At 69.5% G+C, this 113,541-nt stretch carries 104 protein-coding genes (1 of these 104 only partly in view); 55 read left to right on the top strand and 49 right to left on the bottom strand.

The annotated features are described in order from the left end of the window. Positions 1–156, top strand: partial view of a 5-formyltetrahydrofolate cyclo-ligase gene (locus AB0I91_RS13790; RefSeq protein ID WP_499637002.1) — the final stretch only. Its footprint begins 567 nt before the window's first position; only the last 156 of its 723 coding nucleotides appear in the window; the start codon falls outside the window, past its left edge; its stop codon occupies positions 154–156. Between the two features lie 15 nt (positions 157–171). Here the strand turns inward: AB0I91_RS13790 and AB0I91_RS13785 are convergent, their stop codons facing one another. Next, positions 172–843 (bottom strand): NBR1-Ig-like domain-containing protein, encoded by a 672-nt coding sequence (locus tag AB0I91_RS13785; protein WP_499637000.1) that lies wholly within the window; start codon positions 841–843, stop codon positions 172–174. 391 nt (positions 844–1,234) lie between these two features. On the opposite strand from AB0I91_RS13785, the gene AB0I91_RS13780 reads away from it, so the two are divergent. The 9 genes from AB0I91_RS13780 to AB0I91_RS13740 all read left to right on the top strand — a co-directional run bounded on the left by AB0I91_RS13780 (position 1,235) and on the right by AB0I91_RS13740 (position 8,706). Further along, positions 1,235–2,221, top strand: a complete 987-nt coding sequence (locus AB0I91_RS13780) for an MvdC/MvdD family ATP grasp protein (protein ID WP_499636998.1) — start codon at positions 1,235–1,237, stop codon at positions 2,219–2,221. An 89-nt stretch (positions 2,222–2,310) separates the two neighbouring features. Further along, positions 2,311–2,751, top strand: a complete 441-nt coding sequence (locus AB0I91_RS13775) for a hypothetical protein (protein ID WP_499636996.1) — start codon at positions 2,311–2,313, stop codon at positions 2,749–2,751. 238 nt (positions 2,752–2,989) lie between these two features. Beyond that, positions 2,990–3,616 (top strand): NucA/NucB deoxyribonuclease domain-containing protein, encoded by a 627-nt coding sequence (locus AB0I91_RS13770; protein WP_499636994.1) that lies wholly within the window; start codon positions 2,990–2,992, stop codon positions 3,614–3,616. Continuing rightward, positions 3,604–4,197 (top strand): DUF6461 domain-containing protein, encoded by a 594-nt coding sequence (locus AB0I91_RS13765; protein ID WP_499636992.1) that lies wholly within the window; start codon positions 3,604–3,606, stop codon positions 4,195–4,197. Before AB0I91_RS13770 ends, AB0I91_RS13765 begins: the two co-directional genes overlap by 13 nt. A 102-nt stretch (positions 4,198–4,299) precedes the next feature. Continuing rightward, entirely contained in the window at positions 4,300–4,503 is a 204-nt protein-coding gene (locus AB0I91_RS13760; protein WP_499636990.1) for a hypothetical protein, read from the top strand. A gap of 116 nt (positions 4,504–4,619) precedes the next feature. Continuing rightward, positions 4,620–4,979 (top strand): histone-like nucleoid-structuring protein Lsr2, encoded by a 360-nt coding sequence (locus tag AB0I91_RS13755; protein ID WP_499636988.1) that lies wholly within the window; start codon positions 4,620–4,622, stop codon positions 4,977–4,979. Further along, complete coding sequence (locus tag AB0I91_RS13750) at positions 4,979–6,295, top strand: ApeA N-terminal domain 1-containing protein (RefSeq protein ID WP_499636986.1); 1,317 nt, start codon at positions 4,979–4,981, stop codon at positions 6,293–6,295. The genes AB0I91_RS13755 and AB0I91_RS13750 overlap by 1 nt, the downstream gene beginning before the upstream one ends. 141 nt (positions 6,296–6,436) lie before the next feature. Beyond that, a complete protein-coding gene (locus AB0I91_RS13745; protein WP_499636984.1) occupies positions 6,437–7,945 on the top strand; it encodes a toll/interleukin-1 receptor domain-containing protein in 1,509 nt (502 codons plus the stop codon). After that, entirely contained in the window at positions 7,942–8,706 is a 765-nt protein-coding gene (locus AB0I91_RS13740) for a hypothetical protein (RefSeq protein ID WP_499636982.1), read from the top strand. Before AB0I91_RS13745 ends, AB0I91_RS13740 begins: the two co-directional genes overlap by 4 nt. Before the next feature lie 34 nt (positions 8,707–8,740). Here the strand turns inward: AB0I91_RS13740 and AB0I91_RS13735 are convergent, their stop codons facing one another. Next, positions 8,741–9,004 carry a helix-turn-helix domain-containing protein gene (locus AB0I91_RS13735; protein ID WP_499636980.1) on the bottom strand — a complete coding sequence of 88 codons (264 nt, stop codon included), beginning with the start codon at positions 9,002–9,004 and terminating at the stop codon, positions 8,741–8,743. A gap of 249 nt (positions 9,005–9,253) precedes the next feature. On the opposite strand from AB0I91_RS13735, the gene AB0I91_RS13730 reads away from it, so the two are divergent. The 4 genes from AB0I91_RS13730 (at position 9,254) to AB0I91_RS13715 (ending at position 14,061) form a co-directional block, all read left to right on the top strand. Continuing rightward, on the top strand, positions 9,254–10,363 hold the full coding sequence (locus AB0I91_RS13730) for a hypothetical protein (RefSeq protein ID WP_499636978.1): 1,110 nt from the start codon (positions 9,254–9,256) through the stop codon (positions 10,361–10,363). A gap of 160 nt (positions 10,364–10,523) precedes the next feature. Beyond that, on the top strand, positions 10,524–11,120 hold the full coding sequence (locus AB0I91_RS13725) for a hypothetical protein (RefSeq protein WP_499636976.1): 597 nt from the start codon (positions 10,524–10,526) through the stop codon (positions 11,118–11,120). Further along, positions 11,117–12,544 (top strand): hypothetical protein, encoded by a 1,428-nt coding sequence (locus AB0I91_RS13720; protein WP_499636974.1) that lies wholly within the window; start codon positions 11,117–11,119, stop codon positions 12,542–12,544. Before AB0I91_RS13725 ends, AB0I91_RS13720 begins: the two co-directional genes overlap by 4 nt. Before the next feature lie 146 nt (positions 12,545–12,690). Further along, positions 12,691–14,061, top strand: a complete 1,371-nt coding sequence (locus AB0I91_RS13715) for a hypothetical protein (RefSeq protein ID WP_499636972.1) — start codon at positions 12,691–12,693, stop codon at positions 14,059–14,061. Here the strand turns inward: AB0I91_RS13715 and AB0I91_RS13710 are convergent. The 5 genes from AB0I91_RS13710 to AB0I91_RS13690 form a co-directional block, all read right to left on the bottom strand. After that, entirely contained in the window at positions 14,055–14,915 is an 861-nt protein-coding gene (locus AB0I91_RS13710) for a hypothetical protein (RefSeq protein ID WP_499636970.1), read from the bottom strand. The two genes, AB0I91_RS13715 and AB0I91_RS13710, sit on opposite strands and share 7 nt — an antisense overlap. Positions 14,916–14,983: 68 nt before the next feature. Then, positions 14,984–16,039, bottom strand: a complete 1,056-nt coding sequence (locus tag AB0I91_RS13705) for a hypothetical protein (RefSeq protein WP_499636968.1) — start codon at positions 16,037–16,039, stop codon at positions 14,984–14,986. 566 nt (positions 16,040–16,605) lie between these two features. Continuing rightward, positions 16,606–16,956: a helix-turn-helix domain-containing protein gene (locus AB0I91_RS13700; RefSeq protein WP_499636966.1), complete on the bottom strand. Its 351-nt coding sequence runs from the start codon at positions 16,954–16,956 to the stop codon at positions 16,606–16,608. A 267-nt stretch (positions 16,957–17,223) separates the two neighbouring features. Then, positions 17,224–17,577, bottom strand: coding sequence for a hypothetical protein (locus AB0I91_RS13695; protein WP_499636964.1), 354 nt, complete (start codon positions 17,575–17,577; stop codon positions 17,224–17,226). Positions 17,578–17,611: 34 nt separating this feature from the next. Continuing rightward, a complete protein-coding gene (locus tag AB0I91_RS13690) occupies positions 17,612–19,435 on the bottom strand; it encodes a DUF262 domain-containing protein (RefSeq protein WP_499636962.1) in 1,824 nt (607 codons plus the stop codon). Between the two features lie 121 nt (positions 19,436–19,556). Here AB0I91_RS13690 and AB0I91_RS13685 point away from each other — a divergent pair, with 121 nt between their 5' ends. Next, a complete protein-coding gene (locus tag AB0I91_RS13685; protein ID WP_499636960.1) occupies positions 19,557–20,171 on the top strand; it encodes a uracil-DNA glycosylase family protein in 615 nt (204 codons plus the stop codon). A 48-nt stretch (positions 20,172–20,219) separates the two neighbouring features. Here AB0I91_RS13685 and AB0I91_RS13680 read toward each other — a convergent pair whose 3' ends face one another. Then, the gene (locus AB0I91_RS13680) at positions 20,220–20,753 is read right to left on the bottom strand and encodes a hypothetical protein (RefSeq protein WP_499636958.1); all 534 of its coding nucleotides are present in this window, start codon (positions 20,751–20,753) and stop codon (positions 20,220–20,222) included. A gap of 236 nt (positions 20,754–20,989) precedes the next feature. Here AB0I91_RS13680 and AB0I91_RS13675 point away from each other — a divergent pair, with 236 nt between their 5' ends. Continuing rightward, a complete protein-coding gene (locus AB0I91_RS13675) occupies positions 20,990–25,735 on the top strand; it encodes a DEAD/DEAH box helicase (protein WP_499636956.1) in 4,746 nt (1,581 codons plus the stop codon). A gap of 932 nt (positions 25,736–26,667) precedes the next feature. On the opposite strand, the gene AB0I91_RS13670 is transcribed toward AB0I91_RS13675, so the two are convergent. Further along, positions 26,668–27,000, bottom strand: a complete 333-nt coding sequence (locus tag AB0I91_RS13670) for a winged helix-turn-helix transcriptional regulator (protein WP_499636954.1) — start codon at positions 26,998–27,000, stop codon at positions 26,668–26,670. Positions 27,001–27,169: 169 nt separating this feature from the next. On the opposite strand from AB0I91_RS13670, the gene AB0I91_RS13665 reads away from it, so the two are divergent. After that, on the top strand, positions 27,170–27,784 hold the full coding sequence (locus AB0I91_RS13665) for a hypothetical protein (RefSeq protein WP_499612653.1): 615 nt from the start codon (positions 27,170–27,172) through the stop codon (positions 27,782–27,784). A 61-nt stretch (positions 27,785–27,845) separates the two neighbouring features. Here AB0I91_RS13665 and AB0I91_RS13660 read toward each other — a convergent pair whose 3' ends face one another. The 5 genes from AB0I91_RS13660 to AB0I91_RS13640 form a co-directional block, all read right to left on the bottom strand. After that, positions 27,846–27,980 (bottom strand): hypothetical protein, encoded by a 135-nt coding sequence (locus AB0I91_RS13660; RefSeq protein ID WP_499612651.1) that lies wholly within the window; start codon positions 27,978–27,980, stop codon positions 27,846–27,848. 531 nt (positions 27,981–28,511) lie between these two features. Next, positions 28,512–29,456, bottom strand: a complete 945-nt coding sequence (locus AB0I91_RS13655) for an acyltransferase domain-containing protein (protein WP_499636952.1) — start codon at positions 29,454–29,456, stop codon at positions 28,512–28,514. A gap of 87 nt (positions 29,457–29,543) precedes the next feature. Further along, positions 29,544–31,961 carry an OmpL47-type beta-barrel domain-containing protein gene (locus AB0I91_RS13650; RefSeq protein WP_499636950.1) on the bottom strand — a complete coding sequence of 806 codons (2,418 nt, stop codon included), beginning with the start codon at positions 31,959–31,961 and terminating at the stop codon, positions 29,544–29,546. Between the two features lie 5 nt (positions 31,962–31,966). Beyond that, positions 31,967–36,313 carry an alpha-L-arabinofuranosidase family protein gene (locus AB0I91_RS13645; RefSeq protein ID WP_499636948.1) on the bottom strand — a complete coding sequence of 1,449 codons (4,347 nt, stop codon included), beginning with the start codon at positions 36,311–36,313 and terminating at the stop codon, positions 31,967–31,969. Positions 36,314–36,664: 351 nt separating this feature from the next. Further along, positions 36,665–37,531, bottom strand: a complete 867-nt coding sequence (locus tag AB0I91_RS13640) for a helix-turn-helix transcriptional regulator (protein WP_498775201.1) — start codon at positions 37,529–37,531, stop codon at positions 36,665–36,667. A gap of 99 nt (positions 37,532–37,630) precedes the next feature. Here AB0I91_RS13640 and AB0I91_RS13635 point away from each other — a divergent pair, with 99 nt between their 5' ends. Then, positions 37,631–38,401: an NAD(P)H-dependent oxidoreductase gene (locus tag AB0I91_RS13635; protein ID WP_499636946.1), complete on the top strand. Its 771-nt coding sequence runs from the start codon at positions 37,631–37,633 to the stop codon at positions 38,399–38,401. Between the two features lie 72 nt (positions 38,402–38,473). Next, on the top strand, positions 38,474–39,649 hold the full coding sequence (locus AB0I91_RS13630) for a polysaccharide lyase family 7 protein (RefSeq protein WP_499636944.1): 1,176 nt from the start codon (positions 38,474–38,476) through the stop codon (positions 39,647–39,649). Positions 39,650–39,733: 84 nt separating this feature from the next. Here AB0I91_RS13630 and AB0I91_RS13625 read toward each other — a convergent pair whose 3' ends face one another. The 5 genes from AB0I91_RS13625 to AB0I91_RS13605 form a co-directional block, all read right to left on the bottom strand. Continuing rightward, positions 39,734–40,084 carry a VOC family protein gene (locus AB0I91_RS13625; RefSeq protein WP_498784738.1) on the bottom strand — a complete coding sequence of 117 codons (351 nt, stop codon included), beginning with the start codon at positions 40,082–40,084 and terminating at the stop codon, positions 39,734–39,736. Between the two features lie 32 nt (positions 40,085–40,116). After that, positions 40,117–41,511, bottom strand: coding sequence for an MFS transporter (locus AB0I91_RS13620; protein ID WP_499636943.1), 1,395 nt, complete (start codon positions 41,509–41,511; stop codon positions 40,117–40,119). A gap of 91 nt (positions 41,512–41,602) precedes the next feature. Continuing rightward, complete coding sequence (locus AB0I91_RS13615) at positions 41,603–41,938, bottom strand: ArsR/SmtB family transcription factor (RefSeq protein ID WP_499612639.1); 336 nt, start codon at positions 41,936–41,938, stop codon at positions 41,603–41,605. Beyond that, positions 41,935–42,381, bottom strand: a complete 447-nt coding sequence (locus AB0I91_RS13610) for an SRPBCC domain-containing protein (RefSeq protein WP_498784732.1) — start codon at positions 42,379–42,381, stop codon at positions 41,935–41,937. The genes AB0I91_RS13615 and AB0I91_RS13610 overlap by 4 nt, the downstream gene beginning before the upstream one ends. A gap of 87 nt (positions 42,382–42,468) precedes the next feature. Further along, positions 42,469–43,170: a hypothetical protein gene (locus AB0I91_RS13605; protein WP_499636942.1), complete on the bottom strand. Its 702-nt coding sequence runs from the start codon at positions 43,168–43,170 to the stop codon at positions 42,469–42,471. Between the two features lie 26 nt (positions 43,171–43,196). Between AB0I91_RS13605 and AB0I91_RS13600 the strand changes: the two genes are divergently transcribed. After that, complete coding sequence (locus AB0I91_RS13600; RefSeq protein WP_499636940.1) at positions 43,197–43,829, top strand: TetR/AcrR family transcriptional regulator; 633 nt, start codon at positions 43,197–43,199, stop codon at positions 43,827–43,829. Between the two features lie 6 nt (positions 43,830–43,835). On the opposite strand, the gene AB0I91_RS13595 is transcribed toward AB0I91_RS13600, so the two are convergent. Continuing rightward, positions 43,836–44,327: a hypothetical protein gene (locus AB0I91_RS13595; protein ID WP_498784726.1), complete on the bottom strand. Its 492-nt coding sequence runs from the start codon at positions 44,325–44,327 to the stop codon at positions 43,836–43,838. A 165-nt stretch (positions 44,328–44,492) separates the two neighbouring features. Between AB0I91_RS13595 and AB0I91_RS13590 the strand changes: the two genes are divergently transcribed. Continuing rightward, on the top strand, positions 44,493–45,398 hold the full coding sequence (locus AB0I91_RS13590) for a MerR family transcriptional regulator (RefSeq protein ID WP_498784724.1): 906 nt from the start codon (positions 44,493–44,495) through the stop codon (positions 45,396–45,398). 101 nt (positions 45,399–45,499) lie between these two features. Next, the gene (locus tag AB0I91_RS13585; RefSeq protein WP_498784722.1) at positions 45,500–45,862 is read left to right on the top strand and encodes a MerR family transcriptional regulator; all 363 of its coding nucleotides are present in this window, start codon (positions 45,500–45,502) and stop codon (positions 45,860–45,862) included. 15 nt (positions 45,863–45,877) lie between these two features. Here the strand turns inward: AB0I91_RS13585 and AB0I91_RS13580 are convergent, their stop codons facing one another. After that, complete coding sequence (locus tag AB0I91_RS13580) at positions 45,878–47,104, bottom strand: MFS transporter (RefSeq protein WP_499636938.1); 1,227 nt, start codon at positions 47,102–47,104, stop codon at positions 45,878–45,880. A gap of 73 nt (positions 47,105–47,177) precedes the next feature. Here AB0I91_RS13580 and AB0I91_RS13575 point away from each other — a divergent pair, with 73 nt between their 5' ends. Further along, the gene (locus tag AB0I91_RS13575; RefSeq protein ID WP_498784718.1) at positions 47,178–47,693 is read left to right on the top strand and encodes an ArsR/SmtB family transcription factor; all 516 of its coding nucleotides are present in this window, start codon (positions 47,178–47,180) and stop codon (positions 47,691–47,693) included. A 4-nt stretch (positions 47,694–47,697) separates the two neighbouring features. Here the strand turns inward: AB0I91_RS13575 and fxsT are convergent, their stop codons facing one another. The 3 genes from fxsT to AB0I91_RS13560 all read right to left on the bottom strand — a co-directional run bounded on the left by fxsT (position 47,698) and on the right by AB0I91_RS13560 (position 51,899). Beyond that, a complete protein-coding gene (gene fxsT, locus AB0I91_RS13570; protein ID WP_499636936.1) occupies positions 47,698–50,070 on the bottom strand; it encodes an FxSxx-COOH system tetratricopeptide repeat protein in 2,373 nt (790 codons plus the stop codon). A 150-nt stretch (positions 50,071–50,220) separates the two neighbouring features. Continuing rightward, the gene (locus AB0I91_RS13565) at positions 50,221–50,979 is read right to left on the bottom strand and encodes an ABC transporter permease (RefSeq protein ID WP_499612625.1); all 759 of its coding nucleotides are present in this window, start codon (positions 50,977–50,979) and stop codon (positions 50,221–50,223) included. Then, a complete protein-coding gene (locus tag AB0I91_RS13560) occupies positions 50,976–51,899 on the bottom strand; it encodes an ATP-binding cassette domain-containing protein (RefSeq protein WP_498784712.1) in 924 nt (307 codons plus the stop codon). Before AB0I91_RS13560 ends, AB0I91_RS13565 begins: the two co-directional genes overlap by 4 nt. A gap of 102 nt (positions 51,900–52,001) precedes the next feature. Here AB0I91_RS13560 and AB0I91_RS13555 point away from each other — a divergent pair, with 102 nt between their 5' ends. Then, positions 52,002–52,748, top strand: a complete 747-nt coding sequence (locus tag AB0I91_RS13555; RefSeq protein WP_499612623.1) for a TetR/AcrR family transcriptional regulator — start codon at positions 52,002–52,004, stop codon at positions 52,746–52,748. A gap of 39 nt (positions 52,749–52,787) precedes the next feature. Here AB0I91_RS13555 and AB0I91_RS13550 read toward each other — a convergent pair whose 3' ends face one another. The 3 genes from AB0I91_RS13550 to AB0I91_RS13540 all read right to left on the bottom strand — a co-directional run bounded on the left by AB0I91_RS13550 (position 52,788) and on the right by AB0I91_RS13540 (position 56,493). Then, complete coding sequence (locus tag AB0I91_RS13550; protein WP_499636934.1) at positions 52,788–53,255, bottom strand: DUF417 family protein; 468 nt, start codon at positions 53,253–53,255, stop codon at positions 52,788–52,790. A gap of 163 nt (positions 53,256–53,418) precedes the next feature. Further along, complete coding sequence (locus AB0I91_RS13545) at positions 53,419–55,449, bottom strand: putative bifunctional diguanylate cyclase/phosphodiesterase (RefSeq protein WP_499612621.1); 2,031 nt, start codon at positions 55,447–55,449, stop codon at positions 53,419–53,421. A gap of 228 nt (positions 55,450–55,677) precedes the next feature. Then, the gene (locus tag AB0I91_RS13540) at positions 55,678–56,493 is read right to left on the bottom strand and encodes an SAM-dependent methyltransferase (RefSeq protein WP_499612619.1); all 816 of its coding nucleotides are present in this window, start codon (positions 56,491–56,493) and stop codon (positions 55,678–55,680) included. A 225-nt stretch (positions 56,494–56,718) separates the two neighbouring features. On the opposite strand from AB0I91_RS13540, the gene AB0I91_RS13535 reads away from it, so the two are divergent. Beyond that, the gene (locus AB0I91_RS13535) at positions 56,719–58,035 is read left to right on the top strand and encodes a cytochrome P450 (RefSeq protein ID WP_499636932.1); all 1,317 of its coding nucleotides are present in this window, start codon (positions 56,719–56,721) and stop codon (positions 58,033–58,035) included. A gap of 241 nt (positions 58,036–58,276) precedes the next feature. Further along, positions 58,277–59,191, top strand: coding sequence for an alpha/beta hydrolase (locus tag AB0I91_RS13530; RefSeq protein WP_499636930.1), 915 nt, complete (start codon positions 58,277–58,279; stop codon positions 59,189–59,191). A gap of 50 nt (positions 59,192–59,241) precedes the next feature. Here the strand turns inward: AB0I91_RS13530 and AB0I91_RS13525 are convergent, their stop codons facing one another. From AB0I91_RS13525 to AB0I91_RS13515, 3 genes are all read right to left on the bottom strand, one after another. Beyond that, entirely contained in the window at positions 59,242–59,595 is a 354-nt protein-coding gene (locus tag AB0I91_RS13525; RefSeq protein ID WP_498784698.1) for a hypothetical protein, read from the bottom strand. A 129-nt stretch (positions 59,596–59,724) separates the two neighbouring features. After that, positions 59,725–61,815, bottom strand: a complete 2,091-nt coding sequence (locus tag AB0I91_RS13520) for a glycosyl hydrolase (RefSeq protein WP_499636928.1) — start codon at positions 61,813–61,815, stop codon at positions 59,725–59,727. A gap of 140 nt (positions 61,816–61,955) precedes the next feature. Beyond that, positions 61,956–62,447 (bottom strand): MarR family winged helix-turn-helix transcriptional regulator, encoded by a 492-nt coding sequence (locus AB0I91_RS13515; protein ID WP_498784694.1) that lies wholly within the window; start codon positions 62,445–62,447, stop codon positions 61,956–61,958. 80 nt (positions 62,448–62,527) lie between these two features. Here AB0I91_RS13515 and AB0I91_RS13510 point away from each other — a divergent pair, with 80 nt between their 5' ends. Next, the gene (locus tag AB0I91_RS13510) at positions 62,528–63,385 is read left to right on the top strand and encodes an EamA family transporter (RefSeq protein WP_498784692.1); all 858 of its coding nucleotides are present in this window, start codon (positions 62,528–62,530) and stop codon (positions 63,383–63,385) included. Next, the gene (locus tag AB0I91_RS13505; protein ID WP_499636927.1) at positions 63,360–63,947 is read left to right on the top strand and encodes an NAD(P)-dependent oxidoreductase; all 588 of its coding nucleotides are present in this window, start codon (positions 63,360–63,362) and stop codon (positions 63,945–63,947) included. Before AB0I91_RS13510 ends, AB0I91_RS13505 begins: the two co-directional genes overlap by 26 nt. 323 nt (positions 63,948–64,270) lie before the next feature. Here the strand turns inward: AB0I91_RS13505 and AB0I91_RS13500 are convergent, their stop codons facing one another. Then, positions 64,271–66,871 carry a glycoside hydrolase family 3 protein gene (locus tag AB0I91_RS13500; RefSeq protein WP_499636925.1) on the bottom strand — a complete coding sequence of 867 codons (2,601 nt, stop codon included), beginning with the start codon at positions 66,869–66,871 and terminating at the stop codon, positions 64,271–64,273. A gap of 273 nt (positions 66,872–67,144) precedes the next feature. Here AB0I91_RS13500 and bdeA point away from each other — a divergent pair, with 273 nt between their 5' ends. From bdeA to AB0I91_RS13485, 3 genes are all read left to right on the top strand, one after another. Beyond that, complete coding sequence (gene bdeA, locus AB0I91_RS13495; RefSeq protein WP_498784686.1) at positions 67,145–68,014, top strand: bis(hydroxyethyl) terephthalate hydrolase; 870 nt, start codon at positions 67,145–67,147, stop codon at positions 68,012–68,014. A gap of 318 nt (positions 68,015–68,332) precedes the next feature. Further along, complete coding sequence (locus tag AB0I91_RS13490) at positions 68,333–68,923, top strand: RNA polymerase sigma factor (RefSeq protein ID WP_498784684.1); 591 nt, start codon at positions 68,333–68,335, stop codon at positions 68,921–68,923. Next, complete coding sequence (locus AB0I91_RS13485) at positions 68,920–69,792, top strand: hypothetical protein (RefSeq protein WP_499612604.1); 873 nt, start codon at positions 68,920–68,922, stop codon at positions 69,790–69,792. Before AB0I91_RS13490 ends, AB0I91_RS13485 begins: the two co-directional genes overlap by 4 nt. A gap of 24 nt (positions 69,793–69,816) precedes the next feature. Here the strand turns inward: AB0I91_RS13485 and AB0I91_RS13480 are convergent, their stop codons facing one another. Beyond that, positions 69,817–70,263 (bottom strand): Lrp/AsnC family transcriptional regulator, encoded by a 447-nt coding sequence (locus tag AB0I91_RS13480; RefSeq protein ID WP_498784680.1) that lies wholly within the window; start codon positions 70,261–70,263, stop codon positions 69,817–69,819. Positions 70,264–70,356: 93 nt separating this feature from the next. On the opposite strand from AB0I91_RS13480, the gene AB0I91_RS13475 reads away from it, so the two are divergent. The 3 genes from AB0I91_RS13475 to AB0I91_RS13465 all read left to right on the top strand — a co-directional run bounded on the left by AB0I91_RS13475 (position 70,357) and on the right by AB0I91_RS13465 (position 72,497). After that, positions 70,357–71,190 (top strand): LLM class flavin-dependent oxidoreductase, encoded by an 834-nt coding sequence (locus AB0I91_RS13475; protein ID WP_498784678.1) that lies wholly within the window; start codon positions 70,357–70,359, stop codon positions 71,188–71,190. After that, complete coding sequence (locus tag AB0I91_RS13470; RefSeq protein WP_498784676.1) at positions 71,187–71,594, top strand: nucleoside deaminase; 408 nt, start codon at positions 71,187–71,189, stop codon at positions 71,592–71,594. Before AB0I91_RS13475 ends, AB0I91_RS13470 begins: the two co-directional genes overlap by 4 nt. Before the next feature lie 231 nt (positions 71,595–71,825). Further along, entirely contained in the window at positions 71,826–72,497 is a 672-nt protein-coding gene (locus AB0I91_RS13465; RefSeq protein WP_498784674.1) for a lytic polysaccharide monooxygenase auxiliary activity family 9 protein, read from the top strand. Between the two features lie 85 nt (positions 72,498–72,582). Here AB0I91_RS13465 and manA read toward each other — a convergent pair whose 3' ends face one another. The 5 genes from manA to AB0I91_RS13440 form a co-directional block, all read right to left on the bottom strand. Next, the gene (manA, locus tag AB0I91_RS13460) at positions 72,583–73,683 is read right to left on the bottom strand and encodes a mannose-6-phosphate isomerase, class I (protein WP_498784672.1); all 1,101 of its coding nucleotides are present in this window, start codon (positions 73,681–73,683) and stop codon (positions 72,583–72,585) included. A 9-nt stretch (positions 73,684–73,692) separates the two neighbouring features. Beyond that, positions 73,693–74,649 (bottom strand): ROK family protein, encoded by a 957-nt coding sequence (locus tag AB0I91_RS13455; RefSeq protein ID WP_498784670.1) that lies wholly within the window; start codon positions 74,647–74,649, stop codon positions 73,693–73,695. A gap of 86 nt (positions 74,650–74,735) precedes the next feature. Further along, the gene (gene mgrA, locus AB0I91_RS13450; protein ID WP_499636923.1) at positions 74,736–75,716 is read right to left on the bottom strand and encodes an L-glyceraldehyde 3-phosphate reductase; all 981 of its coding nucleotides are present in this window, start codon (positions 75,714–75,716) and stop codon (positions 74,736–74,738) included. 10 nt (positions 75,717–75,726) lie between these two features. Beyond that, a complete protein-coding gene (locus tag AB0I91_RS13445) occupies positions 75,727–76,560 on the bottom strand; it encodes a LacI family DNA-binding transcriptional regulator (RefSeq protein WP_498784666.1) in 834 nt (277 codons plus the stop codon). Next, a complete protein-coding gene (locus AB0I91_RS13440; protein ID WP_499636921.1) occupies positions 76,557–79,001 on the bottom strand; it encodes a glycoside hydrolase family 2 protein in 2,445 nt (814 codons plus the stop codon). The genes AB0I91_RS13445 and AB0I91_RS13440 overlap by 4 nt, the downstream gene beginning before the upstream one ends. A gap of 120 nt (positions 79,002–79,121) precedes the next feature. Between AB0I91_RS13440 and AB0I91_RS13435 the strand changes: the two genes are divergently transcribed. Together AB0I91_RS13435 and AB0I91_RS13430 are read left to right on the top strand one after the other, a co-directional pair. After that, positions 79,122–81,239 (top strand): alpha-galactosidase, encoded by a 2,118-nt coding sequence (locus AB0I91_RS13435; RefSeq protein ID WP_499636919.1) that lies wholly within the window; start codon positions 79,122–79,124, stop codon positions 81,237–81,239. Positions 81,240–81,443: 204 nt separating this feature from the next. Further along, positions 81,444–81,977, top strand: coding sequence for a DUF3558 domain-containing protein (locus AB0I91_RS13430; RefSeq protein ID WP_498785974.1), 534 nt, complete (start codon positions 81,444–81,446; stop codon positions 81,975–81,977). A gap of 5 nt (positions 81,978–81,982) precedes the next feature. Here the strand turns inward: AB0I91_RS13430 and AB0I91_RS13425 are convergent, their stop codons facing one another. From AB0I91_RS13425 to AB0I91_RS13405, 5 genes are read right to left on the bottom strand one after another with little or no spacing between them, the layout of a single operon-like run. Further along, complete coding sequence (locus AB0I91_RS13425) at positions 81,983–84,046, bottom strand: glycoside hydrolase family 36 protein (protein ID WP_499636917.1); 2,064 nt, start codon at positions 84,044–84,046, stop codon at positions 81,983–81,985. Beyond that, a complete protein-coding gene (locus AB0I91_RS13420) occupies positions 84,043–84,906 on the bottom strand; it encodes an ABC transporter ATP-binding protein (RefSeq protein ID WP_498785970.1) in 864 nt (287 codons plus the stop codon). Before AB0I91_RS13420 ends, AB0I91_RS13425 begins: the two co-directional genes overlap by 4 nt. Then, positions 84,903–86,729, bottom strand: coding sequence for a dipeptide/oligopeptide/nickel ABC transporter permease/ATP-binding protein (locus tag AB0I91_RS13415; RefSeq protein WP_499636915.1), 1,827 nt, complete (start codon positions 86,727–86,729; stop codon positions 84,903–84,905). Before AB0I91_RS13415 ends, AB0I91_RS13420 begins: the two co-directional genes overlap by 4 nt. 17 nt (positions 86,730–86,746) lie before the next feature. After that, the gene (locus AB0I91_RS13410) at positions 86,747–87,736 is read right to left on the bottom strand and encodes an ABC transporter permease (protein WP_498785966.1); all 990 of its coding nucleotides are present in this window, start codon (positions 87,734–87,736) and stop codon (positions 86,747–86,749) included. A gap of 28 nt (positions 87,737–87,764) precedes the next feature. Beyond that, positions 87,765–89,453, bottom strand: coding sequence for an ABC transporter substrate-binding protein (locus AB0I91_RS13405; protein WP_499636913.1), 1,689 nt, complete (start codon positions 89,451–89,453; stop codon positions 87,765–87,767). A gap of 156 nt (positions 89,454–89,609) precedes the next feature. Between AB0I91_RS13405 and AB0I91_RS13400 the strand changes: the two genes are divergently transcribed. After that, complete coding sequence (locus tag AB0I91_RS13400) at positions 89,610–90,881, top strand: ROK family transcriptional regulator (protein WP_498785963.1); 1,272 nt, start codon at positions 89,610–89,612, stop codon at positions 90,879–90,881. Between the two features lie 89 nt (positions 90,882–90,970). Here AB0I91_RS13400 and AB0I91_RS13395 read toward each other — a convergent pair whose 3' ends face one another. Beyond that, positions 90,971–91,603 (bottom strand): ThuA domain-containing protein, encoded by a 633-nt coding sequence (locus AB0I91_RS13395; RefSeq protein WP_498785962.1) that lies wholly within the window; start codon positions 91,601–91,603, stop codon positions 90,971–90,973. Positions 91,604–91,614: 11 nt separating this feature from the next. Further along, complete coding sequence (locus AB0I91_RS13390; RefSeq protein ID WP_499636911.1) at positions 91,615–92,274, bottom strand: TetR/AcrR family transcriptional regulator; 660 nt, start codon at positions 92,272–92,274, stop codon at positions 91,615–91,617. A gap of 85 nt (positions 92,275–92,359) precedes the next feature. On the opposite strand from AB0I91_RS13390, the gene AB0I91_RS13385 reads away from it, so the two are divergent. From AB0I91_RS13385 to AB0I91_RS13365, 5 genes are all read left to right on the top strand, one after another. Continuing rightward, positions 92,360–93,112, top strand: coding sequence for an MSMEG_6728 family protein (locus AB0I91_RS13385; RefSeq protein ID WP_498785959.1), 753 nt, complete (start codon positions 92,360–92,362; stop codon positions 93,110–93,112). 23 nt (positions 93,113–93,135) lie between these two features. Then, complete coding sequence (locus AB0I91_RS13380; protein WP_498785957.1) at positions 93,136–93,573, top strand: DoxX family protein; 438 nt, start codon at positions 93,136–93,138, stop codon at positions 93,571–93,573. 90 nt (positions 93,574–93,663) lie between these two features. Beyond that, a complete protein-coding gene (locus tag AB0I91_RS13375; protein ID WP_498785956.1) occupies positions 93,664–94,503 on the top strand; it encodes an SDR family oxidoreductase in 840 nt (279 codons plus the stop codon). 132 nt (positions 94,504–94,635) lie between these two features. Then, on the top strand, positions 94,636–95,067 hold the full coding sequence (locus AB0I91_RS13370) for a YciI family protein (RefSeq protein WP_498785954.1): 432 nt from the start codon (positions 94,636–94,638) through the stop codon (positions 95,065–95,067). A gap of 56 nt (positions 95,068–95,123) precedes the next feature. Beyond that, complete coding sequence (locus AB0I91_RS13365) at positions 95,124–96,365, top strand: RNA polymerase sigma factor (RefSeq protein WP_499636909.1); 1,242 nt, start codon at positions 95,124–95,126, stop codon at positions 96,363–96,365. Here AB0I91_RS13365 and AB0I91_RS13360 read toward each other — a convergent pair. Both AB0I91_RS13360 and AB0I91_RS13355 read right to left on the bottom strand, forming a co-directional pair. Continuing rightward, positions 96,339–96,803, bottom strand: coding sequence for an SRPBCC family protein (locus AB0I91_RS13360; protein ID WP_498785950.1), 465 nt, complete (start codon positions 96,801–96,803; stop codon positions 96,339–96,341). The genes AB0I91_RS13365 and AB0I91_RS13360 overlap by 27 nt on opposite strands. Beyond that, complete coding sequence (locus AB0I91_RS13355; protein ID WP_308257457.1) at positions 96,800–97,108, bottom strand: ArsR/SmtB family transcription factor; 309 nt, start codon at positions 97,106–97,108, stop codon at positions 96,800–96,802. Before AB0I91_RS13355 ends, AB0I91_RS13360 begins: the two co-directional genes overlap by 4 nt. 157 nt (positions 97,109–97,265) lie before the next feature. On the opposite strand from AB0I91_RS13355, the gene AB0I91_RS13350 reads away from it, so the two are divergent. The 7 genes from AB0I91_RS13350 (at position 97,266) to AB0I91_RS13320 (ending at position 102,380) form a co-directional block, all read left to right on the top strand. Beyond that, positions 97,266–97,640 carry a hypothetical protein gene (locus AB0I91_RS13350; RefSeq protein WP_498785947.1) on the top strand — a complete coding sequence of 125 codons (375 nt, stop codon included), beginning with the start codon at positions 97,266–97,268 and terminating at the stop codon, positions 97,638–97,640. 275 nt (positions 97,641–97,915) lie between these two features. Further along, complete coding sequence (locus AB0I91_RS13345; protein ID WP_498785944.1) at positions 97,916–98,272, top strand: YbaB/EbfC family nucleoid-associated protein; 357 nt, start codon at positions 97,916–97,918, stop codon at positions 98,270–98,272. Further along, positions 98,269–98,568, top strand: coding sequence for a hypothetical protein (locus AB0I91_RS13340; RefSeq protein ID WP_498785942.1), 300 nt, complete (start codon positions 98,269–98,271; stop codon positions 98,566–98,568). Before AB0I91_RS13345 ends, AB0I91_RS13340 begins: the two co-directional genes overlap by 4 nt. Before the next feature lie 14 nt (positions 98,569–98,582). Next, on the top strand, positions 98,583–99,629 hold the full coding sequence (locus tag AB0I91_RS13335) for a WXG100-like domain-containing protein (RefSeq protein WP_499612576.1): 1,047 nt from the start codon (positions 98,583–98,585) through the stop codon (positions 99,627–99,629). A gap of 172 nt (positions 99,630–99,801) precedes the next feature. Beyond that, entirely contained in the window at positions 99,802–100,578 is a 777-nt protein-coding gene (locus AB0I91_RS13330) for a phosphotransferase family protein (protein ID WP_498785935.1), read from the top strand. A gap of 45 nt (positions 100,579–100,623) precedes the next feature. Next, the gene (locus tag AB0I91_RS13325; RefSeq protein ID WP_499636906.1) at positions 100,624–101,847 is read left to right on the top strand and encodes an MFS transporter; all 1,224 of its coding nucleotides are present in this window, start codon (positions 100,624–100,626) and stop codon (positions 101,845–101,847) included. Between the two features lie 26 nt (positions 101,848–101,873). Further along, complete coding sequence (locus AB0I91_RS13320; RefSeq protein WP_499636904.1) at positions 101,874–102,380, top strand: GNAT family N-acetyltransferase; 507 nt, start codon at positions 101,874–101,876, stop codon at positions 102,378–102,380. Here AB0I91_RS13320 and AB0I91_RS13315 read toward each other — a convergent pair. Beyond that, positions 102,377–103,006 (bottom strand): helix-turn-helix domain-containing protein, encoded by a 630-nt coding sequence (locus tag AB0I91_RS13315; protein WP_499636902.1) that lies wholly within the window; start codon positions 103,004–103,006, stop codon positions 102,377–102,379. The two genes, AB0I91_RS13320 and AB0I91_RS13315, sit on opposite strands and share 4 nt — an antisense overlap. 100 nt (positions 103,007–103,106) lie before the next feature. Between AB0I91_RS13315 and AB0I91_RS13310 the strand changes: the two genes are divergently transcribed. Beyond that, positions 103,107–103,883, top strand: coding sequence for an NAD(P)H-binding protein (locus tag AB0I91_RS13310; RefSeq protein ID WP_498785926.1), 777 nt, complete (start codon positions 103,107–103,109; stop codon positions 103,881–103,883). Between the two features lie 69 nt (positions 103,884–103,952). Here AB0I91_RS13310 and AB0I91_RS13305 read toward each other — a convergent pair whose 3' ends face one another. Further along, positions 103,953–106,634 carry an ATP-binding protein gene (locus AB0I91_RS13305; RefSeq protein WP_499612567.1) on the bottom strand — a complete coding sequence of 894 codons (2,682 nt, stop codon included), beginning with the start codon at positions 106,632–106,634 and terminating at the stop codon, positions 103,953–103,955. Between the two features lie 427 nt (positions 106,635–107,061). Between AB0I91_RS13305 and AB0I91_RS13300 the strand changes: the two genes are divergently transcribed. The 4 genes from AB0I91_RS13300 to AB0I91_RS13285 all read left to right on the top strand — a co-directional run bounded on the left by AB0I91_RS13300 (position 107,062) and on the right by AB0I91_RS13285 (position 111,374). After that, positions 107,062–107,583, top strand: coding sequence for a hypothetical protein (locus tag AB0I91_RS13300; RefSeq protein WP_498785920.1), 522 nt, complete (start codon positions 107,062–107,064; stop codon positions 107,581–107,583). Positions 107,584–107,656: 73 nt separating this feature from the next. Beyond that, positions 107,657–108,952 carry a PepSY-associated TM helix domain-containing protein gene (locus tag AB0I91_RS13295; protein ID WP_499612563.1) on the top strand — a complete coding sequence of 432 codons (1,296 nt, stop codon included), beginning with the start codon at positions 107,657–107,659 and terminating at the stop codon, positions 108,950–108,952. Between the two features lie 111 nt (positions 108,953–109,063). Further along, complete coding sequence (locus AB0I91_RS13290) at positions 109,064–110,167, top strand: MFS transporter (RefSeq protein WP_498785916.1); 1,104 nt, start codon at positions 109,064–109,066, stop codon at positions 110,165–110,167. Between the two features lie 43 nt (positions 110,168–110,210). Beyond that, on the top strand, positions 110,211–111,374 hold the full coding sequence (locus AB0I91_RS13285) for an alginate lyase family protein (protein ID WP_498785913.1): 1,164 nt from the start codon (positions 110,211–110,213) through the stop codon (positions 111,372–111,374). Between the two features lie 34 nt (positions 111,375–111,408). Here AB0I91_RS13285 and AB0I91_RS13280 read toward each other — a convergent pair whose 3' ends face one another. Beyond that, positions 111,409–112,695, bottom strand: a complete 1,287-nt coding sequence (locus AB0I91_RS13280; protein ID WP_499612561.1) for an isocitrate lyase/PEP mutase family protein — start codon at positions 112,693–112,695, stop codon at positions 111,409–111,411. Between the two features lie 64 nt (positions 112,696–112,759). On the opposite strand from AB0I91_RS13280, the gene AB0I91_RS13275 reads away from it, so the two are divergent. Beyond that, positions 112,760–113,437, top strand: a complete 678-nt coding sequence (locus AB0I91_RS13275; RefSeq protein WP_499612559.1) for an ArsR/SmtB family transcription factor — start codon at positions 112,760–112,762, stop codon at positions 113,435–113,437. The last annotated feature ends 104 nt before the right edge of the window (positions 113,438–113,541 follow it).

Raw genomic sequence — 113,541 nt, 5'->3', positions numbered from 1 at the left:
GCACATGACTTCAGCGTGGACATCATCGTGACGCCGGAGGAGGTCATCCGGTGCGGCAACCCGCGGCGGCCCACGGGCTTGCTGTGGGAGGACTTGCCAGCGGAGAAGGTGGCGGCGATTCCGGTGCTGGGGGCGCGGCGGCGGCTTGGAGCGTGATGTGGTTGTGGCTGCTCAGGCGAGTCTCCGCAGACGGGGCGGCGGTGCTCCTTCTCGGACGACGATGGTCATGAATAGTCCGAACGGGTACTGGCTCGGGAAGAACTTCCAGCCATGTCCGTCCACCATCTTCCATCGTGCCTGCGAGGTGCCCTCGAGCGGCTGCGAGCGCACCGGCACGCTGATGTCCACTTCCTCGCCTGGCATGGTGTCCGGGATCGTGACGTAGGCTGGTGAGTGCGGTACGCCGTAGCCGCCAGCCGCACCGTCCCTTGCGAGGCGTCGGCCGACCCATGGCACCGATCCTGTGTTCTTGATCCGCCAGACCTTCTCGAAGATGAACTTCGGGGGCATCACTGTGCCATCTGGGATCGTGACGTCGGCGATGAACGTGGACTCGTCGCCTGGAATCGGATAGCTCGGAGCCGCGCCTGCCCCCCGTTGTGGTGGTCGCGGGCTGGTTTGGGCCTCGACATACGCCGTCCAGAGCTGGCCGTCGGCGCGGAAGCGCTCCTCGTAGAGGGCGACGATGTCCCAACTCGCGCTGTCCCGACCGGCCTCGACGTTGCTGAGGTGGCCAACGCTCTTGCCGAGCTGCTTGGCCATGTCGGCCAGTCTGACTCCTGCCGCTTCACGGACCAAGCGGAGCTGGTGCCCAAGGACGACACGGGAGCTGGGGACGGTCATGCGTCCATCGTCGTTTGGAGATCGCCAAACTACCAGCGCCGTTTGTACCGTCGAGCTGGAAGTGAACCAGGCAGGGGTGAATTTGTGACGTATACGCGCTGCACTCGGTGAGTAGGTTGGCTAGATCAAACCGCATACGTCTGATTGTCGATCTTCTTCGCGGGTGCACGTAACGCCGATGCCAGTTCGTCCGATTTGATAGTGGCCATGCAAGCCCTACCAGCTCTAAGGAGGTGATCATGACCGCATCGATGTTGCCCGACGAGAACGCGGAGCCGCGGCCTTTGCTTGCTCGTTGGGCCGTTCAAAGCTCCGTACCCGTTGGCAGTACGGACATGCGCAACCCGGACACAAGCACCAACAACCCCAGCACGGAGGACAACGATACCTGATGCAGCGCGACGTCGACATTCTCGTGATCGGAACATCAATCGACCCTCATATCGATGCGGTGCTAGGTAAGTTGCCGCGCAGCCTGTCAGTCGTTCGGTTTGATGTCGATCGGTTTCCTCGCGAGAGTCGACTCTCGTTGTCGCCGCTGGCAGTAGATTGCCAAGTCCTGCTGACTGAAGGCCGCGAGGTGCTCGACATCTCGCGGCCGCAGGTCGTATGGTTTCGTCGCCTTGGAGCACCAGGTTTGCCCGAAGGGCTGCCAGATAGGTATCGCCAGTTTTGCCTCGGAGAGGCTGAACAGGCGCTCGAAGGAATGCTCAACCTGATTCGCCCTAATGCCTGGATAAATGAGTACTGGTCGACACGTCAGGCCGCTAACAAGCCGCGCCAGTATGCTATGGCGCAAGTTGCCGGACTGCATGTTCCGAAGACCTTCGTATCAAACGATCCAGTCGTCTCTGAAGCTTGGTTGAATGAGGAACCTTATGCCGTAGTCAAGAGCTTGCACAGCCCTATGATAACGAAGCAAGACTCTTCATCTAATAGATCGTTTGCTTTCACAAGGCTGCTGACCGAACAGGACCGCAAGGATCTGACGGACGTCGCGACCACACCTTGCCAATTTCAGCCCTACGTGAAGGGTCGTTTCGAGTTACGAGTGACATCGATTGGCAATCGACACTTCGCGGTGAGGATTGACAAACCGATCGGCTCCCGAGATGTTCCCGACTGGCGACCTGTTACGAGCGAGTGTACTTACCGGACCTGGCACCTGCCGTCTGATGTAGGTACCGCCCTGTCCCGTTTCATGGCCGACTTGGGTCTTGAGTACGCGGCCAGCGACTTTATTGTCGACGAAAGCGGGAAGTTCGTATTTCTGGAGTCCAATCCGCATGGCGCATGGCTCTGGCTGGAAGAAGCGATACCCGGCTTGGGTATTGCCGAAAATTTCGCAAGGCATCTTACGCTCCTTGTGCAGCGTTAAGGACTATTGCCACTTTCGTCACCTAGCATGTTAGACTGAAGGGTGGTATGCCAAAAAGAAAACCTTTACTGGTACGAGTATCTCACCGCATGTACCGTAACGATCAGCATCAACGCCTTGTAGTCGGTCAGAGCAGCAGCGCTGGCTTCCGAGGTGATGTCGAGCGGAGAGTCTTTGCACGGATGCTCGTGCGCCGAAGGCGTGTCCTACCTTCGCGTGCCGCCTTTGAATTGGCCATGGTAATGCATCATGGAACGTCTCTCCGAGACATGCATATGGCGAATCTTTTTGTTGAAGTAGCTATCAAGAAGGCGCATCCGAAAGCACGCTGGTTGAGCGCCGCAATATTCGATAGAGGTCGCATCTTGTCGAAGCGGCCACAGTACTACGGAACTCAATTTGCTCGCGATCAAAATTCGGGCATGTTGCATCTTCATCCCGTCGACGGTAAGTGTACCGATAGTGAGCGCATTGAGCTTGGCCTCAATACTCTTGCCGAGATTGAGGCGGCACTCGCATCAGCCTCGTGATGACCTATACAGGGCCACTCATCTTCTAATCGCCAATTCCCCTGTAAGTTTTGTGCGGTATGCGATTCAGCTATGAGAAGGCAGTCAGTTGCCCTAACGAGCTGAGAGCATTCGGTGCTGCGGCGGCAGCCGACAGATAACGGACATATGGGTGAACTGGGGTGGCTCCTTGCTGCGGGAGTCTCCGTGTGGCGGCAAGCTGGCAAGGCCCTGCGACATCCACACGGGAGCCCTCATCGTGGCCAAGACCCGCTTCACCGGCCTCTTACCTATCATCGTCGTCTGCGCCGTCGTCATCCTGTTTGGTCCTACGCTGCTCGACACCGTGCAGGACGCACTGCCGGAACTCGGCGGCGCGACGGAAACCAGCTACGTCGTTGCCCCCGCCGTCAAGCCGCGTACCGACAAGTGCACTGCGGATCAGCTCCTGAAGGACAGGCAGTGCGACGACCTCAAGGTCGTCCAGCTCAGCGCCGAGAAGATGCCCTACATCACGCGCAACATCCAGCTCGCGTGGGCGGAGGACAAGCCAGCCATCTTGCACAAGGACGCCCCCGGCACCGACCAAACGAAGCGCAACACCGTCTGCGGCTCGGGTGTGTTCACCAAGACCTTCTCCGACGGCAGTTGCGACGAGTACGCCTTCGCCTCCACCGTCGAGGGCGGCCAGTGGGCCAACGTCCGCACCGAGGAAGTCCCCCTCCGGGAGCAGAACTGCCAGGGTGGCACGCTGCGCCAGGAGTACCGTCGTGCCAACATCCAGCAGGGTGATGCCTTCATCGTCGTCATCACCAACCCAGAGAAGATCGCTACCAGCGCCTACGCCGGAAGCGACACCGCCGAGGACCAGTCATGCACCAGTTGATCGACTCCTACGACTGGATCGAGCATCAGGACGTGGTGATGACCTTCGCCGTCATCCAGCGCTCCACGGTGCAGGAAGTCGTTCGCGTCTATGGCGGCGACCCAGCCAAGAGCCAGCTCATGACCACCATCGAGGCCGAGGACGCCGCCCTCGATGACCGCGGCTGCTTCTACGTGCAGGTTTTCGAGCACGAGACGAGCGTCATCGCCCTGGAGAACAACGGCTGGAGCGGCACCGTCCCAGAGATCGCTCGCCGCGCTTCGGCAGGCGGCGCCACCTTCTTCTCGGTGCACTGGAACGTCAACGGCCTGTTCCGCGTCACCGAGGCCGAGGACGGCACAGTGACCGCCTCCTTCGACCCCATGCGCGTCGATGCCGATGATCTGGGTGACCTAGTGCCAGCTTGGGCTGCTGAGGTGCCCTTCGCGATCGGGAAGTTGCGGGCGACCTCGCTGGCCGCGGCCGGGGAGCGGACTGGCGTGGCGTTCGACCAGGCGTGGCTCGCGACGAAGCTGCCGACGTACCGCATCCCCGATCCAGACGTGCTGCTGGAAGGTGTTGAGGGCGCACGTCTGCCGTGATGGGCGGAGGTCCCAGACGTCACGACGAATAAATGCGCGCAAATATTCGTTTTGCTCGATCGGGCGATTGCTGGACCATGGGTCTACCAAGACACTCGAACCGTGAACCCTCGTGAGCTTCGGGTGACCCTCCCGGCGGACCTGCCGAACGAGCAGTACGCCACGATCACGCATGCCGTCTTCTCGGTGCTCGATGTTGCTGGGATCGCGGACCTATCGTCGGTACATGTGGATGCAGCCGCCACAGACCATGACCTCAACGAGGCGTTCGACCGGCACAGTGAGCAGTACCCGTGGGGCTGGTAGGCGTCTTGTGAGCGCAGAAGCTCGCATCTCAAAATTGCCCGTGTACCGGCAATCCTTGCTTGATAGCGTTAGGCTGCTAGTCCGGACAACTGCGCTGATCACTAGTGAGGCTCTTCGTGGCACAGAAAGTTCTCGTCCAGCTCATTGACGACCTCGACGGCACGCCAGCTGAGGATGGCCAGACCGTCACCTTCGGCCTCGACGGTGTCACCTACGAGATCGACCTCAAGCCAGGTAACGCCGACAAGCTTCGCGACGCCCTGGCCGACTTCGTCACTGCGGCGCGCAAGACCGGTGGTCGAGCCAAGCGCGGCGCTGCAGGCGCTCCTAATGTCCGTCGACCTGCGTCTGATGCCCGCAACAAGGAGCAGACCAAGGCCATCCGTGAGTGGGCCCGCAGCAACGGGCACGAGCTGGCCGACCGCGGGCGCATCCCCGCGAGCGTCATCGAGGCGTTCGAGGCGGCGCACCGCTGATGACCTCCGCCGCCGAGCCCGACCTGGAGGTACACGGCGAATTCTGGTTGCCCGGCGCCGAGGACAAGAAGGTGCCGGGCATCCTGACCTTCAGCAGCGCGGAAGGCGGCTCGCTCAAGCTCATCGGCAGCTTCACGGAGGAGAACCTGTTCTTCGAGAAGGCACGCACCAGGGACTACAGCCGCATCCTCGGCGAGGACGACAAGAACAGATACACGCTCGACGGCTGCCTGCGTGTAGACGAGAGGCAGACGTGGGGCCGCGGCGGACGTCAGGGCTTCTCTGTCGGGCAAGTAGTCAAAGACGCCTGGTTCGATAAGGACCAGGCCATCGAGGCCGAGATGGTAGATGTCGAGATCGACTATCTCCTCACGTGGACGAAGATCTCCGGCATCACGAACCAGTGGACCACCGAGAACGAGCACGGCGGCAAGGTGATCGAGCGGCGCATCGTTGGGGTGCTCCATGAGCCACAAACCGTCGAGCTGTCCTTCGGGAAGCTGGAGTTGCGCCACGTCGTCCGGCCACCGGTCGGGGACATCACTGCCATGCACATGAGCCAGAACGTCTTCGCCCGCTTCAACTGTGGGAGGCGGCGCCTGCTGTCTGACGTTATCGACTACGCCAGCGACCTCCAGGACCTTGTCAGCATCGCCACCCAACGGTCTGCAGCGTTCGGTGGCATCCTCCTGCACCAGGAGGCGTGGAACCGGCCGACTGCCAATGGCGGCATGGTGGAGCGCCCTGCTCGGCTCTACAGCCAGTGGCGGGTGAAGCCGGAGGAGGAGCGGGTTCCTCGGCGCAGGGATGACTTCCTCTTCACCTTCGCGGAGCTTGGCGGCATCGAGGGTGTGGGGCGCTGGATGGTCGTTGCGGAGAAGTACCGCGAGCTCCTCAGCCGCATGATGATGACCCGGTACGCCAAGGACACCATCGTGCAGGACATCGTGATCAGCAGGATGGCCACGCTCGAAGGCTTCGACCGGCAGCGCTTCGGTGGTAGCCAGACCAAGTTGCTGACCCGACTCAAGCGACTTGCCGGCCACGCTGGCGCACCGTTCGAGCAGTTGGTCGGCGCTGACAACGTCACCGTCTGGTGCACGAAGGCAAAGGACTACCGCGACGACATCGCACACCACCTGGCGCGCTACCCCGGTGTCAAGGCGGCCGAGATGCACTACGTCGGGCAGGCTGCCTACTGGCTCTTCGTCCTGTGCCTGCTTCGGGAGGCCGAGGCACCTGTGGCTGTCTACAACCGTCTAGTGCAGTCGCAGCGGTTCTTGTTCGAGGCGGAGGAGATTCAGAGCTTCCTATAACTCGGCCAGCACTCCGCCGACTGGTTGTCGCGCTGGCGACCACGCTCGCCTGATGGAGTGAAGCGATCAAGCGTGTGACAACGTCTCACGTTTGTTTGAGCGGCGTCGAGCCTGTCGGACCCCCGCAGTACGCTGCCCGTCATGCCGAGCGACGAGGCCAAGCACGTCTTCGTGTCCTACGTGCGGGAAGACACTGAGAAGGTCGACCAGCTGTGCGAGGCGCTGGAGGCGGCCAACATTCCCTACTGGCGAGACAAGACGGCGCTTGCTCCGGGCGACCAGTGGAAGCAGAAGATCCGCGACGCCATCCGTTCCGGCTCTCTCGTCTTCCTAGCCTGCTTTTCTGAGCAGACCAAGGCGAAGCCCAAGTCGTACATGAACGAGGAACTCACCCTGGCGGCGGAAGAGTTCCGCCTGTACCCACCCGGAGCGACGTGGCTGATCCCTGTCCGCTTCGATGACGTGGAGGTCCCCGCGTGGGACCTCGGCGCAGGCCGAACCCTCAGTGACCTCCACTATGCCGATCTCTTCGGCAAGAAGTACATCCCCAACTTGGTCAGCCTGACGAACATGATCAGCAAGGCCATGGGGACCACCAGCCTTGACCCGGCGACAGTGCGGGCCTCGATCGAGGAAGCCGATGACGCCGACCGGCTGGCCAAGCTTCGCCAGCTGACTAAGGACATGATTCTTAATCCGGCCAAGCGCATCGAGTTGAACGACCTCATCACCGACGAAGCGCAACGAATCTCGACGGCAATGCGAGATGGAGAGCGGTTTCCGACCGACCGGCTGGGCGGAACGAACGGTGAGCATGTAGTACGCTGCGCTGAGGTTACCGCGGACTACTGGAAGCTTGCCGAACCTTTCTGTGCCTCTCTGCAAGTCGCTGCTCGCTGGGGCGAAGGGCAGTCACTTGCACCGTGGGTGACGGCACTGAGGACGATCGCAGGCGAGGCCACCAAGTCGATGGGTGGCAACGTCGCACTGCTGCAGCTGCGGCACGTTCCAGCCTTTACCGCAACGTTTACTGCAGCCTTGGCCGCTATGGGAGATGGGCAATGGGGCAATCTGAAGAGGCTCCTGCTGGAAATCACCTTGCCAAGTGAACATGGAGGGGGGCGTGACCCTCTCATGCAAGTCGAGCACGTTTGGACCGTCTTCGATGAGTGGCAAGACCTGCTTCCAAACGTTGTTGCGCGAGCTGCCCAGACCGGTGAAGACCCGCGCGCCGTCTACAACATGTTCACCAGTAACCAAGCGACTCGGACCTTGACACCAGTAGCGGAGTGGCTACATGTCATCCTCCGGCCGCACTTTATGGACCAGTACGCGGATGATTCAGTGTACGACGAGGCGTTCGACAGGACCGAAGTGTTGCTCGGCTTGCTCTCGCAAGACATCTGGAATGGTCGGATCGGATCTGATCCTGAGCGGTCGTGGGCGAAGCGTTCATACTGGTTCGGCCGATCGACATGGCGCGCACGGTATGGGGGCGGGGCCCTCGCGGATATTACCGCTGAGATCGAGACGCAAGGAGCGTCTTGGGCGCCGTTGACGGCAGGTCTATTTGGCGGACGGCCTGAAAGAGCCACTGCGGCGGCGGAGGACTACGCCGAAGGATTCCGGCGTATGGCGCGTTCTCGATGAAGCGCGAGGTTGAATCGGTTCCTCCGCACGTGCGGGTCGTACGCCGTGTTGCCTTCATGACCATCGGCGTATCGGAAACGATCCTCATCTTCGGTCCGCTGTTTGTGCGAACCTACAATGCGGTGCTTGGTTCCATGGACGCTAGCGATTGGATCGCATTCGGTGCCGTGGCAGTCGCTATTGTCGGCATCTGGTTCGCGCGCCGATCGGCGCGAGCAGCGGAAGTGTCGGCGCAGATCGCCCGCGATGCACTTGCGATAGCGCGCGATTCGGCTGGGTCGGCAGCGACGTCGGCACGAGCGGCAGAAAGATCGGCAGACGCTGACAGTCGCATGGCTGCCATTATTGAAGCACAGCATCACGAGGAGCGTGCGCCGAAGTGGGTGGCCAGTTTGGACCTCCCAAAGCGAGGCTACTGCCTTGTTCGCCTTCGCTACGACGCCGGACCCAATGAGTGCAATGCCAACCTGACTGCGAACGGGATCTACTGGCTGCAATCAGAGGGAAGACCGTTCAAGTCAGAGCCCTTGTATAAAACTGCCACGCGCGAGCAGATTCACCCGAGCCAGGAGTGGCATGTTCGGCTGAAGATGCCACTGCATGCCGATGCCGACCGAATGAAGTTGACAATATCTGTCATTTCGGTCGAGAGGAGGGGTGAAGAGGAGGATTCAGCAGAGCAGCCATGGACTTTTGTGAAGGCGCTCGAATGGCGAAGGTCGGAGCCGCCGCGGATTAGTGATACAAAGCCTGGCCGCTAGGTAGACGTCTATCGTGGTACAGGGACGCTCTCGGTCAAGTCGTCGATCCGCTGCCCAGCTGCTCCTCAAGCTGCTCCACCACCGCGGCCAGCGTCGTCCCCAGCGCCTCTGCCACCTGGCGCAACTCGATCACGTCCAGCCGCCGCTCGCCTGACTCGTACTTGCTCACGAACGACTGCGGCTCGTCCAGGCGCTCCGCCACCTCGACCTGCGTCAGCTCTGCCTCCAAGCGCAACTGCCGGAGGAGCGCCCGGAAGCGGCGGTACTCCTCGGCCGTGATGCCCTTGTCCACTGGCATAGGGCACTGCGCAGCTTGTCAATATCCCAAAATCGGATATCGTGGTCGTGTCTCGGCCGCGAGAGATCAACAGCGGTCAGCCAGCGATCTTCGAGGGGGTGAGTCATGCGCATCGCGCTCAGCGGTGGTGGCGGCGGCATCTGAGTCAGCTACCCATGACTACGAAGCGACGGCCCTGGGTGTCTGTAGCACCCAGGGCCGTCGTCTACGTATTCAACACTACGACAAAACTTGGTACAATGAAGCTGCATGGCTACGTCGTTCCGCCAGCTCTATAGGACCAAAGCCCAGCTTGTCGCTGTGCTCCTTGCTGCTGGTGGCCTCGTGACCCTCATCTTCGCCAAGTGGCCGCCGGTGGCTGATCTTCTTGCGGCGCTGCCGATCCCCATCCCGTTGACCGAACTCGGCTCCGGACTGTTCGGTATCGGCGTCGTTGGCTTCTTCTTCGAGCTGTTGGACCGCGAGCTCGGCGACCAGCACACGAAGGAAGGGCTCCGTGAAGCCGTGCGAGCCGAGGCGCCCGCCATTCGCGACGCAGTGCTCGACGCCTTGGCCTTCGACCCCAACACCTTGAAGGACGTCGCCTCCGACGATCACCTCGACAAGGTGGCCACCAACGCTATTGCCTTGCGGCTCAAGGACAAGGCGCTGGCGCACGACCTCTACGCCGACCTGCGTGATCAAGTCATCCACGCGCCTGAGCGGTGGCGCGACGTCGATGCCACGATCGCCCTCCACCCGTGGACCGGACGACCGGCGACCGCCAACGACTCGATGTTCGTTGCGACCATTCGCTGGGAGTACAAGGCGCGGCCAGCCACCAGCACGATGCGCTTCTCCTGCGTCTCCGACCCCGCCGAGTACCGCGAGCTGCTGCGCGACCAAGCCGTCACTTCCGTGTGGCACTTCGACCCGTCGAGCGGCCTGGATGCCGCCGACCCGGACGTCTTCGAGCTCACCAGCGTCACGGTCAACGGCAAGCCACGGAAGGTGCGTCGGACTGAGCGCACCGGCGCCCAGCTCTACACCGTCGACCTGGGCAGGGAGGCCCACAGCAGCGAGGAGATCACGGTGGCCTACACCTACCGTGCACTCGTCCTCCGCCACGGCCACCTGCTGTACCTCGACTTGCCGAGGCCAACCAAGGGCTTCCACGTCCAGCTCGACTACGGCCAGGCGGGCATCCGACGGATGAACACGCTCGATTTCTTCGCCAGCAGCCAGATCTCTCGTGTCGAACACTCCCGGCGCAGCGACGAGCCGAAGACGGTGAACATCAGCTTTGATGGGTGGATGCTGCCGCGGGCCGGGGTGGCGTTCGTGTGGGTGCTCGAGGAGGAGTTCGACCCGGTCCCGTAGGCCCAGCCGACAGATTCAGGCAGCGGAGGTGCGGCGTGAAGTGGCTCGCAATCGCGCGGTGGCGCGGCTGCACGAGGCGCATAGTTGAGCAGTGTTCGTGTTGGGGCCGGTGGTGTGGCGAGACGCTGCTGTAGGCGCAGCTGCCGGTATCGTCTTCGCTGTGTCAGGCGAGGAGACTCAAGCGAAGGGTGCCGACGGTGCGCGTCGGGCCAAGCTCTTCCTAGAGTCGACCACGCGCGCGACGGTTCCCTGGGTCAACCCAGACCCCATCGCCATCCCGAAGTTGACCTTCGAGTGGGCAGACGGTGGCACGTACTCCTTCGACTTGGGCGGGACCCTTCTCGGCGGCGAACTCCAAGGTTTGGAGTTCTTCGCAGAGTCGAAAGCCTATACCAATGCTAATGATCAGGGAACTCATTACCGGAAGTTTCTAGCGCAGTGCTACCGAGCCCTCCAGTTGCGCCCGGAGCGATGCGACAAGTTTTTCTGGATCACATGGTCCCCGTTCCTCGTGAACTCGTGGAGCGAGCTGCGCACGCCCGAATTCGTTCAAGATAGCGTGATGCTGCATCGAAGTAGGGTGTTCTCGACCGCCTCCGAGAGCGAGGCGCGCCAGGCGCTCTCCGACCAGGACTGCAAAGCCGTCGCCGAGCGACTCGGCTTCTTGTTTCTATCCGATGCGCTGGAAGAATTGACGCTCACAAAGGAGCACCTAGGCGTCATTCGCAAGTACGACACAATGAAGGAGGATCGGTGAGCGCAACAGAGTTTACTCGGCGAATCCAACAGGCGCTGAACATTGACCGTCCTTCAGATAGTGTCGATAGCGTAAAGTCGGCGGTTATCGATCAGTTGGTTGGCCTTGACGAGCGCATTCGGATTAAGAAGACGGAGTACTTCAACCACAGCTTCGCGCCTGATCTTGTTGTGACTTGGCCGCGTGATCCTGCTCGCCATGAACGTAACGTCTATCTTCGCGTCACCCCGAACATCGAGTACCTGATCGATGATCTCGCAATGGTCGGCGACACTCATCCGATTATCCTCGATCTCGACCAAACTTATCGCGGTGAAGATGAAGCGCTCATAAACCAGCTCGATGACCGGTCTGCGGCGGTCAATGCGCTAGTCGCTGACCCATCTGGTATCGACTGGCTTCGAACGCATCAATCATCTGATTTCCTTAAGCTGGTCAATGGTGCGCTAACCCAGGGCGGACGAGGGCTTATAGATCAACCGGTTGCTGCTCGCACTACCGCAACCTTGACAAATGGACTCGACGGTGCACTTCGCACGCTTGAAGGGCCAACACGCCTAGCAACGCAGGTACTCGAGCGGTACCTGGATGGTCAGCAGTCCAGTCGTATCCAAGGTCTATTGCAGGCCGTTTGGGTCGGCTCGGGAGGCCGCCTCGATCAGTTCCCCGGCCGAAAGCAACTCTCTGAGGAGTTGTCGCCTGACGCTCTCCAATTCATCTTGGAGTATGACGCGATCGATGATCGGGACTTCTGGCGGCGCTTGGGGCGCCATGTCTCGATGAAGAGCTTGGCGCAACTTGACCTCCCGTCGGGGACGAAGAACCTTGAGCATCTCATGGGCCTGAACATGGATGTGCTCTGGGCAAGGTCATGTCGAGTGAAGGCCGAACAGGATCGTCTCGCTTCGGGTGAGAAGAACGGGACATACTGGTTCATTGACGCTGGATTCGTCGCCTTGAAGGTCGATCGCTATGCTGCCTACCTTACCGATAAGGTTGACGAGCTAGATCGGATTGCTGAAGACAAGTCCGATGGCGCCAGCATAGTTGACGTCTCTCATCGTGCTTCATCGCTGGATATTCGGGTGGATGAGGCCACGCTGTCGAATGGACACCAGACCGTTAAGTACTACTCGGATACTGCTTCTGTACTCGACGACGAAAATCTAGCAGCGTTCGCCGAGAAGCTTGGCGGCACGCCACTCGTTCAACGTGTGGAAGTCGTTGTAGGCGACGGCAAGCATCTCTCCTGCGACTTCACAACGTTCACAAGTTCAGGGAGGACGCGCACTCAACTTCGCTTGCCTGAACTCATACTCGGGTCAGTTCCGTTGCTACGCCCTCTGGGTGCGAACGCCTTGCGCGAGCTGCTGGACAAGTTCTCGGACGATTACTCGGCTCAACCTGAACTTCCTCTGGAGTAGCCGTCGACTCATCGCTCAAGTCGCACACTTCGCTCAATCGCCATTAAGTCTTGCGCTTGCACTCGATCGTAAGCGGTGTTGCATCGATGACCGACTGAATCGGCGGCACTAGGATTGCCTTCCGGCTGCCATACTGGTGATGCCTCGTGAAGCGCTGGGCCCAGCTCACCGATCACCAGCTCGCCGTGCTCCAACGCGTCGGTGATCCGGCTGATCAGGTGACAGCTCGCGACTCCGCCTTGGCCACGACGGTGTACGCCCTCCGCAACCGCGGCTTGGTCGTCACGCCGCGCATCGACGGCCGGTGGCGAGCCGAGATCACCGAGGCCGGTCGGTTCTACCTTGAGCATGGCTACCACCCGGAGCGACCGGACGTACCAGGTGAAACGACAGCCACCTCGAAGCGCCGTGCGTCGTGGCCCGCATCAGAGAAGAAGCGGTCGGCGGCTCCGCAGATCACCGCCGAGACGCTACTCAAGCTGCTCGAAGAGAACGGCGGCCTCGCTCGCATAGACGACCCAGACGACCAGACACGGGCGGCCTGGCACCGGGCCATCACCGCCGTGAAGCGCCAGGACCTGGTGCCGACTGGCATGCACCTCCGCCATCACGGCAGGGACGAAGGCGACCTAGCGATCGAACTGGTGCAGGGAGCGCACCCCGACGCCAAGTACTGGGAACCGCGCCAACAGCTCACTGCACCCGAAGCTAACCCGCCGCACCCTGCGGTCGCCAAGCTGAGCCGTGATCCAGCCCGGCTGCGGGTGTCAAAGGACAGCCGCGACCGAGCGCTCCGGCTGCTGCACATCCTCGCCACCGAATGGGAACGCCGCGGCCACACCGTGGCGGTTGAGGCCGACCAGCCAGGGCTCACCTTCACATCAGGGACGTCCCGCTTCGTCCTGGAGGTGAGTGAGGAGTCGGACTTGGTGGAGGCTCCGCATCTTGACGAACTTGAGCAGAAGCCGACCTACTCCTGGCAACGTGTCCCCATCAGGCAGCGGCACGTGCCGAGTGGCCGCCTGGTGCTGGAGCTACCGCACAGCTGGGATTACAACGGTCGACGGCGCCGGTGGGCCGACCGCACACGCTGGTCGCTGGAGGACAAGCTCGGCGACGTCATCAAGGAGCTGGAAGGCCGCGTCCGGTTTGATGAAGAGCGGCGCATCGCCGAGCAGCGGGAGAAGGCGGCTCGCCGACTGCAGTGGGAAGAAGCGATGACCGAAGCCCGGTTCCGCTTCGTCGAGGACGCCCGCATCGCGGCATTGAACGAGCAGCTGCAGGCATGGGAGACCGCCACCAAGGTGCGGGCCTACTGCCAGGCTGCCGAAGCGGTGCTACCTGAGTCCCCCGACAGTGATGTTGTCGAGTGGCTGCGGTGGATGCGGAACTACGCCGACCGGATCGACCCGGTGATCCGCGGCGTGCAAGCACCCAAGCTCCGCGAACCAAGTGCTTACGAGCTGCGGCCGTACCTCGATCGGTGGAGCCCATACGGCCCGGACAGCAGCTACTGATCCTCTTCGCGCTTGCTTCGCCGCAGTGCCTCGATCGGAACGCCGAGTTCCTTCTCCAGCTTCTCGGCGGCTGGCTTGTCCCAGCGCCGCAGCGCCGTGACGGCCTGCTCCACCAGCTTGCCGAGCCGGAACACCTCTTCGCGCAGGGCCTCCAACTCGGCGTGGCGTTCGGTTCCACCCTGACCACACCACTCCCGCACCAGCGCCCGCGCTGGGACGTATCGCTGGTCCGCTTCGACGCACACCTCAGGGCTGAAGTACTGCCCCTCGCCTCGACGGCTTCCGTAGTAGCTGCCGTGGACCGCTTCGTAGCGTGCTCTGGCTTCGTCGCGGGAAACCTCGTCCAACACCTCGTCGGCGAGCACCTGGGCGGCGCGCTTCGCAACGACCAGCATGGTGGTGAAGGGAACGGTCCAGGTTCCGTCAGTGTGCGGGATGCTCAGCGGGTTACTCGTCAGTTCCGTAGCGTCCACGTCGAGCAGTTTGACCAGGGCAGGCAGGTCCTTGATGAGCAGAGTGCCAGCGTCCTTGCTAAGACCGGTCTCAACGCAGCTCAGCGCCGCTCGGTCGTCGATCACCATCTCGGCCGCCACCAGCTCGTGGTCATCGCGGGGCCGCCACGAGGCGTCATAGAGCGCCGCCCACCGCTGGTCGTGAGCCAGCCACTCCGTGACCTTGTCCCAGGTGGTCTTCAGCCGAGCGGGCGAGACCCACTCCTCGCGGCCCTCGTACTCGTCGTCGACGAAGCGGATCAGCACCCGCGGCGGGCGCTTGGTGCCGATGCGCTTGATCTGCACGCGGGCCAGCGGATCACGCTGCTTGGCGCGGTAGGCCCACTCCTGGCCGACTTCCACAAGCTGCTCCTAACCAGCTACGATCTTCGCCCCTGTCAGGTTTCCCTTCAAACTCATTCCTGCCTACATTAGGCGAGTCTGTCGATGACATGCTGGATCAGGATGTTCATGCCCGTCCTGTCGGGAACGTCGTACATCGTGATGACGTCTGCCTTCTTGCCGATATGGTGATGTAGGACATGATCCGCCGAGAACCGCTTATCGCCGAGAAGTTGGAGAAGTTTCCTCTCGCTCCGACTGATGTTCGGCATGCTGGTCACTGCGGCGTAACTGTCAACTCCAAACAGTCGTGGCACATGGTCGATGATCGCTCGACACAGCATTAGGCACGAATAAGCGTGTCCAGCAGCATAGTTTGAGTTCAGCTCGTGAAGCATGGCGATGAGTCGCCCCAGATGCCATGCCGGGTGTTGGAGAGTCTCAAGCTGGTGGATCAACCCTTCATCTACATAGCCTGCGTTCCCGGCGTATACGGCCCCAGAAACTATGGGCGAAGGCGTGTGTACGGCCAGATGCTCGGCCTGGCTGGCGAGCACAAGCTCCACAGTCTTCTCTACGTAGCCTTGCAACCCGGCGACGTCGCTGTACGGGGTGAGCCCTTCATCTCCGAGCGTGATCTCCCATTTCTCGCCTTCAGGTTTCGACCAGCCCGTTATGAGCGTCATGGGCTCGTGGTGCAGGAAGTCCGGGAGGTTGAGCATGGCGTAAGGATCCCGGCGCATTGCGCGGGCAAGCTGGGTAGAGGTAATGGTGATCTCGCCAGTGTCGGGATCAACGGTCTTCATGCCATCGGCAAGAAACCGGATGATCTCAACAACCTTTTCCGCCGTGATCTGGAACCTCGGATGATGAAGTCCTGCGGCAAGACACAGCCGATACTCGGCATCGTCGCTGAGGTCTTGCGGCGAGAAGTGGATGGCGCTGTAGCTGGGGCCAGGTGTTCGGCGATCACCGACCATCGGGAATGAGTCTCGTACGACCTTCGGATCCGCGGCAGAGCCATTCCTGAATGATCTTCTTACGTAGCGCCAAGCTGGCCACCGACCCTTGGCTGCGTAGTGCGTATAGATGATGTCAATCATCAACTTTTGATCTTGACTCAGCTCGTCCAGCAGGTTCGTCATGTAGGCCGTCTTTCTCTGCGGATGCGGATGACTCAGCCTAGTCGAGGCTTGACAAACTACGGAAGTTTGCTGTGCCCGCTACGTCATCCTGTCAGTCGGCATAGCGGGGCGTTGCCCAGTACTCCAACTGCAGCACGCCTCCTTCGCGGCCGCCAGCAGCCGAGCAACGGCTTGCTCTTCACCGTGCTGTCGGGTGGACCAAGGGCGAGAGCTAGCCCAGCGATCATGCCGGTAGTCTCGTGCCGAATGCGGTTGCGGACCGAGTCGAGTACTGTTGCACGCAGGCTCACTGTCATGTCGAGCAGCTCGCCTTCTTTCATTGACTTAGAAGCCTGCCCACGGGCGTTCCGGACTCTCGAGTTCAGGTTGCCGCCGACGATCTGCTGCTAGGCGCCCATATCGTCGCTTGTGCGTTACCCATTTCCGCTTACGTCAGGATAGACGGCTGATCTTACCGCCAGCGCAGTATCGTCGATAGGTTCGGACCCCTAATCATGACTACTGCGGTCGATCCGAACGTAGGTTAGCCGAGAGCGCCTTGCGTGTTGGCCGCTCATCTACTCCCACTATTCCCCGCGCCGATGGCTGGCTATAACACGCTCAACCTCTTCTGTCGCGGCGGCGAGGCGTGTTACTGGCAGGTCAGGATAGGCGGCAAACAGATGGCTCTTCAGGCCAGGCATATCGTCGACCGAGACCTGGCCTGTTGCGATCAGCAACTCAACTAGAGGAAGGCTAAGCCCGTCGGCGAGCTGACGTAAGTCCCCTAGGGGCGGCGGACTCTCGGACAACTCAAAGAGCGTTAGCCTCTCGGTAGTCATGCCAGCGCGCGTGGCGACGTCATGGACTGAAAGATCGCGCGCTTTTCGCATCTTCCTAATTTGTTCGCCAAAATTCGCACGGCTGCCTTTAACCATAAAACTCCTTGCCTCTATTCTACCTCGACGTCGAATTTTGTCTAGTCTTCACATGGTTTGGATACCGCGTAACCCAGATCGAACCGGCACCTTCTGTCTCCCGCGACCCAACCATCCCTCGGTTCCGGTTTCTGCACTACCTGGAAAACACATGGCGGTCGGTTAACGCTGATGCGCCTGATCTACACGCGGGCCAGCGGATCACGCTGCTTGGCGCGGTAGGCCCAATCCTGACCTACTTCCACAAGCTGCTCCTAGCCAGCGGTATCACGTCGAGGAGCGCAGATAGCTCTCGACGTCGAAGCCGTAGTCCATGAGTCGGCGCCGAGCCGTCTCCAACTCCGCATCACTGAACAGTGGCCTGTACTCCGGCTTCAACACCAGGGCCTCGACGCTGTGCCCCAACATGTTCGCCTCCCACAGCGTGGTGAAGCCAGCGGAGACATTCGGCGTCTGGAGAAGAAGATGAGCAGCTCCAACGCCGCCGTTCATGGCGACCATGTGCAGGAATGCCTTCGCCTGGTAGTTGATCGTGCGAACCAGGTGTCGGTAGCCCGCCATTGTCTCGTCATGAAACTGTCGTTCCAGCCTGATCATCTCAGGATCAGAAGGTGTCGTCACAGCGTCTCCTCGCACACGTCGGTGCTGCGCTAGCTTAATCGGATACAGGCAAGCCGCGCGGCCAGATACGGACCGTCTGCTGTGCCAGTGTCCTCGTCCGCTCCTGGATCGTGTGATCGTTCCAAGCGCTGCCGTACGTGTTGAGCAGGTGCTTATTAAGCAACAGCACGCTGTGCTCATCGATGATCTGCCGCTTACCCTTGACAGCGGTGCCGTCGTCGAGAATTGTCGGCAGCCAGGGGTAGTTCGAGACGACCGGGTTGAGCTTGCTGGTCACAAGCGTCAGGTTGCCGAGTTGCTGTACGTGGTGGTCGCGATCTGCCGGGTCGACGTCATCATCGACCGGCCAGTAGCGCTGCCAGGACTGCGGCATGATGTGCTCGATCGTCAGATCCCCACGACGGCAGTGCGCTTCCTCGGTCTTGGGCGAGCGGTAGCTGTCCTCGAGCGCTTCGAGCAGCATGCGCGCCCGGCGCCGTGGGACCAGAGTCTTGTAAAGCCGCATCGACTCGAGGCTGGTGATCACTTCGTCGTCGTCCGGCCAGCGCCGGGAGTCGCCGTGCTGGGCCAGCAGGTACTCCACCGCGGCTTTTCCGACCTGCTCCCGGTCGACGGTCTTGAGGTGGCGAAGCAGCTCGACCGCCAGGGTGTTGGTGTCGCTGAGCGTCATGCGACAGAGCAGCCGCCGGATGATCCAGCTCTCGACCGCCCGGAGCGCCTGGTGGCGCGCGGACGCGGGGATGACAGAGCCGGGTCGGACGAGCCAGAGCAGCAGCGGCATGGTGGCCGCGATGTCGGCGACCTCGATGACGCGGTAGTGAAAGGTGCCCTCGACCGAGAAGGCGGGCAGATCAGCGAGCTGCCGGTAACAGGCGCTGTCCTCCCGAAGTTCGGCCAGCATGGGGCGCACGTCGGTCAGTCCCTTGACGACCTGGTCGCGGAAGCTGATGAAGATCTTGTCCGACGGCACGGTGTGCGCCAGGCGCATCGTCAGCCAGTAGTTGAGGAACACGTCGATCCGCGGCCGGTTCAACCGCCCTTGCCGCAGCTCCTGCCGCCAGTACTCCTCGTCGAAGCCAGCCCAGTAGTCCCGGTTCAGCTTCTCGATATCGACGCCGTGCTTCTCCGCGAGCTGGAACACCGCGTTCTTGATCAGATCAGCTGCTAGCAGCGGGCTGCCACGGTCGTTGAGGGCTTCGAAGATCGCCTGGGCGTTGTCATCCGGATCCAGGTCGATGACCACCAGCTTCAAGTGCAGCGCCAGCGCCTCGGTCAACGCCTGCAGCCGATCCGCCGGTGTGATGTCGTCCGGTGCCTCCAGCGCCCACGACTCGATGCGCTCGCGCAGGAACCGGATGCCTTGGCTGACCCGGTGCTCACCCCCATCGTTGCCGTCGTCATGGTCCATCGCCGCCTGGAAGGCCATGCGGTCGGCAAGGATCGGCCAGACCTTGAGCACCTCGTCGTCAGTGTCGACGACGTGCGCGGGGTTGCGCACCAGAGTCTCCAGCAGCGTCGCGTCCCGCGGCCGCCCGTGCTTCCGCGTTACCTGCAAGGCCGCGTTGAGCAGGAGCTGCAGGGTGATCAGGCGCTGCTGGCCGTCGATGACGTGCCGGATCGCGATGTAACCGGAGGGGTTGAACTGCTGCTCCAGGACCACGGCGCCGAGGAAGTGCGGTGGCACCGGATCCTCCGGCTTCACGCGCTCGAGGACTTCCTCGGCGATGGCCCTCACGTCGTCCCACAGCGGCATCCACTGCTTGTCTACCGACCAGACGTACGGGCGCTGGAACACCGGGATGATGTACCGAACCTGCGGCTCGAACAGCTTCTTCGGCGTCAGCGTGTTCGCCTGCATTCGGCGTGCCCTCCAGATTGATCACGTGCATGCTCGTTGACCGCCGAGACCGACGCCCGTAGCGAGCCTGTAGGAGCATCCGCTTCTAGCGGGTAGACGTTACAACCGCAAGGAGACGCCCATGCCCGCCCGCGCCAACCGCTTGTCAGCTGTGGTCCGCGCCAAGCATGCCCGACTGAGTGAACCTCACATCGCCCCCTTCGTCGCCCTTGCCGACGAGATCGCCGAAGCGCGAGGGCTCACGCCAGGCGACGTGCCGTACCCGGATCCTGAGTTCGCCGGTGTGGCTGCAAGAGCTCTTGTCCTCCTACAGTCGCCTGGTCCACGGACGTCACGGACGAACGGGTCCGGGTTGCTCAGCCTGGAAAATGACGACCGTTCCGCCGAGCGGTGCTACCACCTGTACCGCCGAGCTGGCCTGGATTGGCGCGAGCTCCTGCACTGGAACGCCATTCCTTGGCCGACGGCCTCCTCGAGACCCTCCAGCAGAGATCTCCGGGAGGCCTTCGCTTGGCTTCCTCGACTCCTCAACCTGCTGCCTCACATCAAAGCGGTGTTGCTGCTAGGCGACTATGCTCAAGCGGCGTGGAAGCGAGCTGCCGCCGCTGACCTAGCCCGGGTGCCGCTCGACCAGATATTCCAGGGCCCTCACCCCAGCGACCGCGGGGTGATGCTGCCGGGAGCCGAAGACCGCCTTAGGAGTGCTGTCGAGCAGCTGAGTGATGCGCTGCAGTGACTAGTCATCTCTCTTGAAGCGTCCATCTCCACTAGGGAAGAAGTCCTGCTAGTTCGAGAGCGGGTTGACCAGAAGAATTCTCCACCAATCGTCATCCTGCAGCCGCTTCAACGCCGCTCGGGAGTGCCGATCCAGTGAGGAAGCATCAGAAATCAGATCGACGCTATCCGGAATTTCACCTCCGACCTTCTTGGCCCATTCGCTTCCTTTTCGAGTACGGGACGTCGAGTGTCGGACGAAAGCCTTCTCCTGGAGCAGGAATTGACCCACACGAACGGCCGCACTAGCTGTGTCTGGACCAGACATGTAGAAGGCTTCGTCCCGGTACACGTCCTTGACGGTCCGTACACACGGATCCCATCCGCGCTTCGGAAATTCATGGTATTCGCGTGGCGCAAAACGTTCATCGAGCACCGTAATGATCATCCCTACCTCGGGACCTTTGTACGTCTCCGCTGGATCGATCACAACCGCAGCGTAGGTACGCTCCCACGGCTTCGGCTCTAGGTAGGGGGTGTCGACCTCGCAGATGGCGACCCTACCTACGTTGGTGGTGATCTCACCCAGGCGCTCCTTCAGCATCCTATGATCATGGCACGTCAGACACCGACTGGCGCTCACTTTTACCCATGGGCGAGGCGGAGTCGATGGCACCACTATGCGCTCCGCTTAGCCCGGCTGAGCAGGCGCCTACGGCACCCACCTCCATCGCCCCTAGGCAGTACTCCAGCATCTCCACCCACCTCGTGACGTCACACCTCAGGTACGAAGTCAGCGCTCGTGGGTGAGCGACGCCTGCGGTACGGCATGATGCCGACATGCCGACCACGATCCACGACATCCTCGATGAGCTACGCGCATCTGCTCTCGACGAACGCGACAAGGGCGACAAGTTCGAGCGGCTGATGCAGGGCTACTTCCGCACCGACCCCGAGTGGACGCTCCAGTTCAGCGACGTGTGGTTGTGGTCCGAATGGCCCGGACGAAGCGGCAAGCCCGACACGGGTATCGACTTGGTGGCCAAGAGTCGCGACTCAGACGAGCTGACCGCCATCCAGTGCAAGTTCTACGCTCCGCACCACACGGTGCAAAAGGCCGATATTGACTCGTTCTTCACCGCATCTGGCAAGATAGGGTTCTCTCGCCGGATCATCGTTTCCACCAGCGACAAGTGGTCGAAGAACGCCGAGGACGCACTCGTCGATCAGCAGACACCAACGCAACGGTTGGACATCTCCAACCTTTCCGAGTCGGTGATCGACTGGTCGCAGTACTCGCTCGCGAGCCCTTCCGTCATGCCGACACGTCAGAGGAAAGAGCTTCGTCGGCACCAGCAACAGGCGCTTGAAAAGGTGCGTGAGGGCCTAGCAGTTCACGACCGCGGCAAGCTAATCATGGCCTGCGGTACCGGAAAGACCTTCACCTCGCTGCGGATTGCAGAAGATCTCGTTGGAACTGGCGGCACTGTCCTCTTCTTGGTGCCCTCTATCTCGTTGCTTTCGCAGACTTTGCGCGAGTGGACGCAGGAGACAGCGGTCGACCTTCGTCCGTTCGCTGTCTGCTCGGATGTGCGGGTCGGCCGCAAAGAGACTGAAGACATGAGCGTGGTGGACTTGGCGGAGCCAGCCACTACCGATGCAACGAAGCTACTTCAGCGGATGAAGCGCACATCAGCTGACGGGAAGATGACCGTGATCTTCTCGACGTACCAGTCGATCCAAGTCGTCGCCGACGCACAATCAGCTGGCTTGGACGAGTTCGACCTCATCATCTGCGACGAGGCGCACCGTACTACAGGCGTGACTCTAAAAGACCAGGATGAATCAACCTTCTTCCGCGTCCACAAGCAGGAGTTTGTGAAGGGGAAAAAGCGGCTCTATATGACCGCGACACCCCGTATCTTCAAGGACGATGTCCACACTAAGGCAGCGGAGGCCGACGCTGTACTGACCCACATGAACGATGCGGCGGTCTTCGGTCCTGAGTTGTATCAATTGAGTTTCGGCGAAGCAGTCGAACGAGGCCTCCTAAGCGACTATAAGGTGCTCGTTCTAGCGGTAGACGAGACCGCCGTCTCAAGGCAGTTCCAAGCTCAGCTTTCTGATGAAGATAATGAACTTCGACTCAACGACGCCGCGAAGCTGGTGGGCTGCTGGAATGGTCTTGCAAAGCGGGGCCTGGATCGCGACAGGCTACACGCTACGGCTGTACCGATGCGGCGCGCAGTGGCGTTCGCCGACAACATCAGCGTGTCGCAGCGAGTCTCTCGCCTATTCGAGGTCGTCAGCGACCAACTAGTCGCGGACTCGGATGAAAACGATCCCTTGAGTCTCGAGGCTCGCCATGTCGATGGAACGTTCAACATCCTTGAGCGCAACCGACTCCTGGATTGGCTCAAGGCTGACCAGGACGAGCAATCTAACTCTTGTCGCATCTTGACTAACGCTCGATGCCTCTCGGAGGGCGTCGATGTCCCGGCGCTCGACGCAGTACTGTTTCTCAACCCTCGTAACTCTGTGGTCGACGTGGTGCAGTCAGTCGGCCGTGTCATGCGTAAGGCACCAGACAAAGAGTATGGGTATGTCATCCTACCCATCGGCATTCCAGCTGGTGTTCCGCCAGAACTGGCGCTCGCCGATAACAAGAAGTACAAGGTTGTCTGGCAGGTTCTCCAGGCCCTGCGGGCGCACGACGAGCGGTTCGACGCCATGGTTAACAAGATCGAACTCAACCGCGCCAAGGATGACAAGCTCCAGGTAATTGGTGTAACTACAAGCGCGCGCGAGGACGGTGGTCGGGATAAGCCTGATCAGGGCAAACTTGACCTCGCCTGGTCCGACGAGTGGCGTGACGCTATTTATGCAAAGATCGTTGCAAAGGTCGGCAATAAGGGTTACTGGGATGACTGGGCCGACGACATTGCCATGATCGCCGAGCGTCACGTTACAAGGATCAAGACTCTGCTTGAAGTTGATAGTCCCGAGGTTCGCGTCAAGTTCGCCCAGTTCCATGCCGGACTGAAGGCTAATCTCAATGACGGCATCACTCGAGACAACGCCATCGAAATGCTGGCCCAGCATATCATTACTAAGCCAGTATTCGACGCACTCTTCGGGGGTTATGCCTTTGCAGAGCATAATCCTGTATCACTCGTAATGCAGGATATGCTCGATGCGATGAATGCCCACGGCATCGACAAAGAGAGCGAAGATCTGACCAAATTCTACGCGTCAGTCCGTATGCGCGCAGAAGGTATCGATAACGCCGAGGGCAAGCAACGGATCATCACGGAGCTCTACGAGAAGTTTTTCCGGAAAGCGTTTCCTAAAGCGGCCGAATCACTGGGCATCGTCTACACTCCCGTTGAGGTTGTAGATTTTATCCTACGGTCCGTGGAACACCTACTTCAGAACGAGTTCAATGCATCACTTAACGATGAGGGCGTACATCTCCTTGACCCTTTCACCGGTACAGGGACTTTCGTGGTCCGACTGCTGCAGTCTGGCTTGATCAGTAGGGAGAACATTCTTCGGAAGTACACCCAAGAGCTACACGCAAATGAGATCAGTTTACTCGCTTATTACGTTGCCGCGGTGAATATCGAAGCAACGTTCCACGGTCTCCACGAGCAAGGGGGCGACCGCTACACACCGTTCGACGGCATCGTCCTTACCGACACTTTCCAGATGCATGAAGACGACGACACTCTTGATCCGGAGATCTTCACTCAAAACAACGCCCGTGTCATACGGCAAAAATCTACCGAGATTCGGGTAATCGTAGGGAATCCTCCATACCTTAAAGGTCAGACGACAGGTAACGATGATAATGCCAAGATGAAGTACCCGTCGCTTGACAAACGTATCGAGAGTACCTATGTAGCGGCATCGACGGCAAAACAGTCGATCTCTACATATGACTCCTATATCCGAGCTATCCGTTGGGCGTCAGACCGCGTGAAGGACAAAGGCATCGTTGCTTACGTGTCCAACGGCGGTTACATTAGCGCCAATACTGCCGACGGCATCCGCAGGTGTCTGGTGCAGGAGTTTGACGCTGTCTACGTCTACAACCTACGAGGTAACCAGCGGTACGCCGGAGAGCAGTCGCGCCGCGAAGGCGGCAAGATCTTCGGCTCAGGAAGCCGAACGACAACCGCCATCATGTTTCTTGTGAAGAAAGGACAGAAGTCACACGAAAGTCCCGCGAAGCTGTACTACCGCGACATTGGTGAGTACCTGACCCGGGAACAAAAACTTTCGATTCTTGATCGCGATCAGCTGGCTGGTATTGATTGGCAAGTGATCACGCCGAACGAGCATGGCGACTGGATCGACCAACGCAGCGGTAAGTTCACCACGTTCACTCCTCTTGCTGGTGCACCTGGATCGATTTGTGCGCTGCACTCGAGTGGCGCAAAGACAAATCGCGATGCATGGATCTACAACTTTTCGGCAGAAAAAGTTGGGTTCAACATGCACAGGCTCGCCCAACAGGTAGCCGCAGAAGCACAGCGACCAGACCGTGCGGACGGACCCTTCAATCTCGACGCTAAGCGGGTTAGTTGGTCGAGAAGGCTTAGGGAACGTACCCGTAGAGGAATTGTGCCGAAATTTGACGGCTCCAAGCTCGTCCAAGCGTCCTACCGACCTTTTACGAAACAATGGTTGCTGAACGACGTCAACTTCGTTGATGAACCGGGTAAGACCCGCCAGTTCTTTCCCGCTCAGGGGAGCGACAACATCGGAATCTACCTTACGGGCGTAAGCTCCAAGTATGATTTCTCTGCGCTGATGACCAGGTCGCTCCCTGACGTGCACCTCCTTGACACCGGTCAGTTCGTCCCTCGGTACTCGTATCAAGAGACAAGCAACCACGGCACGCTGGACTTTGGGGAAGAAGGTGGCGCATCGAATCTAATCCGCACGGATAACGTCACCGACAGCGCTCTTCAGACTTATCGGGCGGCCTACGGATCACAGGTAACGAAGGACGACATCTTCCACTACGTGTATGGGGTACTACACGCACCGGACTACCGTTCGACGTTCGCAGCCGATCTCAAGAAGATGCTGCCGCGCATTCCCTTGGTAGCGGATTTCGCTTCGTTTGCTTCTGCTGGCCGTGAACTTGCACGCCTTCACACCGAATACGAGTCCGCACCGCTGCATGACCTCAAAGAAGTAGTTACCGGCTCTCCCGTAGACGGCCAACTGTACAAAGTTAGAAAGATGACCTTCGGAAAAGGTCCGAGGGTGGACGGGAAGCGCACTGAAGACCGATCTTGCATCATTTACAATTCGCATGTGACACTCACGGGCATCCCCCAGGAAGCCTATCGCTATATGTTGGGGCCGCGATCGGCGATCGAATGGGTCATGGATCGCTATCAAGTGCGCGTAGACACTGCGTCCGGCATTGTTAATGACCCGAATGACAGGGGCGAGGAGGCTGACGAGCCTCGCTACATCGTAAACCTACTTAAGAGGATCGTAACCGTCAGCCTTGAGACGGTGAAGATTGTCGAGAGCCTCCCTCCGTTGGAGCTTCTCGAACAGAGGTAGAGGTCGATAGAGGCATCGCCACGTCCTCTAGTAGCCTAAGCGTGGGGACGTGGTGATGCCGAGCTTCGCTATACCGACCTGCGCTGGTCCCGTGCGACTGGTGGACGCCTAGGGATGCCCCGCTTCACTAGCACATTACGGACAGTGGAGTGATCCACTCCGAGCTTCTGTCCGACCTCAGCGAGCGTCCATCTGTAATCGACATAGAGGCTGACCGCCTGGTTCTCCTGGGTGGTGCTGAGCGCTTTGATAGGCCGACGTACCACCCCATGCCGATCCAGATGTGCACGCACCGTGTGCTTGTCCACCTTGAAGCGTCTGGCTAGCTCCCGCTGTGACGCCCCGCGGCGGTAGGCCAGGACCAACTCAGCGACTTCAGCTGGAGACAGCCTGTGGTTCTCCTTGACTACAACCGCTACCGAGGTTGGGCCGTCGACACCAGCTCGGGCCACAGCAGGCGGTACCTCCTCGCTCTCAGCTAGGCACATCTCGCCACTCGTCCATGCCTTGATCAGGCGATCTAGAGGGGCGGAAGGGTTCGAAAGGGAGTCACGGAGGCGCACATCGTTTGACCAGCACGAAAAGGCCCTTGACCAGCGCGAACGCGGTCAAGGGCCTTACTCGTCTGTCCGGCCGTGTCCGGTGACATCCGGCCGCCTACGATGTCTGTGCCCAATACGTCCCAAAGTTCAAGCCCTTCGGCCGGTACCCCAGAGCAGCCTCAACCCGCTGCCGGACCGCCGCCGCTTCCCCGTCCAGGCACTTGGCGTAGATCTTCAACAGCACCTCCGCCGAATGCCCGGCCCGCTCGGCCACCGTCACCGCGGGCACTCCCCCGTTGAGCCACGTCGACACCGCCGCGTGCCGCAGGTCGTAGATGAGGCAGGGTGGGACAGGCGGACAGCTCCTGGCCGGTTGGCTGTCCCACCTCGTCAGAGCAGGGGTGCGAAGTAGCGACTAGTGGCGTCCTTGGTGAGCTGGCCGGCGTCGTGCATGCGGGCGCACGTGCGGCGGATGTTCCCGGCGTCCAGCCCCGTACCGGTGGCGATCTGGGCGGGCGTGCTGCCGCTGTGTTCGCGGAGATAGCGCAGGATCGTGACGCGGGTGTCACCGGCGGTGTGATCGATCGCGAGGCCGTCGAGCATGGTCCACGAGCCGTTGTCAAGGTTGAAGCTCAGTGCGTGGCCGGCCTCTTCCACGTCGCGGCCGGTGATGTGCAGGACACCATCGGCGTTGTTCCGCCCGCGTTCGAGCACGATCGCCACGCCGAAGTGGTCTGCGATGCGCTTGGCGCGGCCGACGGCGAGATAGTCAGCGCCCGGAGATGACAATTGGCTCGCACATCCATTCACTGCCCGACAGTGGTGTCGGGCGTGGTGACTGACCAGAGCTCATGTCGGTCGTGGTGGCGTCCTGACGCGTTAGGGTTCCTCTGTGACGAGGGGTGAGGACGTCAGTCTGGGGATGATGGCCGCGCGTCGTCTGGCTGAGCTGGGTTGCTGCGAGATCGCGCCTGGGTTGACCGATGCGGAGTTCGCCGACATCGAGGGCGCATACGGTTTCGAGTTCGCTGACGACCATCGAGCGTTCCTCGCGGCGGGGTTGCCACTGAACAGCCCTCGCGAGCCGGAACCGGGGGTCAGCTATGCCTGGGAGAAGCCGTGGCCCGAGTGGCGTGACGGCGACCCCGACGAGCTCCATGAGCAGCTCGACTTTCCGGTCGAGGGCGTATTGCGGGCGGTTGAGAGCAGCGGGCACTGGAATCCCGCCTGGGGCGCGCGGCCGGACACCCCTGAGGCAGCGGTGGCGGTGGCTCGACGGTTGTTGGCGGATGCGCCCAGGATGGTCCCGATCTATGCGCATCGGTTTCTGCCGGCAGGACGCGGCACGTTCGGACACCCGGTTCTGTCCATGTGGGGAACGGACATCATCTACTACGGCGCTGACCTGGTCGACTACGTCAACCAAGAGTTCGAGGAACCCCGGCCCGAGCACCCGGACGGCTGGTCGCCGCAGGCCACTGTGTCGTTCTGGCGCGACTACCTGTGACTGCGATACCGGGTTCGACGAAGGACCGAACCGCAGCGTCCCTGTTGACGGTGTGATCGGTTCAGGCATCGCGGTGTCTCCGGCTCGGCATCGTGAGGACGTTGTTGGTCGCGGTTTCGTGGGTGAGTTCGGTGATGACGGCGCAGAGCGTTGTGATCTTGGCTTGGAGTTGTGCTTCAGTGGCTTCCAGCATCACCCCGGCCGAACTCCGCGACCGGTCGTGGTGGAAGGGACCGGAGATCGTGGTGCTCTGCGACGACTACGACCTGGCCTTCCACCACCGGAGGCCCAGGCCCCCTCGCCCCACTGATCGAATTCCTCCCCCAGTCCCGCGACCGCGGCTTCCACCTCGTCCTGGCCCGGCACATACCTGGCCCCGCAACCACCGGGTCGCGGCACCTTGGTCCGCAAAGGCCGCAAACCGGTGCTGATCCAGACCGCCCACTTCAACACCACACTCGACCGATGACTTCGGACGTTGAGGCTCCGATCCAAACCTGACGTAGAACGCACTCGGAGCCTGAGCGGCCCGACGAAAACGTGGCACTGCGGAGGTGCCGGTTCGACCCTGTAGACACGAACCGGCACACGACCTGTACACCCAAATCCGCACGTTAGACGCATGATCGCCGAGTGCGCAGGTTCGAATCCTGTCGGGGGCTCTACCACGAAAGGCCCTTGACCAGCGCGAAGCCGGTCAAGGGCCTTAGTCGTCTGTCCGAACGGGCTAGAGCGGGAAGCGGCCGCGGCGCCATTGCCAGTGATGGCCGGCCTTCAGGTGGTCGACGATGGCGCGTTGCAGGGCGGTGCGGCGGGGGAGTTGGTCCAGTGGGGTGGTCAGGGTTCGGAATGCGAAGCGCAGCACTTCGACGTCGGCGTCGAGGCCTTCCGGCTCCTCGTAGGGCTCCAGGTCGAACCTCCGCTGGAACCGGACGATGTTGGAGTCCTCCGGCAGGTACTCGCGCAGCTGCGGGTCGAGCAGCCACGAGCCGCAGGCGAAGGCGGTGAAGTGCTCGTCGGGGAAGTGGCGCGGGAAGAAGGCGCGGGCCTCGTCGAGCGACTCGTCGACCGCCTCCGGGGTCAGCGGCCCCGACTCGGGGACGTGCAGGTCGACGGCGCCGTCGCCGCGCTGGTGCTGCAGCCGGCCCAGCTCGTAGACGCTGCCGCGCGCGTGCAGCGTCAGCCAGCTCTGCATGACCGGCCAGCCCTCGCCGCGCATCCGCCGGTCGATCGCGAGGTTCCGGCCCAGGTCGGCGAGGGTTGCCCACGAGACGGCGTCGGCGATGCCGTGGTCGCGGTGGTACCCCCGGACGACGCCGGTCAGGGCCAGGTACGCGTACGCGTAGAGGTGCCGCCAGGCGAGACCCCGCTCGCGCGGCAGCTCCGGGCCGGGCGGCAGCCAGCCGTGGCCGCCGAGGTCGGCGCGGACCAGGGCGATCGAGCGGTCGAGGAGCCAGCGCAGCTCCGGGGTCCACAGTGGAGAGCCGGGGTCGGGCCAGCCGGCCATGATCTCGGCGGCGTCGTCCGGCCGCACCGCGAGGCGGTCGAGGATGGCGGGCGCGTCGGCCTTGGCGGGCAGCGGAGCCGACGGCAGGTCGCCGGCGAGCCGGTGCACGCGATCGACGTCCTCGACGGCGACCCCGAGTCGGGCGGCGGTGTCGTCCAGGTCCACGTGGCAGATCCTAGCGACCGGTCGGGTCCGCGGACATGGAGAAGCGGTCGTCCCGGTGGATTCCGGGACGACCGCTTCGACGAACACCTAGCGCTTGTTGACCTTCAGGACGACGGTCGTGGTGGACGTGGTGTGGTTGGCGTCGCCGTCGTAGACGACGGTCAGCTGCCAGCGACCCGTGCCGAGGGCGGCCGTGTCGATGGCGACGGTGGCGCGGCCGTTCACCAGGGTGGCACGGCCGACTTCCAGGTCACCGCCCGAGATGATGCGGACGACCCCCGTCGGGGTGTGCGGGCCGCCCTCGACCTCGACCCGGGCGGAGGCGTCGCCGCCCGGCTTGACCGCGTCCCGGTTGAGGGTGGCGGTCGTGGTGCTCGCGTCGAGGGTCTCCCGCGGCACGGAGATCGTGTTGACCTGCTCGACGTGGCCGGCCTGGTCGACGGCCCGGTACCGCACCGTCGCGGCGACGTCGCCGAACGGCAGCGGCGAGGTGTACGTCGTCCACGCCGAGTCGCCGACCTGGTACTCGACCCGTGCGACGCCGGAGGTGTCGTCCGCCGCCACGATGGTCACGGAACGGGCCGTGCCGTTCCACGAAGCACGGCTGACCGGCGCCTGCGTGTCGACGTGGACCTCCCGGGTCACCGGGCTGGACACGTTCCCGGTGACGTCGGTCGCCCTCGCCTGCACGGTGTGCCTGCCGTCGGTCAGCGTCACCACGTCGGTGGTCCGCCAGCCGCCGTCCACCGCGAGCTCGACCGACTGCACGCCGGTCTCGTCGGCGGCCGTGGCCTTCACCTCGACCGGGACGGTGAACCAGTCGCCGGTCGGCGAGGCGGGCGTCGTGCTCAACGACACCGTCGGGTCCAGGCGGTCGGTCACGATCACCGTCACCACCGGGCGGAGCGCCTGGCCCACCAACGCGCCCTCGACCTGGAACGAACCCCACGACGCGTACCGCGCCGGGTCCACGTCGGCCCAGTCGACCGCGGTCGCCCGGGTCGAGCCGTCCGCGTAGGTCACGTCCACAGTGGACGGCAGCACGGGGGCGACGCCCTCACGGGTGCGCACCGACACCGACGCGACCGACTCGGCCAGCAGGTTCGGCTGCATCGCCGCGCGCAGCACGTCCAGCTCGGCCTGGCTGATCGGGATGACCGTGCCGTGCCGCGGGCTGCGCGGCAGCACCGAGCCCGGGACCGACGTCCAGACACCGGAGGCGATGTCGTCGGTCCGGAACGCCAGGTACCCCTGACCGCCGTGGTAGCTCGGCTGGTCGATCAGCATGTGCCAGCGCCCCGGCACCACGTTGTCGCGGAACACCGTCGGGCCCTCGCCGCCGGTGAACGTCCCGCCCCACGGGTTGGGCTGGCCGACGCCGATGCGCTCGCGGACCAGGGACCACGGCGAGGACGTCGTGGTCGGCAGCGCCCCGGTGACCGTGGCCAGCAGGTCGGTCGACTTCTCCTGCCGGACCGTCATGGACGCCTCGTCCTTGATGAACCGGTAGAACGTGTCGCCGTCGCGCACCACGGTCGCGTCGATCATGCCCAGACCGGTGCCCCGCTTGACGTCCACCCACGGCTTCGCCTCGCTGAACGTGCGGAAGTCGCGCGTGGTCGCGTACATCATCCGGTTGTAGGAGGTCCGGAAGTCGCGGGAGGTGACGTCGGTCGTCGGGTACAGGTTCGACGCCCAGTAGACGACGTAGTCGCCCGACGCCTCGTCGTAGAACGCCTCGGGCGCCCAGGTGTTGCCCGCGAAGTCCGACGACACCTTGATCATCCGCTGCTCCGACCAGTGCACCAGGTCGGTGGACTCCCACACCACCAGGTGCTTGCTGCCGGACTCCTGCGCCTCGCTGAAGTTGTTGCCGCCGTAGATCTTCAGGTCGGTCGCCAGCAGGAAGAACTTGTCGCCCTCGTGCGACCGGATGAGGAACGGGTCGCGCAGGCCCTTCTCACCCATGGTCGAGGTGAGCACGGGACGGCCGTTGTTCAGCTCGTCCCACGACAACGGGTCGTTGCCCTTCGACGCGGCGAAGTAGATCTTCTCGCCGTCGTCGGTGCTCTCGCCGACGAAGTACGGGAAGAAGTACGCCTCGTGGGCCGCCGGGGCGGGCAGCGGGAGCACGGTGACCGGGATCGTGCGGGTCGCCGTGCCGCCGTTGAGCGTGGCGGTGACGGTCAGGTCCACCGTCACCGGCTCGCTGCCCTGCGCCGGCCGGGTGACCTCACCCGTGCCGGTCACGACGCTCTCGTTGCCCGAGCGCCACGCCAGCGCCGCGCCATGGGCGCCGGTCAGGGGCAGGGTGAGGTTCCCCCGGACGCCGTCGGCGTCGGTCAGCACGACGGCGTCGACCGCCGCCTGCGCCGTCTCCTCCACCGCGTACGAGGCCGTCCGGCCCGGTTCGGCCGCGTGGGCGGTCGTGGCGGTGAGCCCGCCCGCCAGGAGCGCGGCGCCCAGCAGCGCGAGGGTGGTCCGCTTCCGCAGCGCGATCTTCATCCCGTTCACCCTCTCCGCGGCTTCGTGATCCGCACGACCACGCTGGTCTGCGATGGGCTGTGCCCGCCGTCGCCGGCGTACCGCACGACGAGGGTGTGGTCACCGACGCTCAGGCCGCTGGTGTCGAGCGACACCGTGGCGGTCCCGTTGGTCAAGGTCGCTGATGCCAGGGGCACGGACGACTCCAGGATTCGGATCTCGCCGGACGGCGTCGTGCCGCCGGAGGTGCCGACCTTCACGGTCAGCGGGATGACCGCGCCCCGCTCGGCCTTCGGCTTCGACGGCGTCACGGTGGTCGTGGTCGACTTCAGCTGCGCCTGCTTCGCGGGCACCACGACGGTGCCGGGCTCCTCGACGTTGCCCAGCCGGTCGACCGCGCGGAACAGCACCGCGGTCTCGGCGTCGCCGACCACGACCGGAGCCGTGTACGGCTGCCAGTCGGCCGTGCCGATCCGGGTCTCGATCCGGTCGACACCGACCCCGGAGTCCGCCGCGCGGACCGTCACGGTGCGCGCGGCGGCGTCCACGGTGGCGTTGGAGACCGGAGCGACGCCGTCGATGCCGAACGTCACCGGGCGGACCGCGCCGACGTTGCCCGCCGCGTCCACGGCGCGCACCTCCACGGTGTGCCGGCCGTCGCCGCTGACCTGGACCTTCGCGTCGGCGTGCGTGAGCCACGCGCCGCCGTCGACGCGGAACTCGATCCGGTCGAGCCGGCGGTCGTCGGTGGCGGTCGCCGACACGGTGACCGGGTCGCCGTACCAGCCGTTGGCGGTCGTGCCGTGCAGCGTCACGTCGTCGACGACGGGGGCGACGGCGTCGGTGGTGTGCATCCGCAGGAACGTGATCGACTGAGCGGGGAAGTCGTAGCCGAAGTCGTTCGACAGCCCGCCGATCTGCCGGGTCGTGGGCACCACGTTGGTCGGGTCGGCCTTGGTGTTGGTGTCACCCGGCGCGCCCGTCATCTGGGTGACCTCGCCGTCGGGCAGCACGCCCGCGTCCGAGACCTTGACCCGCGTGCGGACGGTCTCGTCGGAGGTGTTGACCACCTTGGCCACGATGTCGCCGCTCGCCTCGTCCCGCGTGACGACCTGGAACAGCTTCTCGTCGGCGCCGGACTCGTAGGTCATCTGCAGCTCGCCGTTGAGGTACAGCGAGATCGTGTTGCCCGCGACGACGACCTTCACGCGGTACGTCGCGTTGGTGGCCACGCTGTGGCCCTCGACCGACTTGACCTCGACCGCGCTGCCGCCCGACGCCTTCTGCAGCACCGAGCGGGTGTTGTTCCAGCCGCCGAGGTTCCACCAGTAGAAGTCGTTGGTGGCCTTGGCGCCGAACCCGATGAGGAAGCCCTCGGCGCCGGCGGTCTTCTTGGCGTCGAGCTCCAGGGTGTAGTTCGTCCAGCCCTTCGCGTACGCGTCGTCGATGATGCTGCGCGCGTCCGTGGTCGTGGTGGACGACTGCACGTACTGGCCGTTGGTGACGCCCCAGCTGCCCGCGACCGGGTTCCACTGGTCGCCGTTGGCGAAGTCGTCGGAGAACAGCGTCTCGCCGTTGGCGTTCGAGGTGACCTTGACGTTGTCGTAGGCCGCCGCGGTGTTCCAGGTGGACAGGAAGATGCCGCCCTTGACGACCGACTGGTTCACCGAGCCGGTGAAGGTGCTCGGCACGACCTCGTCGCCGACGTTGTTGCCGAACATCTTCTGCACCTCCCAGTTGGGGGTGTTCCAGGACTCGTCGTTGTCGAACCAGATCGCGTCCGGGTTCCACTGCACGTACGACTCGTTGGACAGCAGCGGCGCGTAGGACGCCAGCCGGACCACGTCGGCGTTGCGCTGCAGGCCCGTCATGTACGACGCCTCGACCAGGGCGTTGCGGAAGGTGTTGCCGCGCGAGGCGTACTCGCCCAGGAACACCTTGGGGCCGTTGCGGTCGTAGCTGTCGTAGCGGTGGTGGTTGAGCAGGAACCAGTCCGGGTCGTTGTAGTAGTGCTCGTCGACCATGTCGACGTTCTGGCGGCGGTTGTAGTCCCACAGGGTGTCGAACCGCGCGCCCGCGTCGTCCGGGCCGGAGTTGGAGATGATGGTGATCTCCGGGTGCCGCGCCTCGATGGCGTCCCGGAAGGCCGGGAAGTTCGCCTCGAACGTGGTGGTGTTCTCCTCGTTGCCCAGGCCGATCATCTCCAGCCCGAACGGCTCCGGGTGGCCGAGCGCGGCCCGCTTGGCGCCCCACTCGGTGGTGACGTCGCCGTTGGCGAACTCGATCAGGTCGAGGGTGTCGTCGACCCAGCGGGCGATCATCGCCGGGTCCTTCATCTCGGGGATGGTGCTGCCGCAGCCGTTGGCGCCCACCGACACCACGGGCAGCGGCTCGGCGCCGAGGTCCTCGGCGAACTTGAAGTACTCCAGGTAGCCGATGCCGTAGGACTGGTTGTAGCCCCAGAAGTTCCAGTTGGTCGGGCGTTCCTCGACCGCGCCGATGGTCTCCTTCCACTGGTAGGTGCGGCGCCGGTCGGTGTAGCCGCTCTCCTCGTAGGTGCGGAACGTGCCGACGTTGGTGACGCAGCCGCCGGGGAAGCGCAGGAACGTCGGCTTCATCGCGGCGACCTTCTCGGCCAGGTCCTTGCGCAGGACCGACTTGCCGTTCACCGGGCCGACCCAGCGGTCCTGCGGCATCAGCGAGATCATGTCGAGGCCGACCACCGAGGCCGCGCCCGCCGTGACGACCAGCCTGGCCGCGTCGGTGGTGGCGGTGCCGGTGAGCGTCACCGGGTACTGCTTCCAGGTGTCCGAACCGTCGACGGCCACGGAGCCCTCGGCGTAGGTGACGGCTCCGTCGGCGCTGACGAGCCGGATCGCGAGGTCCTGCGCGGTCGTGGTCCGCGCCCAGACCGAGGCGTCGTACGTCGCGCCCGCCTTGACCGCGAAGCCGCGGTTGTAGCCGAGGTTGCGCAGGCCGTCGCCGGGACCGTCGGCGACCAGCCGGAAGTGGTTGCGGTTCAGCGCGTTGAGCCGGGTGTCGTCGTCGACGACGAGCGCCTGCGGGGCCGTGCCGCCGCCGTTGACCACCTCCCAGCCGGTCATGCCGGTGAAGCTGCCGTTGTCCGAGGAGTTGAACTCGAACGACCGGTTGCGCACCAGCTCGGCGTACAGGCCGCCGTCGGCGGCGTAGTTGATGTCCTCGTAGAAGATGCCGAACATCGTGTCGCTGATCTGCGCGGCGGACGCGTCGCCGTCGATCGCCAGCTCCGCGTCGGACGTGCTGACCTGGGCGAGCTTGAAGCGGACGGCGGAGGCCTTGGCGCCGAACACCAGCGGGCCCGTGCCGCCCGCGTAGCCGGTGCCCTCGGCGTCGCGCAGGAAGAGCTCGCCGCCCGCGGCGTCGGTCAGCCGCACGGGCGTGGCCGCGCCGCCGGTCTGGCCGAGCGCGAGGCGGCCGTCGGTGACGACGACCGGGCGGTCGCCCTCGGCGGTGCGCAGGTGGACCGTGCCGTCGGCCTGGGCGGCCGCGGTGAAGACCAGGGCGGACAGCGGCGGCTCGGGCGAGAGGGCCAGACCGGCGTCGGTCTCGACCAGGTGGGCGCCGCCGGCGTCCTTGATCGAGAACGTGCCGCCGGGCTGGACGTCGCGGCCCGCGGCCGCGGTGACCCGGAAGTCGTCGAACGCGGCGGCGAGCGTCGTGCCGTCCAGCGCGCCGAAGGCGTAGACGCCGACCTGGGTCGTCTGGAACCCGGCGGTGACCGCCGAGGCGTCCACCCACGTCCCGGAGGCGTCCTTGTACCGGGTGGTGATGGTGTCGCCGACCCGCTGCAGCTGCAACGTCTCGCCGGTCGAGCCCGGCCGGTCGACGAACCGCTCGGCGCGGAAGACCGCGGCGGTCTCGACGTCGTTCTCGATCGCGATCCCGGACGGGGCCAGGGCGCCCACGAAGGTCAGGCCCGAGCGGACGTAGTTGTCCATGTCCCGCCAGGCGATCAGCCCGGCGCCCTGGTAGGTCTGGGCGACCTGGGCGCGCACGGTCACCTCGGCGGTGAAGTCGCCCGCCGGGATGTCGACCATGAACACGTTCCGCGCCGTGTTGACCGCCTGGTAGGTGTCACCGGTCTGGCCGGTGACCCGCAGGGATCCGTCGCGGAGGGACCAGCCGGCCGGGTCCTCGTTGACGACCTCCCACTCCGGGCGGAGCGTCGTCGAGGCGAAGTCGTCGGTCCACGTCTCTCCTTCGACCGCCCCCGCGCTGGGGGCGGTCACCGCGGAGAGCGCGACCCCGAGGGACACCGGCAGAGCCGCGGCCACCAGGGCGCTGATCCACCGTCGGCCGGGTCTCGCGACCGACCGCTGCGCTGTCGTCATGAGGGGTGCTCCACTCTGAGTTCCACCGCCGTAGGAAAAAGCCAGCGTTGCCACCGGGGAGTGTGAGCGTTAACAGAGACGACCGTCAAGAGATCGCGCACAGCGATCTACACGGCCATGTGCCGCGCGAGTGGCATGAGTGAGCGTTCACAAGCATGACCGGAGGTGCCGGCGGTGGCGGCTTGCGCGGTCCTGGCCACGCTCGGTGACGCGGAGGCCGGGGTCAGGCCGGCGAGGTGACCTGGAAGTCGTCGCTCGCCACGGTCCGGCCGTCCGGGCGGGCGTGGACCGGGGTTCAGGCTGACGTGCCGACCCGGCGGAGCCGCACCCCGGACGCGGCCCGGGGTCGGGTCACACCGCGGCGGCCAGGTGGGCGAGCGCGGCGGATTCGTCGGTGCCCTCCTCGGCGCTGAAGACGTGCACGAGGAGGCCGGTCTCGCCGGAGGTGGCGGGCACGTGGAGGGTCTCGTAGTCCAGCGTGAGGATTCCCGCCTCGGGGTGACGGAGGCGCTTGCGTCCGGCGCCGCAGACCACCACCTCGCCACTGGCCCAGATCCGGCGGAAGTCGGGGCTGCGGGCGGACAGGTCGGTGATCAGCGCGGCCAGGTCGCCGTCGTCCGGGTAGCGGCCCGCGGCGACCCGGAGTTGGCCGACGGCCTCCGCGGCCCGGGCGTCCCAGTCCGGGTGGAGGGCACGCGAGGCCGGGTCCAGGAACAGGTACCTCGCGTTGTTGCGGTCGCGGCGGGCGGGGTCGGCCAGGCCGCCGAACAGCTCGCTGCCCAGGCCGTTCCACGCGACCACGTCGAGGCGGTGGTTCGTCACGAACGCCGGGAAGTCGCCCACCGCGGCCACGATCCGCCCCAGCAACGGGCTGACGCGGGCGCTGGGCGCGGCGCCGTGCCTGGCTTCGACGAGGGTGGTCAGGTGCGCGCGCTCGGCCGCGTCGAGGCCGAGCGCCCGGGCCAGCGAGTCCAGCACCTCGGGTGACGGCTGGGTGGCACGGCCCTGTTCCAGGCGCACGTAGTAGTCCACGCTGATGCCCGCCAGCTGGGCCAGCTCCTCGCGGCGCAGGCCGCGGACCCGTCGCCGACGGCCGCCGGCCAGGCCGACGTGCTCCGGGGCGACACGTGCCCGACGGGCGCGCAGGAACGCGCCCAGCGCGCGCCGCGCGTCACCGATCCCCTCGACGCCCCCGGTGCGGTCGTCCACGCCGTCCATGCCTCCCAGTATTCCCTGGCCCTGGCGGTACCAGGATCGCCGGACCGCCGGATGGACCGGGTGCTGGCTGCCGCGCCGCGGACCGGCGACCGTAGCGGCATGAGCACGAAGAAGATCCTCGTCGTCAGCGCGCACCCGGAACCGCGGTCGCTCACCGGGGCGCTGACCTCCTTCGCGGTCGAGCACCTGCTCGCGGCCGGTCACGAGGTGCGGGTGTCCGACCTCTACGCGATGAAGTGGAAGTCGACCGTGGACGCCGACGACGTCCCGGACCACACCGGCGACGGGCCGCTGGACGTGCTGGCCGAGCACGAGCGGGCCACGCTGGCGGGTCGGCTGACGCCCGACGTCGCGGCCGAGCAGGAGAAGCTGCGCTGGTCGGACGCCGTCGTCCTGCAGTTCCCCATGTGGTGGTTCTCCCTGCCCGCGATCCTCAAGGGCTGGGTCGACCGGGTCTTCACCAACGGTTTCGCGCACGGCCCGGCGGTCCCACCGCCCTACACCGAGGGCGCCGCGCTGGGCGGACGGCGCGCGCTGCTGTCGGTGACGATCGGCGCCCGTGCGTCGGCGTTCACCGACCGGGGCGTCCACGGCGCGCTGGCGGACGTCCTCTTCCCGATCCAGCACGGCGTGCTGTGGTTCACCGGCATGACACCGCTCGATCCGTTCGCGGTCTACGGCACGGTCGACCTGCCGGCGGAGGCGTACGCGGCGGCGCGGCGGGAGTACGGGCGTCGGCTGGACGGGCTCTTCACCGACGAACCGGTCCCGTTCCGGCCGCTCGTCGGCGACTACGGCCGCGACATGCGGCTGCTGCCGGGCGCGGAGGCGCCGGGGACGACCGGGCTCGACCTGCACCGCCGGCCGTGAGACCGCCGGGATCCCGTGGCAGGAAGGCGACATGGGCCGTCCGTTCGGGATCCCGGTCAGCACGATGGCCACATGGGACGAGTTCATGGACTGTTGGCCGCCGGCACGGTGGCGGCCGGTGCGTTGGTCGGGGTGGCGCCGGGGTCGGTGGCCGCGGCGTGCGACTTCCCGGCCCAGGTGTTGGACCTGCGCGACTGGAAGATCCAGCTGCCGATCGGCGGGGAGGAGGATCCGGACGAGGTCAAGCAGCCCGCGCTGGCGAACTACCGCGTCGACCCCTGGTTCGTGGCCGACGCCGGGTGCGCCGGGGTGCGGTTCCGGGCGGCGGTGAACGGGGTCACCACCAGCGGGTCGAAGTACCCCCGGTCCGAGTTGCGGGAGATGGACGGGACGCGGAACGCGGCCTGGTCGTCCACGTCCGGGACGCACGTGATGACCGTCGACCAGACCGTCACGCGGTTGCCGAACGACAAGCCGCACCTGGTCGTCGGCCAGATCCACGGCGGTGACGACGACATCTCCGTGTTCCGGGTCGAGGGCAGCAAGCTCTACGTCACCAACGGCGACGACGCGCACTACAAGCTGGTGACCGACGACTTCCGGCTGAACACGCGGTTCCAGGTCAAGTTCGTGGTGTCCGGCGGCAAGATCAACGCCTTCTACAACGGCGCGCCGGCGGCGACGTTGAGCGCATCCTTCAGCACGGGCTACTTCAAGGCGGGCGCCTACACGCAGGCCAACTGCGGCAACTCCAGCCCGTGCGGCGCGAGCAACTACGGCGAGACGATCATCCACAAGGTGACGTTGGGCGACAGCGGCACGCCCCAGCCCGATCCGCAGCCCGAGCCACCGACCGGCACGCCGCTGCCGGTCTCGGCGGTCACCGCGAGCGGGCACGACGGGAACGTGCCGGGCAACACCCTCGACGGCGACCCGACCACCCGGTGGTCGGACGAGGGCGACGGCGTGTGGATCCGGTACGACCTCGGTTCGGCCCGCGCGGTCGGCTCGGTGGAGGTGGCCTGGCACAAGGGTGACACCCGGCGGCACGACTTCCGGATCCAGACCTCGGCCGACGGGACCGCGTGGACCGACCGGTTCGCCGGCTCCAGCTCGGGCACGACGCTCCGGCCCGAGACCTACGACCTCCCCGACACCTCGGCCCGCTACGTGCGGGTCGTCGGCTACGGCAACACCGGCAACGACTGGACGAGCATCACGGAGACCTCGATCCACCCGGCGGCCTGACCCGTTCCGGGCGAACGACGAACAGCTCCGGGCGAACGGCCACGTGCCCGGCCGGCGACCACCGCCGGCCGGGCACGTCCGCGCTCAGGCGTCCTTCTTCCACATGATGATCTGGAGGTGGTTGCCGTCCGGGTCGGCGAACGTGCCGAACCTGCCCGCCTCCCGGTCCGCGATCGAGATCCACTCCACGCCGGCCGCGTCCAGCTGGGCTTGCGCGGCGTCGAAGTCGTCGACGTGGAAGTTCATGATCACGCGACCCGGCTCGTGGTTCTTCGCCTCGACGTCCTCCCGACCGTCGACGACGAGCAGGAAGCCGCCCAGGTCGATCGGGCCGTCACCGGTGGACCCCGGCGCCAACGCCTTGGTGTACCACGCCCGCAGCTCTGCGGGCCGGGTCGTGCCGAGCAACACGCTGCCGGGCTTGAGCGTCGTCATGTCGGATCTCCTTCGTTCGCGGGAAGTCGTGGTCAGGCCGCCGCCGCGGTCGCCAGGGCCGGGGTGCGGCTCTCCTCGGCACGGGGGCGCAGCCCGAACCGGATGAGGGCCACGCTCACGAGCGTCACCGCCACGTTCACCCCGAGCGCGAGGTGGGTGCCCGCCAACCGGTCGGCCTGGGTGGCGGCGACCGCGACCATGATCGGCGCGCCGACGGTGATGGCCACCTGCTGCGTCATCGAGGTCAGGCCGGTCGCCAGGCCCTGCTCCTCGTCCGGCAGGCCCGAGGTGCCGATCACCGTGTACGCCACGATGCACGCGACGTGCGCGAAGAACCCGAGGAACAGCGCCGGCACCAGCAGCACCGGCCCGAGCCGGCTCGCGCCGAGGAACACCAGCGGGAGGATCGTCAGGGCCTGCAGGGCCAACGCCGTGGTCAGGACGTTCCGGGCGCCGTGCTTGCCGATGAGCCGGCCGGCGACGGGACCCGCGAACACGGCCGCGAGACCCGGGACGCCGAAGACGAGACCCGTGATCACCGGGTTGAACTCCAGCACGTCCTGGAGGTGCAGCGTCATCAGGAAGATCATGCCGGTCTCCATGGAGAAGATCACCAAACCCGCGTAGTTGCCCCACAGCACCGTGTGCTTCCTGAGGAAGCGCACCGGCGCCAGCGGCGCGGACGACCGCGACTCGACCACCCCGAAGACGCCCAGCAGCACCACGCCGAGGGCGGCGGCCACGAGGCTGCTCTCGATGATCGCGTAGACCACGGCCAGCAGACCTCCGGTGACCGTCACCGCGCCCGGCACGTCGAGCCGCTGCCGGTCCGGCGTCCTGCTCTCGCCGATCAGCAGGGGCGTGGCGATCAGGATGGCGAGGGCGAACGGGATGTTGACGAAGAACGCGGCCCGCCAGCTCAGCAGGCTGACGAGGACGCCGCCGAGCAGCGCGCCCGCGGTGAAGCCGCCGGAGAGGATCGCGCCGTTGAGGCCGAGGGCGCGGGCGCGCGCCTTGCCCTCGGGGAACGTCGTCGTGATGAGCGACAGTCCCGCCGGAATGGCCATGGCGGTGGAGAGCCCCTGCAACGCGCGGGCGGCCAGCAGCACCTCCGGGTTGGTCGCGAGACCGCCGAGCAGCGATGCCGCGGCCAGCAGGACCTGGCCCGCGAGGAACAGCCTGCGCCGGCCGAACAGGTCCGCCAACCGACCGGCCAGCAGCATGAAACCGGCCGCGGGCAGCGTGTACGCGGACACGATCCACGGCAGCTGGGTCAGGCCCATGTCGACGCCGGCGCCGACCTGCGGCAGGGCGACGTTCAGGATCGAGTAGTCGGCGGCGAAGACGAAGGCCGCGCCGAGCAGGACGAGGAGGACGAGCCGCTGCCTGCCGCTGAACCGCGGCGGGGAGGACGTCTCGGCAGTCACGATGCGTGCCCTTTCCTGAGGGTTGTCGTGGTGCGACCACGAGTTCCGGGTTCGTGGCGGGACCGGGTCCGGACCGCGGCGCCCGGTGTGCTCACGCCTCGGCGGCCCGCTTGATGACGGCCAACCGGCGGTCCCAGCCGGTCGCCAGCGCGGACATCCACCGCGTGGTGGCGTCCAGCCCGGCGGGGCGCAGCGAGTACCTCACCTCGCGTCCGACCCGGTGGCCGACGACGAGGCCGGCGGCGTCCAGGACGGCGAGGTGCTTGACGATCGCCTGCCGGGAGACGGGCAGGCGCGCGGCGAGCGTCGTCGCGGTGACCGCGTCGTGCGCGACGAGCAGGTCGAGCAGGCGGCGGCGGGTGGGGTCGGCCAGCGCGACGAGGACGTTGCCGACCTCCTCCACCTCGCCGTCCGGTTCCGCGGTCACACAGCCGACTCCTCGACGCGCTTCCTCGACGCGTCGAGCACCTGCGGCCAGCCGGCGGCGTTGTTGTCGATCGTCCGCGCGCGCACGTCCTCGGAGACCGCCAGCGCGGCGAACCCGCTCTCGACCACGGTGAGGCGGGTCTTGTCGCCCTCGGTGGACAGCGTGAACTCCACCAGGGTGCTGTTGCCCTCGGTCAGCTCCTGACCGGGGAAGGCCGGGGCCCACCGGTACGCGATGTACGTGTGCGGCTCCACCTTCACCACGCGCACCGGGAAGTCGCCGTGCTCGGAGTTCTTGGCCACCACCGACTCGCCTTCGACGGCGGTGGTGGCTTCGAGGCGCTCCGGGTCGGCCACCCAGAAGCCCGGTGCGGACACCAGCGACCAGACGCGCTCGACGGAGGCGTCGATCAGCGTGTCGCGCTCGATCCGGTCCTCGCTCATGAGAGGGCTCCTTCAGCTGCCGCCATTATGTGCAACCCGATAGTTGCACGTCGCCCCACAATCGTGCAACCCATCAGTTGCACGACGTCACGGCACCGGGGACGGCCGGACGTCGGGCACGCGTCGGCGGATGAGGGCGGCGGAGTAGGCGACCACCCACGCCACCCACAGCAGCCAGCCGGCGAGGCCCAGGAGCCCGAGCGGTCCCGGGCCGTCGACGACGAGCGGGGTCAGGGTGGCCGAGGTGAACAGCAACGCGGCCGACAGCAGGCCGAGCCGGGCGTGCCACGCCGGGATGAGGCCGGCGTGCCGCCCGCCCACGGAGAAGCCGACCAGCGCCAGCGCCAGGAACACGCCGTTGAGCGTGAACAGGGCTTCGTGCAGGGACCACAGGGCGCCGCCGGGGTCGTCGGCCACGGCCAGGCGGAGTGCGGTCACGGCGGCGAACGCGCCGTTCTGCAGCAGCACGCCGGCGAACCCGACCAGCGACCACGCCTCGCCGCGCCCGCGGTCGGACCGCCACAGCGCCGCCACCGCGCCCGCGGCGAAGACGGTGGACAGCGCCCAGGCCGCCGGGGTGAGGGCGGACGCGACGCCGACCACCCCCCGGTTGGCCGGGAAGTAGGCGATGACGTCGGCGGCGTCCGCGCCGGTCGTCGGCAGGCCGGTGGGCACCATGATGGCGTTGGCCAGGACGATCAGGGCGGCGAAGCCGAGGCCGGAGAAGCCCGCGATGCGCCCGAACGCGCTGGTCGGTGCCGGTTCGGCCACTTTGGTTTTACGCGACATATAATCAATATAGCTAGCATCAAGAGGTGGGCGTGGGCGAGACGGGCAAGCGGCGGTACGACTCGTTGCGGCGGGTCGCGCAGGCGCGCGAGACGCGGGCCGAGATCGCGCGTGCGGCGCGCAGGCTCTTCGTCGCGCAGGGGTGGGCGGCGACGACGGTGCGGGCCGTGGCCGAGGAGGCGGAGGTGTCGGTTCCCACCGTGTACGCGGCGTACGGCGACAAGGCGGGGCTCGTGCGGGCCGTCGCCGACGCTGCGGACATCTCCGCCGACCCGGCGGCGGCGCTGGCCGTGCTGGAGGACGCGTCGGCCGGTCCGGCGCGGCAGCTCGCCGCGATGGCGGCCTACGACCGGCGGCTGTTCGAGCGCTCGGGTGACGTCATCGCGCTCGTGCGCGAGGCGGGCCGGACGGAGCCCGCGCTGGCGGCGGCGTACGAGGAGGGCCGCCGGGGTGGCGACGAGACCCGCGCGCAGGTGTTCTCGTCCTGGCCGGACGGCACCCTGCGGTCCGGTTTGGACGTGCGGTCGGCCGTCGACGTCTACGCGGCGCTGTGCAACATCGACGTGTACACGACGCTCACCGTCGAGCGGGCCTGGCGCCCCGACCGGGTGGAGCGGTGGTGGGGCGAGGCCCTGGCGCGGGAACTCCTCGCCGGGTGAGGGCGGTCAGGACTGGTCGAGGTGGGCGTTCCAGACCTCGGCCGCCTGCTCGTGCGAGTCGACGCCGCTGAAGAACGCGTCGGCGAGCGTGTCGTAGTCCTGGTCCGCGAAGCCCGTGACCTCGATGATCTGCAAGCGGTACACCGTGAACGGCGTGGTGTCCGTCGGCGGGGAGTACGGGACGGCCAGCTCCATCGCGCCCGGGGTCAGGCCGTGTTCCACCGCGCGCACGATCAGCGCGTCCGTGCGGCCCCAGTCCATGTTGAGGTAGGCGTCGGCGACCAGGACGGCACGCGTGGCGCCGTGTTCGTTTGCCTCCAACGCTTCCTGGGCGGCTTGCACGGACCGACCCACGTCGTCCGCCACCATGTAGCGGTCCATGCCGCGCTCGCCGTCGGGCCGCTCGTAGCCGATGAGCGGGATCAGGGTTTCGCCCTCCGAGACGCTCCAGACGCCGTGGGCGGCGAAGAAACCGGCCATGGCCGCGGTGTCGATCATGGCCGACAGTATGCCGACGCGAGTGCGGCTCGCGGGGCCGTTCGGAGGATCCGGCCCGCGATCGGACCCGGGGCGGCCACGCCCTCGGACCCGTCGACGCCCGGTCGTGACCGGCGCGGTGAAAGCCTTGAGCCTCCGGTAGGGGGAGGCACGAGGGTGGTGGGCATGGACGGCGACGCGGTCTTCCCGATCGGTGAGCTGGCTCGGCGGACCGGGCTGACGGTCAAGGCGATCCGGTTCTACTCCGACGAGGGGATCGTGCCGCCGACCGGTCGCAGCCCGGCCGGTTACCGGCTCTACGACCACGACGCCGTGGCCCGCCTCGACCTCCTGCGCACGTTGCGCGAGCTGGGACTCGACCTGCCCACGATCCGGCGGGTCCTGGACCGGGAGCTCACCGTGGCGCAGGTGGCGGCGGCGCACGCGCAGGCGCTGGCGGTGCGGATCGACGTGCTGCGACTGCGCCGGGCGGTGCTGACGATCGTGGCGGAGCGCGGTGCCGGCCCCGAGGAGATGGGTCTCATGCACAGACTGGCCAAGCTTTCCGAAGACGGACGCCGGCAGCTCGTCGGCGAGTTCCTCGACCACGCGTTCGGCGACGTGGCGGACGACCCGGCGTTCGTGGGGATCATGCGGTCCATGACGCCGGAGCTGCCCGAGCAGCCGGAGGTCGCGCAGGTCGAGGCGTGGGTGGAGCTGGCGCGGCTCACCCAGGACCCGGACTTCCGCGCGTGCCTGCGGCGGCTGGTCGAGCACCTCGTCCTGGTGCGCGAGGGCCTGCGGCCCGACCCGACGGCGGTGGTCCGCGACGCGGTGGCGCGCGCGTTGGCGGCCGGGGTCGAGCCGACGTCGGCCGAGGCCGGTCGGGTCGTCGCCGAGGTCCTGGCCCGGGTGCCGCACGTGCCGGTCGACCGGTTGGCGGCGTTGCTGGAGACCGCGAACGACCCCCGCCGCGAGCGGTACGTGCGACTGCTGGCCGTGATCAACGGGTGGCGGGCGCCGGAGAGCGCGGCGCCCGCGCTCGACTGGTTCCTCCGCGCCCTGGGTCACGAGGTGGCCGGCGTCGGGTAGTGCGGCGCTGCTCGCGGGGTCGGAGAGGCTGGTTGTGCACGGTCGTGCGACTGCGGTAGAAGTTGACATCAATGTCAGTTTCGAGTCGCCTGGGGTGTGACATGCGGATCGGCGAGCTGGCCCGGCGCACCGGGGTGAGCGTGCGCTCGTTGCGGTACTACGAGCAGCAAGGGCTGTTGACGAGCGACCGCACCACGGGCGGCCACCGCGAGTACCCCGAACGCGCGGTCGACCGGGTCATCCGCATCCAGGAGCTGTTCGCCGCCGGGCTGGCCAGCAAGAAGATCGCGCTGATGCTGCCGTGCATGCGGGACGCGGACGGCGGGCCGTCCGAGATCGCCACGCCGCGGCTGGTGGACGACCTCACCGCCGAGCGCGACCGCATCGACCGGATGATCGGCGAGCTGGTGCGGTCGCGGGACGTGCTGGACGAGGTGATCGACGCGGCGTCGGGCCGGCGCTGACGACGGCGCTGCCCGCTACGGCGCCGACGACCGCGCCGCCAGGGCCGCGTCGATCTTCCGCTCGCTGGTGGCGGACAGGCCGACGAGCGTCACGAGCGACACCGCCGTCATGATCACGAAGACCGCGCGCAGGCCGAACGCGTCCGCCAGGACGCCGCCGATCGCCGCGCCGAGCGGCATGGTGCCCCAGGCGACCAGGCGGTAGGCGCTGTTCACCCGGCCGAGCAGGCGGTCCGGCGTCACGTGCTGCCGCAACGAGACCGCGACCACGTTGAGCACGGCGATCCCGCCGCCCGCCACCGCGAACGCCGCCGCGACGACGTACGGGTCGGTGGTCACGGCGGGCGCCGCGACCAGCAGGGAGCCGGCGACGAACCCGGACGCCAGCGAACGCGCGCGGCCAAGCCTGGCGATCACGCGTTCGGCGGCCAGGGAGCCGACCAGGCTGCCGACCGCCGGGGTGACCAGGAGCAGGCCGAACAGCTGCCCGGTCAGGCCCATCGCCGAACCCGGGCCGACGGCGTGGAGGACGAAGACCGCGCCCGACGCGGTGCCGGCGACGTTGAAGAGCCCGACCATGACGGCGAGGGCGCGCAGCACGCGGTGGCGCAGCAGGAAGCGCAGGCCTTCCGCGATGTCGGCGCGCAGGGTGGTGCGGTGCTCGCGGTGGATCTTGAACGTGCCCCGGACCGACCACAGGACGGCCAGGGCCACCAGCCAGAGCGCGGCGGGCGCGGCGAAGGCGGCCACCGCGCCGGCGGCGACCAGGAGCCCGGCGACCGGCGGGCCGACGAACTCGTTGGCGGTGAGCTCGACGGCGAACAGGCGGGCGTTGGCGCGGGGCAGCCGGTCGCGGTCGACCAGTTGGGGCAGCAGGGATTGCGCCGAGGTGTCGTAGAGCGTCTCGGCGGTGCCGGCGGCGAAGGCGATGGCGTACAGCAGCCAGATGTTCGCCCAGCCCGACGCCACCGCGGCGGCGAGCGCGGCCAGCAGCACGGCCCTGGCGAGGTTCGCCCTGATCATGGTGCGGCGGCGGTCGAGGCGGTCGGTCAGCGCGCCCGCCGGCAGCGCGAAGACCAGCCACGGCAGCGTGAGCGCGAACACCAGGCCCGCGATGAGGGTCGGCTCGCGGGTGGTCTGGACGGCGACCAGCGGCAGGACGACCTTGAACGTGCCGTCGGCGAGGTTCGACAGGCCGGAGGACGTCCAGAGGCGCCAGAAGCCGTTTCCGAGCGAGACCATTGGTGGAGGATCGCACATCGATGGAGTTTTCTCCATCGGTTCGTTTCCCCACCGGTCGGTTAGGTTGGGCGGCATGGCTGATCGGCGACGGCGTCCGGCGACCGTCGAGGAGACGAAGGCGCTGGCCCACCCGTTGCGGCTGCGGATCCTGCGGCTGTGCGCGCAACAGGAGCTGACCAACAAGCAGCTGGCCGAGCGGTTGGGGCGCGACCCCGGAACCGTGCTGTACCACGTGCGGCAGCTCGCGGCGGCGGGGTTCCTGGAGCCGGGCGAAGTGCGCACGGGCGTGAGCGGCGCGCTGGAGAAGCCCTACCGCTCGACCGGGGTGTCGTGGTGGCTGGACGGCCCGCTGGTGGACAGCGGCGCGACCATGGCGCCGGTGGAGGCGTTCCAGGAGGAGCTGCGGGAGGCCGGGCCGGAGTCGGTGCGGACCTACGCGCGGTTCGCGCTGCACCTGTCGCCGGAGGACGTGGTGGAGCTGGACCGCCGCATCGGCGCCGTGCTGGACGAGTACGTGGCCACCGACGACGAACGCCGCCACCTGCCGCTGCACGGCGGGATCGTCGTCGTGCACCGGCTGAAGGAGTAGCCGCTCAGGGGTAGCGCTCCGAGAGGCCGAACTCGTCCCACCAGGCTCGGGCCCGCTCGACCTCACCCAGGGCGATCAGGACGCCGACCAGGTTCACGACCGTGGCCGTCGTCCGCGGGTGGCGCTCGCCCAGCACTCGCCGCATGCGCGCGACCGAGGCCTCGTACAACTCGCGAGCGCGCTCGAACTCGCGCAGTGTGTACAACTCGCTCGCCAGGTTGGCCGCGGATTCGAAAGTGCTGGGGTGGTCGTCGCCCAGAAGACGGCGCAGGCGCGCAAGGGTGTCCTCGTGCAGCGCCAGCCCTGCCTCCACATCCCCCGTGGCGGTGAGGAAGCCCGCGAGGTTGGCCGCCGCGGCCAGCGTGCCCAAGTCGTCCTCGCCCTGCACCCGCTTCCGCCGCCCCAGCACCTCCTCCCCCAGCTCACGCGCGCGCTCGACCTCGCCCATCGACCACGACGTGACGGCGAGGTCGTTCAGGAACGTGAGGGTCTGCGGGTGGTCCTCGCCGAGCACGACCCTGCTGCGCGCCAGCGCGGCCTCCTGGAGCTCGTGGGCACGTCGGTGCTCACCCAGGTCGTGGGTGCAGCCGGCGAGGTTGCCGACCGCCGCCAGGGTCACCAGGTCGTCGTCGCCGTACGCCTCGCGCGCGATGCGGTGGGCGCGTTCGAAGAGGGGCAGCGCCTGGCGGGCCTCACCCTGGCCGCGCAGGTACACCGCCGCCTGCCGCACCAGCCACAGCACCCGGCCGGTCGCCACGCCGAAGTCCCGGGCGGGGTCCACGACCACCAGCACGTGCGACAGGAGTTGCCGCCAGGCGGGCCACACCGACGGGTCGTCCGTCGACTTCTCCGGCGCGGCCTCGTACACGAGTCGGAACGCGGCGGCGGCCAGGCCCGGCTCCGCGCCGGTGCGCAACAACGCGGCCGGCACCCGGTGCAGGTGCACGCTGTCCGGGCTCACCCGGGCCATGGCCCGGCGGCGGATGGTGGCCAGCGTGGCGGCGAGCGCCAGGGGGTCGGCGGCGACGGACGCCAGCGGCTCGGGCAGGAGTTCGTGGTGCTCGGTGATCAGGGTCGACGGCACCGGTTCGGGCGCCAGCCAGGCGATCAGCGCGAGCAGTTGGAGCGCGGCCGGGTCGTCGGCGGCGAGGCGGTCGAGCGCGACCGTCCACGAGGCGGCCGTCGAGGCGCGGCCTTGGGCCAGGAGGTCGTGGGCGCGCTCGGCGAGCAGGTCGAGGTAGACCTCGGCGGTGAGGGTGGTGTCGGCCAGCAGCGCGGCGGCCTGGTCGACCGCCAGGGGCAGGTCTCCCAACGCCTCCGCGATCCGGTCCGCCTCCGGCCCGGTCAGCCGCGGCGCGCGGTCGCGGAGCAGGCGGACCGACTCGGCCCTGGTGAACTCGGCCACGCCGAGCGGGTGCGCGAGGTCGGCCCAGTCGGGGTTGCGGGAGGTGATGACGACGTGGCCGGGACCGGTGGGCAGGTGTCCGGTGAGCGCGGCCGGGTCCTCGGCGTTGTCGAAGACGATCAACCACCGGTCGCGGGTGCGGAGCTCGCCGAGCAGGCGGGCCACCGCGACGGCCGCGGTGTCGGCGTTGTCGGCCAGGCGCAGGGCTCTGGCCAGCTCGGCTAATCGGTCCGGGACCAGCTCCGGCGCTTCGGCAGGCACCCACCAGGCGATGTCGTACTCGTCGGCGTGCCGGTGGGCGTACTCGAGGGCCGTGGTGGTCTTCCCGACCCCGCCCATGCCGTGCACCGCCTGCACCACGGTGGGCGTCTGCGACGACAACGCGGCGCGGAGGTCGTCCAGCAGTCGCTCACGGCCGGTGAAGCGGGCCAGGCGGGCGGGGATGCTCCAGACGCGGGCGGATCGGCGCCGTGGCCGGCCCAGTTCGGTCAACGCCTGGTAGACTGCGGTTTCCGCCTCGGCCGGTGACGAGACGGTGGCCGCGGTGACGCCGCTGTCGCGCAGGCGTCGGCGGAAGTCCTCCTGGCGCGCGCCGTGCCGCGGGTCGCGGAACAGGCCCGCCGGGCCTTCCGCGTCCTCGTCCAGCAGGAAGACCAGGCGCGGCAGGCCCGCGTCACCCGCGGCCTCGTACTCCAGCTCGGTGTAGGACAGCTCCGGCCGGCCGCGCACCGGCGAGCCGTAGCGGAAACCCGCCAGCAGCACGTAGACGTCCGCGGCGGCCACCGCGTCCCGGCACACCTGCGCCGGCTGCTCGTCCCGGGCGGCGAAGTACCGCATGTCCGCCACGACGTCGCCCGCACGGGTGATCGCGGACTCGACGGCGGCCACGAACGACGTGCCCGCCGGGTAGCGGCGCAGCTCGGAGGTGTGGCTGATGAACACCCTGCGCGGCACCCCGGCGTCGTCCGGCACCCAGCGATGCTAACGGCCGGGCGGCACCGCCGGCGGCGTGGCGGTTGCCGGCCCGGTCGCGGACGAGCCGCGCTCGACCGTTCCCGCGGGCCGGCGCCCCGACCGGTCGAGTCCGAAGTGGACAGTCACCTCGCCCGCGCGGGCGTTCGCTCAGTCGTTGACGCGCCGCCGGTAGAGGGCGTTGGCCAGGACGAACGACGCCACCAGCAGGCCGGCCGACCACGCCGTCGCCAGCCAACCCTGGTCGCCGATCGGGGTGCCGGTGAGCAGGCCGCGCACGGTCTCGATGACCGGCGTGATCGGCTGGTGCTCGCTGATGCCCCTCAAGAACGGCGGCATGGTGTGCGTCGGCACGAACGCGCTGCTCAGGTACGGCAGGAACAGCATGAAGAAGCTCAACGCGCTGGCCGACTCGACCGACTTCGCCACCGCGCCCAGGCCCGCCGCCAGCCACGACAGCGCCAGCACGTAGAGCAGCAGCAATCCGACCGCGGCCGCCCACTCCAGCGGTGACGCGGACGGGCGGAAGCCCATCGCGACCGCCGCGCCGACCACGATCGTGGTGGACAGGGCGTTGCGGGCGACGCTGGCCGTGACGTGCCCGGTCAGCACGGCGAAGCCGCGGATCGGCATGGAGCGCAGGCGGTCGATCATCCCGCTGTTCATGTCGTGGGCCACGGACATCGCGGTGGCCGCCGCGCCGTAACCCGTGCACAGCAGGACGATGCCGGGCACCACGTAGTTGATGTACCCGGTGCCGGTGTTGATCGCGCCGCCGAAGACGTACACGAACAGCGCCATCATCAGCAGCGGCAGGACGACGGACATGATCAGCGTGTCGACGTTGCGCCTGCCGAGCCGGATGCTGCGGCCGATCATCGTCATCGAATCGGCGATCGCGTGGCTCATGCGGGCACTCCTTCACGGGCGGTCAGGGCGAGGAACACGTCGTCGAGGGTCGGGCGGTGCGAGGAGACCTGCGCCGGGACGGCGACCGCGGCGCGCAGGTCGTCCAGCACCGCGTGCAGGTGCGCGGCCGTGCCGTCGGACGGGACACCGAGCACGAGCCGCTCGCGGTCGGCGAAGCCGCCGAGCCGCGCCGCCGCGACGTCGAGCGCCGCGCCCGAGGTGAAGCGGAGCTCCAGCCGGTGGCCGCCGACCCTGGCCTTGAGGTCGTCCGCGGTGCCGTGCGCGGCGACCTTCCCCTTGTCCAGCACCATGATCCGGTCCGCGAGGCGGTCGGCCTCCTCCAGGTACTGGGTGGTGAGGAAGATCGTGGTGCCGGTGCGGACCAGGTCGCGGATGGCGTCCCACATCCCCGTGCGACTGGCCGGGTCGAGGCCGGTGGTCGGCTCGTCCAGGAAGATCACCTTCGGCCGGGCGACCAGGCTCATCGCCAGGTCGAGGCGTCGGCGCATGCCGCCGGAGTAGGTCTTGACCCGGCGGTCGCCCGCGTCGACGAGGTCGAACCGCTCCAGCAGCTCGGCCGCGCGCGCCTTCGCCCTCCCCCGGCCCAGGTGCATGAGCCTGCCGACCAGGACCAGGTTCTCCCGGCCGGTCTGCTCGGCGTCCACGGCCGCGTACTGGCCCGTCAGGCTGATCACGTCGCGCACCTTGGCCGGTTCGCGCACGACGTCGAACCCGGCCACCCGCAACCGGCCGCCGTCCGGGCGCGACAGCGTGGACAGGATCCGGATGGTGGTCGTCTTGCCCGCGCCGTTGGGACCGAGCAACGCGAAGACCGACCCCTCGGCGACCTCCAGGTCTATCCCGTCCAGCACCGCGGTCGACCCGTACGCCTTGCGCAGGCCCGTCGCCTCGACGATCATCACTGCCCCCTTTTGTGTACTAGATACGCTAAAGAGCGTAGCTCATACGCAGTTAATTCCGGTAGCCCTAGACTGGCCGGCAGCGTGACGAGAGGGTGATGGATGGCCGAGGAGTTCGAGCTACCAGCGGACGTTGCCCTGCTGTGGGGTCTGCGCGAGACGCCGAGACGTGGCCGCAAGCCGTCGTTGTCGGTCGCCGAGATCACCCGGGCCGCCATCGAGGTGGCCGACGCCGAAGGGCTCGGCGCGGTGTCCATGGCCCGGGTCGCGCAGCAGCTCGGCAACGCCACGATGGCGCTCTACCGGCACGTGAAGAGCAAGGACGAGCTGCTCAAGCTGATGTCCGACGCCGCGCTGGAGGAGCCGCCGCCGATGCCGCCGGCCACCGACTGGCGCGCCGGGCTGACGCTGTGGGCGACCACCGTGCTGGCCACGTTCCGCCGGCACCCCTGGTACGCCCGGATCCCGCTGTCCGGACCGCCGCTCGGGCCGAAGAACCTGGCGTGGTTCGACAGCGCGCTCGGCACGCTCGCCGACACGCCGCTGGACGAGGGCGAGAAGGTCACCGTGGTGATGGGCCTGCTGACGTTCGTGCACGGCGAGATGCGGTTGACCACGGAACTGGCGGAGAGCTTCCGGGAGAACCCCGAGGTGTTCGGACCGTCCTACGCGCGGGCGCTGCGCCAGGTGGTCGACCCGCGGCGGCTGCCGGCCCTCGGCCGCGTGGTCGACGCCGGCGTGTTCGACCACCCCAACCTCTACGACGAGCAGGACGTGGACGCCGACTTCCGGTTCGGCCTCGACCTCTACCTCGACGGCGTGGCCGCGTACCTGGCCCGCCGGGGGTGATGGCGCCGCGGGGTCGGTCGGGACCCCGCGGCGCCGCGATCACCGCCGGGCGACGTCGGCGCGCGCCACCCGCTGCCGCACGGGTGCGTCCGCCGACATGACCGCAAGGCCCGCCGTGATCAGGACCAGGTTCTTGACCACGAACTCGCCGGTCATGGTCAACAGCAGCGGGTTGCCCGTCTGGAACGCGACGGACGGCTGCAGGACGAGCGTGGAGAACGTGCCCGCCAGGTGGAGCACGACCAGCAGCGCCACCCAGCGCAACCGGAAGCCCACCACCAGGGCGATGCCGAGCACCACTTCCACCACTCCGAGCGCGAACACGAAGACGCCCGGGTCGAGCCACGGAACGGTCCGCGCGACCAGGTCGGCCACCGGGGTCGTGCCGGTCACCTTGAGGGCGCCGAACCACACGAACACCACTCCGAGCGAGCCCCGCAGCAACGGGATGCTCAACGTCCGCAGGGCGTGCGCGGGCGCATCCAGACGGGGCGGGAACTCCGTCATCCACATCACTTCCTTCGCGTGCGGGACCACGTCCGACCCGCCCGCGAAGGAAGGCCCGTTCCGCGGTCCACACTGACCGGAACAGTTCTGGGAGCGCTCCCAGAACTGTAACGGTAAGGAAACGCGCTGTGAAGGCCTGATTCCACGCCGTCCCAGATGGCGGCTAGTCGTACCACTCGATCGGGTCAGGGAACGCGCCCGCGGGCAGCGGGTCGCCGAAGAACGGGCCCGTGCCCGCGACCACGCCCGCCGCACGCCACCAGTCGGCCTGCTCGCGCGTCTCCAGCCCGTCGACCAGCACCCGGATGCCCGCACGTCGGGCCACCGACACCAGCTCGGCCAGGTAGTCCGCCTCGCCGCGGGACTGCCGCTCGACCAGCCGCCGCGCCACCCGCACCGACCCGATCGGCAGCTCCGCGGCCACCGCCAGGTCGTCCGGCCCGAGGCCGAAGTCGTCCAGCGACGTGCCGACGCCCAGCTCGGCCAGCACGGTCAGGTTGTCCACCGCCTCGGTCTCCGCCAGCACCGCGACCGGCATCCCGATCACCAGCCGCGAGCCGGGCAACCCCGTGTCGTCCAGCACCCGGCGCACCCGGCGGACCAGGTCGCCGTCACGCGACTGGTTCCTGGTCAGGCCGACGTGCAGCGCCGCGGTGAACCCGCCGCTCTGGCCCCACCACCGCACCTGCCCGCACGCGGTGGCCAGCTGCCACTCGCCCAACGGCAGGACCAGACCCGTCCGCTCGGCCAGCGCGGCGCACTCCGCGTGGTCGAGCGAGTCGTCGCCGCGGTCCCAGTGCAGCGTCGCCGCCACGCCGACCAACGCGCGACCGGCCAGCTCCACCACCGGCCGGTACCGCACGCCGACCTCGCCGTGCTCCCAGGCGCCGGGCATGGCGACGGCGAGCGCGTCGGCCCGCCGCTCGACCGCGTCCTGCCCGTCGTCGAACAGCGCCCACTGGCCGCGACCACCCGACTTCGCCCGCCGCAGCGCCTGCTCGGCGGCCCGCATCACGTCGGCGGGCTCCCAGTCCGGCGGCGGTCTGCGCACCACGCCGACGCTGACCGACACGGCCAGCCCGCGGTCGTCGAAGTACACCGGCTCGGCCAGCTCGCGGTTGATCTCGGCCACCGTGCTGGAGACGTCCGGCGTGGTGGCGGCGTTCTCGACCAGGATGGCGAACTCGTCGTCGGCGAGCCGGGCGATCATCGCCTTCTCGCGCGCCAGCACGGCTTTCAGCCGCTGCGACACGTGCACGAGCAGCCGTTCGCCGGTGGGCCGGCCGAGGCTGTTGCACACCATGCCGAACGCGTCGACGTCCAGGTGGAAGAGGCTGATCCCGCGCACCGGGTCGGCCCGGCGCAGCGCGCTCTCCAGGTGGGTGGTGAAGTACTGCCGGTTCGGCAGCCCGGTCGACACGTCGTGCAGCGCCTGCCGGTTCAGCTCCGATTGGAGCAGCATCAGCTCCGTGCCGTCCTCGATCACGGCGACGAAGTGCACGGGCTGGTCGTCCGCGCCGCGCAGCAGCGACACCGTCAGCGAGATCCGCGCGACGTCGCCGTCCTTGCGCAGCAACCGCTGCGGCTGCCGGACCCGTTCCTGCCGGTCCTCGAGCAGCGCCAGCATCGCCTCGCCGAGGACCCGGACCGAGTCCGGGTGCACGAGGTCGAACAGGGCGAAGCCGGTCAGCTCCTCGGTCGTGTAGCCGAGGATGTCGCCGATCGCCGCGTTGGCCCGCACGATCCGCCCGGCCGGGTCGACCACCAGGATCCCGCTGGCCGACGACGTGACGACCTCCTCGAACCGCGCCTCGCTCTCCTTGAGGTGCCACTGGGCGTCGCGGACCGCCTTGAGCAGCGACAGCTGCATGGACTCCTGCTGCTCGAACACCGCGCGCCTGCTCGCCGCCAGGAAACCGGCCGACAACGCGCCGAGCACGGCCACGATCGGCTGGGCGAAGCGTTCCACGGGTTGGAACTCCGAGAGCCCCAGCAGCCCTTTCCCGAGCACGTCGAGGGTCACGCGCAAGCCGTCCTCGGTGACGTACCCGAGCGCGACGAGCTGTTCGCCGATCCGCTCGGCCGGCCGCGCCGCCGGCGACCCGGGAGTGGCCTCGGCGTGCACCGCCGCGCACAGGTCGTCCAGGCGGTCCCGCATTTCGCGGTCGAGTTCGTTCCTGTCCAGCGCGACCACCACGGCTCCGCTGAGCAGGTACGACCACTTCCGCGCGAGGAGTTCCCGGCCACGTTCGGGTGGTGACGTGGCTCCTTGTCTCTGACTGGGGATCGACATTCCCGTTGCCCTGTTGTGATATCGAGGATTCGCGGCAGTTTACCCACCCCCCGCCGGCCAACACTCAACCGGAAGTGTGAACCGCGAACACCCACGGTGACTTCCTCCGGGCAATTCACCTCTTTTGGCTCATACCTTTCGGCCGACCCCCGCGTAGACCAGCATGTTCATGTCGGGCTCGGTGGCGATGTCACCAGGTCCACCGGGCCGCCATTCACCGCAACCGACCAGACCCGGTTCGACCAGTTCGAATCCGTCGAACATCTCCTCGATCTCGGCGCGGGAACGCAAGTTCACCTGATCGGGGCTGTTGCTCCGCTTGATCGCATCGGTCGCGTCGGCCAGGTTCTCGCCCTGGTTGTCGCCGGTGGCGTGGGTGACCGCGAGGTAGCTGCCGGGCGCGAGCGCGTCGCGGTAGCGGGCGACCAGCGCGCGGGGATCGGCGGAGTCCGGCACCCAGTGCAGCATCAGCAGCATGAGCACGCCGATCGGCTGGTCGAAGTCGAGCAGCCGGGCGGCCGCGTCGCTGCCCAGGATCGCGTCGGGCTCGCGCATGTCGGCCTGCACGACGGCCGCGTCGTCGTTGCCGACCAGCATCAGGTCGCTGTGCGCGACGGCGACCGGGTCCCGGTCGACGTAGACGACGCGGCAGCCGGGCGCCGCCGCCTGGGCGACCTCGTGCACGTTGCCGACGGTCGGGATGCCGGAGCCGATGTCGAGGAACTGCCGCACGCCCTGCTCCACCATGAACCGCACGACGCGGCCGAGGAACGCACGGTTGACGCGCGCGGCGTTGCGCAGGCCGGGCATGGTCGCCTCGATCCGCTCGCCGAGCGCCCGGTCGACGGCGAAGTTGTGCCCGCCGCCGAGCATGTAGTCGTAGGTCCGGGCCACGCTGGGCACGGAGATGTCCACGCCGGGTGGAATCCATTCGCGCTGCGCCATGATTGCGGGCACCTCTTCGCATCTCGGGGATGGTTCGGGGATCGGTGCGGGATGGGTTCGGGGATCGGTTCGGGATGGTTCGGGATCGGCGAGAGTACTGGGTGGGCGGAACCAGTAGTCGTCCCCCGTCGGTGCGACACCAACCCACCCGAACGGGCGCTATCACCTTCCACCGAACGGGTCCTATCGTGGGCCGTCGCTTTCGGCGGCCGGAGAGGAGCTGACATGGGTGTCCCGACGGCTCCCGGTCGGCTGCCATTCCTCGGCCACTCCCTGGCGATGCTGCGCGGACGACACGAGTTCACCGCATCACTGCGCGATCACGGCGAAGTGGTGAAGGTGGACCTCGGTCCGATGACGACGTATTTCGTGACCACTCCTCAACTTGTGCACCAAGTGCTGGTCACGGACGGTTCGCGGTTCCGCAAAGGCGCGATGTTCGACAAGTTCCGCCCTTACGTGGGCAATGGTCTGGTGCTTTCCGACGGCGCGTTCCACCTGCGGCAGCGGCGGATGGTGCAGCCCGCGTTCCACCTGGACCGGATCGACCGGTACGCGGGGACGATGGTGCGCGCCGCGACCGCGTTGACCAGGTCGTGGACGCCTGGCGAGGTGCGGGTGGTCGAGGACGACATGCAGGCGCTGGCGGTCACCGTCGTCGGCGAGGCCCTGTTCTCCACCGAGCTCGGGCAGCGGGTGATCGCCGAGGTGCGGCGGTCGGTGTTCGTGGTGATCAAGCAGGGCATGGTGCGCGCGCTGTCGCCGTCGTTCGTGGAGAAGCTGCCGCTGCCGGGCAACCGCGAGTTCGACCGGGCCATCGCGCGGATGCGCGCGATCGTGCTGGAGGTCATCGCGAGCAGGCGGGCCGAGGGCGTGGCCGACCACGGCGACCTGCTGTCGATGCTGTTGCTGGCGCAGGACGAGTCCGGCGACGGCATGACCGACCAGCAGACCTACGACGAGGTGCTGACCCTGCTCACCGCGGGCATCGAGACCACCGCGCTGGCGCTGGCGTGGGCGTTCCACGAGGTGGCGCGGCACCCGGAGGTGGAGGAGCGGCTGGTCGCGGAGCTCGACGAGGTGCTCGGCGGGCGGCCGGTGACCTTCGCCGACGTGCCTCGGCTGACGTACGCGGCGGCGGTGGTGAACGAGGTGCTGCGGCGGTACCCGCTGTGGATCCTGATGCGGCGGGCCGTCGAGCCGGTCTCGCTCGGCGGGGTGGAGTTACCGGTGGGCGCCGAGGTCATCGTGAGCCCGCACGCCCTGCACCACGACCCGGCGTCCTTCCCCGACCCGCACCGGTTCGACCCCGACCGGTGGTTGTCCCCGTCCGTCCCGGTGCCGCGCGGCGCTTACATCCCGTTCGCGGCGGGCGCGCGGCAGTGCCTGGGCAACGTGTTCGCGCAGACCGAGATCGTGATCACCCTCGCCACCGTGCTGTCGAGGTGGCGGCTCGTGCCGGTGCCCGGCAAGGCCGTGCGCACCAAGTTCACGTCGACCGCCTATCCCAGCGGACTGCTGATGACGGCGGTACCCCGTTGAGCGCGAGGTCGTGGCGTGGGGTGGGGCGGCGTGTGGCGGTACGGGTTGTGCGGTGCGGCGGGTGGGAGCGCGGGTTGGGGCGGCGCAGGTTGTGACAGTGGTTTCGGACCCAGGAGGTTGTCGAGTCGTGCGTTGGTCGCGATTGCGGTTGTCCGCGGTTGTCTTGCTCGCCGTGTCGGCCGGTCTGCTGCCGGCAGCTCCTGCGGGCGCTGTGTCGAGTCCGGCGTCCGGGGCGCAGGTCGTGTGCGAGGACTTGCGGGTGCCGGTGGCGGTGCTCGGCACGCCGCATTCCGTGCACGGCAGGCTGTGCACGCCGGCGGGCGCGTCCACCGTCCAGGTGTTGATCCCCGGCGGCACGTACAACAGCTCGTACTGGGACATCTCGTACTCGCCGGACACCCGGTCGTACCGGCAGGCGATGAACCGGGCCGGTATCGCGACGCTGGCCGTGGACCGGCTCGGCACCGGGCGCAGCTCGCGGCCGTTGAGCGCGTTGGTGACGGCGTCGACCCAGGCGCACGCCGTGCACCAGGTGGTGCGGGCCGTCCGGCCGCGGTTCGAGAAGGTGGTCGTCGGCGGCCACTCGATCGGTGCGGCGATGGCGTTGATCGAGGCGGGGACGTACGGCGACGTGGACGGCGTGCTCGTCACCGGTTTCACGCACCGGATGAACCTCATCACCGTGGTCCCGGCGTTGGCGGGCATGATCCCGGCGGTGCTGGACCCGCAGCTGCGGCGGTCCGGGCTGGACGTGGGCTACCTGACGACCGCGCCCGGCACGCGTTACGGGTCGTTCCACTCGCCCGGCGCGCGGGTGGACGACGCGATCGGGTTCGACGAGGCCACCAAGGACGTGTTCGCGGCGTCGGAGGCGGTGGACACGATCACGTTGAACAACGTGGTCGTGCCGTTCACGCGGCTGATCGACGTGCCGGTGATGGTCGTGGTCGGCGCGGGCGACACCCACTTCTGCGGCCGACCGCTGGGCAGCGACTGCGGGTCGGCGGAGGCCCTGCGCGCCTCGGAGTCCCCGTTCTTCTCCCCCGCCGCCCGCCTGCGCGCCCACGTGCTGCCCGACTACGGCCACTCCATCAACTACGCGCCCAACGCCCCCTCCTACCACCAAGCCGTCCTGGCCTGGACCACCACGCTCTGACCCGCTTGTCCAACGCTCGGAGCACCCGTGGTGGACGCGCAGGACGCGGGTCAGGTCGGGATCGGCATCAGGCGGTAAGACGTCGCGGTGGTGGTGGGGACCTCGTGGTAGACGGTGGCTACGCGGGTGGTGCAGGTGCTGTCGGCGAACAGTTGTAGCGCGGTGCCGTCGCCGAAGCCGCGGGCGGCGGAGCGGGCCGTGGTGAAGCCCAGGTCGGTGACGGGGTGGCAGCCGTAGGACAGGGGCACGATGGCGCGGGCGCCGGTGAACGAGGCGCCGGAGAAGACGCAGTAGCCGGATTCCTGGCAGTGCGGGCTCACGTCGGAGGCAGTGGCTGCGGTGGCGGAGGCGGTGGCTGCGGAGGCGGAGAGCAGGAGCGCGCTTAAGAGCGTGAAGAGTGTCATGGGTCCCCCTTGGATCGCGTGTATCCAAAGCCAACCCAAGGTGGACGGCGGTGGCAATCGGCCGAATGGAACCGCCCGCGTGCGCGCCGGGCACGTGGCAGCGCACGCGGGCGGGCTCGGTGGGCCCGCTCAGCTCGCCCGGATGTCGTCCAGGTAGAAGGTGCCGGTCACGACCGGGTTGCCGTCGACCTGGTTGACGAAGATGTTGAACTGGGACAGGTTCTTCAGGTCCTCCGGCGTGATCCGCCGGTGCGCGTTGCCCGTGTCCCACGGCGCCGGGCGCCAGTCCGCGAACGGGATCGTCACGATCCCGGCCGACGTGCCGGACATCGACGGGTACGCCTCGTAGGCCACCCCGCCGGCGTTCAGCTGCAGCACCAGCTTGTGGTTCGACCCGTCGGGCCGCAGCCAGAACGACAACCCGGTGTAGGTCGACCAGTCACCCGAGATCCGCTTGCCGACGCCGGTGTAGGTCTGGAAGCCGAAGTCGTAGTCGAACTTCAGCGCCTTGCCGCCGTTCTCGGCCGCCAGCGAGATGCGGTTCGTCCCGTACGGGCTGTACTCCGCGCCCAACGCCGTGTCGTCGACGTGGCCTTCGAAGTCGTCGACGACACCGGGCGCGAGCGGCGGCTTCGCGCCGAGGATCAGGCGGTTCGTCGCGGACAACGTGCCACGCGGCGTCAACGCGGTCACCTTGAGCCGGGTGACCTTGTTGGTCAGGTTCTCCGCGCCGATGTCCCAGGTGCCGGTGTAGTACCCGGTGCCCCGGTCCAGCGTGAGCAGGTGCTTGGTCGGGTCGTCGCCGACGGTGTAGTAGACGAGCGCTGGCTTGGCGTCGAGCAGTCGCACGCGAACGGTGGTGGTCGGCGTCGTGATCCGCTCACCGTCCGGCGGCGACACGACGTGCAGGAACGGCTTGTGCGCCTCGGCCTTCACCTTGCGCCCGTAGACGTCGGAGAGGTCGAGCGCGGAGCTGAACACGGCGTACGGGTCGGCGTGCAGCCGCTTGAGGTCGGGCAGCAGTTCGTGCTCGGGCTCGGTGGCGGTCGCCGGGTACGGCAGGAAGAACTGCTCGGTGCCGAAGTTCACCCAGGTCAGCATGAACGCGCTGCGACCGGCCCACGGGTCGGCCTTGATGGCGTTGAACATCGTGGTGAACCAGTTCAGGTTCCCGTTCTGCCCGTTGGGCTTCAGCGCGCCGCTGATGCCGTACTCGGTGAACGCCGAGACCTTGTCCTTGGCCTGGGCAATGCGCGCGATCATGCCGAGGTCGGCGACGACGCCGTCCAGGAACTGCTGCGACCCGTTGCTGCCGTCGTAGCTGTCGATGCCGAGCACGTCGATGTAGTTGTCACCCGGGTAAGTGCGCAGGTAGACGTCGTCCACGCCGCCGAAGCCGCCGCCGGGCGAGTAGGCGTACAGGAAGTTGTGCACGTCCTTGACGTCGCGCAGGTACTCGACGGTGTAGCGGAACAGCTCGACGTACTTCGCCGGTGACGCGTGCGCCGCGCCCCACCAGAACCACGAACCGCTGTTCTCGTGGAACGGCCGGTAGATCATCGGGATCGGGTTGCCGTCGCGGTCGTCGACCTCGTGCGCGAGGCGGGCGACCCGGTCGAGGTAGGCGTTGAACTGCGCGTGGTGGTCGCCGCCGGGCAGGATGCGGGTGACGACGTCGCCGTTGGTGTCGTAGAAGCTGCCGCCGGTGACGAAGTTGTCCATGTGGGACGCGAGGGTGTGCACGCCGCCGATCTCGTTGTGCGCGGTCTCGATCAGCTTGACGGTGGCCTGGAAGTTCTCCTCCGGGGCCGGGTCGCCGGGCGACGAGCCGTGGCCGAGGTGGCCGGTGTCCCAGCCGAACACCGCCGGGTGGTCGCCGACGCCGGCCTTGACGTCGGACTTCAGCCCGTCTGTCTCGGTGAACTCGTCCCAGGTGACGCCGAACTCGGTCGTCTGCTGGTGGCCGAACAGCACGCCCCTGCCCTGCTGGTCGCGCAGGTACGAGAAGAGGGACCGGGTTTCGGGGGTGGCGTGCGGGTCGGAGATCCGGACCGACTGCGGCTTGGGGTGCCGTTGGGCGGTGTCGGCCGGGGCGGCGGTGGAGATCGCGCCGGAGCTCAGGAGGGCGGCGGCGAGGGTGGTGGTGATGGCGGTGGTGGTGAGGGCGGCGGTGGTGAGGGCGGCGGTGGTCACCTGTCTGGCGGCGGAGCGTTTCCTCATGGCGGACCCTCTCGGCGTTGAGCGGTGTGAGGTGTGAGGTTGGGTGCGGGGTGCGGGGTTCGGCTCCATTAAGCGGTTAAGCGGCCGGTGAGAAGGCACCCTAGCGCGGTAAGTTTCGTAAGTGAAGAAACTTGCGGCGGTTACTTGTCGCCGAGGGATTCCAGCAGGTGCTTCAGGGTGTCGGCGAGAGCGGTTCGCTCTGCGGGCGACAGCGCGCTGAGCAGGCGGTTCTCCGTGGCGAGGTGGTCGGGCAGGGTGCGGTCGATCAGGTCGCGACCGGCGTCGGTGAGGGCGACGACCACGCCTCGGCCGTCGTGCTCGTTGGGGGTTCGGACGACCAGTCCGCGGGCTTCGAGGCGGTCGAGCCGTTGCGTCACGGCGCCGGAGGTGACCATCGAGGCGCGCATCAGCTCGGTCGGGGTCAGCCGGTGCGGCGGCGCGCTGCGGCGCAGGGTGGCGAGCACGTCGAACGACGCCCGGTCCAGGTCGTGCGCGGCGAAGGTCTTGCCCAGCTCGCCGTCCACCAGCCGGGCGAGGCGGCTGAGCCTGCCGATCACCGCCATCGGCGAGACGTCGAGGTCGGGGCGCTGCGCGTGCCACTGACCGAGGACGAGGTCGACGTGGTCTGCCATCGAACTAGCTTAGCGGTGAGGTAAGTCACCGTGGAGATACCTTAGCGGTGAGTTAGTTTGTCTTAGTGCTAAGCAAATGGGTGACCGCGCTCGCCCCCGCCGTGTGGGGCACGACCTACTACGTCACCACGGAGTACCTGCCACCGGACCGGCCACTGCTGGCGGGGCTGTTGCGGGCGTTGCCGGCCGGGTTGCTGCTGGTGGCGGTCACGCGACAGCTGCCGAAGGGTGACTGGTGGTGGCGCTCGCTGGTGCTGGGCACGCTGAACATCGGCGTGTTCCTGCCGTTGCTGTTCCTGGCGGCGTACCGGTTGCCGGGCGGGGTGGCGGCGACGGTCGGAGCCGTGCAGCCGCTGGTGGTGGCCGGGTTGGCGGTGGTGCTGCTCGGGCAGCGGATGACGGCGCGGGTGGCGCTGGCCGGGGTGGCGGGCGTCGTGGGCGTGGCGCTGCTGGTGCTGCGGGCCGATGCGCGGCTGGACTGGGTCGGCGTGGCGGCGGCGCTGGGTGGCGCGGTCGTGATGGCGGCCGGGGTGGTGCTGAGCAAGCGGTGGACGACGCCCGCGCCGTTGTTGGCGGTGACCGGGTGGCAGCTGGTGGCCGGCGGTGTCGTGCTGCTGCCGGTGACGCTCCTGGTCGAAGGGCCGCCACCCGCGTTGACGGCGGCGAACGTCGGCGGCTTCGTGTACTTGGGCGTGATCGGCGGGGCGCTGTCGTACGCCCTGTGGTTCCGCGGGATCCGGGTGCTGGCGGCGACGCAGGTGACGTTCCTCGGGCTGCTCAGCCCGGTTGTCGCGACGGCGGTGGGGTGGCTCGTGTTGAGCCAGGACCTGACGGCGTTGCAGGTGGTCGGCGCGGTGGTGGTGCTCGGGGCGTTGGTGACGGCTCAGCTGAAGAAGGGGGAAAGTCGTGTGGATGACCGTGTTCGGAGCGTTCGGTAGCGTCGGGAGGAAGGTGGTCGAGGAGGCGCGGCGGCGGGGCCACGAGGTCACGGCCGTCAGCCGTCGGCCCGGTCCGGGCAGTGAGGTCGGCGACGCGAGCGTGCTCGCGGACGTGGTGCGCCTCAGCAAGGGCCGGGATGTGGTGATCGGCGCTACTCGGCCGGCCGACGGGGAGGAAGGTCAGCTGGTCGAGGCCACGCGGGCGTTGCTCGCCGGTGCGGCGGAGACCGGGGCGCGGTTGGTGGTGGTCGGTGGCGCGGGCAGCCTCGTGACGCCGGCTGGGCACACGGTGCTGGAGGCGCCGGGCTTCCCGGTGGAGCTCGGGCCGATCGCGAGGGCGGGCGCCGAGCAGCTGGCGGTGTGCCGGGCCGATCGTGAGGCGGACTGGACGTACCTGAGCCCGCCGGTGTTGTTGAAGCCCGGTCAGCGGACCGGGGTGTTCCGGGTCGGTCGGGACGAGCAGGTCGGTGAGGTGATCTCGATCGAGGATCTGGCGGTGGCGTTGGTGGACGAGGTCGAGATGCCTCGGCATCGGCGGGCTCGGTTCACGGTGGGGTATTAGGTGAGAGATGAAAAGAGTCCTCGCCGGACGGGCAGATCAGCAGGATGACGGCGGGGTGGGTGGTTCGGCGGCGGGTCCGTTGTGGTGCGGGTTTCGTGTCATCCCACCGACCTCCACAAGGGCTACCACACGTATCAAGGGGGGCGGCAACAGTGGACGGTGCGGGCATCGGTGAACAGCGCCCCCCTTGACACGTGCGGTAGGGCTGCGCCAGGTCGGCGGGATGACACGAAGCCCTTCATTTGGGGGGAAGGGCTTCGTGTCAGTGGACGGCATGGGGGTGGGTGGGGAGGGGGTGGGGGGAAGGAGGGTGGGGAAGGGAGTCAGGTCAGGTCGGTGCAGGGTTTGGCGTCGGGGTCGGTGGCGGCTTTGGGGGTCCAGCGGACGTTGGCGAAGGAGGCTTGGAAGGTGCCGTCGGTGTAGACGAGGAATGGGGTGTTGACGTTTTCCAGGTCGAGGCCGCCTTGGGCGAAGCACGAGATCGGGATCTTCACCGTGGACTTGACGCCGGTGGGGAGGTTGGTGAAGAGGTTGGTCGCGTTGACCTCGGCGAAGCACGGGTACTGGCAGTGGGTGCTCAGGACGGTCCGGGCGGCTGGGGCCTGGTGGACGATGACGTCGAAGACCAGGGCGGCGTTGGCGTTGAGGTAGCCGCGCAGGTCGGTGCCGCCCGCCGGGTCCTGGAGGTAGACCTGGCCGGGGCCCGTGCCGGTCCAGGTGGTCTTCATGGCGTCGCCTTGGACGTTGACGTCGGCGGGCACGACGGTGATCGAGCTGTGCGCCGCCTCGCCGTCCGGGCCCAGTTCGGTGCCGCTCCAGTTGTCCGGTGAGCCGATGTAGCTGCGGTAAGGGGCGATGTCGGTGCGGACGTGGAGGTCGAGGTCCTCGGTGGCGGTGCCGCCGCCGTTGTTGCCGGAGCAGCCGAACTCGGGGGAGGTCTCGTCCAGTCGGCCGAGGTTGCCGGTCTGCCACGAGCGGAGGCCGTAGCCGGGCTTGAAGAGCGGGTCGCCGTCGGCGTCGAGGGGTGTCTGGCAGGCGCTGCGCGGCCAGGAGAACGAGAGCTCGCCGGTGAAGCCGGGGTAGGTGTGCTTGCCGCGGACCAGCAGGTCGGCGACGCCGCCGCCCTCGGTGCCGGGCAGCCAGGACGCCACGAAGGCGTCGGAGCGGTTCAGCTCCTTGTTGACGTGCAGCGGGCGGCCGGAGAGGTAGACGGTGACGACCGGGGCGCCCTTGCCGCTGACCTTGTCGAGGACGGCGAGGTCGTTCGGGTAGAGCTTGGCCGCCTCCAGGGAGCGCTTGCCGATGTCGCCGACGCCCTCCGCGTACGGGGTCTCGCCGAGGACCGCGATCACGGCGTCGAAGCCGGCGGGATCGACGTCGCCGGTTTCGCTGAACACGACGTTCTGCTCGCCGAGGGCTTCCTTGAGGCCGCCGAGGACGGTGGTGCCGTTGGGGAAGTCGGCGTTGGTGTTGCCGGTGCCCTGCCAGGTCAGGGTCCAGCCGCCGGTCTGGTTCTGCATGCTGTCGGCGCTCTTGCCGACGACCAGCACCTTGGCGCGCGGGGAGAGGGGGAGGACGCGGTTGTTGTTCTTGAGCAGGACTTGGCTCTTGCGGACCGACTCGCGGGCCAGTTTGCGGGCTTCGAGGGCGTCGGTGGAGCCGGCGTGGTCGCGTTCGGACGGCCTCTCGCCGTCGAGGACGCCGGAGCGGAGCTTGACGCGGAGGATCCGGGTCACGGCGTCGTCGATGCGGGCGAGGGGGATCTCACCGTTCTCGACCTGGGCGACCGTGTTGGCGATGAACGCCTTCCAGTCGTTGGGCACCATGACGACGTCGATGCCCGCGTTGATCGCCCGGGGGCAGGACGAGTTGGTGCAGCCGGCGACCTGGCCGATGCCGTTCCAGTCGGAGACGACGAGGCCGTCGAAGCCCATCTTGCCCTTGAGGATGTCGTTCACCGCGAGCTTGCTGCCGTGCAGCTTGCCCTCGTCGAGCTCGTCGTTGGTCCAGCTGTTGAACGACACCATCACGGTCTGGGCGCCGGCGGCGAGCGCGCCGTAGTAGCCCTGGCCGTGCACGTTGATCATCTCGGCTTCGGAGGCCGGGTTGACGCCCTGGTCCTTGCCGCCGGTGGTGCCGCCGTCGCCGATGAAGTGCTTGGCGGTGGCGAGCACGCCGACGCGGCTGCGGCTGTTGCCCTGCAGGCCCCGGGTGGCTTCGTAGCCGTAGGCGCGGGTGATCCGCGGGTCCTCGGAGAAGCCCTCGTAGGTGCGGCCCCAGCGGTCGTCGAGGGGCACGGCCAGGGTCGGCGCGAACGCCCAGTCCTGGCCGGTGGCGCGGAGCTGCTCGGCGGTCGCCTTGCCGATGTCCCGGATCAGGCACGGGTCGTGCGCCGCGCCCAGGCCGATGTTGTGCGGGAAGACCGTGGCGCCGTAGACGTTGTTGTTGCCGTGCACGGCGTCGATGCCCCAGATGGCGGGGATGCCCGTGCGGCTGGCCTTGGACGCGTCCCAATAGGCGTCGGCCAGGGCGAGCCAGGCTTGGGGTGACGCGTGCTTGTCGCGGCCCGGCCACGAGCCGCCGCCGTTGAGGACCGAGCCGATGCCGTACTCGCGCACCTCGTCCGGGGTGATGGCGCCGATCTCCGGCTGCGTCATCTGGCCGACCTTCTCGGCCAGGGTCATGCCCGCGAGGATCTTCTTGACGCGCCGCTCGTCGGACGGGTTCGACTTGACCCGGCTGTCGACCTTCGGCCACTCGTCCAGGTGCGGGAGGTGCTCCTCGATCCGGGCGCAGCCGTGCTCGGTGCGCGGCTCGCCGATGACCGGCCGGCGTGACGCTTCCGGGGAGGCCGCGGCGCCTCCGGTGAGGAGACCGGCGGCGAGCACCGCGGCCAGGGCGGTGCTCAGGTGTCTGCGGGACATCGGCGGTTCCGTTCGTCCGACGGCTCTGTCGCGGCCGATCTTCGTGATCGGGTGGGTCGTGGTCAAGAGGTGCGTGGGAGCGCTTCCTCGCAGGTCGGAGTTACGGTCGTCGGCCGGTTTCCCGGTCCGCGGAGGTGAATATCCTTCGCGTCACGCAGCGTGGCGAGACGGTTACTTGACTCCGGAGTAGGTAGCGCGTCAGACTCTGACGCGCCAAGCAAGGTCCACTGAGGACTATCCGCCAAGTCCTTGCCACGCCGGGAAGAGCACACCATGTCCCTGAGGTCTCCCCTGTCCCGCCGCGCCCTGGTATTCGCCGCGGTGGTTGCCCTCACCACGTCCGGCACGGTCGCCCAGGCCGCCGAGAACCCCTACGAACGCGGTCCGGCGCCGAGCACCGCGAGCATCGAGGCCACCCGCGGGCCGTTCGCCACCAGCCAGACCACGGTGTCGTCGGTCAGCGTGCGCGGCTTCGGCGGCGGCACCGTCTACTACCCGACCAGCACCGCCGAGGGCACGTTCGGCGCGATCGCGGTCTCGCCCGGCTACACGGCCAGCCAGTCCAGCCTTTCGTGGCTCGGACCGCGGCTGGCCTCGCAGGGCTTCGTCATCTTCATCATCGACACGAACTCGCGGTACGACCAGCCGTCCTCGCGCGGCGACCAGCTGCTGGCCGCGTTGGACTACCTCACGACGAGCAGCTCCGTGCGGAGTCGGATCGACGCCTCGCGGCTGGGCGTGATGGGCCACTCGATGGGCGGCGGAGGCGCGCTGGAGGCCACGAAGGACCGGCCGAGCCTGCAGGCCTCGATCCCGCTGACCCCGTGGAACACCACCAAGACGTGGTCGACGGTGCAGACGCCGACGCTGATCGTCGGCGCGGAGAACGACTCGGTGGCGTCGGTGTCGTCGCACTCGGAGCCGTTCTACACCAGCCTGCCGTCCACTCTGGACAAGGCGTACCTGGAGCTGGAGGGCGCGAGCCACTACGCGCCGAACAGCTCCAACACGACGATCGCGAAGTACAGCATCGCGTGGCTCAAGCGGTTCGTCGACAACGACACCCGGTACGAGCAGTTCCTGTGCCCCGCACCCCGTGGCACGGCCATCTCCGAGTACCGCGACACCTGTCCGCACTCGTGAGGCCCGCTGGGCCGTTCTCGCTGTTCAGCAGCGCGAACGGCCCAGTGGTCGGTCCGCAGGAAAGCGCTTGCCGGCGGTGGCGGCGGTGCGCTACCGTCAGACCTGGGAACGTTCCCAGACGTCCCGCAACGCACGGCGGCGGCGTTGTCGGGTTCGAGGGGCCGCCGTCAGCTTGGCAGGGGTGTGGGGCGAGAGCGCTCTCCCTCACGCCTCGGGGGTCTCGACGATGAGGCCGCCCCGGCTGACGGCGGCCCTTTCGGCGTTCCGCCCGTCCCGACGCGAGGCAACACCTCCTCGGCTGGTGGGCACAAGCAGGACATGACGACCGATGACGACCGCACCCTGTGGTCACAGGCCGCGGCAGGGAGCGGGCCGGCCTTCGGCGTGCTGTTCGACCGGCACGCCAAGGCGGTCTACAACCACTGCTTCCGGCTGACCGCGTCGTGGGCGGCGGCCGAGGACCACCTGCAGAACACGTTCCTGGTGGCCTGGCGCAAGCGCGACCGGCTGCGGCTGGAGCACGACTCCGCCCTGCCGTGGCTGCTGGCCGTGGCCACGAACGTGGTGCGCAGCGACCGGCGCACGGTGGCGCGTCGGCTGCGGCTGTTCCGCAAGGCGCCGGTGGAGACCCCGGTCCCCGACCACGCCGACCAGGTGGCCGAGCGGGTCGACGACCAGCGGCGGATGGCGTTGCTGCTGGCCGCCGTCGAGGAACTGCCCCGCAACGAACGGGAAGCGCTCGCGCTGTGCGTGTGGTCCGGCGTGTCGTACGCCGACGCCGCCGGCGTGCTCGGCATCGCCGAGGTCAGCGTCCGGGCCAGGGTCAGCAAGGCGAAGGCCCGGCTGACCCGCAGGCTGGGCGCCGCGCCGGTCGTCGCCGTTCCCGCGCTCACCCTGGAGGACCGATGAACCACGCACTCCCCCCGACCCGGGACGTTCCGCCCCGTCGCCGGGCGCAGATCCGCGCGCGGCTGGAGCAGGAGGTGACCGGCGGTCGCCGCGCCGTCCGGTTCGCGCCCCTGCTCACGGCCGGTGTCGCGGCGGCGGCCGTGGTCGCCCTGGTCGCGGTCGTGGTGCCGGCGCGGCAGGGTGGCGAGGGGACCGCGGCGAGCCAGGTGGTGGTGACGACCACGACGTCCGCCGCGCCGGCCGGGCCGCCGGTGGTGCCGGGGTTGTCCGCCGAACGCATCGGCGAGATCGAGCGGGGCTGCATGGAGAGCACGCTGCGGCCCGGCAAGGCGGTGCTGCACCAGTACGTCACCGACGACGTCGGCGCGTTCGCCCTGCTCTACACGTCGAGCGAGCAGGTGGGCTGCACCGTGGACGGTCCGGTGATGCCGTACAACGCGGCCGCCCGGCTGGTCTGGGACTCGGCGTGGCTGCCCGGCGTGCTCGCGCTCGACGAGGTGGCCTCGTCGAACGGCGGTGCGGGCGGCAAGGCGGAGTACGCCGACCAGTTGGGCTACGACCTGGCGGTGGGACGGGTGACGGACCAGGTCGCCAAGGTCGTCTACCTGCACGGCGGCCGGTCGGTGGAGGCGCGGTTGGCCAACGGCACGTTCGTGGCCCGCATCGCGCACCCGGCCGACTGGGACATGCCGGAGGGGTGGGACCGGCTCGGGGTCGTCCACGCCTATGACGCGCAGGGCGCTTTGCTCGGCGAGTGGCGCGACCAGTGGGACCCGACCAAGTGCTGGGTGCGCCCGGACGGGGTGATCGTGGCGGGTGCGCGCGACCTCGACCCGGCGACGTGCGCGCCGGCGGTGGCCTGGCGGTAGCCGGGACCGGGGTGTGCCGTCGCGCTACGCCGGCGCCACGCCCCGGTACGGCAGGGTCTGGCTGTAGACGATGTTCGTGGTCGTGCTGCCGAAGCCGGTCAGGTCGTTGACCACCTGCTCCAGGTGCGGCATGGACGTGGCGGCGACCTTGAGCGTGTAGCAGTCGTCGCCCGTGGTGCGCAGGCACTCCAGGATCTCGGGGCGGTCGGCGAGCAGCGCGTGCAGCGGCTCGTGGCGGTTGCCCGGGTACTTCAGGCGGACGACGGCGAGCACGGCGTAGCCGACCTTGGCCAGGTCGACCTCGGCCCGGTAGCCGGTGATCACGCCGGCGGACTCCAGCCTGCGGACGCGTTCGGTGGTCGCCGAGGCGCTCAGGTTGACCCGGCGGCCCAGCTCGCTGAGCGCGATCCGGCCGTCGCGTTGCAGCTCGGCGAGGATGGACCAGTCGGTCGGATCGAGGTTCCCGGTCATGGGCGGACTTTACCGTGGAATTTGCGGTGGAAGCCGCCTCAGGCAGGGGGAAGTCTCTTCAGGATCGCCGGGATTCCGCATAGCGTTGGCGCCGTGCAGATCGGTGTGAACGTCCCGAACTTCGGGCCGGGCACCTCGCCGGACGTGCTGCGGGACTGGGCGCGGACGGTCGAGGGCCTCGGCTTCGACCTCTTGATGGTGTCCGACCACGTGGCCGTCACGCCGGACGTGGCCGAGCAGTACCCGGCCCCGTTCTACGAGCCGTTCACCGCGCTGGCGTGGCTGGCCGGGGTGACGTCGCGGATCCGGCTCGGCACCACCGTGCTCGTGCTGCCCTACCGGCACCCGTTGCTGGTGGCGCGGATGGCGGCGAACGTGAACGAGCTGTCCGGCGGTCGGTTCGTGCTCGGCGTCGGCGTGGGGTGGGCGCGGCAGGAGTACGAGGCGCTGGGTGTGCCTTTCGCCGAACGCGGCCGGTTGACCGACGAGGGTCTGCGGGTGGTGCGGGAGGCGTGGCGCGACGAGTCGGACTACCGGGCCGGGCGGATCCCGATCTGGGTGGGCGGGCACTCCGACGCGGCGCTGCGGCGGGCCGTTCGGCTCGGGGACGCGTGGCACAGCTTGCGGCTCACGCCTTCGGGGTACCGGGAGGCGTTGGCGCGGTTGAAGGTCATCGCGGAGGCGGAGGGGAAACCGTTGCCCGCCTTGACCCCCCGCGTTCTGCTGCACATCACGTCCGACGAGTTGGGGCCGGAGCGGCGGTTGGGCGAGGGCACCGTGGCGCAGGTCCTGGGCGACCTGGCGGAGTTGCGGTCGTCCGGCGCGGCGGCCGTGGTGCTGGACCCGTTCGTCGGGGATCCGCAGGAGACCGTCCACCCCGAAGTCGCGTGGCACGCTTTGGCCACGGTGCGAAAGGAGTTCCGATGAGCTTGCACAGGGCGATCGAGCTGGCGGCGGAGGCGCGCGCGTCGGGCAACCCGCCGTTCGGGTCGTTGTTGGTGGGGCCGGACGGCGCGGTGTTGATGGAGGAGCGCAACACCAGCCTGACGGACGACGACATCACCGCGCACCCGGAGCTGAAGCTGGCGCGGTGGGCGGCGCGGTCGCTCGCGCCGGAGGTGGCGGCCGGGACGACGATGTTCACCAGCTGCCAGCCGTGCGGGATGTGCGTGGGCGCGATCGAGCGGTCGGGGCTGGGGCGGGTGGTGTTCGCGTTGTCGACCGAGCAGCTGAACGCGCTGAAGCCGGGTGGCGGCTTCGCGCCCGTGCCGCAGGAAGGGCCGGCGCTGCTGGCGGAGGCGACCGTTCCGGTGGAGGGCTACTACCGGTAGTGACGGCGTCCTGAACGTTGAATTCGGGGGTCTTGAGCGTCCGACACGCGGGTTCCGGGCGTTCGACACGCGCGGGCGGGGGTGGTGGTTGGGCCGTTCGGGTGCCCAACTGGAACGAATCAGCTTCGTGCGCGGATGGGGTTCACAGACGGTGTGCGGTTCGCTACCTTGGGATCTGGGAGCGCTCCCAGCCCTGTACTCGGTCATCCTCAACGTGGAGGACTCACACACATGACCTTCCGACGCGGTACCCGATCGGTGATCGGCGTCTTCAGCTCGGTCCTCGCGGTCCTCGCGGCCAGCGTCGTCACCCTGGTGGGCGCATCAGGCGTCGCGAGCGCGCACGGCTCGGTCACCGACCCGCCGTCGCGCAACTACGGCTGCTTCCAGCGCTGGGGCAGCGACCACCTGAACCCGAACATGGGTCAGACGGACCCGATGTGCGCGCAGGCCTGGAAGGCCGACCCGAACGCGATGTGGAACTGGAACGGCCTCTACCGCAACGGTGTCGGCGGCAACCACCAGGGCGCCCTGCCGAACGGCCAGCTGTGCAGCGGTGGCCTGGCCGAGAGCGGCCGCTACCGGGCGCTCGACGCGGTCGGCGCGTGGAACACCGCCACCAAGCCGCGCCAGTTCACCCTGACCATCACCGACCAGGCGCGGCACGGCGCGGACTACCTGCGCATCTACATCACCCGCCAGGGCGTCAACACCGCGACCACGCCGCTGCGCTGGAGCGACCTGGAGCTGGTCACCTCGACCGGTCGCTACGGCACCACGGGCCTCTACCAGGCCCAGGTCAACGCGGGCAGCCGCACCGGCCGCCACGTGGTGTTCACGATCTGGCAGGCCAGCCACATGGACCAGGCCTACTACCTGTGCAGTGACGTGAACTTCCAGTAGGACCTGCCGGCAACAACCCCGGTAGCGCAGTGGGAACGAGCACACGGGTGCGGCGAACCAGCCCGCGCCCGTGTGCTCACCCGCGTCAGCCGAGGTTCGTGGTCGCCCAGAACGCCTCGCCGTCGCCGGAGACCTCGGCCGCGTCGGCGCTGTGCGGCAGGAACGCCGACTCACCGCCGCGCAGCGCGACCTCGTCACCGCCGCGCCTGACGACGACGGAACCCTTGGTGCACAACAGGAGCTGTGGGCCGGCACCGGGCAGCACGGCGCCCGGCCGCACGGCGTGCAGGCGGAACTCGGGGTCGGGCGTCCGGTAGGTCCTCACCGGGCCGTCGCCCTCGCCGTCGAGCACGGCCGCGGGCCCGCTCTCGTGGTCCACCAGCGACAGCACCGCGGGCACGTCGACCGGTTTGGTGGTCAGGCCCGCGCGCAGCACGTTGTCGGAGTTCGCCATCAGCTCGACGCCCGTGCCGCGCAGGTGGGCGTGCAGCACCCCCGCGCCGACGTAGACACCCTGCCCCGGCCGCAGCTTCACCGCGTTGAGCAGCAACGCCGCCACCACGCCCGCGTCCTCCGGGTAGACCTCGGCCAGTGCCGCGACGTGCGCCAGCGCGGGCACGCGCGCCGCGGCCGTCGCCACCTCCGCGACCAGGGCCGCGTCCGCGGTCTGCAACGCCCAGCGCAGCGCTCCCCACGTGTGGCAGACCGACAGCTCGGCCCGCATCGGGGCCAGCGACGGCAGGCCCAGCTCGTCCAGCAGCGCCGCGGTCTCGTCAGGGCGGCGGAAGCCGGACAGCGTCTCGAACTCGGTCAGCGCCACCAGGACCTCCGGCTTGGGCCGGTCGTCGCGGTAGCCGTGCTCGGCGAACCCGACCGCGGCCTGTTCGCGGTTCGGGTGCACCTGCAACGACAGCGGCGCGTCCACGGCCAGCACCTTGAGCAGGAACGGCAGCCGCGGCCCGAACGCGGCCAGGCCGGCCGGCCCGAGCAGGCCGGCGGGGTTGGCGGCGAGGTAGGCGTCCAGCGGCACGTCGCAGTCGGCCAGCCGGGACGGGTCGTCGGGGTGCGCGCCGACCCACAGCTCGGCCTGCGGCACGGCGCTGGGCGACGGTTCGCCGCGCAGCTCGGCCAGCGCGGTCCGCGAACCCCAGTGGTACTCCCGGACGGTGGTGTCCAGCTTGCGCACGGTGTGTCCTCAGATTCCCACGGGCACGGACGGGACGCGGTCGTCCGCGAGCAGCGCCGCGGCCCCGATCAGTCCCGAGTCGACGCCCAACGTCGCCGGGAGCACGTCGACCCGGCGCATGAACGCCAGCCCCGCGTAGTCCGCGAGCGGCTGCGTGATGGCGGGTTCGAGCAGGTCCCAGGCCTGCGCGACCCCACCGCCGATGACCACGCGGTCGACCTCGCACAACGCGGAGGCGACCGTGATGACCTGGGCGACCGCCGCGCCGGAACGGCGGAACGCCGCCGCCGCGGTCGGGTCGCCCGCCCTGGCCGACGCGGCGAGCGCGACGCCGTCCGCCGTGCCCCCGAGCGGCTGCCAGCCCTGCTCCAACGCCCAGCGCACCATCGACGGGCCGCTGGCGAAGGCCTCGGAGCAGCCGTTCGCGCCGCAGCCGCACAGCGGGCCGGTCGGGTCGACCACGAAGTGGCCGACGTGGCCCGCGTTGCCGGTGGCGCCGAAGTGCGGCCGGCCGGCGAAGACGAACCCGCCGCCGATGCCGGTGGACACGACCATGCCGAGCAGGCACCCGCTGCCGCGGCCGTTGCCGTGGTGGTACTCGGCCAGCGCCATGCACAGCGCGTCGCCGCCGAGCCGGACCGGCAGGCCGGGCAGCAGCTCGCCGACGCGGGCGGTGATCGGGAAGTCGCGCCAGCCCGGGATGTTGACCGGGCTGATCGTGCCGGTGCGCAGGTCCATCGGCGCGGCCGAGGCGATGCCCGCGCCGAGCACGGTGCGGTCCGGGGCGGCGGCGAGGAGTTCGTCGAGAACTCCCGCGAGGCCGCCCCAGACCGCCTCCGCGTCACCTGCGGGCGTCGCCGTGGTGCGGCGGGCCAGGACGGTGCCGTCGGACTCGACCAACGCCGCGGCGAGCTTGGTGCCGCCGATGTCGATGGCGACCGCGACCGGGTCGAGTGCTTGCCCCATGGGACTTAGTTAAGCGGTTAAGCAAAGTTTCGTCAAGAGGCGTTGACAGCAGCGCTGAAGCGGTTCATCTCACGCCGCGCGGGACGTCAGAGGTGCCGTTCGATCTCGGCCAGCTCGTCGGCCTCGAACGCCAGGTTCGCCGTCGCGGCCACGTTGTCCTCCAGCTGCTTCACGCTGGAGGCGCCGATCAGCGCGGACGTTACGTTGCGCAGCACCCACGCGATCGCCAGCTGCGCCAGCGTCTGCCCGCGCCGCTTCGCGATCTCGTCGAGCGCGCGCACCTTCGCCAGCGTCGCGTCGTCCAAGTTGGACGCCGAGAGGAACGGCGAGGCGCCCGCCGCGCGCGAACCCGCCGGCACGCCGTCGAGGTAGCGGTCGGTCAGCACGCCCTGCGCCAGCGGCGAGAACGCGATGCTGCCCGCGCCGACCTCGGCCAGCACGTCCAGCAGGCCGTCCTCGACCCACCGGTTGAACATCGAGTACGACGGCTGGTGGATCAGCAGCGGCGTGCCCAGCTCGCGCAGCACCCGGGCCGCTTCCGCGGTCTGCTCCGCCGAGTAGTTCGAGATGCCGGCGTACAGCGCCTTGCCCGAGCGGACGACGTGGTCCAGCGCGCCCATCGTCTCCTCGATGGGGGTGTCCGGGTCGGGCCGGTGGTGGTAGAAGATGTCGACGTAGTCCAAGCCCATCCGCGCCAGCGACCGGTCCAATGAGCTGACCAGGTACTTGCGGGAGCCCCACTCGCCGTACGGGCCGTCGAACATGTGGTAGCCGGCCTTGGTGGACACCAGGATCTCGTCGCGGTACGGCCGGAAGTCCGCCGCGAACAGCCGGCCGAAGTTCTCCTCGGCGCTGCCGGGCGGCGGCCCGTAGTTGTTGGCCAGGTCGAAGTGCGTCACGCCGAGGTCGAACGCGCGGCGCAGGATGGCCCGCTGGCCGTCGAGGTGCTTGTCGTGCCCGAAGTTGTGCCACAGGCCGAGCGACACGGCGGGCAGCTTGAGCCCGCTGCGGCCGGACCGGCGGTAGGGCATGGCGTCGTACCGCGACTCGGCGGCGTGGTGGGTCATGGGGATCCTTCTATCGGGTGCTCTCCCGCGCGATGAGCGTGGGCTTGGGCGACCAGCGCTCGGCGACCTCGACGCCCTCGATCAGCTCCAGCACCGACTCGGCGACCGTGACGCCGAACTGGTGCACGTCCACGCTCATCGTGGTCAGGGCGGGTGACGCGAGCCGGCACAGCGACGAGTCGTCCCACGCCACCAGGCTGAGCCGGTCGGGCACGGCGACGCCGAGTTCCTTGGCGACGTTGAGGCCCGCCACGGCCATCACGTCGTTGTCGTAGAGGATCGCGGTCGGCGGCTCCGGGGAGTTGAGCAGCGCGGTGGTGAGCTTCGCCCCCGACTCCTCGGAGTAGTCGCCCTCCAGCACGACGGGCTCGATGCCCGCCTCCGCGCAGCCCTCGAGCAGCGCGGCGGTGCGCGCCCTGGTGTGCAGCAGCGTGGTCGGGCCGCTGACCCGGGCGATGCGCCGGTGCCCGAGGTCGAGCAGGTACGCCAACGCCTCCCGCACGGGGCCCGCGTCGTCGGTGCGCACCGCGGGCACGGCCAGCTCGTCCGGCTCGCCCACGTACAGCGCGGGCAGGCCCATCTCGCGCAGCACCGCCGGCCGGTGGTCGTCCACCGTGCGGTTGACGACCACGACCGCGTCGACCAGGCCGCGCGCCGCCCACCTGCGGTAGGCGGCGATCTCCGCGTCCTCGGCGCCCACGACGTGCAGCAGCACCGACCGGTCGCCCTCGGCGAGCCGCTCCTCGATGCCCGCGATGAACTCCATGAAGAACGGCTCCGCGCCCAGCAGCCGCGCGGGGCGGGCCAGGACCAGGCCGACGGCGCCGGTCGAACCGGTCGTCATGTCCGCACCGCGCACAGGTCGTTGGCCGAGCGCAGCACCAGCGGACCGGTCAGCGCGGCCGGGTCGGCCAGCTCGGCCGCGGTCCGGACCAGGAACGAGTGCGTGCCGCCGGCGGGCAGGGTGACCAGGGTGTCGTCGACGACGGCGTCCTCGGCGACCCGGTCGGCCAGCAGCGCGACGTCACGGGCGAAGGAGGACGCGGTGACGTCCACCCGGTACCCGCCGTCCACCCGCCGCACCTCGGCGGTCAGCGGCGCGGGGTCGTAGGCCAGCTCCAGGTCCTCGCGGAACAGGTGCGCGGTGCGCGCTTCGGCCGTGCTCACCACCAGCACCTCCCCCTTCGGGTCGCCCGGCGTGATCAGTTCGGCCGCCAGGTCGAGCCGCGCCACCGACCTCGCCGGCACGTCGAGCGGGAGTTTAGCCGCCGTGAGCACCTCGCCCGTGAACGTCTGGCGCTCCAGCGCGACGTCGCCGGTCCAGGCCTCGTCGGTGTCGTTGACCGCGATGAGCGCGTCCACCCCGTCACGCGGCTGGACGGTCAGCAGGCGTGGCGCGAAGGCGTGCTTGAGCGCGTAGTACAGCGGCTTGAGCCGCTCCTCGCCGTCGATCGCGGCCCACGAGGTCACCGGCCAGCAGTCGTTGAGCTGCCACACCAGCGCGCCCGCCGTGCGGGGCCAGTGCGAGCGGAAGTGCTCGACGCCGAACGCGACCGCGCGAGCCTGGTTGAGCTGGGTCGCCCAGTGCCAGTCCGGGAACTCCGCCGGCGCGGGCAGGTGCGGCGCGAGGCCGCGGTCGAGCTTGCCGTTGCCGTCCTCGGCCTTCTGGTGCAGCAGGAACGCGGGCGAGGTCGGCGTCATCGGCTCGTCGTGCACCCACTTGGTGAGCGTCGCCCAGGTCGGCGGGCCCTGGAAGCCGAACTCCGAGCAGAACCGCGGGGTGTGGTCGCGGTAGTGGGTGTAGTCGATCCGGTTCCATACCTCCCACTCGTGGCGCGTGCCGTGGGTGTCCTCGTTCGGGTGGAGCTCGCCCGGGCTGTACGGGCTGCCCGGCGAGTAGTGCCGGGTCGGGTCGAGCTCGGCGACGATCTTCGGCAGCAGGTCGGTGTAGAAGCCGAGGCCCCAGGTGCGGCCCTGCAGCTGCTCCGCCCAGCCCCAGTCGGCGAAGCCCCACAGGTTCTCGTTGTTGCCGTTCCACAGCGCCAGGGACGCGTGCGAGGTCAGGCGGGCGACGTTCTCGCGCGCCTCGGCCTCGACCTCTTCCCACAGCGGCGATTCCTCGGCGTACGCGGCGCAGGCGAACAGGAAGTCCTGCCACACCAGCACGCCGCGCTCGTCGCAGACGTCGTAGAAGTCCTCGGTCTCGTAGATGCCGCCGCCCCAGATGCGGAGCATGTTCATGTTGGCGTCGACGGCCTGGTCGACCCGGTGGGCCAGGCGGTCGCGGGTGACGCGGGTGAGGAAGTGGTCGTCCGGGATCCAGTTGGCGCCCTTGGCGAACACCGGCTTGCCGTTGACGACGAACGTGAACGGCGTGCCGACCTCGTCGGGCGTCGTGTCGACGGTGATGGTGCGGAAGCCGACGCGGCGGTCGGCGCGGTCGACGTCCTCGCCGCCGGACTGGAGGATGACGGCCAAGTCGTAGAGGGGGTGGTCGCCGTAGCCCACGGGCCACCACAGTTCGACGTCCGGCACCTCGACGGTCACCACGGCGGAGTCGCCCTCGACCCGGACGCGCTGCTCGACGCCGGCCACGGTCGCGATCGCGGTCAGGTCGGTGTCGCCGGCGCGGTCGACCTCGACGTGCACCTCGACCCGGCCCGTGCCGTCCGCGTCCACCGTGACGAGCGGGCGCACGTGCGCCAGGCGCGCCTCGGTCCAGCGCTCCAGCCGCACCGGCTTCCAGATGCCCGCGGTCTGCAGGTCCGGGCCCCAGTCCCAGCCGAACGAGCAGGCCATCTTGCGCAGGGCGTTCATCGGGTGCGGGTAGGCGCGGTCGCGCCGGCCCAGCTTCTCCTCCTGCTCCTCGGCGTAGGCCAGGGCGGAGTGGAAGGTGACGACGAGGTCGTTCGCGCCGTCCTTGAGGTGCTCGCGCACGTCGAAGCGGTACGAGCGGAACATGTTCGCCGTGTGGCCGAGGACGTGGCCGTTGAGCTCGACCGTGGTGACGGTGTCGAGGCCGTCGAAAGCGATCTCGACCTTCTCGCCGGGCTTCGCGGCCTCGGCCTCGAAGGTCAGCTCGTAGCGCCAGTCGGCGCGGTGCATCCAGGCCAGCTCGGCCTCGTTGGTGTCCAGGTAGGGCTCGGGGATCAGGCCCGCCGCGAGGAGGTCGAGATGAGTGCTGCCGGGCACGGCGGCGGGCACCGAGCGGTCGGCGACGACCGCCGGGATCGGCCCACCCACCGCGCTCAGGCGCCACCCGTCGTGCAAGGTCGTGCGAATCATCGTTCCTCTTTTCGGGCGGTGGCGGTGGGTTTCTGCCGTGTGACGTTCAAGGTATGGCGATTCTTACGCCAGCAACTAAAGTAAGTCAACGAGGTTCACCACCAGAGAGGAAGACCACAAGTGGCAGACGTGACGCACCTGCGGGCCGCGGGTGTGAGCCTGGTGCTCGACTTCTCCGGGAGCACCCTCCCCCGGGTCCGCCATTGGGGCGCTGACCTGGGCGAACTCACCTCGGAGGAGTTGGCCGCGGTGCTGGTCGCGCAGTCTCCGCACCCCATCGGCTTCTCGGTCGACGGCGCGGTGGACGTGGCCGTGCTGCCGGAGCAGTCGGCGGGCTGGCTGGGCACGCCGGGAATCGTCGGCAACCGGGGCGGGCGGGACTTCTCGACCGCGTTCCGCGTGGTGTCGGTGGACGGTCCCGCGGTCCGCGCGGTGGACGAGGTCGCCGGGCTCGGGCTGGAACTGGTCATCGAGCTGACGCCGTCCGGGCTGGTGCGGCAGCGGGCCGTGCTGACCAACACCGGGTCGTCCGACTTCGCCGTGGACGCGGTGAACCTGACCCTGCCCGCGCCGCCGCAGGCGGTCGAGCTCCTGGACTTCACGGGGCGCTGGACGCGGGAGCGCAGCCCGCAGCGCACGGCGTGGAACCACGGCCTGCACGTGCGCGAGAACCGGACCGGTCGGACCGGCTACGACTCGGCGTACCTGCTCGCCGCGGGCACCGCCGGGTTCGGCAACCGCTCGGGCGAGATCTGGGCCGTGCACACGGCCTGGTCGGGCAACCACCGGACGTTCGCCGAGAAGAACTACCACTCCGTGTCCCTGCTCGGGTCGGGTGAGCTGCTGCTGTCCGGCGAGGTCGTGCTGGGGCCCGGCGAGTCGTACACCTCGCCGTGGCAGTACGCGTCGTACGGGCGAGGGCTGGACGAGGTGTCGGCGCGGTTCCACCGGCACCTGCGCTCGCGCGCGTCGCACCCCTCCTCGCCCCGGCCGGTCGTGGTGAACACGTGGGAGGCCGTGTACTTCGACCACGACCTGGGCCGGCTGAAGGCGTTGGCGGACGCCGCCGCGTCGGTCGGCGCGGAGCGGTTCGTGCTGGACGACGGCTGGTTCGGGTCGCGGCGCGACGACCGGCGCGGCCTCGGCGACTGGTACGTCTCCGACGAGGTGTGGCCGGACGGGCTCGGGCCGCTGACCGACCACGTGACCGGGTTGGGCATGCAGTTCGGCATCTGGGTCGAGCCGGAGATGGTCAACCCGGACTCGGAGCTGGCCCGGGCGCACCCGGACTGGATCATGGCGGCGGGCGACCGGCTGCCCGGCACGGCACGGCACCAGCAGGTGCTCGACCTGGCCCGGCCGGAGGCGTTCGCGCACATCCTGGAGCGGCTGGACGCGCTGCTCACCGAGTACCCGGTGTCCTACCTGAAGTGGGACCACAACCGGGACCTGGTGGACGCCGGGCACCGGCCGACCGGCCGGGCGGGGGTGCACGGCCAGACGGCGGCCGTCTACCGGCTGCTGGACGAGCTGCGGCGGCGACACCCCGGCGTGGAGATCGAGTCGTGCTCGTCCGGCGGCGGGCGGGTGGACCTGGAGATCCTGGAGCGCACGGACCGGGTATGGGTGTCGGACTGCATCGACGCGCTGGAGCGGCAGTCGATGCAGCGGTGGACGAACGCGCTGATCCCGTTGGAGCTGATGGGGACGCACGTGGGCTCGGGGACGTCGCACACCACGCACCGGCAGCACCCGATCGACTTCCGGGCGGGCACGGCGCTGTTCGGGCACTTCGGCATCGAGTGGGACCTGACCGCGGCGTCGGAGTCGGACCTGGAGCGGCTGCGGTCGTGGGTGGCCCTGTACAAGGAACTGCGGCCGCTGCTGCACTCCGGCGTGTCGGTGCACGGCGACCACCCGGACCCGGCGATCGAGGTGCACGGGGTGGTGGCGGAGGACGGGTCGGACGCCGTGTTCGCGATCGTCGCGCTGGCCACGTCCCGGCTCTACCCGCCGGGGCCGGTGCGGCTGCCGGGCCTGTCCGCGGACCGGACGTACCACGTGCGCCCGTTGGCGCCCGGCGACGTGCCCGACGGCAACGCCGACAACTGGGGCGTGCGCCTGCCGTGGTGGCAGGACGGCGTGACGCTGCCGGGCCGGGTGCTCGACACGGCGGGCGTGCAGGCTCCCGTGCAGCACCCGGAGCGGTTGGTGCTGGTGCGGGCCACGGCGGTCTAGCGGCGCGTGCCGCGCGACGGCCGTCCGCCTGGGCGGCCGTCGCGGTCGTCGGCTCGGCGGACGCAGGTCTGGTAGCGCTCCCAGAACGTGCGCTACGGTCGGCGGACCGAAGCGTCGGTCCCGGTCGTGAGCGTCACCGGGGCGAGGACCGACCGGACCGCCGGCGGCGCGCCCTCCCGCCCTGACCGACCGGGGAACGACCCAGTGAACCCTCGCACCACGCTGGCCGCCGTCGCGGTCCTGCTCTCGGCCGTCGCCTGCGGCGGGCCCGCCGAGAGCCCCTCCGGCCCGACCTCCGACGGCTCGTCGCGACCGGCCACCGCGCCCGCGGTCGGGCCGTCGCGGGGCGGCCCGCTGGACGGCGCCGACCCGTGCGACCTGCTCACCAAGGCCGAGGCCGAGCAGGTCACCGGCGCGCAGACCGCCGAGCCGGTGGTGGAGCAGCTCGGTTCGGCGCGGGTGTGCAACTTCTCGCCCCGGCAGGCCCTGCTGGGTGTGGGCATCCGGACCACGTCCGGGCTGGACCAGGTCCAGTCGAGCGGCAACGTGGTGCAGGAGCTGGTGATCGGCCGCCACCAGGCCAAGCAGGCCGTGGGCGCGACCGGCAGCTGCGGGATCTTCATCGGCGTCACGGCGTCGTCCCGGGTCGACGTGGTGCTGAACTCGGGCAGCCCGGCCGAGGACCCGTGCCCGATGGCGATGCGGGTCGCCGAACTGGTCGAGCCCCGGCTGCCCTGACGCGATCAGGCGCCCAGCCTCACGACGACCGCCGACGGCGTGGCGCCGCTGTGGGTGGTACGCAGCACCCCTCGTTCCGCGTGCCACTCGAAGGCCCACTCCGGTGACGCCACCGGGAACACCGGGGACACCGCGACGTCCCGGCCGCGCAGGTGCGGCACGGGCAGGTCCGCGGCCGGTGGCGCGTCGGGCAGCCGCCACGCGGTCACGTAGCTGTTCGCCGGCGCGCGCAGCCCCTGCGCCACCCACGCGCCGGCGCGGCCGGTCAGGCCGAGCGGCCAGAACGGGACCGACGTGGCGATCTCCGGCCGCAGTCCCTTGTGGACCGAGACCGCCTCGGCGACCAGAGCCCGTTGCGACGGGTCCATGAGGTCGACCCGGCCGGCCAGGTACAGGCGACCCAGCACGCCGGTGGCCAAGGTGAACGCGGCCTCCGACGGCGTCATCCCCGGCTGCGCGTACGCCCAGTTCCCGGCCTGCTCCGGCAGCACGGACGCGGGCGCGGCGGCGATCGGCGGGTACAGCAACGGGTTCTGCTGGTCCGAAGTCGACTGCAGGTGCAGCCGCGACAGCATCGCGTAGTCCATCCGCATGGCCCCGGACGCGCAGTTCTCCAGCAGCAGCCCCGGGTGCCGGGCCAGCAGCGCGTCCAACCAGGCCAGGTGCGCCCGGTTGTGCCCGAGCAGGCCGTCACCCGGCGCCACCCCGCCGACGTCGGTGCCCGCGCCGGGCATGATGTTGTAGTCCAGCTTGACGTACCCGACGCCGAACTCCTCGACCAGCCGGTCGACCACCTCGTCCACGTGCCGGACCGCGGCCGGGTGCCGGAAGTCCAGGTGGAAGCGGCCGTGCTCGCCCACCCGCGCGCCCTGGCGCTGGAAGAACGCCTCGTCCGGCAACGACCGGGCCAGTGCCGACCGCACGCCGACGACCTCGGGCTCCAGCCAGATGCCGGGCACCATCCCGCGCTCCCGGATCCGGTCGGCGACCTCGCCGAAGCCGTTCGGGAACCGGGTCCGCGACGGCCGCCACTCGCCGACGCTGTCCCACCACTTGCCGTCCTCGTCGTACCACCCGGCGTCGACGCAGAAGTAGTCCGCGCCCACCTCGGCCGCCGCATCGATCAGCGGCAGCAGCTTCTCGGTGGTCGGGTCGCCCATGAGGGTGTTCATGTAGTCGTTGAAGATCACCGGCAGCTCGGGCGCGCGCCGGTTGCGCAACGTCGCCCGCCGCTGCCGCGTCAACGCGCCGATCGCCTCGTCCACGCCGCCGGCGGCGATCGCCACCGACACGGGCACGGTGGTGAAGCCGTCGCCCTCGGACACCACGCGACCCCACTGGTGCTCGCCGTCGCTGGGCCCCAGCAGCGCCAGGTACGCGCCGGCGACGGTCTCCCCCACCTCGAAGTGCCACGCGCCGTTGTGCTCGATCTGCCACGCGAGGGCCCAGCTGTCGTCCCGCGCCACCAGCACGCCGGTCGGCAGGTGCTCGCCCGTGGACCACGAGCTGCGCGAGGTCAGCGCGAACCGGCTGCGCGACGCGTGGTGGTGCACGGTCGGGTCCATCGCCACCAGGCCGGCCTCGCGCAGCGGCGTGCGGTGCCAGCGCGACTCGGCGACCCAGTCGGAGTCGGCGTGCACGAGGTCGACCTCGTCCACCGAACGGCCGCTGTCCACCAGGAACGCCCCGGTGGACAGCGACGTCACGGCCTGGAGGTGGACCGGCTCGCCCTCGACCTCCACCTCGGTCCACGTCCGCACCGCGGGCACGCCGGCGACGCCCTGGAACACCGACGTCACCACCAACCCGCTCACCGGGTCGTGCTGCACGACCCGCAGCTCGTCCGCGGACGCGGTGTGCGAGCGGTGGCGCAGGCGGGCGCCGATCGCGGTGTCGGCGTAGCGGTGGCTGCCGGGGAACCGGCCGTGCCCGATGGCCTGGACCTCGACCAGCGGCACCCCGATCCCCTCGACCGGCCCGTCGGGGCGCAGCGAGAGCAGGCTCACCGGACGGTCGTCCCCGTGCGTGAGCAGCAGCCTGATCGCGCCGGTGGACCAGGTGACCGTCATTTCGCGACTTCCTCCCACGCCCCGGTGTTGTGGTCGTACGCGGCGGCGGCGCCGGCCCGTTCCACGTCCGCCGGGTCGATCTCGACGGCACGGCCGCGCGCCTCGGGGTTCGGCGCGGCGGAGGCGAGGATCTTGGTGTACGGGTGCTGCGGGTTGAGGATCACCTCGTCGGCCGGTCCCCGTTCGACCACGCGCCCCTTGTAGAGCACGAGGATGTCGTCGGAGAAGTGCCGCGCGGTGGCCAGGTCGTGCGTGATGTAGAGGACGGCCAGGTTCTCCTCGCGCTGCAACCGGGCCATCAGGTTCAGCACGCCCAGCCGGATGGAGACGTCCAGCATCGACACCGGTTCGTCGGCCACCACGACCTTCGCGCCCGGCGCCAGCGCCCGCGCGATCGCCACCCGCTGGCGCTGGCCGCCGGACAGCTCGTGCGGTCGCCGCCCGGCGACGTCTCGGCCGGGCAGGGACACGCGCTCCAGCAGCTGCACGACGTCGTCCCAGCCGTGCGGCCGGCCGTGCAGCTTCAACGGCCGCGCCAGGTGGTGCTCGATGGTGTGGAACGGGTTCAGCGACGCGAACGGGTCCTGGAACACCATCTGCACGTTGTCCCGGTACGCGCGTTCGGGCACCTTCGCGCCGTCCGGTCCGGTGAGCGTGATCGCGCCGCCGCTGGGCTTCTCCAGCCGGGCGATCATCCGGGCGATGGTGGACTTGCCCGAGCCGGACTCGCCGACCAGCGCGACCGTGCGGCCGGGCGTGAGGGTGAACGAGACGTTGTCCACCGCGCGCAGCCGCACCCGCCGCAGGCCGACCCGGACGTGGAAGTCCTTGACCAGCTCGCGCGCTTCCAACGTGGTCATCGAACGCCTCCGGACGGGGTGGGCTCGCCGGACCGGTCGACCGGCGTCAGCTGCTCGCCGGAGCGGACGAACGAGCCGCGTTCGCCGGTCAGGCTGGGGAACGAGTCGAGCAGCTGGCGGGTGTAGGGGTGCGCGGGCTGCTCGAACATGTCCTGCGCGGTGGCGTACTCGACGACCTCGCCGTCCTTCATCACGGCGATGCGGTCGGCGAGTTCGAGCAGCAGCGGCAGGTCGTGGGTGATGAACAGGACGGCGAAGCCGATCTCGTCGCGCAGCCGCAGGATCTCGCGCAGGATGCCGCGCTGCACGACGACGTCCAGCGCGGTGGTCGGCTCGTCCATGATCATGACCTGCGGGTCGAGCAGCAGCGCCATGGCGATCATCACGCGCTGCCGCATGCCGCCGGACAGCTCGTGCGGGAAGGAGCTGAGCCGCCGCACGTCGACGCCGACCAGCTTGAGCACCTCCTCGCACTTGGCCTTGCGCTGGGCCTTGGTCATCTCCGGGCGGTGCGTGGTGAGCACGTCGTCGAGCTGCGCCCGGACCGTGATGACGGGGTTGAGCGCGTTCATCGCGCCCTGGAACACCATCGACAGCTTCGACCAGCGGAACGCCCGCAGCTCGCCCGGCGTGAGCGCGAGCACGTCGATGTCGCCGCCCTCGCGGTCGTGGAACGTGACCGAGCCGGTGGTCACCTCGGCGGGCGGCCGGTGCAGCCGGTTGATCGCGTAGGCCAGCGTCGTCTTGCCGCAGCCGGACTCGCCGGCCAGGCCGAGGATCTCACCGCGCCGCAACGTGATCGACACGTCCTTGACCGCGTGCACCGGCTTCTCCACCTGGTACACGACGGACAGGTCGTTCACGGTGAGCACCACGTCGTCGTCCGCGCGCGCCACGGGCTCGGCCGGCCGGTCGGCATCGGCCTCGGCGCGCCGGGGGATGTCGCGCAGCTTCGGGTTGATGATCTCGTCGATGCTGAAGTTGACCAGCGCCAGGCCGCAGCCGAACAGGGCGATGATCAGGCCCGGCGGGACGAACCACCACCACGCCTCGCGTTGCAGCGCGAAGCCGTTCTGGGCGTAGTAGAGCATCGTGCCGAGCGTGGAGGAGTTGGAGGCGCCCAGGCCGAGGAACGACAGGCCGGCCTCGCTGAGGATCGCGTAGATCACCGAGAACACGAACTGCGAGGCCAGCAGCGGCAGCAGGTTCGGCAGGATCTCGACGGTGATGACGCGCCACGGCTTCTCGCCGGAGACCTTGGCCGCGGCCACGTAGTCGCGGTTGCGCAGCGACAGCGTCTGGGCGCGCAGCACCCGTGCCGACGCGGCCCAGCCGGTGATCGCGAGCACCACCGCGATCGTCCACGAGCCGCGCTGGTCGGCGGGCACGAACGCGGAGATGACGATCACCAGCGGCAGGCCGGGGATCACCAGCATCACGTTGGAGAACAGGGAGAAGCCCTCGTCGACGTACCCGCCGATGTAGGCGCCGACGATGCCGAACAGGGCCGACAGGGCGGTCGCCATCACGCCGACCATCAGGCCGATGTAGAGCGAGCCCCTGGTGGCGTACGCGAGCTGCGCCACGATGTCCTGGCCGGTCTGCGTGGTGCCGAGCCAGAACTCGCCGCCCGGCCCGGTCAGGCCCACGTCCCGGATCGCGTTCGGGTCGCCGACCAGGAGCGGGCCGATCAGGCCGATGAACGTGATCAGCCCGATCAGGACCAGGCCGACGCCGAGCTTGGGCGACCAGCGCGGCAGCATGGACCGCCACCCGGCCCGCCCGCGCGGAGCCTCGACGGTGACAGCACTGAGATTCGTCACGGTGTCCGTTCTCCTTCTCAGCCGCTGACGCGGGTGCGCGGGTCGATGACGGCGTAGAGCAGGTCGACCACGAGGTTCGCGCCGAGCACGGCGACCGTGATGACCAGGAAGATGCCCTGCATGAGGGCGTAGTCGTTGTTCTGCACCGCTTGCAGGAGCTTGGACCCGATGCCCGGGTAGGAGAACACCTGCTCGGTGATGATGGAGCCGGCCACCACGAACCCGAGCGAGATGGCGAAACCGGCCACGGACGGCAGCACCGCGTTGCGGGCCGCGTACTTGATCATGATCCGCGAGTCGCGCAGGCCCTTGGCCTTGGCGGTGAGCACGTAGTCCTCGGCGGTGGCGGACACCATCATGTTGCGCATGCCGAGCAGCCAGCCGCCGACCGACGAGATCACGATGGTCAGCGCGGGCAGCGTGCCGTAGTAGATCGCCGAGCCGATGAACTCGGCGTTCCAGCCGGGCGTGAGGATCACGTCGTAGCCGCCTTGCAGCGGGAACCAGCCCCACGCCGAGGACAGCAGCGCGACCAGGATCAGCGCCAGCCAGAAGTACGGCACGGCGGCCAGCACGGTGGTGGCGGGCACCAGGCCGTCGAGCCAGGTGCCGCGCCGCCAGCCGACGAACGCGCCGAGGACGATGCCGAGGGCGAACGACAGGAACGTCGCGATGCCGACGAGCATCAGGGTCCACGGCAGGGCTTCCGAGATGATCTGGGACACCGGCGCGGGGAACGCGCTCACCGATATGCCCAGATCACCCCGGAACATGTTGCCCAGGTACGAGATGTACTGCTGGAAGAGCGACTCGCCGCTGTTCGTGCCGAGCAGCAGCTCGTACGCCCTGCGGGCCGATGGGTCCACGGTTCCGCCGCGTTGCGCGAGCTTCGCCATGAGGATGTCCACCGGGTTGCCCGGCATGAGCCTCGGGATGAAGAAGTTCAGCGTCAGCGCCGCCCAGAGGGCGACCAGGTAGAACGCGAACTTTCGGGCGTAGTACCTCATCGGTCCGCCTATCGCCTCGATCAGTCGTTCACTGGCCGGCCGGCTTGAGCTTCAGGTAGATCTCCGACGCCTCCGGGCGCGCCCAGACCGCCGGGAACGCGTAGAGGTCGTCCTTGGTGGGCCAGCCGGTGAACTTCTTGGCGTTGTACTCGCTGGTCGTGCCGCCGGTCAGGACCGGGATGTACGGGATCGACTCCTCGATCCTGGTCTGGATGGTGTCCAGGAAGGGCCGGCGGGCGGCGTCGTCGGTCGGGTTCACGCCCTTGAGCCCGGCGAGCGCGGCGTCGACCTGAGGGTCGGAGAACCGGGAGAAGTTCGGGTTCGCCACCTCGCCGACCTTGGCCGTGGTCGCGGTGCTGAAGAAGTAGGACGCGTTGTAGAACGGGTCGGGCGCCGGGCCCTGGTGCAGCGAGTCGATCAGCAGCTCGAACTCGCCGCGGCCACGCGCGTCGGACCACTCGTTCCAGGACAGCTGCTGCGCGGTCACCTTGATGCCGACCTTCTGCAGCTGCTGGGACATCGTGTCGACCGCGGTGATGTAGTCGGTCCAGCCGGCGACGACCTTGAGGGTCATGGTCAGCGGCTTGCCGTCCTTGGCGTAGATCCCGTCGCCGCCCTTGGCGTAGCCGGCGGCCTCCAGCAGCTGCGTGGCCTTGGCCTCGTCGGGCTGCATCGGCGCGGTCTTCTCCTTGAGCTTCGAGGAGATCTGGTCCTTGTCGCGCTCCAGCAGCGCGGCGCCCGGGGACACCTCGCTCGCGGTGTTCTCGAACGCGAGCGAGTTGATCTGGGTGCGGTTGAGGGCGTAGTAGATCGCCTTGCGCACGGTCACGTCGGTCTGCGGGCCCTGGCAGCCCAAGGCGGCGTTGGAGCAGGTGAAGAGCGCGACCTGGTTCATCGGGATGGTGATGGCCTTGTAGCCCGGGTAGTTCTTCTCGACGTCGGCGATGTCCGGGACGGGGCCGGTCTGCCAGTCGATCTGGCCGGCCCTCAGCGCGGCCTCGCCGGACTGGTTGCCCGACAGCGCCAGGTAGCGGACCTTCTTCAGGGCCGGCTCACCGGAGTGGTAGTCGGGGTTCGACTTGAGCGTGAACGCCTGGGCCTTGAACTCGTCCAGCATGAACGGGCCGGTGCCGACGGGCTCCTTGATGACGTCGGTCGCGGGGGTCGCGATGTCCTTCCACTTGTGCTCGGGGACCATGAAGATCTTGCCGAGGACCTGCGGGCCCTCCATGTAGGACGGCTCGGTGAACTTGACCGACACGTGCGTGTCGTCGACCGCGGTCGCCGTGCCCTTGTAGCCCGTGCTGTTCATGGTCGGGTTCTTGGAGACCATGTCGAGGGTGAAGACGACGTCCTTGGCGGTGAACTTCTGCCCGTCGGTCCACTTGGCGTCGTCGCGCAGCTCGATGTCGAGCTGGGTGCCGTCGGCGTTCCACTGGAAGCTCTTGCCCAGGCGGGGCCGCGGCTCGACGTCGCGGATGTTGTTGAAGAAGAACAGCGGTTCGAAGATCGTGCCCGGGCCCTCGATCAGGGTGGGCGAGAACGGGTTGAAGTTCAGCTGCCAGTCACCGGCCTGGCCGGTGTAGACGACCAGCGTGTCCTTGTTCGCGTCACTGCCGGCGCTCGATCCACCACACGCGGTCGCCAGCATGGCGACCGCGGCCAGGCCGGCCGCCGCCATGCGCGCCCGTGAGAAGCGCCTTGCCTTCAGGGACATCGTCGATTCCTCTCGTGGCCCGAGACCGGCCGCGGTCCCGCGTTGAGGCAGATTGTTAAGTCATCGAAGAAACGAAGTCAACACCTCGGCGTCATCTGCCGGTCAAGTTGCTACCCTTCGTCCGACGAACGAACTAAGACCAACGCGGGGGACCACGTGAGCGGACCGGCGCGGGCGACGCAGCATGCGAGCAGCAAGTCCGCCGTGCTGGACGTGATCCGGGCGGCGGGCACCATCAGCCGCGTCGGCCTGATCAACGCCACCGGTTTCACCGGCGCCACCATCTCGACGGTCGTCCGCAAGCTCATCGACGAGGGCCTGGTGGTCGAGACCGGGCGGGCCGAGTCGACCGGCGGCAAGCGGCGGGTCCTGCTCCAGCTCAACCACTCCTCCCGGTACGCCGTCGGCGTCCACTTGGACCACGCGGGCATCACGTACGTGCTGACCAATCTCGGCGGATCGGTCGTGGCCCGCATTTCGAGGGCGGGCGCGGGCGCGGCGGAACCGCGGACCGTGGTGGCGCGGATGGCGGCCGAGGTGAAGGGCCTGATCGACGGCGTCGGCGTCGAGCACAACCGCGTGCTGGGCCTCGGCCTGGTCTCCCCCGGACCGCTCAGCTCGGACACCGGCATGGGCCTGACCCCGCCGTCCATGCGCAAGTGGGAGGACTTCCCGCTCGCGCGCGAGCTGGAGCGGGAGACGAGCCTGCCGGTGGTGCTGGACAACGACGCCACGGCGGCGGCGCTGGGCGAGCACTGGTCGGGCGGGATCGGCGGGACGGCGATCTCGGCGGCGTTGTACATGGGCACGGGCATCGGCGCGGGTCTGATCATCAACGGCATCACCTACCGCGGCAGCAGCGGCAACGCCGGGGAGATCGGCCACATCTGCGTGGACGCGGACGGGCCGGAGTGCTGGTGCGGCGCGCGCGGGTGCGTGGAGGTGCTCGCCGGGCCGGCGGCCGTGGTGGCGGCCGCACGGGCGGACGCGGCGCTGGCCGGGTCGGCGGGGCTGACCGGGCGGTCGCGGTCGGTGTCGTCGGACTTCGCGGCGGTGAGCCGGGCGGCGCGCCGGGGCGAGCCGTCGGCGTTGGCGATCCTGGAGCGGTCGGCGCGGTACATCGCGGTGGCGGCGCGGACGTTGGCGAACGTGATGGACCTGGAGGTCCTGGTGCTGACGGGGCCGAGCTTCGCCATCGCCGGTTCGGTCTACCTGCCCGTGGTGCGCGACGAGCTGGACCGCACGTTCTTCTCGCGGGCGGCGCACGGCGTCGACGTGAGGCTGTCCCGTTCGGCCGCCACGGCGTCCGCGATCGGCGGGGCGGCTCTGGTGCTGCAATCCGAGCTCGTGCCGCTCCACGAAGGCCTCAGGCTGCCGGAGAACCTGGCCGACTCGGAGCCCGCCGCGTTGGCGGACTCGGGCGGGTGACCGCGGGGGTCCTGGGCGTTCGACTCGCGGGCCGTGAAGGTTCCTGAGCGTCGGACACGCGGGGCTTGGGCGTTCGACACGCGCGGGGGTCAGGGGCGGGCGGCCCAGAGCAGGCCCCGTTCGACCAGGGTGCGGACCGGGGGCAGGGCCAGGTCGGCCGGGTGGTGGCCGATCGTGCAGGCGAAGACGCGGCCGGCGCCCCAGCGGCGGGTCCACACGGCGGGCACGGTCAGCTGGGTGTGCCACGGCTCGGCGGCGGCGAAGGTCGTGGTCGCGTGCACGTCGTTGAGGCCGTCGGTCAGCACCCAGTACTGCTCGGTCCGCAGGTCGAACCCCTCGAGACCGGCCACGATCGGGTGGGTCGAGGTGATCTCCACCCGGTGGTCCACGAAGCCGCCGGGGTGGTCGACGAACTGGCCACCGACCAACCTCAGGTAGCCGCGGGAGTGGCGGAACGCGTCCACCAGGCCGCCGTGCCACCCGGCCAGCCCCGTCCCACCGCGCACCGCCGCTTCCAGGCACGTGAACTGGTCGTCGGTCAGCACGCCGTCGCTCCAGCACTGGACGACCAAGTCGTACCCGCCGAGGCGCTCGTCGTAGACCTCCAGCGAGTCCGACACGTCCACCGCGAACCCCGACGAGCGCAGGAACGGCAGGAACCCGTCGGTCGCCTCCACCGGCGAGTGCCCGTCCCAGCCACCGCGAACCACCAGTGCCCTCACGACGCCGAACCCTACGGCCTCCGCGGGCGTCCGGACCGGGCCACCAGGCCGACCAGCTGGTTCACCAGGCCCTCCGTCAGCCCTTCCCGCACCAGCTCGCCCGCCGCCGGTCCGCCCAGCTCCCGCATCACCTGCGCCACCGCGTCCGTCGGGTTCGCGTGCGGCCACAGGCCGGCCGTCATGACCAGCACCACGCGGGCGAAGTGCCGCGCCGCCGCCTCGTCCAGCACCGGCACCCCGGCCCGCACGACCTCCGCCAACCGGGTCGTGTGCGCGTGCGCCCGGCGCTTGAACACGCGCGCGAAGTCCACCGAGATGTTGCGCTCCAGCACTCCGGCCATGCCGCTGACCAGCTCGCACAGCAACCGGCGGCGCAGCAGCGAGGTCGCGATCGCGGTCGCCACCTCCTCGGCCTCGGCCGCCGGCGCCACCGCGGCCTCGACCTCGTCCAGCCAGGCGCCCCACTCCCGGTCGAGCAGTTCCAGGAAGATCGCCTCCCGGCTGTCGAAGTACCGCAGCACGTTCGACTTCGCGAGCCCGACCCGGTCGCTCAGCTCGCGCAGGCTGATGTCGGCGACGGACCGCTCCCGCAGCATCGCGGACGCCGTGTCGAGGATCGTGCGTCGCCGCTGCTCCACCTGCTCGGGCCGCCGGGCACGCTGGAACTCCACCGCCGCAGGCTAACAGCCCACCGGTCTTTTGCCTGTCCGGACGACCCACGCGCTTGACCGGCCGCACGCGGGGTAGCCGGCTGGGGTGCAGACGTTCCTGCCGTGCGCGACCTTCGCCCGCAGCGCCGCCGTGCTCGACTCGCGGCGGCTCGGCAAGCAGCGCGTGGAGACCGCCCAGATCCTGCGCGCCCTGGTCTGGCCCGAGTACGGCTGGAAGCGGCACCCGGCGGTGCTGATGTGGCGCGGCTTCACGCCCGCGCTGGTCGCCTACGGCGTGGCCGTGTGCGACGAGTGGCGACGGCGCGGCCACCGCGACGGCCTGCGCGCCGGGTTCCTCGACTACACCGGCGGCCGGGAGCCGACGTGGTCGTGGTGCCTGGCCGAAGGGCTGCTCCCGCCCTGGCTCGGTGACGACGACCTGCACCGCAGCCACCGGTCCGCGCTCCTGCGCAAGGACCCCGACCACTACCGCCCGCTGTTCCCCGACGTCCCGGACGACCTCGACTACGTCTGGCCCGCGCCGGTGTTCCCGCTGGACGTCCCCGACACGCCCGGCCTGGTCGCGTGCCGCGTCGACCGGCCTCCCCTGCCCGACGAGGACCACCCGCCGCCACCGCCGCTCGACCACCGGCCCGGCCCGTCGGTCGCCCGCCCGCCCGGCGAGGCCGACCTGGCGGCCGTGCGCGCCGAGGCGGCCGACCCGCGCCGGGTCCGCTTCTTCCGCCGCGGCCAACGCCTACCGGCCCCGACCAGCCGGTTCACCCTCCGGCTCGACTTCCCGGAAAAAAGTTCGGCCGACGTGTCGATCCGGAGGGGTCCCCGTTCGTCGCGTCAGTAAGACCACGAGATGGGGAGCCCGAGATGACCACCACGACCGACACCCGCCGCGCCGCCGCCCACACCACCACCGCCACCACCAAGCGCAACGACCTGGTGCTCGCCGCCTTCCGCGTCGTCGTGTCGTTCCTGTTCGGCCTGCACGGCCTGCAGGGCCTCGGTTTCCTCGGCGGCATCGACGGCCAGGGCGCCGCGGTCCCGTTCGGCTCGTGGCCGGGCTGGTACGGCAGCGTGATCGAGCTGGTCGGCGCCGTCCTGGTGCTGGTCGGCCTGGCCGCGCGGCCGGCCGCGTTCGTGCTGTCCGGCGTCATGGCCTACGCCTACTTCACCGTCCACCAGCCGGAGGCCCTGCTGCCGATGCACAACATGGGCGAGCTGGCCGCCCTCTACAGCTGGGTGTTCCTGCTGCTGGCCGTCCTCGGCCCGGGCGCCTTCACGGTCGGGCGCGCCCTGCGCCGCTGACCCTCCGCACACCCCCCGAGGGGCGCGCCTCCACCCGGAGGCGCGCCCCTCGGCGTGTTCAGGTCGTACGCACGTGGGCACCCTGCGGACATGGCCGAGAACCCGATCAAGTACCCGGGGTTGACCGACGACGTCCACCCCACCCCGGACCACGGCGAGGCGACCTACCGCGGCACCGGGCGGCTCACCGACAAGAAGGCCGTGATCACCGGCGGCGACTCCGGCATCGGCCGCGCCGTCGCACTGGCTTTCGCGCGCGAGGGCGCCGACGTGCTCATCTCCTACCTGCCCGCCGAGGAGAAGGACGCCCGCGACACCGCGAGGCTCGTCGAGGAGGCCGGGCGCAAGGCGGTCGCCGTCCCCGGCGACCTCACCGAGGAGGCGCAGTGCGCGGCCGTCGTGGCGCGCGCGGTCGAGGAGTTCGGCCGGATCGACGTCCTGGTCAGCAACGCCGCCTACCAGATGGCGCAGGACGGCGGCCTGCTCGACATCTCCACCGGGCAGTTCGACCGCGTCATGAAGACGAACGTGTACGCGATGTTCTGGCTGTGCCGGGCGGCCGTGCCGCACATGCCCGAGGGCTCCTCGATCATCACCACGTCGTCCATCCAGGGGTTCCAGCCCTCCTACCAGCTCCTCGACTACGCCACCAGCAAGGCGGCGATCGTGAACTTCACCAAGGGCCTGGCGCAGAACCTGGTGGACCGGAAGATCCGGGCGAACTCGGTCGCACCCGGTCCGGTGTGGACGCCGCTCATCCCGGCCACCATGCCGCCGGAGAAGGTGGAGAGCTTCGGCGAGCAGTCGCCCATGGGCCGCGCGGGTCAGCCGGCCGAGCTCGCCCCGCTGTACGTCTTCCTGGCCTCGTCGGAGTCCAGCTACATCACCGGCGAGGTCATCGGTGTGACCGGAGGCTCGCCCATCACGTGAAACCCCTGGTCAGGGGCCCGCGAAAAAATCTTGGAAGAAATCGGGCCCGGATGTCGATCCACGCCCCCGCTCGTTCGTCGCGTGAGTAGAGGCCAGGATGGACCGGCCAGGCGAACCAACAGGGAGATCGACATGCGTTTCATGGTGATCGTGAAGGCGAACGAGAACACCGAGGCCGGCGCGCAGCCCACCGCGGAGGAGCTGAACGCGATGGGCGCGTTCAACGAGGAGCTGGTCAAGGCGGGCGTGCTGCTGGCGGGCGAAGGGCTGCACCCCAGCTCCAAGGGCGCGCGGGTCTACTTCTCCGGCGACAAGCGCACCGTGGTCGACGGCCCGTTCGCCGAGACCAAGGAGCTGATCGCCGGTTTCTGGCTGCTGGAGCTCAAGTCGCTGGAAGAGGCGGTCGAATGGGTCAAGCGGGTGCCGAACCCCACCGGCGAGGAGTCCCAGATCGAGATCCGGCAGGTCTTCACCGAGGACGACTTCGTCAACGCCTCGCAGGAGCTGAAGGACCGCGAGCGCGAGCTGCGCGCCGAGCAGGAGGCCCGCGCCGCCCAGGGCTGACCCCGGGGCACGCGCTTGCCGACGCGCATCGGTAGCTGATCTGATTCCAGGTCGTGATGGCTACCGAGGCGCGTCGTGCGGTCGAGGCGGTGTGGCGGATCGAGTCCGCCCGCCTGATCGCGGGGCTGGCGCGGATGGTGCGCGACGTGGGCCTGGCCGAGGAGCTGGCGCAGGACGCGCTGGTCAGCGCCCTGGAGCAGTGGCCGGAGCACGGCGTGCCGCGCAACCCCGGCGCGTGGCTGATGACCGCGGCGAAGAACCGGGCCGTCGACCTGATCCGGCGCGACCGGAACTACCAGCGCAAGCTCGAGCAGATCGGGCGCGACACCGGGTCCGACCACGTCCCGGACGCCGCCGCCAAGGTCGGCGAGATCGACGACGACCTGCTGCGGCTGGTGTTCACCGCGTGCCACCCGGTGCTGTCCACCGAGGCGCAGGTGGCGTTGACCCTGCGCATGCTCGGCGGTCTGACCACCGACGAGATCGCCCGCGCGTTCCTGGTGCCCGAGGCGACCGTGGCGCAGCGGATCGTGCGGGCGAAGAAGACCCTCGCCAAGGCGGGCGTCCCGTTCGAGGTGCCGGCGGAGGACGAGCGGGACGCCCGGCTGGCGTCCGTGCTCGGCGTGATCTACCTGATCTTCAACGAGGGCTACTCGGCCACCGCGGGTGACGACTGGATGCGCCCGGCGCTGTGCGCGGACGCGTTGCGGCTGGGCCGGGTGCTGGCCGGCCTGATGCCGCGCGAGCCCGAGGTGCACGGCCTGGTGGCGCTGATGGAGGTCCAGGCGTCCCGGGCCAAGGCGCGCGTCGGCCCGGACGGCGAGCCCGTGCTGCTGCTGGAGCAGAACCGGGCCCGCTGGGACCAGCTGCTCATCCGCCGCGGCCTGGACGCGCTGGCGAAGGCCGAGTCGTTGGGCGGCGCCGGCGGACCGTACGCGTTGCAGGCGGCGATCGCCGCGTGCCACGCGCGGGCCCGCGTGCCGGAGGACACCGACTGGACCCTCATCGCCGGTCTCTACGAGAGGTTGTCGCTGGTCGCGCCGTCACCGATCGTGGAGCTGAACCACGCGGTGGCGATCGGGATGGCGTTCGGCCCGGCGGTCGGGCTGGAACTGGTGGACGAGCTGGTCGACGAGCCCGCGCTGAAGGGCTACCACCTGCTGCCGAGCGTGCGCGGCGACCTGCTGGCCAAGCTGGGCAGGCACGCCGAGGCGCGGGCGGAGTTCGAGCGGGCGGCCGGGATGACCCGCAACGAGCGGGAGCGCAAGCTGCTACTGGACCGCGCCGCCGGCTGCTAGCGCCCGGCCGAGGTTGTCCAGCAGCTCGACCGTGCCGCGCTCGCGGTGCTCGACCTTGTCGTGGCCGTCGAGGAACGCGCCCGACTCGGTGTAGACGAGCCGCGTGCCGCCGCCGGAGGCCTTGAACTCCACGGTGGCGACGGACACCGAGATGCGCGTGTCCTCCATGTGCATCTCGTAGGTCGTGACGATCCGCTCGTCGGGCACGATGTCCTGGAAGCGGGCCGCGTAGTGGAAGACCTTGCCGCCCGGCTGCCCGCCGCTGACGCGCTCCTCGCCGCCGACGCGGAAGTCCTGCTCCAGCGGCTTGGCCACCCACTCGTCCGGGCCGACGAACCAGCGCGACTTCGCCTCGGGGGTCGCCCAGGCGGCGAAGACCGCGGCGGGCGGCGCGTCGTAGTCGCGCTCCAGCGTGAACGTCGCGTGCTCCACGGTCATGACTGCTCCTTCAGGTAGTCGTCGAGCCGGTCGAGCCGGCTCTCCCAGGTCGTGCGGCGCTCGGTGATCCACTGCTCGGCCTGGCGCAACGCGGACGGCACGACGTGGCAGGTCCGCACCCGACCGACCTTCTCCGTCCGCACCAGGCCGCTGGCCTCCAGCACCTGCAGGTGCTGGACCACCGCGGGGAGCGACATCTCCAACGGCTTCGCCAACTCGCTGACCGACGCGGAGCCCAGGGTCAACCGCTCGACCATGGACCGCCTGCTCGGATCGGCGAGCGCGTGGAACACTTGGTTAAGCACCTACTTAAGTATCCGCGCCCCGCCGCCGATGTCAACCGCTCGCCCCGGCGACCTCGGAGCGCCTCGTCGGACGACCGCACGGCCCGGAAAACCGCTCGGCCGCCGGCGTGCCGCCCCGGTACCGTCCGGCGGACGTGATCGACGGAGAGGGGGCGGCGTGCGCAAGAGCCCGCAGGAGAAGAAGCGGTTGAGCTACGCCAAGGACCGCCGCAACACCTACGGCGAGAACGACAAGAGCTCCCGCAAGAACATCCCCCGGAACAAGCAGCTCGCCCACCGCGCCGACCGGCACCACGCCGACCAGGCCCTGCGCTCGGCGCTCGGTCGGGCCGACGAGGCGTCGGCCGACCACGCCGAGCAGGTCGCCCGCGACCGCCGGCCGTCGTGGTTCCGCAAGCACCCCGACGCGCCGCTGGGCGAGGTCGTCGCCTACCGGCTGCGGGAGCGCGTCGAGGCCGGCACGGACGGGCAGGAGCGGGCCGAGGCGCGGTTGGCGCGCGTTCGGCGGCACTACCGGCGGGCCACCCCCTGACCGGTCACGGCCACGTGCCGTCCTCGGTGAACCGGGTCGGCGCGGCCGTCGGCCCGGCGAGGTCCCGGCCGTTGGCCGCCACCCAGCCGTCGTAGTACGCGTCGGCGTACGACGCCGACCGCGCCGCCCAACCGCGGCAAGCCGAGCCGCCGGCGGTGTCGTCGTGCCGCGCCGGTCGGACGGGTGGCCGGAACCTGTCAGCGCACCCCGACGGGCCCGGGACCTGACCCAGACTCCGCTCGAACGCCCATCAGCCGCACGGGAACGAGGGCCGAGTGAACCCGGTCGACTACGAAAGCCTCGCCGACGAGGTGAAGACGATCCAGCGCGGGCTGGCCGAGGTCCGCGCGACCGCCGTGTCCGACGACGGCCTGGTCAGCGCCGTCGTCGGCGGTCGCGGCGAGGTGATCGAGCTGGACTTGGACCCCCGGATCTACCGGACCGCCGACTCCGCCGCCCTGGCGGCGACCATCACCGCCACGATCCACCGCGCGGTGGCACGTGCCCAGGCCGAGGTCTTCACGCTGGTGCGCCGGTTCCTGCCCGCCGACGCCACCCCGAAGACGGCCGACCTCGACTTCGACCCCTTCCTGACCTCCCTCGACCGCGCCTCTCGGCGGGGCGACCGGTGAGCGGCGTCGAGCTCTCGACCGAGGCCGCCCTCTTCGAGCTGAACGGGATCGACGTGGAGGGCAAGCTCGCCACCGACACCTGGCGCGGCCACCGCGCCACGATCGACGCGGGCGAGGCGGGCATCGGCGCCGGTCCGCTGGCCGACGCGTTCCGCTCGGTCTACGTGCCGGAGCCCGTGAAGCAGGGCGCCGACCACGCGTTGGCCGCCGTGCCCGCGGTCGTCAAGGCGGGTCAGGAGGGCGTGGCCGACTACGTGGCCGCCGACCAGCGCGCCGCCGCGGGTCTCCCGCGCTGATCGGAGGACTCGGCATGCCCATCGGGGAACCGACCAGTGCCCTGGGCCTGTGGCCGGAGGTCAAGGCGATCACCGGCTGGCCGGAGACCGACGAGACCGCGGCGGTGGACCTGTTCTTCGGCTGGCGGGACGCCGCCGCGGCCGTCCACGCGCTCAGGTCGACCAACGTGAGCGGGCTCGCCGGCGCCTGGCCGGACCCGGCGGGTCAGGCCCTGCTGGGCAAGCTGGGCGAGGTGTTCGCCGCGCTCGGCACGGTCGAGCAGGACATGAACGAGCTCGCCGGGCGGGCCGGGCGGTTCGCGCTGGAGGTCGAGGGGGTCAAGAACTACATCCGCGACGCGATCCACCTCAACCTCGTCAACTTCGGCATGGCCGCCGCGCTGCCCCCGGTCATCGGACGCCGCATCCAGGACGGGATCGTCGCCGACCTGGCGTCCGCCATCGTCGCGGAGATCACCGCCTCCGCCGAGCGGATCAAGGCGCCGGGGCCGATCGACCACCGGCAGATCATCGAACAGCTGGCCGCCGCACGAGGGCTCGGCGAGCACGGCCTGCACCTCATCCAGGACAACGCGAACACGATCAGCGCGTTGGCCGACGTCAGCGGCGACGCGAGCACCGGCCTCAGCATCGCGAGCGACGCGGCCCTGCTGGCCGGTCCGGCGGGCGTCCTGCCGAAAGCGGGGCTCGAAGCCGTGTCGACCGCGCTGGGCTGGGGCGCGTTGTTCGGCCACACGCTCGCCTACCTGGGCGGGGCGGACGTGCCGCCGGAGACGTTCCTGCTCGACGTGATGGGACTGGCTTCCCCGCTCGGCACCCCGGTCCTGCTCGCCCACCTCGGGGTCGACGTGGCCGAGTACGTCGGCGGCCAGCCGACGTCCACCATCGTGGACGACTACAACAAGTACTGGCGACCGACCGGCGAGGCGGTCAGCGGCACCGACCCGCTGCTGGGGTCCTACAACCCGGTGCTGAACGCGTCGGCGGCGGGCGGAGCGCTCGACGCGGAGCGACGGCCGGACCTGCTGGAGGAGCGGGCCCGGTCGCGCGGTGACGGCTGACCGCACCGCCGACGCGACGGGTGAACGGCTCGGTCGCACGCGGGTCCCGCCGGTACCGTTCGGCCCGAACCGGCTGGGAGGAGGCAACCGTGCGCAGGTCCCCTGAGGAGGAGGCGCGGTCGAGCCGCGCCGAGGACTGCCGCGGCGACGTCCCGCGCGGCGTGCCCGCGCCGTGAGCCACGGCGACTTCGACGGCGGCTGGGACAGCCTGGCGCGGTTGGTGGACGGCCGGTGGGTCGAGCGGCGGCCCCGGCGGCCGGAGGTGGCGGCGCAGTTGCGCCGGGAGACCCGGTTGATGCCGTGGCTCGCGCCTCGCCTGCCGCTGCCCGTGCCGGTGCCCGAAGTGGTGTCCGACGAACCGCTCGTCGTGCGGCACGCGCTCGTGCCGGGCGAACCCCTCACCCGCCCCGGGCACGGTCGCGCGCACGGACGAGAGCTCGGGCTGTTCCTGCGCGCGCTGCACGACTGCCCGGCCGACGAGGCGAGCCGCCTCGGCGTGCCGACCCGGCCACCCGGCGACGCCGTGCCGCGGTTCGAGGCCGACGTGGTGCCGCTGCTGCCCGCGCGGCGGCGCGAAACCGCGCACGAGCTGCTCGCGGCGGCACGGCGGCTCACCGGCGGCACGCTCGTCCACGGCGACCTCGGCCCCGACCACGTGCTGACCGCCGACGGCGTGCTGACCGGCGTGATCGACTTCGGCGACGTCCACCTCGGCGACCCCGCGCTCGACCTCGCGTGGGCCCTGCACGACACCGCGCCGGCGTTCGCCGCGGCCGTCGCCGACGCGTACGGCGTGACCGAGGACCAGCGGGCACGCGCGCTCACGTGGCACCGGCTCGGCCCTTGGCACCACGTCACGTTCGGCCTCGACCACGACGACCCCGTGATCACCCGCGAGGGACTGCTCGGTGTCCTCGCCCGGCTGCCGGCGACGCCGGGGAGGCGCTGACCGGGAGCTGTCGGCGTTTGCCAGGATGGCCGTGGGGGTGGCCGCATGAGCGACGGCGAGGAACTGCTGCGCCACAAGGAGTTCGTCCGCTTCTGGGCCGCGGACGCGGTGTCGTTGGTCGGCACGGCGATCACCACGTTGGCGCTGAGGGCCGTAGCCGTGTTGACGCTGGGCGCGTCCGCCACCGAGGCGGGGATGCTCGAAGCCGCGCGCTGGCTGCCGTACCTGCTGTTCGGGCTGGTCGCGGGCGCCCTGGTGGACCGGTGTCGGCGTCGGCCGGTGCTGATCGGCACGGACCTGGCCCGCGCCGCCGTGCTGGCGCTGATCCCGCTCGCCGCCTTCACCGGCGCCCTCGGCATGCCGTCGCTGATCGGGCTGATGGTCGTGTTCGGGACGTTGAGCCTGTTCTACGACGCGGCGCACCAGTCGTTCCTGCCGCTGCTCGTGCCGACCGAACGCCTCACCGAGGCCAACGCCCGCCTGGAGCAGACCAGGGCCGGCGCCCAGGCCCTCGGGCCGCTCGTCGCGGGCGGGTTGGTGAAGCTCGTCGGCGGACCGCTCGCCGTGCTGGTGGACGCCGTCTCGTACCTGGTGTCGGGCCTGGTGCTGGCCACCCTGCGCACGCCGGAACGGCCGGTCGAGGCGCCGCCGAAGCGCGACCTGCGCGGCGAGGTGCGGGAAGGCCTGCGGTGGGTCTACCGGCACGAGGTGCTCCGCCCGCTCGCCATCGGGTCGCACGCCTGGTTCCTGTTCACCTCCGCAGCCGGCGCCGCCTACACCATGCTGGTGCTCGACGAGCTGCGCTTCGACGCGTTCCTGTACGGCGTGACGTTCGCGGTGGGCGGTGTGGGCGGGCTGGTCGGCGCGTCGCTGTCCGGACGGGTGGGACGACGGTTCGGCGTCGGCAGGGTGATCGTGGCGGCCCGCTGGCTCACCCCGGTCGGTTACGCGCTGGCCCCGTTGGCCACGTCGAGCACGACCGGGTTCGCGCTGCTGTGCGCGGCGCAGTTCGTGTTCTTCCTGTCGGCCATCCTGGACGCCCCGGTGGAGATGGCCTACCGGCAGTCGATCACGCCCGACCGGCTCATGGGCCGGATGAACGCCACCATGAGGTCGGTCAACCGGGCCATGATCGTGTTCGGCGCGCTGGTCGGAGGCGTGCTGGCCGACGTGCTCGGCAACCGGCCGGCGCTGTGGACCGCCGTGGTGGGCCTGGTCGGCACGGCCGCCTGGATCACGTCCTCCGCCGTGCGCCGCGCCCGGTTGTAGCGCCGCCCGGCTGTACGGTGGACGCGGTGGAGCTGCGCACCGCCAAGGCCGCCGACCTCGACCAGGTCGCCGTGCTGGACGACTCGTTCACCACCGCCACCGTGCTCGAAGTCGTGGCCACGCCGGAGGGCTTCACCCTGCGTCCCACCCCGGTCGACCCGCCGCTGCACAAGGTCTTCCCGCCCGACGACGACCCCGGCGGCACGGTGTTCGTCGCCGCCGACGGGCCGCGCGTGCGCGGGTTCGTCGCCGTCGACCTGGAGGACTGGCACCGCCGGCTGGTGATCCGGCAGGTCACCGTCGCACCGGGACACCGCGGGCGCGGCATCGGCCGGGCGCTGGTGGAGCACGCCTGCGCCCACGGCCGCGAGCACGGCGCGCTGACCGCGTGGTTGGAGACGTCGTCGGTGAACGTGCCCGCGGTGGGCGCCTACCGACGGCTCGGTTTCGCGTTGTGCGGCCTGGACACCACGTTCTACCGGGGCACGCCCGCCGTCGGCGAGGTCGCGCTCTTCTTCGCCCGCGACCTCTAGCAGTAGGTCGCCTCGGGCAGGTCGCCCGCCACGTACGCGCCGGGCGGCACGCCCATCGTGGCCCGGAACTCCCGGCTCAGGTGGGCCTGGTCGTAGTAGCCCAGCTCCACCGCCAGCCGCGCCCACTCGCCTCGCTCGCCCCGGGCCACCACCCGCCGCACGCGGTCGACCCGCGCGTACTGCTTGGGCGACAACCCGACCGCCCTGGTGAACAACGTGCGCAGGTGCCGTTCGCTGACGTCCAGCGCCCGCGCGGTCTCCGCCACGCCCCGCGTTCGCAGCAGCCGTGCCGCCGCGTGCACGAGGTCCGACCGCTTCGGGTCGGTCGACTCGACCCGGCTCAGCAGCGCCGACCGCAACGCGGCCTCGTCGCCCACCGGCCGGCCCCACACCTCGCTCAGCGGCACGACCCGGCCCGCCAGCTCGTCCACCGGCACGTCCAGCACCGCCTGCGCCCGGCCGGGCGTCAACCGCACGACGGTCCGCCGCGCGCCCTCCCGCCCGGTCACGTAGCTCGCCCGGTCGCGTGGACCCACCACGAACGCGCCGGCCGACGCCGTGCACACCACCAGCGTGGTGGCCGTGTCCGGCGCGTGCACGAACTTCCCGCCACCGAACGACTGCATGCCGATCCCGGCGACCCACGGCCGCAATCCTCGCTCCACGCACCCGACAACCGCCGGAACGTCCAAGACCTTCCCGACCCCGGGCGCCGAGACTCGTCCCATGTTGCTGATCACGGGTGCCACCGGCACCACCGGCCGTGAAGTCGTCCGCCTCCTCACCGACCGCGGTGCGGCGTTCCGCGCCCTGTCCCGCACGCCGACCGGCGACCAGGTGCACGCCGACCACGCGGAGCCCGCGTCCCTCGACCGGGCGATGGAGGGGGTGGACGCGGTGTTCCTGCTCGGCCCGGGCACCTCCGAGCTGCCGTCCTACGACTCGGCCGTGCTCGACGCGGCGAAGCGCGCGGGCGTGCGGAAGGTGGTGAAGCTGTCCTCGATCCCGATCGGCCCGGTCGGGCAGTGGCACCGGCCCGGCGAGGAGGCGGCCCGCGCGTTCCCGGTGTGGACGCTGCTGCGGCCGAGCATGTTCGCGACGAACTCGCTCCAGTGGGCGCCGCAGGTCGCCGCGGGCGAGCCGGTCCCGAACCCGGTGGGCGCGACGAAGTTCGGCGTCGTGGACCCGCGCGACCTGGCGGAGGTGGCGGTGCGCGCCCTGCTCGACGACGACCACCACGGCCGCACGTACACGCTCACCGGGCCGGAGCTGCTGAGCATCCCCGAGCAGGTGGCCGTGCTGGCCGACGTCCTCGGCCGCACGCTGTCCACAGTGGACCTCCCGTTGACCGCGCTGCCGCCGGAGTACGCGGAGGGCCTGCGGGCGGCGCTCACCGGTGAGGGCTCGTTCCTGTCCGACGACGTGGCCGAGGTGCTCGGGCGCCCGGCGACCGCCTACGCCACCTGGGCGCGGGAGCGCTACCCGAGGGTCGCGTCTGCGTAGTCCGACCGATGTCCCGGCGGGGTCGCCTGGTTCTGCTTCTGGTGGTACCTGCTGCCGTTGCGCTGCCGACTAGCCCGAGGCGCCCAGGCGCCGGATGCCCTCGCGGGCGATGTCGGTGCGCGACCGCACCCCGAGCTTCGCGAGCACGTGTGACACGTGCGTGGCCACCGTGCGGCCGGACAGGAACAGCCGTTCCCCGATCTGCCGGTTCGACAACCCGGACACGACCAGCTCGGTGACCTTCAGCTCCGTCGGCGTCAGGCTCTCCCACCCGTGCGTGGCCCGCCGGTGCTTGGCGTGCGGGCCGCGCCGGATGCCGTGCTCGCGCAACCGGGCCAGCAGCCGGGTCGAGTCCCAGTCCGCGCCCAGTTCCGCGTGCACGTCCACGGCGTGGCTCAACGCCGCCCGCGCCGACGTCCGGTCGCCCGCCGCCGCGAACAGCTCGGCCGCCGCGGACAACGCCTTGGCCCGGAACAGCGGCCGGCCCGCCACCCGGTACTCCTCGGCCGCGTGCAGCAGCCCGACCGGGTCGGCCGACACCAGCGCCCGGCAGTAGGCGGCGGACGCCCGGCGGTGCGGCACGGCCGGTTCGGCGGTCGGCGACTCGGCGGCCAGCGACTCGGCGTGCGCGACCGCGGCGGAGGCGTCCTCGCCCAGCTCGACGGCCAGCCGCACGAAGTCCGGCAGCAGGTCCTCCGCGCAGTTCCACCCGGTCAGCACCGACCACGCCTCGCGCACCCGTCCGGCCTGCTCCAGGGACAGGCTCACGGCCAGCGCCAACGGCCCGATCACGTGCCCGGCCAACCCGGCGCCCGCCGCGTCGAGGTGCCGCCGCGCGCCCGCCGCGTCACCGCGGTGCAGGTGGATCAGCGCCGCCACGCCGTGGTCGCACCGCGACACCATCGGGTGCTTCAGGTCGTCGGCCAGCAGGTCGACGTCGACCAGCGCCTCGTCCCACCGGCCGGCGTCCAGCAGCAGCTGGCCCAACGCGCTCTGCGCCTGCCCGAGCCGCACGAGGTTGCCGACCTGGTCGGCCGCGTGCCGGACCACCTGCGCGGACGCGATCGCCTCCGCGCCCCGGTCCAGCTCGCCCAGCGTCACGGCCTGGTTGATCTGGAGCAGCAGCCGCAGGTCCGACGTCGCCGGCTCCCCCATGGCCACCGCCAGCGCCCGGTCGAACAGCGGCAGCGCCTCCGTCATCCGGCCGCGCGCCATCGCCACGATCGTGCGCACGTGCAGCGCCCAGCTCGTGGCCCACCGGTCGCCGCCGACCAGAGCGGCCTGCGCGAGCCGTTCGGCGTCGTCCAGCCGGCCGACGTCCCAGTGCGCGCGGGCGGCCAGCACGAGCAGCCGCGCCCGGTCCGACGCGGTGACGTCCGGCGCCGCGAGGGCGCGCTCCACCTCCAGCAACGTCTCCGCCGAACGCCCGGTCATGCTGCGGCACTGCGCCAACGTCCAGTGCAGGTCGACGAGCGTCCCGTGCTCCAGCCCGGCCAGCGCGACGGCCTCCGCGCCGTGGTGGTCGCCCAGCCGGAACCGCGCCTCGGCCAGGTGCGCCAGCAGCACGCCCCGCCGGCCGCCGGTGTTCGGCGCGACCACGACCCGGCTGAACAGGTCCACGGCGGCCTCGGGCGCGTGCGCGACGAGCATCGAGCCGTGCACGACCAGCCAGTCCGCCACCCAGTCGGGCAGCCGGTCGTCGGCGGCGAGCAGCTGCCGGGTCACCCGGTCCACGCCCGCGCCCGTGTCGGCCAACGCCCGCGCCGCCTCGGTGTGCCAGGCGCCCCGTGCGGCCTCGGGCACCTCGTCGTACAGCGCGGTGCGCACCAGCGGGTGCCGGAACGACAGGCCGGCCGTGCCGTCGACCAGCACGCCCGCCACGGTCGCCTCCTGCAACGCGGGCAGCAGCTGCACCACGCGCACGCCGAGCACGGCGGCCAGGTCGGCGACCGGGAAGTCGACGCCGAGCAGCGCGGCGGCCACGAGCACCCGCCGCACGTCCGCGCCGAGGAACCCGATCCGGTCCGCGATGGCGGCCGACAGCGACGGCGGCACGCCCGCGTCCACCAGCCGGGCCGTGCCCGTGGCGTCGGTCTCGATCGCGGACCCGCGCAACAGCGCCTCGACCAGTTCGACCAGGTAGAGCGGGTTGCCGCCGGCGTCCTCGGCCAGCCTGGCCAACGCCTCGTCGGGCGTGCCGCCCGCCAGCCTGCCGGTCAGCTCCACCACGTCGGCGGGCGCCAGGCGCGGCAGCGGCAGCCGGGTCACGCCCTTGCGCAACGCGGCCACGTCGTCGCGGCGCGGCAACGGCCGCAGCACGCCGATCAGCAGCAATGGCAGTTGCGGCACGAGGCCCGCCAGCCGCCGCCACACCGCGACGCTCGCCTCGTCCGCCCACTGCAGGTCGTCCAGCACCAGCACCACCGGGCCGATCGCGCACAGGTCGTCCACGCGGGCCAGCAGGCGTTCGGCGGTGACCGCGGCGCTCTCCGACCGGGCCACGGCGAGCGCGTCCAGCAGGGGTAACAGCGGGAGCGCGCGGCCGAGCTCGTCGCCCGCGCCCCGGCACACCCGGAAGCCGCGGGCCGCCGCGACGTCGCACGCCGCGCGGACCAGCGCCGTCTTGCCGATCCCCGGCTCGCCCTCGACGAGCAGCGCGGTGCCCCGCCCCTGGGCCAGGTCGTCCACCAGCGCCGAGAGGCGGCCCAGCTCACGCTCGCGGCCGGCGAGACGCAGGGTGACGGCACGCACACCGTGAGAATACGGTGCAAACGGCAGGTTAACAAGATGTTACATTGTTCGCCAATTAACCTGATCGTCAACCAGTTAGCCGTTTGTTCACGCCGATTCCGCTCCGCGTCCCTCCGACTGCTGCCACGGTAATCGCCGGAATTCCCCCGTCCCCGTCGACTGGAGAACGCATGCGAATCGCCCGAGTGCTCATCGCCGCCCTGCTGGTCGCTGTCTTCACGACCGCCGCGGATCTCTCCACCAGCCCGTTCGGCGGAATGCCCTACAACTGACCGGCGATATTCCACCCGAATTCAGAAAATTCCACCCGACCGGTGCGGACAACGACGAACAGGGGTCGCCCGGACAACGGAGTCCGGCGAGCCCGTCGCCGCACGGGACATTCGTCCTCCACCCGCCCTGGACGAGGCCGCTACGCTGCGGAAGCGTGGCACCGGCCCCGACCCGAGGCGCCGCGCGCGTGCTGCGCTGCGGCGCGGTCGGGCTGTCCACCGGGCTGCTGGCCGTGCTCGCCCACGCGAGCGGCGGCGGCCACCTCCCTTCCCTGCCGCACGTGCTGGTGTTCGCGCTGGCCATCGCGTGGACGTGCGTGCCGCTGACCGACCGGCAGCTCGGGTTCGCCGAGCTCCTCGGCCTGGTCGGCGTGGTGCAGGTGGCGGCGCACGTGTTCCTGGCCGTGCTCTCGCAACACCCGCGCGAGGTGCTGCCGTCGCCGGCGATGCTGCTGGCCCACCTGGTCGCCACGGCGATCGTCGTCGCGGCCCTGACGGGCTTCGAGCAGGCCGTGTTCCGGCTGGCCGCCGTGATCGCGGCCGTGCTGCCGCGCAGGCTGAGCCCGCCGCCCGCGTTCGCGCCGCTGCGCATCCCGATCGCCGCGCACCCGCAGCAGCCCCTGTCCGAGGTGCTGCGCCGCCGCACGCTGCCCCGTCGCGGACCGCCCCACTCCTAGGTAGCCGCACCTCCCCACCACCGCCCCGACTCCCGGGACCGGTGGCATCCCCCCATACCCAGGAGTTCCCGCCATGACCGAGTCCTGGCGCGGCCTCGTGCTGCGCTTCCACTTCTACGCGGGCGTGCTCGTCGGCCCGTTCGTGCTGATCGCCGCCCTCACCGGCGTGCTGTACGCCGCGACACCGCAGTTGGAGTCGTGGCTCTACTCCGACCAGCTCCGCGTGCCCGAGTCGTCGTCGTCCGTGCCGTTGTCGCAGCAGGTGAAGGCGGCGGTGGCCACCCGGCCGGACGACGAGCTGGTCGCCATCCGGCCCGCGCCCGAGCCGGGCACGACGACCCGCGTGCTGTTCGCCTCCGACGGCGACGCGAGGCCGACCGTGTTCGTGAACCCCGCCGACGGCGCCGTGGTCGGCGAGCTGATGACCTACGGCACCAGCGGCGTGCTGCCGCTGCGCACCACCATCGACCAGGTCCACCGCAACCTGCTGCTCGGCGAACCCGGTCGGCTCTACAGCGAGCTGGCCGCGTCCTGGCTGTGGGTGGTGGCGCTGGGCGGGGTGTTCCTGTGGTTCAGCCGCCGTCGGACCCAGCGCACGAAGCCGACCACGCGCAAGCACGCGACCGTCGGCCTGTCCGTGCTGGTGGGCGCGCTGTTCCTGTCCGCGACCGGGTTGACGTGGTCGGCCTACGCCGGTGAGAACGTCGCCGCCGTCCGCCAGGCGCTCGACTGGACCACGCCGGCGCTGGAGGGCGGCGGCGACCACGCCGGGCACGACATGTCCAACCCCATCCCGGTGATGCCCGGCGAGGTCGACTCGGTGCTGACCCACGCCCGTTCGGCGGGCATCGACGCCGGGCTCATCGAGATCACCGTGCCGCCGATGGCGGGCATGGCCTGGAACGTCACCGAGATCGACCGCGCCTGGCCCACGCAGGTGGACGCGGTCGCCGTCTCCGGCGGGCAGGTCGTGGACCAGGTGCGGTTCGCCGACTACCCGTTGGCGGCGAAGCTGACCCGGTGGGGCATCGACCTGCACATGGGCGTGCTGTTCGGCTGGCCCAACCAGCTCCTGCTGCTGGCCGTCGGGCTCGGCCTGGTGGCGCTGGTGGTCCTCGGCTACCGGATCTGGTGGCTGCGCCGACCCACCCTCGGCTTCGGCCGGCCGGTGCCGCGCGGGCAGTGGCGGAAGGCGCCGCGGGCGCAGCTCGTGGCCGTGCTGCTGGTGGCCGCCGCCGTCGGCTGGTTCATCCCGCTGCTCGGGCTGAGCCTGCTGGCGTTCCTGGCGACCGACGCCGTGCTGGCCGTGCGGTCGCGGCGGCGGAAGTCCGGTGAGCCGGCTCCGGAATCGTCGCCGGTGGCCGGGTAAAACGGCGCGACGGCCGAGCCGGGAGCGGGTTAGCCTCCAGCCATGCGCTGTGGTTGACGCCCCGTACCGCCCCCGGCTCGGCCGCTGGCCCGCCTGACGGTGGGCTGGGCGGTGCTGGCCGACACCGTGCCGATCTACCCGCTGTACGCGCTGCTGTTCGTGGCCACCGGGTTGTCGGACGCCGAGGTCTCCGCGTTGTTCGCGATCTGGTCGACGGTCGCGGTCGTGGCGGAGGTCCCGTTCGGCGCGTTCGCGGACCGGTTCTCGCGGAAGTGGTCCGTCGTCGGGGCAGGCGTGTGCCAGGCGGCCGGGTACGCGACGTGGACCGTGCTGCCCGGGTTCACCGGTTTCGCCGCGGGTTTCGTGCTGTGGGGCGTGGGCGGGGCGATGTCGTCCGGCGCGGTGGAAGCGCTGCTGCACGACGGGTTGGCGGCGGTCGGCGCTTCGTCGCACTTCGGGCGGGTGCTCGGCCGGGTCACGGCCGTCGGGTTGCTGGCGCAGATCCCGGCCGCGCTGCTGGCCGTCGCGCTGTTCTCGGCGGGCGGGTTCGCGCTCGTCGGGTGGGTGAGCGTGGCGACGTGCCTCGGCGCGGCGCTGGTGGCGACCCGGCTGCCGGAGACGCCGCGACCGGAACCCGCGGGCTACCTGGCCGTGTTGCGGTCCGGGCTGGCGGAGACCGTGCGCGCGGTGGACGTGCGGCTCGCCGTGCTGGTGGTGGCGTCGTTGGCGGCCCTGGACGCGTTCGAGGAGTACTTCCCGCTGGTCGCGGCCGGCTGGGGCGTGCCGGTGGCGCTGGCGCCGCTGGCGACGTTGGCGATCCCGTTGGTCGGCGCGGCGGGTGCGGCGTTGGGTGGGACGCGGTTGCCGTTGGGCGTGCTGCTCGGTGGTGCGGCGGTCTTGTTGGGTGTGCTGGGCGTGGTCGCGCACCCGTTCGGGCTAGCGGGTGTGGCGGTGTTCTACGGCGTGTACCGGCTGGTGTGGGTGAGCGCGGAGGCGCGGTTGCAGTCGCGGATCACCGGTGACGCGCGGGCGACCGTGACGTCGGTGGCGGGGCTGGGCAGCGAGGTGTTCTCGTTCGCCGTGTACGGGGCGTGGGTGTCCGGTGGGGTGGTCGCGGTGGCCGGGGTGGTGCTCGTGGTGGCGTTGTCGTTGCCGCTGACCGGCCGGTCGCGCTCCCGGCCGGAACCGGACGGCGCGGTCGTTTCACCACCGTGAACGTTGTTGACGGCTGTGGTCCAGACCACACATGCTCGGGGTCATGGTCCGCAGATCGCTCTTCACCGCCGCGTTGGTGGCGGTCGGCTTGGTGGTGGCGCCCGCGCAGTCCCCGGCGGCGCCCGCCACGTTCACCCACCCCGGGGTGCTGGTGAGCAAGGGACAACTGGACTTCGTGCGGGCCAAGGTGAACGCGGGCGCGCAGCCGTGGCGCGGTGCGTACGACCAGATGATGGCGCACCCGTTCGCCTCGCTGTCACGCGTGCCCAAACCGCGCGCGGTGGTGGAGTGCGGGTCGTACTCCAACCCCAACTACGGGTGCACGGACGAGCGCGAGGACGCGTTGGCCGCGTACACGTTGTCGTTGGCGTGGTACGTGACGCGGGACAACCGGTACGCGGCGAAGGCGATCGAGATCATGGACGCGTGGTCGGCGACGATCCGCGACCACACCAACAGCAACGCGCCGTTGCAGACCGCGTGGGCGGGCTCGTCGTGGCCGCGCGCGGCGGAGATCATCAAGCACGTGCACGGGAACTGGCCGAACTCGGGCCGGTTCGCGACCATGCTGCGCGAGGTCTACCTGCCGGAGATCGTCAACGGGCGTGCGGCGACGAACGGCAACTGGGAACTGTCCATGATGGAGGCGACGCTCGGGATCTCGGTGTTCCTGGAGGACCGGGCGGTGTACGACAAGGCCGTGTCGATCTTCCGGACCCGGGTGCCCGCGTACGTCTACCTGACCTCGGACGGCGCGCTGCCGCGCACGCCGCCGGGCAGCGGCATCGACACGCGTGACGAGATCGTCTCGTACTGGCACGGGCAGACCACGTTCGTGAACGGGCTGTCGCAGGAGACGTGCCGCGACTTCGCGCACACCGGCTTCGGCCTGGCCGCCGCCGCGCACATCGCCGAGACGGCCCACCACCAGGGCCAGGACCTGTGGTCGGAGGTCCGTGAACGCCTGCGTCACGCCTACGGCCTGCACGCCAGGTACCAGCTGGAGCCGATGCCGTCCTGGCTCTGCGGCGGCACCCGCAAACAGGCCCTCGGCCCGACGACCGAGGTGGCCTTCAACGCCCTCAACACCCGCCTGGGCATCGCCATGACCAACACCCAGAGCCTGACCGAACGCCAACGCCCCGCCGCCACCGACCGCCTGTTCGTCGCCTGGGAAACCCTGACCCACGCCGCCAACCCCTCCTGACCCCCTCGCGGGTCCTGCCTCCGGAACGCGCGGGTCACGGGGTCGAGAGGGACTGGGTTTCGGGGTAGGTGGGGAGGTCGGCGGGGGTGGGGGCGCCGGAGCGGACGGCGCGGGCGGTGTCGACGGCCGCGGCCAGGGCGGCGCGGAACGGGAGCGAGCCCGTGCTCACGCGGCGGACGCCCAGGTCGCGGAGGGTGTCGGTGGGCAGCGACGGCAGGGTGTTCAGCGGCACGGGGACCGCGGCGACGGCGGCGGCGATCTCGGACTCCTCGGCGAGGCCCGGGATGAACACCCCGTCGGCGCCGGCGTCCACGTAGGTCCGCGCACGGTCGAGCGCCGACGCGCGGTCGACGCCCAGCCAGTGGGTGTCCACGCGCGCGTTGACGAACAGCCCCGGCGCGGCCTCCTTGAACGCACGGACGATCCGCGCGTGATCGGCCGGCTCCGCCAGGCCCGCACCACGCCCGTCCTCCACGTTCACGCCCGCCACCCCGAGCTCCCACAGCTCCGCAGCCAACGCACCCACGTCACCCCCGAACCCCGCCTCCACGTCCACCGTCACCGGCACGGGCAGCCGCACCAGCAGCCGCGCCAACGCCACCGTCTCCGCCCGCGCCACGCCCGCCGCGTCCGGCAACCCGTGCGCCACCGCCACACCCAGGCTCGTGGTCCCCACCGCCCCGAACCCCGCCCGCACGAACGCCGCCGCCGACGCGAAGTCCCACGCGTTCGGCAGCACCAGGAACCCGTCGTGCATCCGGTGGAACGCCCGCGCACCCTCCACCAGCGCCAACGCGTGCGCCCGCCCCGGGCACGCGTGCCGACCACCGCCGAACCACGCCTCGCCCAGGTCCACCTCCACCACCGACCCGTCCGGCGCGACCCGCCGCGTCACCGGCACCGGCGGCTCGACCCCCGCGATCAACGCCCGGGTCGCGCCGGAGGCCTGCACCAGCACCCCGATCAGGTTCGCCGTCCCCTCGTCCCACGTCCCACCGCACGCCGCGACCAGCCGCGCCACCGCCTCGTCGGCCTCGGCGGTGACGTCGACGTGCGGCTGGTAGCACGCGGCCACCACCGCGACGTCCGACGCGACGGACCGCGGCAGCCCCAGCGCCTCCGCCAGCACCGCCACCGGCTCACCCGCCCGCCGCAACGCCCCGGGGTCCACAGTGGACAGCACCCGCTCCACCGACGCCCGCCGCCGCGCGTGGTCCGCACCCTCGCTGAACCGCGCCACCGACGACCGCAGCCACGCCACCCCGGTCGCCGCCGCGGGCACGGGAGGAACCACGTAAGACGAATCCCACAGCTCGTTCATGCCGCCAACGTAAGCCGCCATCACTTCGGCCACCGCCGAACCGTCACGAGCGCACAATGGCCCCATGGCCGCAGACGAACTGGCGAACCTGGCCGCGCTGCTGGCCGACCGCAGCCGCGCCCGCTTCCTGCTCGCGCTCCTGGACGGCCGGGCCTGGACGTCGGGCGAACTGGCCGAGGCCGCCGACGTGGCGCCGTCCACGGCCAGCGAGCACCTGACCCGCCTGGTCCAGGCAGGCCTGCTCGCCGAACGCCGCCAAGGCCGCCACCGCTACGTCCAGCTGGCCGGCCCGAAGCAGGCCAGGCTGCTCGAAGACCTGCTCGCCTACCTGGGACCCACCGACCCGCCGGCCCGCACGCTCCGCGCGTCCACCGCCAACCAGGCGCTGCGCCGCGGCCGGACGTGCTACGACCACTTGGCCGGGCGCCTCGGCGTGGCCATCAGCGACGCCATGGCGGCCCGGGGCCTGCTCACCGAGGACCTCGCCCTCACCCACGACGGCCTCGCGTGGCTGCGGGACGAGCTCGCGTTCACCCCGCCGGCCACCCGCCGCCCGCTGGCCAAGGCGTGCCTGGACTGGACCGAGCGCCGCTCCCACCTCGCGGGCACGGCGGGCGCGCACGTGTGCGCCCACCTGCACGCCCGGGACTGGGTGCGCGGCATCGGCACGGGTCGCGCCGTGCGCCTCACGCCCACCGGCGAAGCGGCGCTGCGCGACCTCCTCGGCGTCTCGGCGCCCTAGCGCCTGTTTCACAAGTCCGTGTTCGCGATAGTCGGGCCTGAGGTGGTTCCCGGGGGCACGGCCGAATGGGCCACATACAACAGCGGTATGCGGCCCATTCGGCC

This window comes from Actinosynnema sp. NPDC049800, assembly GCF_040656635.1.
In the GTDB taxonomy this organism is placed as follows: Bacteria; Actinomycetota; Actinomycetes; order Mycobacteriales; family Pseudonocardiaceae; genus Actinosynnema.
Note: the sequence above shows the minus strand (reverse complement) of the source record. Positions and strands in the feature narration are given on the sequence as shown.

What these genes read in the sequence shown, in the direction of transcription:
- AB0I91_RS13630 (WP_499636944.1), top strand. Translation starts at nt 38,474, where the DNA reads ATGGGACGAGTTCATGGACTGTTGGCCGCCGGCACGGTGGCGGCCGGT.
- AB0I91_RS13425 (WP_499636917.1), bottom strand. Translation starts at nt 84,046, where the DNA reads ATGACGGTCACCTGGTCCACCGGCGCGATCAGGCTGCTGCTCACGCAC.
- AB0I91_RS13765 (WP_499636992.1), top strand. Translation starts at nt 3,604, where the DNA reads ATGCACCAGTTGATCGACTCCTACGACTGGATCGAGCATCAGGACGTG.
- AB0I91_RS13370 (WP_498785954.1), top strand. Translation starts at nt 94,636, where the DNA reads ATGCGTTTCATGGTGATCGTGAAGGCGAACGAGAACACCGAGGCCGGC.
- AB0I91_RS13455 (WP_498784670.1), bottom strand. Translation starts at nt 74,649, where the DNA reads ATGGGGCAAGCACTCGACCCGGTCGCGGTCGCCATCGACATCGGCGGC.
- AB0I91_RS13280 (WP_499612561.1), bottom strand. Translation starts at nt 112,695, where the DNA reads ATGAACGAGCTGTGGGATTCGTCTTACGTGGTTCCTCCCGTGCCCGCG.
- AB0I91_RS13410 (WP_498785966.1), bottom strand. Translation starts at nt 87,736, where the DNA reads ATGAGGTACTACGCCCGAAAGTTCGCGTTCTACCTGGTCGCCCTCTGG.
- AB0I91_RS13285 (WP_498785913.1), top strand. Translation starts at nt 110,211, where the DNA reads ATGGTCCGCAGATCGCTCTTCACCGCCGCGTTGGTGGCGGTCGGCTTG.
- AB0I91_RS13525 (WP_498784698.1), bottom strand. Translation starts at nt 59,595, where the DNA reads ATGACACTCTTCACGCTCTTAAGCGCGCTCCTGCTCTCCGCCTCCGCA.
- AB0I91_RS13315 (WP_499636902.1), bottom strand. Translation starts at nt 103,006, where the DNA reads ATGCAGTCGTTCGGTGGCGGGAAGTTCGTGCACGCGCCGGACACGGCC.
- AB0I91_RS13780 (WP_499636998.1), top strand. Translation starts at nt 1,235, where the DNA reads ATGCAGCGCGACGTCGACATTCTCGTGATCGGAACATCAATCGACCCT.
- AB0I91_RS13445 (WP_498784666.1), bottom strand. Translation starts at nt 76,560, where the DNA reads ATGACGACCGGTTCGACCGGCGCCGTCGGCCTGGTCCTGGCCCGCCCC.
- AB0I91_RS13380 (WP_498785957.1), top strand. Translation starts at nt 93,136, where the DNA reads ATGACCACCACGACCGACACCCGCCGCGCCGCCGCCCACACCACCACC.
- AB0I91_RS13565 (WP_499612625.1), bottom strand. Translation starts at nt 50,979, where the DNA reads ATGAGCCACGCGATCGCCGATTCGATGACGATGATCGGCCGCAGCATC.
- AB0I91_RS13705 (WP_499636968.1), bottom strand. Translation starts at nt 16,039, where the DNA reads ATGACGAACCTGCTGGACGAGCTGAGTCAAGATCAAAAGTTGATGATT.
- AB0I91_RS13625 (WP_498784738.1), bottom strand. Translation starts at nt 40,084, where the DNA reads ATGACGACGCTCAAGCCCGGCAGCGTGTTGCTCGGCACGACCCGGCCC.
- AB0I91_RS13275 (WP_499612559.1), top strand. Translation starts at nt 112,760, where the DNA reads ATGGCCGCAGACGAACTGGCGAACCTGGCCGCGCTGCTGGCCGACCGC.
- AB0I91_RS13605 (WP_499636942.1), bottom strand. Translation starts at nt 43,170, where the DNA reads ATGTCGCGTAAAACCAAAGTGGCCGAACCGGCACCGACCAGCGCGTTC.
- AB0I91_RS13520 (WP_499636928.1), bottom strand. Translation starts at nt 61,815, where the DNA reads ATGAGGAAACGCTCCGCCGCCAGACAGGTGACCACCGCCGCCCTCACC.
- AB0I91_RS13325 (WP_499636906.1), top strand. Translation starts at nt 100,624, where the DNA reads ATGAGCGACGGCGAGGAACTGCTGCGCCACAAGGAGTTCGTCCGCTTC.
- bdeA (WP_498784686.1), top strand. Translation starts at nt 67,145, where the DNA reads ATGTCCCTGAGGTCTCCCCTGTCCCGCCGCGCCCTGGTATTCGCCGCG.
- AB0I91_RS13735 (WP_499636980.1), bottom strand. Translation starts at nt 9,004, where the DNA reads ATGCCAGTGGACAAGGGCATCACGGCCGAGGAGTACCGCCGCTTCCGG.
- AB0I91_RS13750 (WP_499636986.1), top strand. Translation starts at nt 4,979, where the DNA reads ATGACCTCCGCCGCCGAGCCCGACCTGGAGGTACACGGCGAATTCTGG.
- AB0I91_RS13295 (WP_499612563.1), top strand. Translation starts at nt 107,657, where the DNA reads ATGACCGAGTCCTGGCGCGGCCTCGTGCTGCGCTTCCACTTCTACGCG.
- AB0I91_RS13610 (WP_498784732.1), bottom strand. Translation starts at nt 42,381, where the DNA reads ATGAGCGAGGACCGGATCGAGCGCGACACGCTGATCGACGCCTCCGTC.
- AB0I91_RS13585 (WP_498784722.1), top strand. Translation starts at nt 45,500, where the DNA reads ATGCGGATCGGCGAGCTGGCCCGGCGCACCGGGGTGAGCGTGCGCTCG.
- AB0I91_RS13690 (WP_499636962.1), bottom strand. Translation starts at nt 19,435, where the DNA reads ATGCAGGCGAACACGCTGACGCCGAAGAAGCTGTTCGAGCCGCAGGTT.
- AB0I91_RS13635 (WP_499636946.1), top strand. Translation starts at nt 37,631, where the DNA reads ATGAGCACGAAGAAGATCCTCGTCGTCAGCGCGCACCCGGAACCGCGG.
- AB0I91_RS13505 (WP_499636927.1), top strand. Translation starts at nt 63,360, where the DNA reads ATGACCGTGTTCGGAGCGTTCGGTAGCGTCGGGAGGAAGGTGGTCGAG.
- AB0I91_RS13480 (WP_498784680.1), bottom strand. Translation starts at nt 70,263, where the DNA reads ATGACCGGGAACCTCGATCCGACCGACTGGTCCATCCTCGCCGAGCTG.
- AB0I91_RS13535 (WP_499636932.1), top strand. Translation starts at nt 56,719, where the DNA reads ATGGGTGTCCCGACGGCTCCCGGTCGGCTGCCATTCCTCGGCCACTCC.
- AB0I91_RS13365 (WP_499636909.1), top strand. Translation starts at nt 95,124, where the DNA reads ATGGCTACCGAGGCGCGTCGTGCGGTCGAGGCGGTGTGGCGGATCGAG.
- AB0I91_RS13485 (WP_499612604.1), top strand. Translation starts at nt 68,920, where the DNA reads ATGAACCACGCACTCCCCCCGACCCGGGACGTTCCGCCCCGTCGCCGG.
- AB0I91_RS13470 (WP_498784676.1), top strand. Translation starts at nt 71,187, where the DNA reads ATGAGCTTGCACAGGGCGATCGAGCTGGCGGCGGAGGCGCGCGCGTCG.
- AB0I91_RS13550 (WP_499636934.1), bottom strand. Translation starts at nt 53,255, where the DNA reads ATGACGGAGTTCCCGCCCCGTCTGGATGCGCCCGCGCACGCCCTGCGG.
- AB0I91_RS13580 (WP_499636938.1), bottom strand. Translation starts at nt 47,104, where the DNA reads ATGGTCTCGCTCGGAAACGGCTTCTGGCGCCTCTGGACGTCCTCCGGC.
- AB0I91_RS13685 (WP_499636960.1), top strand. Translation starts at nt 19,557, where the DNA reads ATGCCCGCCCGCGCCAACCGCTTGTCAGCTGTGGTCCGCGCCAAGCAT.
- AB0I91_RS13650 (WP_499636950.1), bottom strand. Translation starts at nt 31,961, where the DNA reads ATGAAGATCGCGCTGCGGAAGCGGACCACCCTCGCGCTGCTGGGCGCC.
- AB0I91_RS13785 (WP_499637000.1), bottom strand. Translation starts at nt 843, where the DNA reads ATGACCGTCCCCAGCTCCCGTGTCGTCCTTGGGCACCAGCTCCGCTTG.
- AB0I91_RS13405 (WP_499636913.1), bottom strand. Translation starts at nt 89,453, where the DNA reads ATGTCCCTGAAGGCAAGGCGCTTCTCACGGGCGCGCATGGCGGCGGCC.
- AB0I91_RS13555 (WP_499612623.1), top strand. Translation starts at nt 52,002, where the DNA reads ATGGCCGAGGAGTTCGAGCTACCAGCGGACGTTGCCCTGCTGTGGGGT.
- AB0I91_RS13730 (WP_499636978.1), top strand. Translation starts at nt 9,254, where the DNA reads ATGGCTACGTCGTTCCGCCAGCTCTATAGGACCAAAGCCCAGCTTGTC.
- AB0I91_RS13490 (WP_498784684.1), top strand. Translation starts at nt 68,333, where the DNA reads ATGACGACCGATGACGACCGCACCCTGTGGTCACAGGCCGCGGCAGGG.
- AB0I91_RS13500 (WP_499636925.1), bottom strand. Translation starts at nt 66,871, where the DNA reads ATGTCCCGCAGACACCTGAGCACCGCCCTGGCCGCGGTGCTCGCCGCC.
- AB0I91_RS13775 (WP_499636996.1), top strand. Translation starts at nt 2,311, where the DNA reads ATGTACCGTAACGATCAGCATCAACGCCTTGTAGTCGGTCAGAGCAGC.
- AB0I91_RS13745 (WP_499636984.1), top strand. Translation starts at nt 6,437, where the DNA reads ATGCCGAGCGACGAGGCCAAGCACGTCTTCGTGTCCTACGTGCGGGAA.
- AB0I91_RS13595 (WP_498784726.1), bottom strand. Translation starts at nt 44,327, where the DNA reads ATGATCGACACCGCGGCCATGGCCGGTTTCTTCGCCGCCCACGGCGTC.
- AB0I91_RS13740 (WP_499636982.1), top strand. Translation starts at nt 7,942, where the DNA reads ATGAAGCGCGAGGTTGAATCGGTTCCTCCGCACGTGCGGGTCGTACGC.
- AB0I91_RS13680 (WP_499636958.1), bottom strand. Translation starts at nt 20,753, where the DNA reads ATGCTGAAGGAGCGCCTGGGTGAGATCACCACCAACGTAGGTAGGGTC.
- AB0I91_RS13575 (WP_498784718.1), top strand. Translation starts at nt 47,178, where the DNA reads ATGGCTGATCGGCGACGGCGTCCGGCGACCGTCGAGGAGACGAAGGCG.
- AB0I91_RS13540 (WP_499612619.1), bottom strand. Translation starts at nt 56,493, where the DNA reads ATGGCGCAGCGCGAATGGATTCCACCCGGCGTGGACATCTCCGTGCCC.
- AB0I91_RS13310 (WP_498785926.1), top strand. Translation starts at nt 103,107, where the DNA reads ATGTTGCTGATCACGGGTGCCACCGGCACCACCGGCCGTGAAGTCGTC.
- AB0I91_RS13465 (WP_498784674.1), top strand. Translation starts at nt 71,826, where the DNA reads ATGACCTTCCGACGCGGTACCCGATCGGTGATCGGCGTCTTCAGCTCG.
- AB0I91_RS13360 (WP_498785950.1), bottom strand. Translation starts at nt 96,803, where the DNA reads ATGACCGTGGAGCACGCGACGTTCACGCTGGAGCGCGACTACGACGCG.
- AB0I91_RS13440 (WP_499636921.1), bottom strand. Translation starts at nt 79,001, where the DNA reads ATGATTCGCACGACCTTGCACGACGGGTGGCGCCTGAGCGCGGTGGGT.
- AB0I91_RS13420 (WP_498785970.1), bottom strand. Translation starts at nt 84,906, where the DNA reads ATGACCACGTTGGAAGCGCGCGAGCTGGTCAAGGACTTCCACGTCCGG.
- AB0I91_RS13515 (WP_498784694.1), bottom strand. Translation starts at nt 62,447, where the DNA reads ATGGCAGACCACGTCGACCTCGTCCTCGGTCAGTGGCACGCGCAGCGC.
- AB0I91_RS13675 (WP_499636956.1), top strand. Translation starts at nt 20,990, where the DNA reads ATGCCGACCACGATCCACGACATCCTCGATGAGCTACGCGCATCTGCT.
- mgrA (WP_499636923.1), bottom strand. Translation starts at nt 75,716, where the DNA reads ATGACCCACCACGCCGCCGAGTCGCGGTACGACGCCATGCCCTACCGC.
- AB0I91_RS13700 (WP_499636966.1), bottom strand. Translation starts at nt 16,956, where the DNA reads ATGGTTAAAGGCAGCCGTGCGAATTTTGGCGAACAAATTAGGAAGATG.
- AB0I91_RS13640 (WP_498775201.1), bottom strand. Translation starts at nt 37,531, where the DNA reads ATGGACGGCGTGGACGACCGCACCGGGGGCGTCGAGGGGATCGGTGAC.
- AB0I91_RS13335 (WP_499612576.1), top strand. Translation starts at nt 98,583, where the DNA reads ATGCCCATCGGGGAACCGACCAGTGCCCTGGGCCTGTGGCCGGAGGTC.
- AB0I91_RS13645 (WP_499636948.1), bottom strand. Translation starts at nt 36,313, where the DNA reads ATGACGACAGCGCAGCGGTCGGTCGCGAGACCCGGCCGACGGTGGATC.
- AB0I91_RS13560 (WP_498784712.1), bottom strand. Translation starts at nt 51,899, where the DNA reads ATGATCGTCGAGGCGACGGGCCTGCGCAAGGCGTACGGGTCGACCGCG.
- AB0I91_RS13590 (WP_498784724.1), top strand. Translation starts at nt 44,493, where the DNA reads ATGGACGGCGACGCGGTCTTCCCGATCGGTGAGCTGGCTCGGCGGACC.
- AB0I91_RS13375 (WP_498785956.1), top strand. Translation starts at nt 93,664, where the DNA reads ATGGCCGAGAACCCGATCAAGTACCCGGGGTTGACCGACGACGTCCAC.